The sequence below is a fragment of the Ruegeria sp. HU-ET01832 genome, assembly GCF_040371315.1.
Classification (GTDB): domain Bacteria; phylum Pseudomonadota; class Alphaproteobacteria; order Rhodobacterales; family Rhodobacteraceae; genus Ruegeria; species Ruegeria lacuscaerulensis_A.
In genome coordinates this window covers 281,760-395,928 of sequence record NZ_BAABWL010000005.1, presented here as the reverse complement: position 1 = coordinate 395,928, position 114,169 = coordinate 281,760, and the positions used below count along the sequence as shown (strand labels likewise).

General features: G+C 57.1%; 111 protein-coding genes and 3 tRNA genes (2 of these 114 only partly in view). 76 read left to right on the top strand and 38 right to left on the bottom strand.

The genetic code is table 11. The features are described from left to right. From ABWV79_RS17025 to ABWV79_RS16920, 22 genes are all read left to right on the top strand, one after another. Positions 1-121: the 3' end of a NuoB/complex I 20 kDa subunit family protein gene (locus tag ABWV79_RS17025; RefSeq protein ID WP_037307875.1), read on the top strand. 413 nt of this gene lie to the left of the window's left edge; only the last 121 of its 534 coding nucleotides appear in the window; the start codon falls outside the window, past its left edge; it ends in the stop codon at positions 119-121. A gap of 12 nt (positions 122-133) precedes the next feature. Then, positions 134-733 carry an NADH-quinone oxidoreductase subunit C gene (locus ABWV79_RS17020; RefSeq protein ID WP_353393407.1) on the top strand — a complete coding sequence of 200 codons (600 nt, stop codon included), beginning with the start codon at positions 134-136 and terminating at the stop codon, positions 731-733. A 5-nt stretch (positions 734-738) separates the two neighbouring features. Further along, positions 739-915 (top strand): hypothetical protein, encoded by a 177-nt coding sequence (locus ABWV79_RS17015; RefSeq protein ID WP_170352613.1) that lies wholly within the window; start codon positions 739-741, stop codon positions 913-915. Position 916: 1 nt separating this feature from the next. Beyond that, on the top strand, positions 917-1,039 hold the full coding sequence (locus ABWV79_RS17010) for a hypothetical protein (protein WP_257599041.1): 123 nt from the start codon (positions 917-919) through the stop codon (positions 1,037-1,039). After that, a complete protein-coding gene (locus ABWV79_RS17005) occupies positions 1,039-2,262 on the top strand; it encodes an NADH-quinone oxidoreductase subunit D (protein WP_353393405.1) in 1,224 nt (407 codons plus the stop codon). The genes ABWV79_RS17010 and ABWV79_RS17005 overlap by 1 nt, the downstream gene beginning before the upstream one ends. Further along, positions 2,262-3,374, top strand: a complete 1,113-nt coding sequence (gene nuoE, locus ABWV79_RS17000; RefSeq protein ID WP_353393403.1) for an NADH-quinone oxidoreductase subunit NuoE — start codon at positions 2,262-2,264, stop codon at positions 3,372-3,374. Before ABWV79_RS17005 ends, nuoE begins: the two co-directional genes overlap by 1 nt. A 31-nt stretch (positions 3,375-3,405) precedes the next feature. Further along, a complete protein-coding gene (locus ABWV79_RS16995) occupies positions 3,406-3,627 on the top strand; it encodes a DUF5337 domain-containing protein (protein WP_170752163.1) in 222 nt (73 codons plus the stop codon). Positions 3,628-3,639: 12 nt separating this feature from the next. Next, positions 3,640-4,938 (top strand): NADH-quinone oxidoreductase subunit NuoF, encoded by a 1,299-nt coding sequence (gene nuoF, locus ABWV79_RS16990; protein ID WP_170352617.1) that lies wholly within the window; start codon positions 3,640-3,642, stop codon positions 4,936-4,938. 6 nt (positions 4,939-4,944) lie between these two features. Further along, positions 4,945-5,361, top strand: coding sequence for an MAPEG family protein (locus tag ABWV79_RS16985; RefSeq protein ID WP_209198548.1), 417 nt, complete (start codon positions 4,945-4,947; stop codon positions 5,359-5,361). Between the two features lie 484 nt (positions 5,362-5,845). Continuing rightward, positions 5,846-6,250: a DUF5333 domain-containing protein gene (locus ABWV79_RS16980; protein ID WP_353393400.1), complete on the top strand. Its 405-nt coding sequence runs from the start codon at positions 5,846-5,848 to the stop codon at positions 6,248-6,250. A 5-nt stretch (positions 6,251-6,255) separates the two neighbouring features. Beyond that, complete coding sequence (nuoG, locus tag ABWV79_RS16975) at positions 6,256-8,277, top strand: NADH-quinone oxidoreductase subunit NuoG (protein ID WP_170352619.1); 2,022 nt, start codon at positions 6,256-6,258, stop codon at positions 8,275-8,277. A gap of 204 nt (positions 8,278-8,481) precedes the next feature. Beyond that, positions 8,482-9,519 carry an NADH-quinone oxidoreductase subunit NuoH gene (nuoH, locus tag ABWV79_RS16970; RefSeq protein WP_170352620.1) on the top strand — a complete coding sequence of 346 codons (1,038 nt, stop codon included), beginning with the start codon at positions 8,482-8,484 and terminating at the stop codon, positions 9,517-9,519. A gap of 1 nt (position 9,520) precedes the next feature. Further along, positions 9,521-10,015: an NADH-quinone oxidoreductase subunit NuoI gene (gene nuoI, locus ABWV79_RS16965; protein WP_039524264.1), complete on the top strand. Its 495-nt coding sequence runs from the start codon at positions 9,521-9,523 to the stop codon at positions 10,013-10,015. Then, positions 10,012-10,422 carry a carboxymuconolactone decarboxylase family protein gene (locus tag ABWV79_RS16960; RefSeq protein WP_170352621.1) on the top strand — a complete coding sequence of 137 codons (411 nt, stop codon included), beginning with the start codon at positions 10,012-10,014 and terminating at the stop codon, positions 10,420-10,422. The genes nuoI and ABWV79_RS16960 overlap by 4 nt, the downstream gene beginning before the upstream one ends. Continuing rightward, on the top strand, positions 10,419-11,021 hold the full coding sequence (locus ABWV79_RS16955; RefSeq protein WP_170752153.1) for an NADH-quinone oxidoreductase subunit J: 603 nt from the start codon (positions 10,419-10,421) through the stop codon (positions 11,019-11,021). The genes ABWV79_RS16960 and ABWV79_RS16955 overlap by 4 nt, the downstream gene beginning before the upstream one ends. A gap of 123 nt (positions 11,022-11,144) precedes the next feature. Next, complete coding sequence (nuoK, locus tag ABWV79_RS16950; RefSeq protein WP_005984024.1) at positions 11,145-11,450, top strand: NADH-quinone oxidoreductase subunit NuoK; 306 nt, start codon at positions 11,145-11,147, stop codon at positions 11,448-11,450. A 7-nt stretch (positions 11,451-11,457) separates the two neighbouring features. Continuing rightward, positions 11,458-13,599: an NADH-quinone oxidoreductase subunit L gene (nuoL, locus tag ABWV79_RS16945; protein ID WP_353393396.1), complete on the top strand. Its 2,142-nt coding sequence runs from the start codon at positions 11,458-11,460 to the stop codon at positions 13,597-13,599. Next, positions 13,599-15,143, top strand: coding sequence for an NADH-quinone oxidoreductase subunit M (locus tag ABWV79_RS16940; protein WP_170752149.1), 1,545 nt, complete (start codon positions 13,599-13,601; stop codon positions 15,141-15,143). The genes nuoL and ABWV79_RS16940 overlap by 1 nt, the downstream gene beginning before the upstream one ends. 13 nt (positions 15,144-15,156) lie before the next feature. Beyond that, a complete protein-coding gene (gene nuoN, locus ABWV79_RS16935; RefSeq protein WP_170352625.1) occupies positions 15,157-16,599 on the top strand; it encodes an NADH-quinone oxidoreductase subunit NuoN in 1,443 nt (480 codons plus the stop codon). 54 nt (positions 16,600-16,653) lie between these two features. Further along, entirely contained in the window at positions 16,654-17,403 is a 750-nt protein-coding gene (locus tag ABWV79_RS16930; RefSeq protein WP_353393393.1) for a biotin--[acetyl-CoA-carboxylase] ligase, read from the top strand. 11 nt (positions 17,404-17,414) lie between these two features. Continuing rightward, a complete protein-coding gene (locus ABWV79_RS16925; RefSeq protein WP_170352627.1) occupies positions 17,415-18,194 on the top strand; it encodes a type III pantothenate kinase in 780 nt (259 codons plus the stop codon). Beyond that, entirely contained in the window at positions 18,191-19,858 is a 1,668-nt protein-coding gene (locus ABWV79_RS16920) for a ribonuclease J (RefSeq protein WP_353393391.1), read from the top strand. The genes ABWV79_RS16925 and ABWV79_RS16920 overlap by 4 nt, the downstream gene beginning before the upstream one ends. An 8-nt stretch (positions 19,859-19,866) precedes the next feature. Here the strand turns inward: ABWV79_RS16920 and ABWV79_RS16915 are convergent, their stop codons facing one another. After that, a complete protein-coding gene (locus tag ABWV79_RS16915) occupies positions 19,867-20,568 on the bottom strand; it encodes an NUDIX hydrolase (protein ID WP_353393389.1) in 702 nt (233 codons plus the stop codon). A 28-nt stretch (positions 20,569-20,596) separates the two neighbouring features. Then, a complete protein-coding gene (locus ABWV79_RS16910) occupies positions 20,597-20,992 on the bottom strand; it encodes a DUF983 domain-containing protein (RefSeq protein ID WP_170352630.1) in 396 nt (131 codons plus the stop codon). 188 nt (positions 20,993-21,180) lie between these two features. On the opposite strand from ABWV79_RS16910, the gene ABWV79_RS16905 reads away from it, so the two are divergent. Genes ABWV79_RS16905 through ABWV79_RS16890 form a run of 4 tightly spaced genes read left to right on the top strand, consistent with a single transcriptional unit; the run spans position 21,181 to position 23,079 of the window. Beyond that, the gene (locus ABWV79_RS16905) at positions 21,181-21,648 is read left to right on the top strand and encodes an EF-hand domain-containing protein (RefSeq protein ID WP_353393387.1); all 468 of its coding nucleotides are present in this window, start codon (positions 21,181-21,183) and stop codon (positions 21,646-21,648) included. A gap of 6 nt (positions 21,649-21,654) precedes the next feature. Then, positions 21,655-22,275, top strand: coding sequence for an RNA polymerase sigma factor (locus ABWV79_RS16900; RefSeq protein ID WP_502949868.1), 621 nt, complete (start codon positions 21,655-21,657; stop codon positions 22,273-22,275). Next, positions 22,256-22,609: a hypothetical protein gene (locus ABWV79_RS16895; protein WP_234899558.1), complete on the top strand. Its 354-nt coding sequence runs from the start codon at positions 22,256-22,258 to the stop codon at positions 22,607-22,609. The genes ABWV79_RS16900 and ABWV79_RS16895 overlap by 20 nt, the downstream gene beginning before the upstream one ends. Continuing rightward, positions 22,606-23,079: a periplasmic heavy metal sensor gene (locus tag ABWV79_RS16890; protein ID WP_353393385.1), complete on the top strand. Its 474-nt coding sequence runs from the start codon at positions 22,606-22,608 to the stop codon at positions 23,077-23,079. The genes ABWV79_RS16895 and ABWV79_RS16890 overlap by 4 nt, the downstream gene beginning before the upstream one ends. A 4-nt stretch (positions 23,080-23,083) precedes the next feature. Here the strand turns inward: ABWV79_RS16890 and ABWV79_RS16885 are convergent, their stop codons facing one another. Then, entirely contained in the window at positions 23,084-24,472 is a 1,389-nt protein-coding gene (locus tag ABWV79_RS16885) for a diguanylate cyclase (protein WP_353393383.1), read from the bottom strand. Between the two features lie 87 nt (positions 24,473-24,559). Between ABWV79_RS16885 and ABWV79_RS16880 the strand changes: the two genes are divergently transcribed. The 5 genes from ABWV79_RS16880 to ABWV79_RS16860 all read left to right on the top strand — a co-directional run bounded on the left by ABWV79_RS16880 (position 24,560) and on the right by ABWV79_RS16860 (position 28,969). Further along, positions 24,560-24,844, top strand: coding sequence for a DUF3572 domain-containing protein (locus tag ABWV79_RS16880; RefSeq protein WP_353393381.1), 285 nt, complete (start codon positions 24,560-24,562; stop codon positions 24,842-24,844). Positions 24,845-24,867: 23 nt separating this feature from the next. Continuing rightward, on the top strand, positions 24,868-25,560 hold the full coding sequence (locus ABWV79_RS16875) for an HAD family hydrolase (protein WP_353393454.1): 693 nt from the start codon (positions 24,868-24,870) through the stop codon (positions 25,558-25,560). Positions 25,561-25,681: 121 nt separating this feature from the next. Continuing rightward, the gene (locus tag ABWV79_RS16870; protein ID WP_353393379.1) at positions 25,682-27,241 is read left to right on the top strand and encodes a trimethylamine methyltransferase family protein; all 1,560 of its coding nucleotides are present in this window, start codon (positions 25,682-25,684) and stop codon (positions 27,239-27,241) included. Positions 27,242-27,362: 121 nt separating this feature from the next. Further along, on the top strand, positions 27,363-27,950 hold the full coding sequence (locus ABWV79_RS16865) for a heme NO-binding domain-containing protein (protein ID WP_353393377.1): 588 nt from the start codon (positions 27,363-27,365) through the stop codon (positions 27,948-27,950). Further along, positions 27,947-28,969 (top strand): GGDEF domain-containing protein, encoded by a 1,023-nt coding sequence (locus ABWV79_RS16860; RefSeq protein WP_353393375.1) that lies wholly within the window; start codon positions 27,947-27,949, stop codon positions 28,967-28,969. The genes ABWV79_RS16865 and ABWV79_RS16860 overlap by 4 nt, the downstream gene beginning before the upstream one ends. Before the next feature lie 11 nt (positions 28,970-28,980). Here the strand turns inward: ABWV79_RS16860 and ABWV79_RS16855 are convergent, their stop codons facing one another. The 8 genes from ABWV79_RS16855 to ABWV79_RS16820 form a co-directional block, all read right to left on the bottom strand. Continuing rightward, positions 28,981-29,679, bottom strand: coding sequence for a CbiX/SirB N-terminal domain-containing protein (locus tag ABWV79_RS16855; RefSeq protein ID WP_353393373.1), 699 nt, complete (start codon positions 29,677-29,679; stop codon positions 28,981-28,983). Between the two features lie 71 nt (positions 29,680-29,750). Next, positions 29,751-30,683 (bottom strand): AEC family transporter, encoded by a 933-nt coding sequence (locus tag ABWV79_RS16850; RefSeq protein WP_353393371.1) that lies wholly within the window; start codon positions 30,681-30,683, stop codon positions 29,751-29,753. 42 nt (positions 30,684-30,725) lie between these two features. Continuing rightward, a complete protein-coding gene (locus tag ABWV79_RS16845) occupies positions 30,726-31,523 on the bottom strand; it encodes an MBL fold metallo-hydrolase (protein ID WP_353393369.1) in 798 nt (265 codons plus the stop codon). After that, entirely contained in the window at positions 31,520-32,326 is an 807-nt protein-coding gene (locus tag ABWV79_RS16840; protein WP_353393367.1) for a TatD family hydrolase, read from the bottom strand. The genes ABWV79_RS16845 and ABWV79_RS16840 overlap by 4 nt, the downstream gene beginning before the upstream one ends. Then, the gene (locus ABWV79_RS16835) at positions 32,323-33,444 is read right to left on the bottom strand and encodes a DNA polymerase III subunit delta' (RefSeq protein ID WP_353393365.1); all 1,122 of its coding nucleotides are present in this window, start codon (positions 33,442-33,444) and stop codon (positions 32,323-32,325) included. Before ABWV79_RS16835 ends, ABWV79_RS16840 begins: the two co-directional genes overlap by 4 nt. Before the next feature lie 10 nt (positions 33,445-33,454). Further along, positions 33,455-34,063, bottom strand: a complete 609-nt coding sequence (gene tmk / locus ABWV79_RS16830) for a dTMP kinase (RefSeq protein ID WP_209196690.1) — start codon at positions 34,061-34,063, stop codon at positions 33,455-33,457. A gap of 12 nt (positions 34,064-34,075) precedes the next feature. Further along, on the bottom strand, positions 34,076-35,209 hold the full coding sequence (locus ABWV79_RS16825; protein WP_170353129.1) for a D-alanyl-D-alanine carboxypeptidase family protein: 1,134 nt from the start codon (positions 35,207-35,209) through the stop codon (positions 34,076-34,078). A gap of 49 nt (positions 35,210-35,258) precedes the next feature. Continuing rightward, positions 35,259-36,407, bottom strand: coding sequence for an SPOR domain-containing protein (locus ABWV79_RS16820; RefSeq protein ID WP_353393361.1), 1,149 nt, complete (start codon positions 36,405-36,407; stop codon positions 35,259-35,261). 201 nt (positions 36,408-36,608) lie between these two features. Here ABWV79_RS16820 and ABWV79_RS16815 point away from each other — a divergent pair. The 6 genes from ABWV79_RS16815 (at position 36,609) to ABWV79_RS16790 (ending at position 43,101) form a co-directional block, all read left to right on the top strand. Next, a tRNA-Ser gene (locus tag ABWV79_RS16815) sits at positions 36,609-36,698 on the top strand. Positions 36,699-37,263: 565 nt separating this feature from the next. After that, entirely contained in the window at positions 37,264-38,514 is a 1,251-nt protein-coding gene (locus tag ABWV79_RS16810; protein WP_170750475.1) for an ABC transporter substrate-binding protein, read from the top strand. Between the two features lie 101 nt (positions 38,515-38,615). Continuing rightward, complete coding sequence (locus tag ABWV79_RS16805) at positions 38,616-39,509, top strand: carbohydrate ABC transporter permease (RefSeq protein ID WP_170750476.1); 894 nt, start codon at positions 38,616-38,618, stop codon at positions 39,507-39,509. Beyond that, complete coding sequence (locus tag ABWV79_RS16800; protein ID WP_353393358.1) at positions 39,509-40,390, top strand: carbohydrate ABC transporter permease; 882 nt, start codon at positions 39,509-39,511, stop codon at positions 40,388-40,390. Before ABWV79_RS16805 ends, ABWV79_RS16800 begins: the two co-directional genes overlap by 1 nt. A gap of 6 nt (positions 40,391-40,396) precedes the next feature. Further along, the gene (locus tag ABWV79_RS16795) at positions 40,397-41,509 is read left to right on the top strand and encodes an ABC transporter ATP-binding protein (RefSeq protein WP_353393356.1); all 1,113 of its coding nucleotides are present in this window, start codon (positions 40,397-40,399) and stop codon (positions 41,507-41,509) included. Further along, positions 41,509-43,101, top strand: a complete 1,593-nt coding sequence (locus ABWV79_RS16790; protein WP_353393354.1) for a GMC family oxidoreductase — start codon at positions 41,509-41,511, stop codon at positions 43,099-43,101. Before ABWV79_RS16795 ends, ABWV79_RS16790 begins: the two co-directional genes overlap by 1 nt. A gap of 71 nt (positions 43,102-43,172) precedes the next feature. Here the strand turns inward: ABWV79_RS16790 and ABWV79_RS16785 are convergent, their stop codons facing one another. After that, positions 43,173-44,114 (bottom strand): response regulator, encoded by a 942-nt coding sequence (locus tag ABWV79_RS16785; protein ID WP_353393352.1) that lies wholly within the window; start codon positions 44,112-44,114, stop codon positions 43,173-43,175. A gap of 557 nt (positions 44,115-44,671) precedes the next feature. Here ABWV79_RS16785 and ABWV79_RS16780 point away from each other — a divergent pair. Then, the gene (locus tag ABWV79_RS16780) at positions 44,672-45,418 is read left to right on the top strand and encodes an acyl-homoserine-lactone synthase (protein WP_353393350.1); all 747 of its coding nucleotides are present in this window, start codon (positions 44,672-44,674) and stop codon (positions 45,416-45,418) included. A gap of 303 nt (positions 45,419-45,721) precedes the next feature. Further along, on the top strand, positions 45,722-46,849 hold the full coding sequence (locus ABWV79_RS16775) for a response regulator (protein WP_353393348.1): 1,128 nt from the start codon (positions 45,722-45,724) through the stop codon (positions 46,847-46,849). Positions 46,850-46,865: 16 nt separating this feature from the next. On the opposite strand, the gene ABWV79_RS16770 is transcribed toward ABWV79_RS16775, so the two are convergent. Beyond that, the gene (locus ABWV79_RS16770) at positions 46,866-48,224 is read right to left on the bottom strand and encodes a cytochrome P450 (protein WP_353393346.1); all 1,359 of its coding nucleotides are present in this window, start codon (positions 48,222-48,224) and stop codon (positions 46,866-46,868) included. Positions 48,225-48,471: 247 nt separating this feature from the next. On the opposite strand from ABWV79_RS16770, the gene ABWV79_RS16765 reads away from it, so the two are divergent. After that, entirely contained in the window at positions 48,472-49,902 is a 1,431-nt protein-coding gene (locus ABWV79_RS16765) for a sensor histidine kinase (RefSeq protein ID WP_353393344.1), read from the top strand. A 37-nt stretch (positions 49,903-49,939) separates the two neighbouring features. Here the strand turns inward: ABWV79_RS16765 and ABWV79_RS16760 are convergent, their stop codons facing one another. Further along, positions 49,940-53,758: a PA14 domain-containing protein gene (locus tag ABWV79_RS16760; RefSeq protein WP_353393342.1), complete on the bottom strand. Its 3,819-nt coding sequence runs from the start codon at positions 53,756-53,758 to the stop codon at positions 49,940-49,942. Positions 53,759-54,011: 253 nt separating this feature from the next. On the opposite strand from ABWV79_RS16760, the gene ABWV79_RS16755 reads away from it, so the two are divergent. The 12 genes from ABWV79_RS16755 to ABWV79_RS16700 all read left to right on the top strand — a co-directional run bounded on the left by ABWV79_RS16755 (position 54,012) and on the right by ABWV79_RS16700 (position 68,965). Continuing rightward, the gene (locus ABWV79_RS16755; RefSeq protein WP_353393340.1) at positions 54,012-55,643 is read left to right on the top strand and encodes an ABC transporter transmembrane domain-containing protein; all 1,632 of its coding nucleotides are present in this window, start codon (positions 54,012-54,014) and stop codon (positions 55,641-55,643) included. 413 nt (positions 55,644-56,056) lie between these two features. Further along, positions 56,057-57,736 (top strand): ABC transporter transmembrane domain-containing protein, encoded by a 1,680-nt coding sequence (locus ABWV79_RS16750; RefSeq protein ID WP_353393338.1) that lies wholly within the window; start codon positions 56,057-56,059, stop codon positions 57,734-57,736. Then, positions 57,733-59,061 carry an HlyD family type I secretion periplasmic adaptor subunit gene (locus ABWV79_RS16745; protein ID WP_353393336.1) on the top strand — a complete coding sequence of 443 codons (1,329 nt, stop codon included), beginning with the start codon at positions 57,733-57,735 and terminating at the stop codon, positions 59,059-59,061. Before ABWV79_RS16750 ends, ABWV79_RS16745 begins: the two co-directional genes overlap by 4 nt. Positions 59,062-59,194: 133 nt before the next feature. After that, positions 59,195-60,220: a GlxA family transcriptional regulator gene (locus ABWV79_RS16740; protein ID WP_353393334.1), complete on the top strand. Its 1,026-nt coding sequence runs from the start codon at positions 59,195-59,197 to the stop codon at positions 60,218-60,220. 113 nt (positions 60,221-60,333) lie between these two features. Then, entirely contained in the window at positions 60,334-61,473 is a 1,140-nt protein-coding gene (locus ABWV79_RS16735; protein ID WP_353393332.1) for an aromatic ring-hydroxylating oxygenase subunit alpha, read from the top strand. Further along, a complete protein-coding gene (betC, locus tag ABWV79_RS16730; protein WP_353393330.1) occupies positions 61,470-63,005 on the top strand; it encodes a choline-sulfatase in 1,536 nt (511 codons plus the stop codon). The genes ABWV79_RS16735 and betC overlap by 4 nt, the downstream gene beginning before the upstream one ends. After that, the gene (locus tag ABWV79_RS16725; protein WP_353393328.1) at positions 63,002-63,793 is read left to right on the top strand and encodes an SDR family NAD(P)-dependent oxidoreductase; all 792 of its coding nucleotides are present in this window, start codon (positions 63,002-63,004) and stop codon (positions 63,791-63,793) included. The genes betC and ABWV79_RS16725 overlap by 4 nt, the downstream gene beginning before the upstream one ends. 97 nt (positions 63,794-63,890) lie before the next feature. Continuing rightward, complete coding sequence (locus ABWV79_RS16720; RefSeq protein ID WP_353393326.1) at positions 63,891-64,631, top strand: SDR family NAD(P)-dependent oxidoreductase; 741 nt, start codon at positions 63,891-63,893, stop codon at positions 64,629-64,631. Then, on the top strand, positions 64,631-65,569 hold the full coding sequence (locus ABWV79_RS16715) for a 3-hydroxyacyl-CoA dehydrogenase family protein (protein ID WP_170352706.1): 939 nt from the start codon (positions 64,631-64,633) through the stop codon (positions 65,567-65,569). The genes ABWV79_RS16720 and ABWV79_RS16715 overlap by 1 nt, the downstream gene beginning before the upstream one ends. A 214-nt stretch (positions 65,570-65,783) precedes the next feature. Continuing rightward, the gene (locus ABWV79_RS16710) at positions 65,784-65,975 is read left to right on the top strand and encodes a hypothetical protein (protein ID WP_170352707.1); all 192 of its coding nucleotides are present in this window, start codon (positions 65,784-65,786) and stop codon (positions 65,973-65,975) included. Then, the gene (locus ABWV79_RS16705) at positions 65,972-67,465 is read left to right on the top strand and encodes a GMC oxidoreductase (RefSeq protein WP_353393324.1); all 1,494 of its coding nucleotides are present in this window, start codon (positions 65,972-65,974) and stop codon (positions 67,463-67,465) included. The genes ABWV79_RS16710 and ABWV79_RS16705 overlap by 4 nt, the downstream gene beginning before the upstream one ends. Before the next feature lie 162 nt (positions 67,466-67,627). Then, the gene (locus ABWV79_RS16700; protein ID WP_353393322.1) at positions 67,628-68,965 is read left to right on the top strand and encodes an MATE family efflux transporter; all 1,338 of its coding nucleotides are present in this window, start codon (positions 67,628-67,630) and stop codon (positions 68,963-68,965) included. A gap of 8 nt (positions 68,966-68,973) precedes the next feature. Here the strand turns inward: ABWV79_RS16700 and ABWV79_RS16695 are convergent, their stop codons facing one another. The 8 genes from ABWV79_RS16695 to ABWV79_RS16660 form a co-directional block, all read right to left on the bottom strand. Then, positions 68,974-70,071: a M56 family metallopeptidase gene (locus tag ABWV79_RS16695; RefSeq protein ID WP_353393320.1), complete on the bottom strand. Its 1,098-nt coding sequence runs from the start codon at positions 70,069-70,071 to the stop codon at positions 68,974-68,976. Next, positions 70,058-70,453 carry a BlaI/MecI/CopY family transcriptional regulator gene (locus ABWV79_RS16690; RefSeq protein WP_170352711.1) on the bottom strand — a complete coding sequence of 132 codons (396 nt, stop codon included), beginning with the start codon at positions 70,451-70,453 and terminating at the stop codon, positions 70,058-70,060. Before ABWV79_RS16690 ends, ABWV79_RS16695 begins: the two co-directional genes overlap by 14 nt. 66 nt (positions 70,454-70,519) lie before the next feature. Further along, positions 70,520-70,921, bottom strand: coding sequence for a DUF2160 domain-containing protein (locus tag ABWV79_RS16685; RefSeq protein ID WP_170352712.1), 402 nt, complete (start codon positions 70,919-70,921; stop codon positions 70,520-70,522). An 8-nt stretch (positions 70,922-70,929) separates the two neighbouring features. Then, the gene (locus tag ABWV79_RS16680) at positions 70,930-71,727 is read right to left on the bottom strand and encodes a carbohydrate ABC transporter permease (RefSeq protein WP_170750514.1); all 798 of its coding nucleotides are present in this window, start codon (positions 71,725-71,727) and stop codon (positions 70,930-70,932) included. Further along, positions 71,724-72,587, bottom strand: coding sequence for a carbohydrate ABC transporter permease (locus ABWV79_RS16675; protein WP_170724206.1), 864 nt, complete (start codon positions 72,585-72,587; stop codon positions 71,724-71,726). Before ABWV79_RS16675 ends, ABWV79_RS16680 begins: the two co-directional genes overlap by 4 nt. Next, the gene (locus tag ABWV79_RS16670; protein ID WP_353393317.1) at positions 72,587-73,660 is read right to left on the bottom strand and encodes an ABC transporter ATP-binding protein; all 1,074 of its coding nucleotides are present in this window, start codon (positions 73,658-73,660) and stop codon (positions 72,587-72,589) included. The genes ABWV79_RS16675 and ABWV79_RS16670 overlap by 1 nt, the downstream gene beginning before the upstream one ends. 1 nt (position 73,661) lies before the next feature. Beyond that, positions 73,662-74,711 (bottom strand): ABC transporter ATP-binding protein, encoded by a 1,050-nt coding sequence (locus ABWV79_RS16665; RefSeq protein ID WP_353393315.1) that lies wholly within the window; start codon positions 74,709-74,711, stop codon positions 73,662-73,664. An 81-nt stretch (positions 74,712-74,792) separates the two neighbouring features. Then, positions 74,793-76,532 carry an ABC transporter substrate-binding protein gene (locus ABWV79_RS16660; protein ID WP_353393313.1) on the bottom strand — a complete coding sequence of 580 codons (1,740 nt, stop codon included), beginning with the start codon at positions 76,530-76,532 and terminating at the stop codon, positions 74,793-74,795. Between the two features lie 309 nt (positions 76,533-76,841). Here ABWV79_RS16660 and ABWV79_RS16655 point away from each other — a divergent pair, with 309 nt between their 5' ends. From ABWV79_RS16655 to ABWV79_RS16625, 7 genes are read left to right on the top strand one after another with little or no spacing between them, the layout of a single operon-like run. Next, positions 76,842-78,203 (top strand): V-type ATP synthase subunit B, encoded by a 1,362-nt coding sequence (locus tag ABWV79_RS16655; protein WP_353393311.1) that lies wholly within the window; start codon positions 76,842-76,844, stop codon positions 78,201-78,203. Then, the gene (locus tag ABWV79_RS16650; RefSeq protein ID WP_353393309.1) at positions 78,181-78,786 is read left to right on the top strand and encodes a V-type ATP synthase subunit D; all 606 of its coding nucleotides are present in this window, start codon (positions 78,181-78,183) and stop codon (positions 78,784-78,786) included. The genes ABWV79_RS16655 and ABWV79_RS16650 overlap by 23 nt, the downstream gene beginning before the upstream one ends. After that, complete coding sequence (locus tag ABWV79_RS16645; RefSeq protein ID WP_353393307.1) at positions 78,783-80,579, top strand: V-type ATP synthase subunit I; 1,797 nt, start codon at positions 78,783-78,785, stop codon at positions 80,577-80,579. Before ABWV79_RS16650 ends, ABWV79_RS16645 begins: the two co-directional genes overlap by 4 nt. Further along, positions 80,576-81,019 (top strand): ATP synthase subunit C, encoded by a 444-nt coding sequence (locus ABWV79_RS16640; protein ID WP_170352721.1) that lies wholly within the window; start codon positions 80,576-80,578, stop codon positions 81,017-81,019. Before ABWV79_RS16645 ends, ABWV79_RS16640 begins: the two co-directional genes overlap by 4 nt. Next, positions 81,019-81,696 carry a hypothetical protein gene (locus ABWV79_RS16635; RefSeq protein ID WP_353393305.1) on the top strand — a complete coding sequence of 226 codons (678 nt, stop codon included), beginning with the start codon at positions 81,019-81,021 and terminating at the stop codon, positions 81,694-81,696. Before ABWV79_RS16640 ends, ABWV79_RS16635 begins: the two co-directional genes overlap by 1 nt. Position 81,697: 1 nt before the next feature. Further along, positions 81,698-82,390 carry a hypothetical protein gene (locus ABWV79_RS16630; protein WP_353393303.1) on the top strand — a complete coding sequence of 231 codons (693 nt, stop codon included), beginning with the start codon at positions 81,698-81,700 and terminating at the stop codon, positions 82,388-82,390. Further along, positions 82,387-84,228 (top strand): V-type ATP synthase subunit A, encoded by a 1,842-nt coding sequence (locus ABWV79_RS16625; RefSeq protein WP_353393301.1) that lies wholly within the window; start codon positions 82,387-82,389, stop codon positions 84,226-84,228. The genes ABWV79_RS16630 and ABWV79_RS16625 overlap by 4 nt, the downstream gene beginning before the upstream one ends. Positions 84,229-84,233: 5 nt before the next feature. Here ABWV79_RS16625 and ABWV79_RS16620 read toward each other — a convergent pair. The 6 genes from ABWV79_RS16620 to ABWV79_RS16595 all read right to left on the bottom strand — a co-directional run bounded on the left by ABWV79_RS16620 (position 84,234) and on the right by ABWV79_RS16595 (position 89,048). Next, a tRNA-Glu gene (locus tag ABWV79_RS16620) sits at positions 84,234-84,308 on the bottom strand. Between the two features lie 21 nt (positions 84,309-84,329). Next, positions 84,330-84,404, bottom strand: a tRNA-Glu gene (locus tag ABWV79_RS16615). A gap of 98 nt (positions 84,405-84,502) precedes the next feature. Continuing rightward, positions 84,503-86,245, bottom strand: coding sequence for a single-stranded-DNA-specific exonuclease RecJ (gene recJ / locus ABWV79_RS16610; protein WP_353393299.1), 1,743 nt, complete (start codon positions 86,243-86,245; stop codon positions 84,503-84,505). A gap of 93 nt (positions 86,246-86,338) precedes the next feature. Beyond that, positions 86,339-87,319, bottom strand: a complete 981-nt coding sequence (gene glpX, locus ABWV79_RS16605; protein WP_170352726.1) for a class II fructose-bisphosphatase — start codon at positions 87,317-87,319, stop codon at positions 86,339-86,341. A 69-nt stretch (positions 87,320-87,388) separates the two neighbouring features. Further along, complete coding sequence (locus ABWV79_RS16600; protein ID WP_170352727.1) at positions 87,389-88,675, bottom strand: homoserine dehydrogenase; 1,287 nt, start codon at positions 88,673-88,675, stop codon at positions 87,389-87,391. A 124-nt stretch (positions 88,676-88,799) separates the two neighbouring features. After that, positions 88,800-89,048, bottom strand: coding sequence for a hypothetical protein (locus tag ABWV79_RS16595; protein ID WP_170353139.1), 249 nt, complete (start codon positions 89,046-89,048; stop codon positions 88,800-88,802). A 99-nt stretch (positions 89,049-89,147) separates the two neighbouring features. On the opposite strand from ABWV79_RS16595, the gene ABWV79_RS16590 reads away from it, so the two are divergent. Further along, on the top strand, positions 89,148-89,735 hold the full coding sequence (locus ABWV79_RS16590) for a TetR/AcrR family transcriptional regulator (protein WP_353393296.1): 588 nt from the start codon (positions 89,148-89,150) through the stop codon (positions 89,733-89,735). On the opposite strand, the gene ABWV79_RS16585 is transcribed toward ABWV79_RS16590, so the two are convergent. Then, positions 89,736-90,647, bottom strand: coding sequence for a pirin family protein (locus ABWV79_RS16585; RefSeq protein WP_353393294.1), 912 nt, complete (start codon positions 90,645-90,647; stop codon positions 89,736-89,738). 158 nt (positions 90,648-90,805) lie between these two features. Here ABWV79_RS16585 and ABWV79_RS16580 point away from each other — a divergent pair, with 158 nt between their 5' ends. Then, positions 90,806-91,306: a hypothetical protein gene (locus ABWV79_RS16580; RefSeq protein WP_170750536.1), complete on the top strand. Its 501-nt coding sequence runs from the start codon at positions 90,806-90,808 to the stop codon at positions 91,304-91,306. On the opposite strand, the gene ABWV79_RS16575 is transcribed toward ABWV79_RS16580, so the two are convergent. The 3 genes from ABWV79_RS16575 to ABWV79_RS16565 are packed head-to-tail and all read right to left on the bottom strand — an operon-like array spanning position 91,254 to position 94,082. Further along, the gene (locus tag ABWV79_RS16575; RefSeq protein ID WP_170352731.1) at positions 91,254-91,853 is read right to left on the bottom strand and encodes a TadE/TadG family type IV pilus assembly protein; all 600 of its coding nucleotides are present in this window, start codon (positions 91,851-91,853) and stop codon (positions 91,254-91,256) included. The two genes, ABWV79_RS16580 and ABWV79_RS16575, sit on opposite strands and share 53 nt — an antisense overlap. A 4-nt stretch (positions 91,854-91,857) precedes the next feature. Continuing rightward, complete coding sequence (locus ABWV79_RS16570; protein WP_170352732.1) at positions 91,858-92,391, bottom strand: TadE/TadG family type IV pilus assembly protein; 534 nt, start codon at positions 92,389-92,391, stop codon at positions 91,858-91,860. Continuing rightward, positions 92,388-94,082, bottom strand: a complete 1,695-nt coding sequence (locus ABWV79_RS16565; RefSeq protein WP_353393291.1) for a pilus assembly protein TadG-related protein — start codon at positions 94,080-94,082, stop codon at positions 92,388-92,390. Before ABWV79_RS16565 ends, ABWV79_RS16570 begins: the two co-directional genes overlap by 4 nt. A 302-nt stretch (positions 94,083-94,384) precedes the next feature. On the opposite strand from ABWV79_RS16565, the gene ABWV79_RS16560 reads away from it, so the two are divergent. From ABWV79_RS16560 to rpoD, 4 genes are all read left to right on the top strand, one after another. Beyond that, positions 94,385-95,815, top strand: a complete 1,431-nt coding sequence (locus tag ABWV79_RS16560; protein WP_170352734.1) for a Glu/Leu/Phe/Val family dehydrogenase — start codon at positions 94,385-94,387, stop codon at positions 95,813-95,815. Positions 95,816-95,941: 126 nt separating this feature from the next. Continuing rightward, entirely contained in the window at positions 95,942-96,238 is a 297-nt protein-coding gene (locus ABWV79_RS16555) for a hypothetical protein (RefSeq protein ID WP_353393289.1), read from the top strand. An 81-nt stretch (positions 96,239-96,319) separates the two neighbouring features. Continuing rightward, positions 96,320-98,266 (top strand): DNA primase, encoded by a 1,947-nt coding sequence (gene dnaG / locus ABWV79_RS16550; protein WP_353393287.1) that lies wholly within the window; start codon positions 96,320-96,322, stop codon positions 98,264-98,266. Positions 98,267-98,380: 114 nt separating this feature from the next. Continuing rightward, positions 98,381-100,372: an RNA polymerase sigma factor RpoD gene (gene rpoD, locus ABWV79_RS16545; RefSeq protein WP_353393285.1), complete on the top strand. Its 1,992-nt coding sequence runs from the start codon at positions 98,381-98,383 to the stop codon at positions 100,370-100,372. Between the two features lie 175 nt (positions 100,373-100,547). Here the strand turns inward: rpoD and ABWV79_RS16540 are convergent, their stop codons facing one another. Further along, on the bottom strand, positions 100,548-101,567 hold the full coding sequence (locus tag ABWV79_RS16540; RefSeq protein WP_170352738.1) for an AraC family transcriptional regulator: 1,020 nt from the start codon (positions 101,565-101,567) through the stop codon (positions 100,548-100,550). A 303-nt stretch (positions 101,568-101,870) separates the two neighbouring features. Here ABWV79_RS16540 and ABWV79_RS16535 point away from each other — a divergent pair, with 303 nt between their 5' ends. The 6 genes from ABWV79_RS16535 to ribD all read left to right on the top strand — a co-directional run bounded on the left by ABWV79_RS16535 (position 101,871) and on the right by ribD (position 105,454). Continuing rightward, complete coding sequence (locus ABWV79_RS16535; RefSeq protein ID WP_353393283.1) at positions 101,871-102,308, top strand: thiol-disulfide oxidoreductase DCC family protein; 438 nt, start codon at positions 101,871-101,873, stop codon at positions 102,306-102,308. After that, positions 102,309-102,851, top strand: a complete 543-nt coding sequence (locus tag ABWV79_RS16530; RefSeq protein ID WP_353393281.1) for a DUF4166 domain-containing protein — start codon at positions 102,309-102,311, stop codon at positions 102,849-102,851. Between the two features lie 78 nt (positions 102,852-102,929). Beyond that, entirely contained in the window at positions 102,930-103,334 is a 405-nt protein-coding gene (locus ABWV79_RS16525; protein WP_353393279.1) for a hypothetical protein, read from the top strand. 17 nt (positions 103,335-103,351) lie between these two features. Then, positions 103,352-103,765, top strand: coding sequence for a secondary thiamine-phosphate synthase enzyme YjbQ (locus ABWV79_RS16520; RefSeq protein WP_170750550.1), 414 nt, complete (start codon positions 103,352-103,354; stop codon positions 103,763-103,765). A gap of 121 nt (positions 103,766-103,886) precedes the next feature. After that, a complete protein-coding gene (gene nrdR, locus ABWV79_RS16515; RefSeq protein WP_170352743.1) occupies positions 103,887-104,357 on the top strand; it encodes a transcriptional regulator NrdR in 471 nt (156 codons plus the stop codon). Continuing rightward, on the top strand, positions 104,354-105,454 hold the full coding sequence (gene ribD / locus ABWV79_RS16510; RefSeq protein WP_353393276.1) for a bifunctional diaminohydroxyphosphoribosylaminopyrimidine deaminase/5-amino-6-(5-phosphoribosylamino)uracil reductase RibD: 1,101 nt from the start codon (positions 104,354-104,356) through the stop codon (positions 105,452-105,454). Before nrdR ends, ribD begins: the two co-directional genes overlap by 4 nt. On the opposite strand, the gene ABWV79_RS16505 is transcribed toward ribD, so the two are convergent. Genes ABWV79_RS16505 through ABWV79_RS16495 form a run of 3 tightly spaced genes read right to left on the bottom strand, consistent with a single transcriptional unit; the run spans position 105,451 to position 109,957 of the window. Continuing rightward, positions 105,451-107,448: a capsule polysaccharide biogenesis protein gene (locus ABWV79_RS16505; RefSeq protein ID WP_353393452.1), complete on the bottom strand. Its 1,998-nt coding sequence runs from the start codon at positions 107,446-107,448 to the stop codon at positions 105,451-105,453. The genes ribD and ABWV79_RS16505 overlap by 4 nt on opposite strands. Beyond that, positions 107,448-108,578, bottom strand: a complete 1,131-nt coding sequence (locus ABWV79_RS16500; RefSeq protein WP_170352744.1) for a polysaccharide biosynthesis/export family protein — start codon at positions 108,576-108,578, stop codon at positions 107,448-107,450. Before ABWV79_RS16500 ends, ABWV79_RS16505 begins: the two co-directional genes overlap by 1 nt. Before the next feature lie 32 nt (positions 108,579-108,610). Further along, positions 108,611-109,957 carry a capsule polysaccharide biogenesis protein gene (locus ABWV79_RS16495; protein ID WP_170352745.1) on the bottom strand — a complete coding sequence of 449 codons (1,347 nt, stop codon included), beginning with the start codon at positions 109,955-109,957 and terminating at the stop codon, positions 108,611-108,613. Positions 109,958-110,097: 140 nt separating this feature from the next. Between ABWV79_RS16495 and ABWV79_RS16490 the strand changes: the two genes are divergently transcribed. From ABWV79_RS16490 to ABWV79_RS16470, 5 genes are all read left to right on the top strand, one after another. Beyond that, the gene (locus ABWV79_RS16490; protein WP_353393274.1) at positions 110,098-110,685 is read left to right on the top strand and encodes a riboflavin synthase; all 588 of its coding nucleotides are present in this window, start codon (positions 110,098-110,100) and stop codon (positions 110,683-110,685) included. 103 nt (positions 110,686-110,788) lie between these two features. Next, positions 110,789-111,910, top strand: coding sequence for a 3,4-dihydroxy-2-butanone-4-phosphate synthase (gene ribB, locus ABWV79_RS16485; protein ID WP_353393272.1), 1,122 nt, complete (start codon positions 110,789-110,791; stop codon positions 111,908-111,910). 2 nt (positions 111,911-111,912) lie between these two features. Further along, entirely contained in the window at positions 111,913-112,464 is a 552-nt protein-coding gene (locus tag ABWV79_RS16480) for a 6,7-dimethyl-8-ribityllumazine synthase (RefSeq protein ID WP_170352748.1), read from the top strand. After that, complete coding sequence (gene nusB / locus ABWV79_RS16475; RefSeq protein WP_170784329.1) at positions 112,461-112,943, top strand: transcription antitermination factor NusB; 483 nt, start codon at positions 112,461-112,463, stop codon at positions 112,941-112,943. Before ABWV79_RS16480 ends, nusB begins: the two co-directional genes overlap by 4 nt. A 56-nt stretch (positions 112,944-112,999) precedes the next feature. Further along, the gene (locus ABWV79_RS16470) at positions 113,000-113,305 is read left to right on the top strand and encodes a hypothetical protein (RefSeq protein WP_170352750.1); all 306 of its coding nucleotides are present in this window, start codon (positions 113,000-113,002) and stop codon (positions 113,303-113,305) included. Positions 113,306-113,519: 214 nt separating this feature from the next. Here the strand turns inward: ABWV79_RS16470 and ABWV79_RS16465 are convergent, their stop codons facing one another. Then, positions 113,520-113,945: an SRPBCC family protein gene (locus tag ABWV79_RS16465; RefSeq protein WP_170352751.1), complete on the bottom strand. Its 426-nt coding sequence runs from the start codon at positions 113,943-113,945 to the stop codon at positions 113,520-113,522. Then, positions 113,942-114,169 carry the 3' portion of an ArsR/SmtB family transcription factor gene (locus ABWV79_RS16460; RefSeq protein WP_353393269.1) on the bottom strand. 93 nt of this gene lie beyond the right edge of the window, so the window shows 228 of its 321 coding nt (coding positions 94-321); its start codon lies beyond the right edge, outside the window; its stop codon occupies positions 113,942-113,944. The genes ABWV79_RS16465 and ABWV79_RS16460 overlap by 4 nt, the downstream gene beginning before the upstream one ends.

The window sequence follows — 114,169 nt, the reverse complement described above, 5'->3', positions numbered from 1 at the left end:
CGACCGCATCGTTCCGGTGGATATCTACGTGCCTGGCTGTCCTCCGACCGCTGAGGCGTTGCTTTATGGCCTGATGCAGTTGCAACGCAAAATCCGCCGCACCGGCACGATTGTGCGCTGAAGGAGAGGGTGAATGAGCGAAGCACTCAAAGAACTCGGCGCACAGCTGGAACTCAAGCGCACTGATTGCGTTCTGTCCTGGGACGTGACTCATGGCGAACTGAACGTGGATGTGGCCCCGTCGAACCTGGTTGAATTCGTCGAATTCCTGAAATCCGACCCGAACTGCAAGTTCTCGTCTCTGGTCGATATCACCGGCGTCGATTACCCGGAACGCGCCAAGCGGTTCGATGTGGTTTATCACTTCCTGTCCATGTACCAGAATCAGCGGATCCGCCTGCGGGTGTCGATCCGCGAGGAAGACATGGTGCCTTCGATCGTCGATGTTCACCCCTCGGCCAACTGGTTCGAACGTGAGGTGTTCGACATGTTCGGCATCTTATTCTCGGGTCACCCCGATCTGCGGCGCATCCTGACCGACTACGGTTTCCGCGGCTATCCGCTACGCAAGGATTTCCCGACAACGGGCTATACCGAGGTTCGTTATGACGAGGCCGAAAAGCGCGTCGTTTACGAGCCGGTGAGCTTAGTACAGGAATACCGGCAGTTCGATTTCATGTCCCCCTGGGAAGGTGCGAATTACATTCTGCCGGGGGATGAAAAACAGGAGTAACCGTCATGTTTGAGTTCCTGATCTGGATAATTCTGGTGGTCGCAACGGTCGTACCGATGATCAAGCTGCTGCCGCATTTCGGGATCAACAAGAACTGGGCGTTTGCCTGCATTATCTCTCCGGCTGTGATTGTCCTGTTGTGGATGATGGCCATGAAGCTGCAAGAGATGGAGCGACGCTGACATGATGGGCGAACTGATCATTTTGGGCGCTTTGGGCGTCTTGCTTGCAGGGGCCGCAGCCAAGGCGGCTGAGGCCGAAAAGGTCCGGGTTCGGGCCGAAGCAAAGAAGAAACGAGGGCGTTGATGGACGGCTCAAGATACGATGACGGCAGCACAGACGCGCTGAGCGGAGAACAGAAGATCCGCAACTTTAACATTAATTTCGGCCCGCAACACCCTGCGGCACACGGGGTTTTGCGTCTGGTACTCGAGCTTGACGGCGAGATTGTCGAACGTTGCGACCCGCATATCGGTCTGCTGCACCGTGGTACTGAGAAGCTGATGGAAAGCCGGACGTATCTGCAGAACTTGCCGTATTTCGACCGTCTGGACTACGTGGCACCTATGAACCAGGAACATGCCTGGTGCCTGGCCATTGAAAAACTGACGGGTGTTAAGGTGCCGCGCCGTGGCTCGCTGATCCGGGTTCTGTATTCCGAGATCGGGCGCATCCTGAACCACTTGCTGAACGTGACCACGCAGGCGATGGACGTGGGCGCACTGACGCCGCCGCTCTGGGGCTTTGAGGAACGCGAAAAGTTGATGGTGTTTTATGAGCGTGCCTGTGGCGCCCGCTTGCACGCCGCTTATTTTCGCCCCGGTGGTGTCCACCAGGACCTGCCGCCCGAACTGTTGGATGATATCGAGGCGTGGAGCCACGAATTCCCCGCTGTGCTCGACGACATTGACGGGCTGCTGACCGAAAACCGCATCTTTAAACAGCGCAACGCCGATATTGGCGTCGTGACCGAGGACGACATTCAGAAATATGGCTTCTCGGGCGTGATGGTGCGCGGCTCGGGTCTGGCATGGGATTTGCGCCGCGCGCAGCCCTATGAATGCTATGACGAGTTCGATTTTCAGATCCCCGTCGGCAAGAACGGCGACTGTTATGACCGCTATCTGGTGCGAATGGAAGAGATGCGTCAGTCACTGCTGATCATCCGCCAAGCCATCGCCAAAATCCGCGAATGCCCGGGTGACGTTCTGGCGCGCGGTAAGATCACCCCGCCGAAACGCTCGGACATGAAGACCTCGATGGAGAGCCTGATCCATCACTTCAAACTGTATACCGAAGGCTTCCACGTCCCTGCGGGCGAGGTTTACGCCGCCGTCGAAGCCCCCAAGGGTGAGTTCGGCGTCTATCTGGTCGCCGACGGCACCAACAAACCCTACCGCGCCAAGCTGCGCGCGCCAGGCTTCCTGCACCTGCAAGCCATGGATCACGTCGCCGGAGGGCACCAACTGGCCGACGTCGCCGCCATCATCGGCACCATGGATGTCGTATTTGGAGAGATTGACCGCTAATGCTCCGCCGTCTTCACCCCGAACAACCCGATGCTTTCGCCTTCACGGCTGCCAACCAGCAATGGGCCGAAGCACAGATCACCAAATACCCCGAAGGTCGTCAGGCCAGCGCGGTTATCCCGTTGCTATGGCGCGCGCAAGAGCAGGAGGGGTGGCTGTCCCGTCCGGCGATCGAATCCGTCGCCGACATGCTGGGCATGGCGTATATTCGCGTTCTTGAGGTCGCCTCGTTCTACTTCATGTTCCAGCTGCAACCGGTTGGATCGGTGGCACATATTCAGGTATGCGGCACAACCTCTTGCATGATCTGCGGGGCCGAGGACTTGATCGCGGTCTGCAAGGACAAGATCGCCGCCAAGCCGCACGTTTTGTCCGCAGATGGTAAGCTGAGTTGGGAAGAGGTGGAATGCCTCGGCTCTTGCACCAACGCTCCAATGGCGCAGATCGGCAAGGACTATTACGAAGACCTGACCGCCGAGAACTTTGGCAAGATCATCGACGATCTGGCGGCGGGCAAAGTGCCGACACCGGGCCCGCAGAACGGGCGTTATGCGGCGGAACCCTTGAGCGGTTTAAGCAGCTTGACCGAGCACGAGGCGGGCAAGCCTAAATACAATGCGAGTGTCGAACTGGCTTCTGATCTGGGGGACACTGTCAAACGCATCGACGGAACCGAGGTTCCCATCCTGACCCCTTGGCTGGGTAAGGATGGAAAGGCGGCGGCAACCAAAACGGCCCCGAAACCTCCGAAGGAACGTGCGACGCCGAAACCTGCCGTGAAGCAGGCTGAAGAGGCGAAGGCCAAGGCAGAGACAGTTGGCGAGGAACAACCCGAGACATTGACCGACCCGCGCGGTGGTAATGCAGATGACCTCAAGCTGCTCAAAGGGGTCGGACCGAAGTTGGAAGAAACGCTGAACGGGCTGGGCTTCTATCACTACGACCAGATCGCAGGCTGGACACCCGAACATGTGGCCTGGGTCGATGCGCGCCTGAAGTTCAAAGGCCGGATCGAACGCGACGGCTGGATTGAACAGGCGAAAAGTCTGGCCTCGGGCCAAGAGACAGAATTTGCCAAACGTGCCAAGGAAGATGGCACATACGAAGACTAGATGACGGTGCCCAGTCGGGCATCAGGGTAAGATGGATAAGGACAAGGAACTGGCCATAGCCCGAAAGGGTCGACATATCGGCATCGTCATCGCCGTGACGATGGTGATTTGGCTTGCCATGAACCTGTTCATCGGTCCCGCGCTGGGTTTGACCGCTCGGTATGCGCTGCTGTTTGATTTCGCCGCACTGGCGGGTTTCATCTATGCGGGCGTCAACATATTTCAACTCTGGCGTATGCGTCAGGACAGCTGAAGGTAACACGCGATGCTGAAGGATCAGGACCGGATCTTTACCAACATCTACGGGATGCATGAGCGCACATTGCGGGGCGCACAGGCGCGCGGGCATTGGGACGGCACGGCTGGCCTGATCGAAAAGGGCCGCGACTGGATCATCCAGACGATGAAGGACTCGGGCCTGCGAGGTCGCGGCGGGGCGGGCTTTCCGACCGGTTTGAAATGGTCGTTCATGCCCAAGGAAAGCGACGGTCGCCCGGCTTATCTGGTCGTGAACGCCGACGAATCCGAACCCGGTACCTGCAAAGACCGAGAGATCATGCGCCATGATCCGCACACGCTGATCGAGGGTTGCCTGATCGCGTCTTTCGCAATGAATGCGCATACTTGCTACATCTACCTGCGCGGCGAATACATTCGCGAGCGTGAGGCCCTGCAGGCCGCGATTGACGAAGCATATGATGCGGGCCTGTTGGGCAAGAACGCCGCAGGCTCGGGCTGGGATTTCGACCTGTTCCTGCATCACGGTGCCGGGGCTTATATCTGCGGCGAGGAAACCGCCCTGATCGAGAGCCTTGAGGGCAAGAAGGGCATGCCCCGGATGAAGCCTCCGTTCCCGGCGGGCGCTGGCTTATATGGTTGCCCGACCACGGTGAACAACGTGGAATCGATTGCCGTTGTGCCGACGATCCTGCGCCGGGGCGCAGATTGGTTTGCGGGCTTTGGTCGCCAGAACAATGCAGGCACCAAGCTGTTTGCGATCTCGGGCCATGTGAACAACCCCTGCGTCGTCGAAGAGGCGATGTCGATCTCGTTCGAAGAGCTGATCGAGACCCATTGCGGCGGTATTCGCGGCGGCTGGGACAATTTGCTGGCGGTGATTCCGGGCGGCTCGTCAGTTCCGTGTGTGCGCGGCGAGAATATGCGCGACGCAATCATGGATTTTGATTACCTGCGCAACGATCTGGGCTCGGGGCTTGGGACGGCTGCGGTGATCGTGATGGACAAGTCCACTGATATCATCAAGGCGATTTGGCGGCTGTCGAAGTTCTACAAGCACGAAAGCTGTGGCCAGTGTACGCCTTGCCGCGAAGGCACCGGCTGGATGATGCGCGTCATGGACCGCCTAGTGCGCGGCGAGGCCGAGCTGGAAGAGATCGACATGCTGTTCGATGTGACCAAACAGGTCGAAGGTCACACAATCTGCGCCTTGGGCGACGCGGCCGCTTGGCCTATCCAGGGCCTTATCCGCAACTTCCGCGAAGAGATTGAGGACCGTATCAAGGCGCAGAAATCCGGTCGCACCGGCGCGATGGCGGCGGAGTAACTTTTTATGGAGACCTTTGCAGAATACGGTCATGCTGTTGCATCGGTGGTGATTTTCACCCTGGTCGTGCTGTTTATGGCTCCGTTCACAGCCCTGGCAAAGCAGGGTAAAGGACTTGCGCCCGGTGCAACGCCTGAACAGGACTACTCGGATAAGGCGTATCGTCTGAACCGTGCCTATCTGAATGGGACCGAAACACTGCCAGCCTATGTGGCCGTAACGTTTGCCGCTATTCTGATGGGTGCCAATCCATTCTGGGTAAACCTCCTGGCTTCGCTTGCCCTGGTTGCACGGCTGGTAATGCTGTTTGTCCATATTCGTGGATTTGGTCGCCCAAACAGTGGCTTACGATCTGTTCTCTACGTGATTGGCTGGGCTTGCATGGTCGTAATGGGCATCATTGCACTGGTGGCGGCTTTCTGATGGCGGCAAGTCGGATGCATCGGAACAAGACCCTTGGGGCAGGCTTAGTACGGTCGGTCGCCGTTGGGGCGTTATTAGCGGTCTCGGCCTGTGGACTGATAACCCCATCTTCTGACCAGGTTAGGTTTGATGGCCAGTATTTCCGCACCAAGGTGAAGCCGGTCGACAAGAAAAGGTCACCTACAGAATTCACAGTGGTGGTCAACGGCGTCTCTGCTTCCTTGGACGGGGCCCGTGAGGCAGGACGTTTTGAAGGAACAAAGTTCTGTATCACCAGTTTTGGGTCATCTCGCATCGACTGGGCTGTTGGTCCGGACACCGAGCCTGAAAAGTTGCGCGTGGTAGACGATAAATTGACCTTTGCAGGGCGGTGTCGCCGTCCATGATGCAGATGCAGACATATCATGCTGGGTTGCGGCAGGCGTTATTGCATAACGTCCAGCCCGCAGGTCGTCTTGGTGGAACCAAGACGAAAGGATATGTCATGCAAGTACTAAAAGCTCTGACGGTTCTCGCAGTATTGGGCATGCCTGCCCTGGCTGAGGCGAAACCGCCTTTGCGCGAAGTCAAAGAGATTGACGACGAACTCTATTACATCGCGATCGCAAACGAGATTTCGGAACTCTGCCCGTCGATCAGCGGGCGCCGTCTGAAGGCGATTGGTGTGATGTGGGACCTTAGGTCCAAAGCGAACAAACTGGGGTATTCGGACACGGAAATCCGGGCCTATGTGGACTCGGACGCCGAAAAGGACCGTATGCGCGCCAAAGGCGAAGCGTATCTGGCCGCCAATGGCGTATCTTACGACAACCCCACTTCCTTTTGCTCGTTGGGCAAAAAGGAAATCGATGGAAACAGCGCCATTGGCGTGTATTTGAGGGCGAACTGAAAGCCATGTCTGACCTCCGCAAAGTGAATATCGACGGGCAGGAAATCGAAGTTGATGGCTCGATGACCCTGATCCAAGCTTGTGAAGAGGCCGGGGTCGAGGTCCCGCGTTTCTGCTACCACGAGCGTCTTTCTATTGCCGGAAACTGCCGGATGTGTCTGGTCGAAGTCGTCGGTGGACCGCCGAAACCGGCGGCGTCCTGCGCGATGCAGGTGCGCGACCTGCGTCCGGGGCCGGAAGGTCAGGCACCGGTGGTCAAGACGAACTCGCCCATGGTTAAGAAGGCCCGCGAAGGGGTGATGGAGTTCCTGCTGATCAATCACCCGCTGGATTGCCCCATCTGCGATCAGGGCGGTGAATGTGATCTGCAGGATCAGGCGATGGCCTACGGTGTTTCGGGCTCGCGCTTCAAGGAAGCCAAACGCGCGGTTGATGATCTGGATTTGGGGCCATTGGTCGGCACCGCGATGACGCGCTGCATCAGCTGCACGCGCTGTGTGCGCTTCACTACCGAAGTCGCCGGGATCACCCAGATGGGCCAGACCGGGCGCGGTGAAGATGCCGAGATCACCTCTTATCTGAACGAGACTCTGCAATCGAATCTGCAGGGGAACATCATCGATTTGTGCCCGGTTGGGGCGCTGACCTCGAAGCCTTACGCCTTTACCGCCCGTCCGTGGGAATTGACCAAGACCGAAAGCGTCGATGTCATGGATGCTCTGGGCTCGAACATTCGCGTAGACACCAAGGGACGCGAAGTGATGCGGTTCCTTCCGCGCAACCATGATGGCGTGAATGAGGAATGGATCAGCGACAAGACGCGGTTTGTCTGGGATGGGCTGCGTCGCCAGCGTCTTGACAAGCCTTACGTGCGCGAGAATGGCAAATTGCGCCCGGCGACCTGGCCCGAGGCTTTGACCAAAGCCGCCGAAGCGCTGAAAGGAGCCGAGAAACCCGCCGGTATCGTGGGAGATCTGGCCCCGGTTGAGGCTGCGTTTGCCCTGAAACAGATGATCGAAGGGCAGGGCGGTGTTGTCGAATGCCGTACCGACGGTGCCAAGTTGCCTGCGGGCAATCGCGGGGCTTATGCTGGCACCGCCGCGATCGAAGATATCGACTCGGCGGAACGCATTTTGCTAATCGGCACCAACCCGCGCGACGAAGCGCCGGTTCTGAACGCGCGTATTCGCAAAGCGTGGGCGCATGGGGCCGAAGTGGCCCTGGTCGGGCCCGCCGCCGAACTGACGTATCCCTACCATCATATGGGTGACGACCGCGCCGCCCTGCAGGCTGCCGTGGATATGGGCGGTGATGATGAGATCAAGGGCAAGCCGTCACTGGTGATCGTTGGTCAGGGTGCGCTGCAAGAGGCTGACGGGGCCGCCGTTCTGGCCGCAGCGCAAGCCATTGCCGCCAACACCGAAAGCGGCCTGATCGTTCTGCACACCGCAGCATCGCGTGTCGGCGCAATGGACGTGGACGCGACGAACGACAGCGGCATGGACGCAGTCAGCGCTGCAGACGTGATCTACAATCTGGGCGCGGATGAGGTCGAGATTGGTGAGGGTGCCTTTGTCATCTATCAGGGCAGCCACGGAGATCGGGGTGCACACCGTGCCGACGTGATCCTGCCTGGTGCGGCCTACACCGAGGAAAACGGCCTGTTCGTCAACACCGAAGGTCGCCCGCAACTGGCAATGCGTGCTGGCTTTGCGCCCGGTGAGGCCAAGGAAAACTGGGCGATCCTGCGTGCGCTCTCGGCCGAGCTGGGTGCCACATTACCTTTCGACTCGCTGGCGCAATTGCGCACCACTCTGATCGAGGCGGTTCCACATCTGGCTCGCGTTGATGAGGTGATCGAGAACGAAGCTCAGGTGTTGGATGCAGGTCCACTAGGCAAGGCAACCTTCCGCTATGCCGTCAAGGATTTCTATCTGACCAACCCGATTGCCCGGGCGTCGCAGTTAATGGCCGAGCTCTCGGCGCAGGCGCTGGCTCTTAAATCCGAGAAGATTGCAGCGGAATGAACCAGAACTGTTTCATATCGCAAGGTAAGGCGACTGCCGGGTGGCAGTACGCCGCGCCTGATTTGTGTGTGAAACTTAAGATTAAGGGTGGCGCAATGGCGACAGATGCTGTTTACACCAACGCGCCGACCCAGCCGCTAAATGCGCAGGCATCTGGCCTTCGTATCGCGCGCGTAAAACGGAATACCCACGGTGTGAGGACCAATGGCTGAATTCTTTAACACCCCAGGCGGAATAGCCATCATCATTCTGGCGCAAGTGCTTGCAGTCGTTGCCTTTGTGATGATCTCTCTGTTGTTCCTCGTCTATGGCGACCGCAAGATCTGGGCAGCGGTCCAGATGCGCCGGGGCCCCAACGTGGTGGGTGTCTATGGCTTGCTGCAATCGGTGGCGGATGCGCTGAAATACGTGGTGAAAGAGGTTGTCATTCCGGCAGGTGCCGACCGCACAGTCTTTATGCTGGCGCCGCTGACATCCTTCGTGCTTGCGATGATCGCCTGGGCGGTGATCCCGTTCAACGATGGCTGGGTTCTGTCCGACCTGAACGTGGCGATCCTTTATGTCTTTGCTGTATCGTCGTTGGAAGTTTATGGCGTGATTATGGGCGGTTGGGCGTCGAACTCAAAGTACCCATTCCTTGGGTCACTGCGGTCTGCGGCGCAGATGATCTCGTACGAGGTCTCGTTGGGCCTGATCATCATCGGCGTGATCATCTCGACCGGGTCGATGAATTTTGGAAACATTGTCGAGGCACAGGACGGTCGGTTTGGCTTCTTTAGCTGGTACTGGCTGCCGCATTTCCCGATGGTGTTCCTGTTCTTCATCTCGGCGCTGGCCGAAACCAACCGACCACCCTTTGATCTGCCCGAGGCGGAATCGGAACTGGTCGCGGGCTATCAGGTCGAGTACTCGGCCACGCCCTTCCTGCTGTTTATGGCAGGGGAATACATCGCCATCTTCCTGATGTGCGCGTTGATCTCTCTGCTGTTCTTTGGTGGCTGGCTGTCGCCAATCCCCGGCCTGCCGGATGGCGTTTTGTGGATGGTCGCCAAGATGGCGTTCTTCTTCTTCCTCTTCGCGATGGTCAAGGCGATCACGCCCCGCTACCGCTATGACCAGCTGATGCGTCTGGGGTGGAAAGTGTTCCTGCCATTCTCGCTGGTATGGGTGGTTTTCGTGGCCTTCGCGGCGAAATTCGACTGGTTCTGGGGCGCGTTCGCCCGTTGGAGCGTAGGAGGCTGATATGACCCAAATCGACTATACCCGCGCCGCTAAGTACTTTCTGCTGCAGGACTTCTGGGTCGGGATGAAACTGGGTCTGAAGTACTTCTTTGCCCCCAAGGCCACCGTGAATTACCCGCATGAGAAGGGACCGCTGTCCCCTCGTTTTCGTGGCGAACACGCTCTGCGCCGTTATCCCAATGGTGAAGAACGCTGCATCGCCTGTAAACTGTGCGAGGCGATCTGCCCGGCCCAGGCCATCACCATCGACGCCGAACCGCGCGAAGACGGCAGCCGCCGCACCACGCGGTATGATATCGACATGACCAAGTGTATCTATTGCGGCTTCTGTCAGGAGGCCTGCCCGGTCGATGCCATCGTCGAAGGTCCGAATTTCGAATTCGCCACGGAAACCCGCGAAGAGCTGTTCTACGACAAGGAAAAACTGCTCGACAACGGCGAACGCTGGGAAGCCGAGATCGCCCGCAATCTGGAAATGGATGCGCCGTACCGATGAATGACACGCCGACAAATCCGTTCGAGCTGATGATGCGTCAGGCTCAGGACATGGCCAAGGCGATGAACCCGGCGATGGAGAACTTCTCGCCCAAAGGGTTCGAGGCGCTTTGGCCGACCATGCCCAAAGAGATCATGGAGATGATGTTCGGCAACACCGTCAACAAGGACGGGCTGGACGCCAAAACCCGCCTGTTGCTGACGCTGGCCGGGCTGACCTGTCAGGGCGCGCAGGCCGATACCGCGGTGCGTCAAACCGTGCGTCACGCTCTGGAAGCCGGGGCCAGAAAACAAGAGATCGTGGAAACGATCGGTCAGATGTCGGTGTTTGCTGGCATCCCGGCCATGACCCGTGCGCTGGATCTGGCGCAAGAGGTCATGGGCGACAACAAGGATGAGGATCAATGACCGTCTTTGCCTTTTATCTGTTTGCCATCAGCGCCATCACCGGCGGCCTGTTCACGGTGATCAGCCGCCAGCCGGTGCACTCAGTGCTTTGGCTGATACTGTCCTTCCTGTCCTCGGCGGGGCTGTTCGTGCTGCTGGGGGCCGAGTTCGTGGCGATGCTGCTGATCATCGTCTATGTGGGCGCGGTCGCGGTGTTGTTCCTGTTCGTGGTGATGATGCTGGACGTCGACTTTGCCGAGCTAAAGGCCGAGATGGCGCGTTATATGCCGCTGGCATTGCTGATCGGTCTGGTCATCCTGATGCAGTTCGTCATGGCGTTCGGTGCATGGGACAGCGCGCAAGGCGTTGAGGCCAATCTGGCCCAACCGGTTCCGACCGACCGTCACAACACCGAGGCGCTGGGTGTCATCCTTTACGACCAATACTTCCTTCTGTTCCAACTGGCGGGTCTGATCCTGCTGGTGGCTATGATTGGAGCCATCGTGCTGACCCTGCGCCACCGTCAAGACATCAAACGTCAGGACATCATCGGCCAAATGATGCGCGACCCGGCCAAGGCGATGGAGCTGAAGGACGTGAAACCGGGGCAGGGGTTGTGACATTGCCGCTGGTACTTCCAATGGAGTACCGGCTGCTAAAAATACTAATTGCGGTGCCTGTTGTACTTGGATGGATCGGGTATAGGGCCGCGAAAAACAGGAAACGAATGGGACCGAAAGAAAATGATCGGACTTGAACATTACCTGACTGTGGCGGCGACGCTGTTCGTCATCGGCATCTTCGGTCTCTTCCTGAACCGCAAGAACGTCATCATCCTGCTGATGAGCATCGAACTGATGCTGCTGGCGGTGAATATCAACCTCGTGGCGTTTTCCAGTTTCCTCGGCGATCTGGTGGGACAGGTGTTTACGCTGTTTGTGCTGACCGTGGCGGCGGCCGAGGCGGCGATTGGTCTGGCCATTCTGGTCTGCTTCTTCCGCAACCGTGGCACCATCGCGGTTGAAGACGTCAATATGATGAAGGGCTAAGAGAACTATGGAAACCACCATCCTCTTTGCCCCGCTGGTGGGCGCATTGATCTGCGGCTTTGGCTGGCGGTTCATTGGTGAGAAAGCTGCCATGTGGACGGCCACGGGCCTGCTGTTTCTGGCCTGTCTTCTATCGTGGATCGTGTTCTTTGCCTTCGACGGGGTGACGCAGCAGATCGAGATCATGCGCTGGATCGAGAGCGGATCGTTGTCGACAAGCTGGGCTATCCGTCTGGACCGTCTGACCGCGATCATGCTGATCGTGGTGACGACCGTCTCAGCGCTCGTGCACCTCTATTCCTTTGGCTACATGGATCACGACCCGCAATGGCGCGAGGGCGAAAGCTATAAGCCGCGATTCTTCGCCTATCTGTCCTTCTTCACCTTCGCGATGCTGATGCTGGTGACCGCGGACAATCTGGTGCAGATGTTCTTTGGCTGGGAGGGCGTGGGCGTCGCCTCGTACCTGCTGATCGGGTTCTATTACCGTAAGCCCTCGGCCAATGCCGCGGCGATGAAAGCGTTTATCGTGAACCGCGTCGGCGACTTTGGCTTTGCGCTGGGGATTTTCGCGCTGTTCTTGCTGACCGACAGCATCAACTTCTCGGACATTTTCGCCTCGGCGCCCGCATTGGCCGAAGAGAAACTGCACTTCCTGTGGGGCGAATGGACCGCTGTTGAGGTCATCTGCGTTCTGCTGTTTATCGGTGCGATGGGGAAATCGGCGCAGCTGATCCTGCACACATGGTTGCCCGACGCGATGGAAGGCCCGACGCCTGTGTCGGCCCTGATCCACGCCGCGACCATGGTTACGGCCGGTGTGTTCCTGGTCTGCCGCATGTCGCCGCTGATGGAGTTCGCGCCGGGTGCGACCGGTTTCATCACCGTGCTGGGAGCTTCGACCGCGTTCTTTGCCGCGACCGTGGGTTTGGTTCAGACCGACATCAAGCGCGTCATCGCCTATTCGACCTGTTCGCAGCTGGGTTACATGTTCGTGGCGGCGGGTGTTGGGATGTATTCGGCGGCGATGTTCCACCTGTTCACACACGCCTTCTTCAAAGCGCTGCTGTTCCTTGGTGCAGGCTCGGTGATCCACGCCATGCATCACGAACAAGAGATGACCGAATACGGTGGATTGCGTAAAAAGATCCCCTATACGTTCTGGGCGATGATGATCGGCACGCTGGCCATCACCGGTGTGGGCATTCCGCTGACGACCTTCGGTTTCGCTGGCTTCCTGTCGAAAGATGCGATCATCGAGAGCGCCTATGCCGGTGGGTCTTCCTATGGCTTCTGGCTGCTGGTCGTAGCGGCGGCGTTTACGTCCTTCTACAGCTGGCGTCTGATCTTCCTGACCTTCTACGGCACGCCGCGCGGCGACAAGCATACGCACGACCATGCGCATGAAAGCCCGATGGTCATGCTGGTACCGCTAGGCGTTCTCTCGCTGGGCGCGGTCTTTGCGGGCATGATTTGGTACGGCAATTTCTTCGGCCACGCGGACAAGGTCGGCAAGTTCTATGGCATCCCGGTGGCTGAGGCGTCGGAACATGCCGAGGCCGGTGATCACGGCAAAGCCGACGCGCATAGCGATGATAGCCACGCAGATGAAAGCCACGGCGATGACCACGCGGATGACGGTCATGGTGAAAAAGATGCTCATGGCGATCATCACTATGTTTTCGCAGGTGAGCCGGGCGAGGGCGCGCTATACATGGCGCCGGACAACCATGTGCTGGACGATGCGCATGCGGCGCCTAAGTGGGTCAAGTTTTCACCCTTTGTTGCAATGCTGCTAGGCTTTGCGATGGCCTATTGGTTCTACATCGTGAACCCGTCGCTTCCGGGGCGTCTGGCCGCAAACCAACGGCCACTGTACCTGTTCCTGCTGAACAAGTGGTACTTTGACGAAATCTACAATGTGATCTTCGTCAAACCCACCGTGGCGCTTGGACGGTTCCTGTGGAAACGCGGTGATGGCAACACCATTGACGGCTTCCTGAACGGGATCGCCATGGGCGTTGTTCCCTTCTTCACCCGCCTCGCAGGCAAGGCGCAGACGGGCTACATCTTTACTTATGCCTTCTGGATGGTTTTGGGGATTGCAGCCCTTGTCACCTGGATGTCGATCGGCGGAGGCGCACAATAATGGATAATATCCTCTCGATCGTTACTTTCATCCCCGCTGTGGCAGCGGCCATTCTGGCCCTGTTCCTGCACGGGGATGATGACGCCGCGCAGCGCAACGCGAAATGGGTCGCGCTGGTGGCGACCACGGTGACGTTCCTTGTCTCGATTGGCATCTATACGGGCTTTGACCCCTCGAACACCGGCTTTCAGATGGTGGAAGAGGGTGAGTGGCTGCTGGGCCTGAAATACAAGATGGGCGTGGACGGCATCAGCGTGTTGTTCGTGCTGCTGACCACCTTCATCATGCCGCTGACCATTCTGGCCAGCTGGAACGTGACCGACCGGGTCAAGGAATACATGATCGCCTTCCTGCTGCTGGAAACGCTCATGCTGGGCGTGTTCATGGCACTGGATCTGGTGCTTTTCTACCTGTTCTTCGAGGCTGGTCTGATCCCGATGTTCCTAATCATCGGTATCTGGGGCGGGGCGAACCGCATCTATGCCAGCTTCAAGTTCTTCCTCTACACCTTCCTTGGCTCGGTGCTGATGTTGGTGGCGATGGTCGCGATGTATGCGGATGCAGGCACCACGGATATCGAAGCACTGATGAGCCATCAGTTCTCGTCTGAAAGCTTCAGCGTGTTGGGTGTCTACATTGTCGGCGGAATGCAGACGCTGATGTTCCTGGCGTTCTTTGCATCTTTCGCGGTGAAAATGCCAATGTGGCCGGTGCATACCTGGTTGCCAGACGCGCACGTGCAGGCCCCGACGGCCGGCTCGGTCGTTCTGGCGGCGATCCTGCTGAAGATGGGCGGCTATGGCTTCTTGCGGTTCAGCTTGCCGATGTTCCCAGTGGGGTCCGCAGTGATGACCGATCTGGTGCTGTGGATGTCGGCGATTGCGGTTGTCTACACCTCGCTGGTGGCGCTGGTGCAGGAGGATATGAAAAAGCTGATCGCCTATTCCTCGGTCGCGCATATGGGTTTTGTGACCATGGGGATTTTTGCGGCGAACCAGCAGGGGATTGATGGCGCGATCTTCCAGATGATCAGCCACGGGTTCATCTCGGCGGCGTTGTTCCTGTGTGTCGGCGTGATCTATGACCGGATGCACACCCGCGACATTGACGCATATGGCGGCTTGGTGATCCGGATGCCCGCTTATGCGCTGGTCTTCATGCTGTTCACCATGGCGAATGTCGGTCTGCCTGGCACCTCGGGCTTTATCGGCGAATTCCTGACCTTGATGGGAGCCTTCCAGGTCAACACTTGGGTAACGGCAGTGGCTGCGACCGGGGTGATCTTCTCGGCCGGGTATGCGCTGTGGCTATACCGTCGAGTGGTCTTTGGCGATCTGATCAAGGAAAGCCTCAAGGCGATGACGGACATGAGCTCGCGCGAGCGGCTGATCTTTGCACCGCTGATCGTGATGACCATCCTGCTGGGTGTCTATCCGTCGCTGGTAACCGATGTGATCGGCGACTCGACCGCCGCACTGATTTCGAACTATGACACGGCTCTGGCCGCGGCTGAGGCCGTGATCCAGACAGCCGCTTCGCATTAAGGGAGCTTCGGAGATGATCCAAGCTGATCTGACAATCATCCTGCCAGAGATCGTTCTGGCCGTTTATGCGATGGCGGCGCTGATTGGGGCTGTCTACACCACAAAAGACGGGCTGGCCCCGGTTCTGATCTGGGCGACCTCGGGCCTGATGGCGCTGCTGGCGATTTGGATCGCCACCAATGGCGACGGCACCAACGTGGCCTTTAACGGCATGTTCGTTGACGATGGTTTCTCGCGCTTTGCCAAGGTTGCGATCCTGCTATCTGCGGCAGCCGTTCTGTTGATGAGCCAGGATTACATGTCGCGTCGCGGGCTGTTGCGGTTCGAATACCCCTTGCTGGTGGCACTTGCCGCCGTGGGTATGATGATGATGGTCAGCGCCGGAGATCTGATGTCCCTGTACATGGGGTTGGAGCTGCAATCGCTGGCGCTGTACGTCGTGGCCGCTCTGCGCCGTGACAGTGCAAAATCCACCGAGGCTGGTCTGAAGTATTTCGTTCTGGGCGCGCTCAGCTCCGGCCTGTTGCTTTATGGTGCATCGCTGGTTTACGGCTTCACCGGGACCACGCTGTTCTCGGGCATCATCCAGACGGTCAACCATGGTGACGTCTCGGTTGGCCTGCTGTTTGGCCTGATCTTCCTGATCTCGGGGCTGGCCTTCAAAGTGTCAGCCGTGCCGTTCCACATGTGGACGCCGGACGTATACGAAGGCTCACCCACACCAATCACCGCTTTCTTCGCTACCGCGCCCAAAGTGGCGGCGATGGCGCTGTTTGCGCGGCTGCTGCATGATGCGTTCGGCGGAGTGATCAAGGATTGGCAGCAGGTGATCGTTCTGCTCTCGGTCCTGTCGATGTTGTTGGGTGCAGTGGCTGCGATTGGGCAGCGTGACATCAAGCGACTGATGGCGTTTTCGTCGATTGCCCATATGGGCTATGCGCTGATCGGTCTGGCGGCGGGTACAGAGATGGGCGTCAAGGCGATGCTGATGTACCTGGCGATCTATGTGACCATGAATATCGGCACCTTTGCCTTCATCCTGATGATGGAGCGGGACGGTAAGCCCGTCACGGATATTGACGCGCTGCGGCAGTATTCCAAACGTGACCCGGGCAAGGCGCTTGCGGTTCTGATCCTGATGTTCAGCCTTGCGGGCGTCCCACCGATGCTGGGCTTCTTCGCCAAGTTTGGCGTTTGGCAGGCCGGTGTCAGTGCGGGCCTCACAGGGTTGGTGATCGTGTCGGCCATCGCTTCGGTCATCGGTGCGTTCTATTACCTGCGGATCGTGTTCTACATGTATTTCGGCGAAGAAAACGAAGACCCGATTGAAACGCGCTCGACGCCTGTTCTGTGGGTCGCCCTGATGGGGTCGGCTGCTTTGATGCTGGTGGGAATTTTCTATCAATTTGGTGTTGAAGGCGCGGCAGCTGCTGCGGCGGCGACGCTTGTCAATTAACCCTGAAATCACACAAATCAGAGGGGCTCGGTCGTTGGACCGGGCCTTTTTACCATGACGGATTGGCCGCAAGGTTACGGTTTGCATGTGTTGCAAACGGTTGACAGTACGTTGAACGAAGCTTCGCGCATCGCACCAACGGCGACGGGGCCGGTGTGGATCATGGCCTATAACCAAACTGCGGCGCGTGGACGTCGGGGACGTGCATGGGCCAATCCCGTTGGAAACCTGGCTGCCACTTTATTGATGCGACCAAGTTGTAATCCCGAACAAGCAGCGTTGCGGAGCTTTGTTGCAGCCCTCGCTCTGTTTGATGCCTGTGTTGCTGTCTCGGGGCGGTCCGATGGGCTGTCTTTGAAATGGCCAAATGATGTGCTGCTGAACGGCGGAAAACTTGCGGGGATATTGCTAGAAGGCACGGGCCAAGGGCGCGACCTGTCTCACTTGGCGATTGGGATCGGGGTCAATCTGTCTCAGTCCCCACCAACCGACGCGCTGGAGGAGGGTGCGGTCCGACCCGTTTCGCTTTTGTCCGAGACCGGCGCAGACGTCATGCCCGAGGATTTCCTGACAGAGTTGGCCGCCGCGTTTGCTCGCTATGAGACGCAGTTCGTGACCTATGGGTTCGAGCCGATCCGTACTGCATGGTTGGATCGGGCCGCGCGTTTGGGCGAAGTGATTACAGCCAAGACAGCGACATCCGAAACCGTGGGCACTTTTGAAACGGTGGACGCCGGCGGCAACCTTGTCCTAAACACCGCCAAAGGCCGGGTCGCGATCCCAGCCGCCGACGTGTATTTCTGAGAGGAACGCAAATGCTTTTGGCTATTGATTGCGGCAACACAAACACTGTTTTTTCGATCTGGGATGGCAAGCAGTTTCTGTGCACGTTGCGAACCTCGACCCATCATTCCCGCACGGCAGATGCCTATTTCACATGGTATTCGACATTGGTGAAACACTACGGGATCGAGGCGGACATCACCGATGTAGTGATCGCCTCGACTGTGCCGCGCGTGGTGTTTAACCTTCGTATTTTCGCGGATCGGTTCTTTGGTTGCCGCCCGTTGGTCGTTGGCAAACCTGAATGCCTTTTGCCAGTGGCCCCGCGCATTGATGAGGGCACTATTCCTGGACCGGACAGGCTGGCCAATGCGGTTGGGGCGTTCGATAGGCATGGCGGAGACGTTGTGGTGGTCGACTTTGGGACTGCCACCAATTTCGATGTTGTGGCCTCGGATGGTGCCTATGTTGGGGGCATCATTGCGCCGGGTGTGAACCTCAGCCTCGAGGCGCTTCACCAAGGTGCTGCGGCTCTACCGCATATTGATATCACGCGCCCCGACAAAGTCATTGGTACGAATACAGTTGGCTGCATTCAATCCGGCGTGTACTGGGGGTATTCCGGCTTGATCGAAGGACTGATTGCGCGGATCAAGGCCGAGTACGGCCATCCGATGAAGGTTGTCGGAACCGGGGGGCTTGCCCCGCTGTTTGATCAGGCGGATGTAGGGTTTGACGCGATCGAAGATGATCTGACGATGCACGGACTGACCGTGATCCATCGCTATAACAAGGAAAATGGCTCAACATGAGCAGTGAACGACTGATCTATCTGCCGCTGGGCGGTGCAGGTGAAATCGGCATGAACGCCTATGTCTACGGCTATGGAAAGCCCGGGCAGGAAAGGTTGATCCTAGTCGATCTTGGCGTGACCTTTCCGGATATGGATACGACGCCGGGTGTCGATCTGATCCATGCCGATATCTCTTGGCTGCAAGAGCGGGCCGATCGGCTGGAAGCGGTTTTTGTGACCCACGCGCACGAGGATCACGTCGGTGCTGTGGCCCATTGCTACGAGGCTTTGGGCACCCCGGTTTATGCGCGCGCTTTCACCGCCAATATCGCGCGCCGGAAAATGGAAGAGCATGGCCATCCCGAGGATGCGGTTCAAACGGTTTCGCCCTGGCCCGAGCAGGTTCAGGTTGGGCCGTTCTCGGTAGGATTCCTGCCGGTCTCGCATTCGATCCCGGAAAGTGCGGCGTTGGTAATAGATACGCCAGCGGGACGAATTGTGCATTCGGGTGACTTCAAGCTGGACACCAACCCGGTGGTGGGTGAACCCTTCGACGCCGAGTTGTGGGCCGAGATTGCCAAACCGGGCGTCAAGGCGCTGGTTTGTGACAGCACCAATGTATTCTCGCCCCATGACGGACGATCGGAATCCGAGGTTGGCCCCGAGATCACCAAGCTGGTCGAAAGCGCCGAGGGGATGGTTGTTGCAACCACCTTTGCGTCCAACGTGGCTCGGGTGAAAACCTTGGCCGAGGCTGGGCAGCGAGCCGGACGCTCGGTCGTGTTGCTGGGCCGCGCGATGCGCCGCATGATTGAGGCTGCGACCGAAACGGGTATCCTGTCGGATTTCCCCAAAGTCATCAGTGCAGAAGAGGCGGTGGACGTTCCACGCCAAAACCTGATGTTGATCGTGACTGGTAGCCAAGGCGAACGCCGTGCCGCCAGCGCGCAGCTTGCACGTGGCAAGTATCGCGGTCTGGAACTGAAAGAGGGCGATCTGTTCCTGTTTTCGTCGAAAACCATTCCGGGCAACGAGCGGGGCGTGATCTTCATCATCAACCAGCTTAGCGAAAAAGGTGTGGATGTTGTCGATGACAGCTCGGGTCTGTATCACGTGTCGGGTCATGCCAACCGTCCCGATCTTGAGAGGGTACATGCACTGATCAACCCTCAGATCGTGATCCCGATGCATGGTGAGCATCGTCACCTGCGCGAGCACGTCAAGCTGGCTAATTCTGGCGGCCGAACAGGTGTTTTGGCGGTGAACGGAACCATGTTGGACCTGATTGGCAACGCGCCGCAGGTGGTCGACTATGTGGAAACGGGTCGGACGTATCTGGACGGCACGGTGAAAGTCGGCGCGCTGGACGGTGTTGTTCGTGACCGTATCCGCATGGCGCTGAATGGCCACGTGACGGTAACGGTCATTCTGGACGAAGAAGACGAGCCGCTGGGCGAGCCGTGGTGCGACACGATGGGCTTGCCCGAAATGGGATCATCTCGCGCCGGCTTGGTTGAAGTTCTGGAAGAAGATCTGAACCAATTCCTGATGCGCGCGGATACTAAAACTCTGCGTGACGATGACAAGCTGGAAGAAGCCATGCGTCGCATCGTGCGTCAGACTGCAAAAGCTGAGATTGGTAAAAAACCCGAAGTCACGACTGTTATCAGCCGGATGAAATAAGCCCGTCCTCAGTCGGTCAGAGGCATCGGATAGCCTTTGAGTTTCAAGAACAGACTTTCCTCTTCCTGATTCAACAAGAAGGGGACCGAGCTGGGCGGCGCCGGGTCCAAAACCCGTGCCGCGATTTCGGCCAATACGACTTCGGTGATAAAGGGTAGGTCGAACTCGCGCGCGCGGTCGAGTGGGATCCATTGCAGATGCGACAACTCATCCGAGGCGCGGCTGAAATCGTCCAAGTCCCCGCATATCGCCGACGCATCAACAAGAAAGAACCGAGCATCAAACCTGCGCGGGCGACCGGGTGGGGTCACCGCGCGAAAGACGAACTGCAAGGCCTCAGCCGAAGGTCGAAACCCCAGCTCGGCAAATCCGCGCCAATCCGATGGCGCGGGCTCGGGCCAACTACCTGGCTGGCCCAAGACCAGACCTGTTTCTTCCCAAAGCTCGCGAATTGCCGCCGCCGCAAGGGCACCTTGCAACCCAAGTTCCGAGCGTTCACCTAGCCGATCAAAACACACAGGTGGCAACTCGCTTGCCAGCGGTATGTGGGCATCCTCGGGGTCAACAGCTCCGCCGGGAAAGACAAATTTGTTGGGCATAAAAGCGGCCTTGGCCCCCCGTTGACCCATCAGGATCGACGGGGCGGTCTTGCGGTCGCGCAGAACAATAACCGTGGCCGCGTTGCGGATTGCGGTCTTGTCCTGAATCATATGCGGGCCAATTCGTTGGAAACAAACATTACGCGTTCTCGAACCCGTGCATCCGACGAGCCCACTGATAGGCCACAACGGCCCCTTTCAAGCGAGGTAAAAGGAACAAGGACAACGCGGTGCACCCGATTGCGAAGATCAGAAACATGGTCAGCGGTTCTGGGCGGAATTCGACATACGTTACGTGCAGGGCGGGGGCCAGAAGGTGACCCACAAGTAGGATTGTCAGGTATGCTGGCCCGTCATCGGCGCGATGATGAAACAGTTCTTGCCCGCAATTCGAGCAGCTGTCGTTTACCGTCAGATACCCTTTCAACAGTTTGCCTTCGCCACATTTTGGGCAACGACCGCGAAAACCTTTGAGCAACGCTGGCTTGGTGGCACGTTCCGCTTCGGGCAGAGTGTTTATCGTTTGATCTGTCATTTCGATACTCGCGGGTTAGAATAAACCGGATATTGCGCATCTTTTGTGCAACTTAAAAGGGGGGTGCGTCGCTTTGCATCGCTGTTTTTTCTGGGAATTTTAAAAGTTTCGCGACGGAACCCGGGCGCCGCATCGTTTGAACCCATGTAAGCAGCGGCAAAAGGGCCGCGAAAACAAAGGAAAACGATATGAAAAGCGCCAAATTCATCCCGGTAGTCCTGATCGCGGCTGTGGCCGTCACCGGCACCTCTGTACTGGCCGCAGGGCCGCGTGATCGCGAACCTGTGACTTTCCAGGAACTGGATGCCAACAGCGATGGCCAGGTGACGAAAGAAGAAATGCTGGCCCATCACAGCAAACGCTTTACTGATGCGGATACGAACGGAGATGGGCAGTTGACCATAGAAGAGATGCAGGCCGCTGGCCAGAAAAGGGTCAATGACCGTGTGACCAAGATGTTCGAGAAGCATGACGCCAATCAGGACGGGTCTCTGAGTCAGGACGAGTTGCCGAAACCACGCCGCGCTGACAAGATGTTTGATCGAATAGACGCGGATAGTGACGGGGCGATCTCGGAACAGGAATTTGCCGATGCCAAGGACAAGATGGGCCGCCATCACAAAAAGCGGGCAAAGTCGGACACTGACGACAGCTGATGCAGGATGGAGGCTCTGACGTCCTCATCCACTTCCATCCGCAGCCAGTCACGTGCTGCGGATATGCCCAGCGACGATACGTTGCTGGGCCTTTTCGCACAGGGTGATGCCGCCGCTGCTCGTATTTTGACGGACCGTTTGGGGCCGCGGTGTTTGTCGGTCGCCATGCGCATGCTGGGCAATCGGGCCGAGGCCGAAGATGTTACCCAAGATGCGATGATGCGTCTGTGGAAAGTTGCGCCGGATTGGGTTTCGGGGCAGGCGAAAGTGTCGACGTGGTTGTATCGCGTGACGATGAACCTGTGCGTTGATCACTTGCGCAAGAACAAACCTGACCGGCTTGCTGACGTGCCCGAGCCAGAAGATGGCAGTCCGAGTGTAGCGGAACGTATGCAGGACGAAGCCCGCAAGGATGCGCTTCAACTGGCGCTGGAGCAGCTGCCCGAACGGCAACGTCAGGCAGTTATTTTGCGGCACATAGAAGAGCTGCCAAACCCCGAGATCGCCGGTGTCATGGGGATTTCGGTAGAAGCGGTTGAAAGCCTGACCGCACGTGGCAAGCGGGCCTTGGCCGGGATTCTGGCAGGGCGTCGCGAGGAATTGGGGTATGACGATGACCGAAGATGAAAAAAATCTGGACGAGATGTTTGCGACGGCCCGTGAGAACCGGCCTTTGCTTTCTGATGATCTGACGGTTCGTATCCTGACAGATGCAGAGCAGGTACGCCTAAATCAGATCAAAGCTGCTGACAGGCCCCGACGTTCTTATTGGGCTAGGGTGTTAGATGGTATCGGCGGCTGGCACAGCTTTGGTGGTTTGGTGGCGGCCAGCGCCGCCGGCGTTTGGATCGGCTTTGCTGCGCCCGACTTTTTGCCGGACCCTGCGACCTATATCTACCAGCAAGAAGCCGGGCTTGCTCTGGCCGATTTGGACACTTCATTTCTGGAGGGCGCGGAATGAGCGACAATCCTAAACCAAAACGCAGATGGGTGAAGGTTCTGTTGGCCGTATCTTTGGGGTTCAACCTTCTTGTGGTTGGTGTCGCCGTAGGAACTGTGCTGCGGGTAAAGGGCGGAGATCATGCCAAGGCGCCTCCGGGATTTGGATCGGCGCTGTACCGGGCCTTGCCGAAAGAGGACCGAAAGGCACTGCGTGGGCAACTTTCAGCGCGCCATAAAGCCGGATCGAAGGATCGGGTCCGGAATTTCGAGATCCTCAGTGCTGCTTTGAGGGAAGTCCCTTTTGACCCCAAGACGGTGCAAGATATCTTGTTGCAGCAGTCACAGTCTTTGGCGGAATTGCAGTCAAACTTGCAAGGTCAATGGCTAGAGCAGGTCACCGACATGACTGACGCGGAACGCGCGCTTTACGCCGACCGCCTGGACGAGGTTGTGCGTTATGGTCCTCATGGCAAGAAGAGGAAGAATTAGTGCCTCAGGCCGCGCATTGCCTGACCCTGACTTGGTTGCGCCCTGCCTTTTTGGCAGCATAAAGCGCCGTATCGGCGGACTTGATCAGGTCATCTAGTGGCTCAGTTTGAAATGGAGTGGGCTGGGTTGTGATTAGACCGATACTGATAGTGACTGGAACGGGTTCTGTATTGTCCGGTAGCGAGAACGGTTTTTGTCTGATACAATTACACAGTGATCGCGCAACACTCACCGCCCTCGTTTCAGTGGCATGAGGTAGCCCAATCATGAATTCTTCGCCACCAATCCGCGCGACAAAACCATCGGATCCGATTGCACGTTCCATCCGGGTTCCCGCCTCGGTCAGAACGATATCCCCGCCAGCGTGGCCATACCGGTCATTAATGGATTTGAAATGGTCTAGATCAGCCAGCATAACGGCAAAACCCTGACCTAGCTGTAACGACTTGCGCGCGATCTGATCCATAGCCCGCATGGCGTATCGGCGGTTGTGCAGACCGGTCAGAGGATCAATCCAAGATTCCGCAATTCCCCTGTGAAGCGATGCGCGCATTTGATCCATCTGGGTTTTGCGGGCAAGCCTGTTGGTCAGTCGCTGCCTAACCTCCTCGACACAGAAGCCTCCCATGCAAACCGCGTCAGCCCCCCGGTCGAGTGCTTCGGCGGCGAGCGTCGCGTTATTGCGGTCAAGTACCGCGATCAATACTGTGCGACGTGTGGCCGCTCGGGACTTCAGATCCGCCAGAACATTGAGCCCCGCCAGTGTTGTGCCGACTTCTATTACAATTGCATCCGGGACCGGCCCTGATAAAACGCCCTGCAGGTTCGAAGAAGTGTGCGCGGAGACGTTATGTCTTGTCTGATCCGCAAGCAAATTTCGCCACGCGGCACCCGATCGCGCGGTTCTGGCCAAAACGGCCACGCGCGACGGTTTGGGTGGCGCGATCAGACTTACCGCGGGCTCGGCGAAACCCAATGGTTGAACGTTTGTAGTTAGCTTCAGATCCTGTGCTTCAGCACGAGCGCGCAACAGGCTGCGGACCTGCGCCAGCAGAAGCGAATCTTTAAAGGGATGCACCAGCACGTCGTCCAGCCCCTCCGAAAGGGCTTTCAGCCGGGCGGCTTTGTCGTTTTGCGCCGCTATCGCAACAACAGGGACATCGGCTAAGTCCGGATCAGCCGCGAGAAACTGTTTGACATCAGTAGCTGTTCCATCCGGCAGAGTCTGGGCCGTGAGAACCAGATCAGGTCGTGTTCGCCGTAAAAGCCCAGCCAGCCCTTCCAGTTTTTTACCTTGCACGACGTGGTACCATGCTGCGGTCAACTGAACCTTCAGCATGATGCGATTGGTCGAGGTCCCGTCGAGGACAAGGATAGTTCCCTGCACGGACATATCTGTCACCGTTGATTGCATGCGTTGTCAAAGTGTTTATGAGTCTGGTTAACAAACCCTTTCCAAGATCAATTCCGGGGTCTCTTTATGCCAATCTCTGCTGAATCTGCCGAAACGCTGGCGCTGAATGTTCTGGCTTGGCTTGCGGGAAATGAGGAATTGCTACCTGTTTTTCTTGGGTCAACTGGCGCTTCGGCTCAGGATCTGCGTGATAGAGCTGTAGAGCCGGAGTTCCTTGGCTCGATTCTTGAATTCCTCATGCTTGACGATTCGTGGGTTGTGGAATTCTGTGACGCCAATTCTGTGCCTTATGATCTTCCCGGACAGGCGCGTGCGGTTTTGTCCGGGGCGGCAGACATGCATTGGACTTGATGAAAACACTTCTGGAGCTTGAGATGCCGATAGACGCGCTTCTGTTCGACAAGGACGGAACTCTGTTCGATTTTGCCGATACCTGGGGTGCTTTCGGGCGCAATATGTTGCTGCGCTTGAGCGATGGGGATCATGACAGGGCAAGGGTGCTGGGTCGTGTGATCGGCTTCGATTTGGATCAAGTCACATACTCGGAAGACAGCATCGTGATTGCGGGAACAGTCGAAGAAGTAGCCGAGACGTTGGCACCACACTTGGCGGAGATGCCACGAGACGCCCTGATCGACCTGTTGAACGCAGAGTCCGCCTCGGCCCCACAGGCGCAAGCGGTGCCGTTGACCCCATTTCTTGACGGGTTGCGGGAGGCGGGACTTAAGCTGGGTGTTGCAACAAACGACGGCGAAGCGCCAGCGCTGGAACATTTGGCATCAGCCGGTATTCGGGATCATTTCGATTTTGTTGCTGGTTACGACAGCGGCCATGGGTTCAAGCCGGGTCCGGGCCAGTTGCTGGCCTTTGCCGCGCATGTGAATCTGCCGCCTGAACGCGTCGCTATGGTTGGTGACAGTCTCCATGATCTTCAGGCGGGTCGGGCAGCGGGTATGACGACGATCGGTGTGCTGACGGGCTTGGCTCCCGCTGAAGTTCTGCAGCCAATGGCGGATGTCGTCTTACCAAATATCGGCCACATACCGGAATGGTTGACACGAAACTGATCGCCTAAGCTCCAGAATCGGCGCATCGGACCTCAAAACCGACAAGAGGTGTCGCAGACAGAGCGGCCACATGCCTTGCTTCGAGGCTTGCTTGACAAAAGACAAGCTCGCGGAGGATTCAATGGCAGAGGCGAAAACACGCAAACGTCGCAGTGGCGGGCGGGCAGGAGCAGCCGAACGCAGGGGCAGCGCGGTTATTGACCAGATGCCGTGGAGCCCACCGATCAATATCGACAAGCCGACCGACCCTTTGGACGAGGCGGGAATTCAAGCGATCCACGAGGGCGCAATGCGCATTCTCGAAGAGATCGGTGTCGAATTCTACAATGAAGAAGCTATCGATATCCTGCGTAAGGCCGGTTGCACCATCGAAGGGGATAACGTCCGTATGGGGCGGGATTTTGTTATGGAGATGGTGGGCAAGGCACCATCATCTTTCACGATCACGCCGCGCAATCCGGATCGCCGGATCGAAATCGGTGGTCGCAACCTGTTGTTTGGTAATGTGTCATCGCCTCCGAATTATTGGGATATGGAGATCGGTACCAAGGTTCCGGGAAACCGTGAAATGTGTCGAAATCTGCTGAAACTGACTCAGTATTTCAACTGTATTCATTTCGCGGGCGGATATCCGGTCGAGCCTGTGGATATCCACGCAAGTGTTCGGCATCTGGATGTACTCTATGACAAGTTGACCCTAACTGACAAAGCGATGCACGCGTATTCGCTGGGTAAGGAACGTGTCGAAGACGTCATGGAAATGGTGCGGATCGCTGGTGGGCACAGCCACGAAGAATTCGAGGCAGAACCCCGGATGTACACCAACATCAACTCGACCTCGCCGCTAAAACATGACCACCCGATGATCGACGGCTGTTTGAGGTTGGCGCGACGTGGGCAAGCGATTGTTGTAACTCCCTTCACGCTGGCCGGAGCGATGGCCCCGGTAACAATGGCGGGCGCTGTGGCGCAATCGCTGGCCGAGGCTCTGTGTGCGATTGCTCTGTTCCAGTACGTCCGGCCTGGCATACCCTGCGTGATCGGGACGTTCACATCGAATGTAGACATGAAATCCGGTGCGCCCGCGTTTGGAACGCCCGAGTACATGCGTTCGACGCAGATGACCGGGCAAATGGCGCGGTTTTATGGCCTGCCCATGCGGTCATCTGGGGTCTGCGCGGCCAACGTACCCGATGGTCAGTCGGTTTGGGAAACCTCGAACTCGCTTTGGGCGGCTGTGCAGTCGGGGACGAATATGGTTTATCACGCGGCCGGGTGGCTGGAAGGGGGGCTGATCGCCAGCCCCGAAAAGTTTATCATGGATTGCGAAATTTTACAGCAAATCCAACGCTATATGCAGCCCGAGATCACGGCGACGGGACCGGATGAGATTGCTTTGGACGCGATCCGTGCGGTCGGGAATGACGGTCATTTCTTTGGCATTCAGCACACTCAGGATCGCTATACCACAGCGTTCTACCAACCGTTTCTGAGTGACTGGAAGAACTATGAAGGCTGGGACGTTGCGGGCGGAATCTGGACCGCTGAACGGGCCCATCACATGTTCAAGGAAATCATTACCAGTTTTGAGCCCCCGGAAATAGATGAGGGCATTCGTGAAGAACTTGCGGACTTTGTCGAGCGTCGTAAAGCCGAAGGGGGCGCTCCGACTGATTTTTAGTGAAAAGCCAATGGCTTCCACTTTGAGACTTGTGCGTGTTTTGCATCTCGGAACTTGCATTTTCGCGTTTTGTTAAGGATTTCTGAGTCACAGTGCATCGGAAACCAAACCGAGGCTTCCCATGCATGGTCTGATAAACCGGGCAGTACAGTCCTTTGTGAGCGCGACATACGGGCAATCTTGCTGGATGCGGGTGACCGATGCCGCAGATCTTGGTTTTACCGAGTTCGAGGCAATGCTGGTTTACGATGACGCAATGACCACGCGGGTTCTGGATGCGCTTTGTGCCGAATTAAAGCGCCCACGAGCAGAGATTCTGGAAGATCTGGGAACCTATTTGGTTTCGCACCCCAATATGGAGGATTTGCGTCGTCTACTCCGATTTGGCGGCGATACGTATGTAGAGTTCCTGCATTCTTTGGATGATCTTTCGGATCGGGTTAGATTGGCGGTGTCCGATTTGCGGTTGCCTCTTCTGGAGCTGCGAGAGGTCTCTTCGTCAGAGTATCACTTGCACTGCTATTCGGGTTTGCCAGGGTATGCCAGTGTCATGGTTGGGGTATTGCGCGTCGTGGCCGACGACTACGGGGCGCTTGCCTTCCTAACACATGAAGGACAGCAAGGTGAGGTCGAGGTCATAACGATTGCACTCGTTGAAAGCGCATTTTCCGCCGGGCGGAATTTCGATCTGGGGGCCAGGAAGCCATGATCGAAATCGATGATCTTGCAGGTATGCTTGGGACTTTGTGTCCGATGTTTGTTCTTGTTGATGGTGGGGGTAGAATCGCTCAGGTCGGTCCGACCTTGCAGAAATTGCGTCCAGATCAGCCAATGCCTGGAAAAGACTTTTTGGAAGTATTCGAGCTCGTCAGACCTCGCAAAGTGTCGACGCTCGCAGCGCTCTTGTCCTTGGCCGGAGCGAAGTTGCACCTGAGAATAAAGGGTGAGCCACACACAGCGCTCAAGGGGTTGATCGCTCCTTTGCCAAACGGGCAGGGGGCTGTGATAAACCTGTCCTTCGGAATCTCTATTTTGGATGCGGTTCGTGACTATGCGCTGACCAGTGCGGATTTCTCAGGAACGGATCTCGCGATCGAGCTACTTTATCTGGTCGAGGCTAAGTCTGCCGCGATGGAGGCGTCGCGATCTTTGAACCTGCGCCTGCAGGGCGCGATGCTGGCGGCCGAAGAACAGGCATACACGGATATGCTGACCGGGTTGAAAAACCGCCGGGCCATGGATGTGTTGCTTGGGCATTTGGCTTCTGGTGACGCGCCATTTGCCTTGATGCATCTGGACCTGGATTTTTTTAAGTCAGTGAACGACAGATACGGTCACGCGGCGGGCGACTATGTCCTGCAACAGGCGGCTTGCATTATGGTCGAAGAAACCCGAAACGACGATACTGTCGCAAGGGTTGGTGGCGATGAATTTGTCATCATCTTCAAACACCTGATCGACGAATCTGTTCTGTCCGCAATTGCGTCCCGCCTGATTGACAGGTTGCGACAACCCATGATCTTTGAGGGGTCCGTGTGTCAGATATCAGCTAGTATTGGCACTGCGTTGTCGACGCAGTTTCAGGCGCTGAAAGCAGCCGAGATTTTGAATGCGGCAGATCAGGCCCTCTATGAGGCCAAGCGAATGGGGCGATCAAGGCATTGCCTGTATTCGTCATTTCTGGGTGAGCGCGTACAAACTGCGCAGTCGCAAGCCTCGCCGCACTAAGCGTTCACGACTTAAACTTTTTCGAAAGCCTGTGCCAGAACAGCCGAGATGTGGCATTTTACTCCGGACAGTTCGCCTATTACAGGCATGACCTTCCCTTGAAATCCAGCTTGTTCCAATTCCTGAGGTACGTCTTCCAACACATGACCGCCGCGGCACGCGAAGAAAGGCAGGCAAAGCGCGATTTGCCCAGAGTTTGCCGCCGCCTCAGAAATCGAAGGGGCCTCTTCAACGAATCCTACCCGGAGGGACTTCAGCTTGATCCTCTCACTCACGAGTTCCGCGAACTGATTTGCGACAGCCGAAGGATTGCGGCTGCGACCCGATCCATGTGCAGCGAGGATCAAGTTGCACTGGTCTGTTGACCATGTGTTTGATTGAATGGTCGATCCAATCGCCTCGGCAGCGATGGCTGGAAGGGCTTTATCAACGCCAAGAGGATCGAGGATACGCAATTCTCTTCCCCCCAGCCGTTTTGGCAAAGCGCTCGTCACAAACCAACCTTTGGCCATGAACAATGGGTAAATCACCGTGTCGTCAGGTAAGTCGTCCAGGCAATGTTCTAGCCTGCTTGGCGCAGCGAGCGTTGCAGAAGTGACATTCACCCCACCGCACATTTCATTCACCTCGGCCGCATAAGCCGCCAGGGCCGCTTCGGCTGGCTCGGGGTCAGACGGTTGACCGTGGGCGACAATTACAGCGTTTGGCATAGGTGCGATCCTGCTTGGTTCTGCCAAAGGTGGCGTCTGTTTTGGCGAAGTCAATGCGCCTTGCGAACGTATTAACCCAACAACGTAAGCCACAGCCAGACCGTCAGGATCGAGGCCCCGGTGCCGACTAAAACGGAGGAGGCCGCGACCCGTTTGGCGCGGCCATACATGTTCGCGAATATATAGGCGTTAAAGCCGGGTGCCATGGCAGCGTTCAGCACTCCTGAGCGGAACAAGTCTTGCGGCAATCCCACAGTCGAGCCGAACAACCACACAAGGCTGGGGTGCAGCATAAGCGAAACGCCGCAGACATAGGCAATGGTGCGTAAATCACCCTCGGGTCGATATTTGACCAGTACGCCGCCCAAGGCAAACAACGCGCCGGGCAGGGCCGCACGGGTGATCAAGCCAAGAGCGTCATCGACCACTCCGGGCACACCGATCCCGGATAGGTTTACGATAAACCCCAACGCTATCCCCAGGATCAGTGCATTGCGGAACATAGCTGACAAGACCGAGCGCACCATCCGCGTGCCACCGTGGCCGCGACTACGAATGACCTCCATCACTGTGATGCCGATGCCATAGCAAAATGGCGCATGGAAGGCGATGATCGCGTAGTTCCCGGCCAGGTTTTCCGGACCATAAGCGCGCTCGGTAATTGGCAGCCCCAGCAGGACCGAGTTCGAGAACAGGCAGCAGAAGCCGATGGCGACGCAATCTTCCCACTCGCGCCGGAAAATCAGGCGCGCACCGAACAGACCTGCGCAGAAACATAGACCCGCAGCGGTGTAGAAACTGAACAGTAGGCGTGGGTCGAAACTGGCGCTGAGGTCCAGATTGGCGATGGCCAGAAATAGCAGGCAGGGGATGGCGAAGCCCTGGGTGAACTTCATCAGCCCGTCGATATGGGCCTCTTTGAAGTAGCCCAACGCGGTGGCTGTGTACCCGGCACCGATCACCAGAAATACTGGCAGGATAACGTCGATCAGGCTTTGCAGCATGGTGCCATCCTGTGGAGTATTACGGCAGGCACCATGGGCTATTTAAAGAGCCTGATGGATCACCATGCCATCATAGGCAGGGGTGATGTGGTCGGCGGTTTCAGCCTCGACCGTGGCGTAGTCCAAATCGATGTGCATATTGGTCAACACCGCGCGCTTGGGCTGGAGCTGTTCGATCCAACCGAGCGTCTTTTCCAGATGCGCGTGAGTTGGATGCGGCGTGCGGCGCAGCGCGTCGATGACCAAACAGTCCAGCCCATGCAGTGCAGGCCATGCGTCGTCATAGATCTCGGCCACGTCAGGCAGATAGACCAGTCCGCCAATCCGAAAGCCCAACGCGTCGATCGAGCCGTGATTAACCTTGAACGGCTGCAACGGGATCGGGCCGCCGGGGCCGTCGATCTCGAACGGGCCACTGATGGTTTTCAGATCAAGGATCGGCGGGTAGGGCGAGCTGTCAGGCTGGATGAACGCATATCCGAACCGCCCGAGCAGGTCGTTCTGAGTGTCGCCATCGGCCCAGACGGGCACACGGGTGCGCATGTTGAACACGATCATACGCAGGTCGTCGATGCCGTGGACGTGGTCGGCATGGCTGTGGGTGTAGACCACCCCGTCCAGCCGCCCAGTACCCGTATCCAGTAACTGACTGCGCATATCCGGTGTAGTGTCGATCAGGACCGAAGTTGTGCCCTCGGGCCCGTCCCGTTCTACCAGCATCGAGCAGCGACGGCGGATGTTCTTTGGGTTCTCGGGATCACACTCGCCCCAGTGCCCGCCCAGCCGAGGCACGCCGCCGGAAGATCCGCAGCCCAAAATGGTGCAGCGCAGCTGGGTCATGCAGCCGCCTTGTAGGTCGCGGCTTTGGTAAACAGCCGCTCGAAGTTCAACTGGGTCTGCGCGGCGAAATCGGCATAGTCCATGCCGAAAACCTCGGCCCCCTTTCGGGCGGTGTGGGCGGTATAGGCGGGCTCGTTGCGTTTGCCGCGAAACGGGGGCGGGGCCAAATAGGGCGCATCGGTTTCAACCAGAACGCGGTCGACCGGGGCGGTGGCGAAGATATCGCGCAGCTCCTGGCTTTTGGGGAAGGCCGCGATGCCGGACATGGACAGGTAAAAACCCAGATCCAGCGCGGCTTTGGCCAGTTCCGCCGACGACGAAAAGCAGTGCATCACACAGGAATAAGGCGCGTTGCGATGTTCCTCGGCCAGAATGCGGGCCATGTCCTCGTCCGCTGCACGGGCGTGGATAATCAGGGGTAGGCCGGTGCGCTGGGCCGCCTCGATATGGACACGCAGAGATTGTTTTTGCACTTCGGCGCTGTCGGCGGTGTAGTGGTAATCCAGCCCGGTTTCACCAATACCAACGAATTTTGGATGTTGCGCCAGAGCGACCAGTTCGCCTACGGTGGCCATCGGCTCATCCGCAGCGCTCATGGGGTGTGTGCCCGCGGCGTAGAAGACGGAGGCGTGGGCGTCGGCTATCGCGCGAACGCTTGGTTCGTTGCGCAGTTTGGTGCAGATCGTGACCATTCGGGTCACGCCCGCGTCAATCGCATTGGCAACGATCTGGTCCAACTGGCCTTCGAAATCGGGGAAGTCCAGATGGCAATGGCTGTCGGTGATTTGGGGGGTGTCGCTCATCTGCTCTGACCGGCGGTTTCCTGTATCTTGAACACCGTATCTAGGACCAGAGCCGCAGGGTCAAGGTTCACCGCCTGACCATGTCGTGCGCGGGCGGTGATTGTTGCAGCCACCTCAGCCCATTTGCGGGCCTGATGGGGGGATTGGGACAGGCGCGACAGGATTTCGGTCTCATTCGGAGCAGCCTCGGGCAGGGGCGCTGCGCTGGTCGCGCCGGTCAGTGCAAGACGGGACAAGGCCACGTCGATCAGGGTCAGCAGCAACTCGAACCGCTCAGCCGCGCCGCGCTGGGCGGCGGCCTCGGCCAGTTTAAGGGCGCGCTGACGGTCCATGCGGGGCAGGGTGCCGAGGATGGCGATGAATTCGGCGTAGATCTCGAGCCCGCCGAGGTTGATCAGGCGCACCGCGTCCCCGACAGAGCCAGCGGCGAGGGCGGCCAGATGATCCGGCTGCGCGGGCAATTCGGCCCCGGTCTGCGCCAGTGCGGACTGCATGTCTTCGGCCCTTAACGGGGATAGGCGCAGGGTTCGGCAGCGCGACCGGATTGTTGGTAAAAGGCGTGAGGGCTGGTGTGAGATCAACAGCAGAGTCGTGCGCGCGGGCGGTTCTTCCAACATCTTCAACAGGGCGTTGGCAGCGCTGACATTCATCTCATCGGCTGAATCCACGATGACCACGCGCCGCCCGCCATCGGCCGAAGACAGGCCGAAGAATTTGCCCAGCTTGCGGATGTCATCCACTACGATTTCGGTCCGCAAGCGTCCTTGATCGTTCAATGACCGGGTGATTGCGGCAAGGCCTGGCTCGGCTCCGGCCTGAATGCGGTGGGCGACGGGGTGGTCGGGGTCGATCGCGAGCGTCTCAGGGGGCGGGGGGGCACCGAAAAGCCCGTCATCCTCGGCCGGAGGGGTTGCCAGCAGGAACCGTGCGATCTGCCAAGCCAGAGTCGCTTTACCCACCCCGCGGGGTCCGGTCAGCAGCCAACCATGATGCAAGCGGTCCGAGTTATAAGCGTTCAGAAAAGCCTGTTCGGCCTCGGACTGCCCGAACAAGGTCGCGGTTTCGCGCGGGTGCGGGGTACCGGGGGCCTGATCCGGGGTCGGGGTGTCGTCGCTCATGGGTCGTCCGTCACAAGGATTGCAGGACGATATCTGTCACATCGCGGGCTACACTGTCCATGTCTCGGTTGCCATCAATCACGCGAAAGCGGTCCGGGAACTCATCGGCCAGCGCCAGAAACCCGGAGCGCATTTTCTGTTGCAATTCCAGTCCGAAATCCTCGAACCGTTCCTCGGTGCCTTGTCGCCCCTTGGCGCGGGACAGGCCGATTTCCGGGTCCATGTCGATCAGGACGGTCAGGTCGGGTTCGCGCCCGATCATCAGCTTGTGCAACTGATCGACCAGAGGGCGCAGATTGCCGCGCGACATGCCCTGATACATGCGGGTGCTGTCGGCGAAGCGGTCGCAAATTACGACCTTTCCAGCCGCCAGCGCTGGTTCAATAGTGCGTTCCAGGTGGTCGCGGCGGGCGGCGGTGAACAGCAGCAGCTCGGTCTCGGCTGACCAACGGTCCGGATCACCTTCCAGTACCAGCCGGCGAATTTCCTCGGCCCCGGCTGAACCGCCGGGTTCGCGGGTCAGAACAACGTCGCGACCCAATCCGCGCAAGTGATCGGCCAGCATACGCGCCTGCGAGGACTTGCCCGACCCATCAATGCCTTCAAATGTCAGAAACACGCGATGCCCTTGTCAAAAAGCGTCCAGAGGGTTGCCGATCACATCGGTCAGAACGATCCCTCCAACGGTCATCATCCGAACCAGAAAACCACCCGCGGCCACATCCTGTACCGCGACCAGAGGGCGCCGAATTTCGGGCAGACCTTCAGGCTTGATGACCAGTTCGGCCAGTTTCTGACCCTTGGCAATCGGAGCGTTGATCGGGCCGTCATAGACGACCTCGGCAGCTACGTTTTCGTCACCCAGAACCGGCAGCAGGATGTTCAGATCGTCTTCGGGTACAAGGCCAACCGTCTTTTGCGCCCCCATCCAAACCTCTGCCTCGGCTATCGGCGCGTCTTTGTTGGCAATTGTCCTCTCGACAAAATTTCGAAACGACCAGTTAACCACGGCCTCAGCCTCCTCTGCGCGCTGGCCGGTGCTGTCCAGGCCGGTGAGCACAAAGATCACCCTGCGATCACCCTGCTTGGCCGAGCCAACGAGTCCATAGCCGGCCTCTTGCGTGTGGCCGGTTTTCAAACCATCCGCACCGATCCCCAGCTTCAACAACGGGTTGCGGTTGCGCTTGTTCGAAGGCGCGCGGCCATCGAATTCAAACTCTTCCTCGGCGAACAGGGGATAATATTCTGGGAAATCTGTGATCAACCGATCGGCCAGTATGGCAAGATCGTGAACCGACATCATGTGCCCGGCTGCAGGCCAGCCGTTCGAGTTGGCAAAAGTGGAATTGTCCATACCCAACTGTTCCGCGCGCTGTGTCATGTACCGAGCGAAACCCGCCTCGGTTCCGTCAGGGCTGAGCGCCTCGGCGATGACAACACAGGCGTCATTGCCGGACAGAACGATGATGCCGCGCAGCAAGTCCTCGACCGACACGCGGTCTTGTGTGTTCAGGAACATCGTCGAGCCGCCATAGCTCATGGCGTGTTCAGACACGGGTAGGGTTTCGTTCAGGGTAAGTCGTCCATCCCGCAACGCCTCGAATGCGACATATAAGGTCATGAGCTTCGACATTGAGGCAGGGGGCAAGGGTTGTTCGGCGTCTTTCGACAAAAGCACAGTGCCTGTTGTCTGGTCCATCACATAGGCTGCGCGGGCGGATGTATCAAAGGCGAAGGCGGGCAGAGCGGTCAGCGCCAACCCCATTGCCAGAACGGATGATCGCAAAGTGGACAGCACAGTAACCTCCTGCTTTTCAGTTCTTGACGACGAAAGCGTCGGTAAAGCCCAGATCCTTGACGTCGCGCTGCAAAGCGGTGCGTTCGCCCCGGGTTTTGGCAGGGCCTACAAGAACTCTCCAGACGGATTTCTCGCCGGTTTTTAACTCGCGTACTTCGGTTGTCAGGCCATTGCGGCGAATTTTCCGAGCAGCGCTTTCAGCATTTTCTTCGACGCTGAATGTGCCAACCTGAACATATGGTTTGGATACCGAAGCAGTATCGGATTCTGCCGATGCCGCAGCGGTGGGCGGGGTTGGTTCAGACGCCTCAATCGCCGCCGCAGCCCCTTCAATCGGGTCGAGCGATGTTTGGGTGATTTCGTCAGAAGACTTCTTTTGCCACCATTTCTTCTTGGTGGACGCGTCCGCAGGCGGGGTGACTTCGGGATCAGAAAGAGTGGAAGTCGCCACCTCAGGCGCAGCTTCCACGGCAGTCTCGGCAACTTCGGTCGTGGTCTCGGCGGCGGCATCCGCTGCCACAGCGGCAGTGCCCGCAGCAGCAACAGCGGCGGTTTCCTTTTTCTGCCACCACTTCCGCTTGGGTTTATCTTCGGCCTCAGCGGTTTGATCTTCGGTCGGAGCGTCGCCTGTAACTGGTTCTGCGACCTCGGGTTCCGGAGTGGTTTCGGGTTCTGCTTTTGGCTCAGGCTCGACGGGTTTACGCCGCAGGGCGACGACCTCGACGCGTGTTGGAGAACCGGCGAGAATGCCAAGCTTTACTGCTGCGTCAGACGACAGCTGCAATGCAGGACCCGGCAAGTTGCGTTCTCGCCGGAATAAAGCGCCTGTGACTGTCTTGTTGTTTGCGGTGTTCTTGATGCGAACGCGCTCTGGCTGGGTGACATCAGGATGTGCGATCCAGATTCCACCAAGAGACGGACGGCCATCCCACAACCCTGCCTCGGTCAATGCAAACACCTCGGGTGCCTCGACATCGTCACGGGGGTTTCCGGTCGCTTCGGGGAAAATCTCTCGTTTTGCTGAGTTCTGCGTGCTGTCCGAAGACGCCTCGGTCGCTTCGTTGCCGGTTTCAAGTGCTTCTTCGCATCCGGCCAGAACCAAAGACATCACGGCCAGAACCGCCAACGCCAGCGGCTTTGCGCGTGTTTCGGTCGCTCGATCCATCGTTTTATCCCTTGCCTGTAAGGGGTCGGTTTCCTGAACCCCACCGCGTTTCGCCGGTTCTGCAACGCCGGTCTGGTACGGTTTGTGGCCCGATCATAGCGTGAGCAAGGTATCAAGGAAAGACCGCTGCGACAGCTTCGGCAAGAATTCCCTATTTGGTCTTGCCACCGGTTTGCGTTCGCCTTAGACCCAGCATCACGCGGGGAGGTGGCAGAGTGGTCGAATGCGGCGGTCTTGAAAACCGTTGAACGTGAGAGCGTTCCCAGGGTTCGAATCCCTGTCTCCCCGCCACTTGCGCACATAGGTTGAAGCGTTGGTCAAACGCGCGCCTTATCGCAATCTGCACACCTTGTAATTAAACCACTCGGATTTCCGATTAACCGCAACATCCAATGCGGCCCGATTTCGCGTGATTATAACTCCGTTGGAAGTTGTGTGGCGATGTAAGGTGTCGGACTAACCGGTCATTCTTCGGTCTTTTCCAGACAGCACAGAGCGGTTGCCTGCATCGGTTATGCCCAGCTTGTCTATGAAAACACTGGACGAACCATTCTTGGTGACCAATGATAGCGCTTACAGTCCATCGGCAGAAATCAGGGTGACGATGTCATTTTTGCTTTGAAGCGCCCGCCGTTCAGAAGCGGGGCCTGATGGATCAAAGTCTGGTTGAATTGACCGCATAGGGCCAGTCAGACGCGGGAGGGACAGCGGACATGACTTGTTCGTTTTGTTTTCGAGGTGAGTTGGGCGATCCTTCGTCCCGGCGATGTCTGGGACAGTTGGGTAATGCAACACGCAAGACACAGGGCCTGCAAAGGGTCCATGAAACGATATCGCATTTAGGGAGGAAACAAGAATGCGTAATCTGCTTAAGACGAAGTCTCTGATTGTGGCAGGGCTACTGGCTACGACCAGCCTGGCGCAAGCGGAAGAGGTCGAGGTTCTGCACTGGTGGACCTCAGGCGGTGAAGCTGCCGCACTGAACGTACTTAAGGACGACCTGTCTGGGCAAGGTATCGGATGGACCGATATGCCGGTTGCCGGTGGCGGCGGTGAGCAGGCAATGACCGTTTTGCGCGCCCGTGTCACGGCTGGCAATGCACCGACTGCCGTTCAGGCCCTGGGCTTTGATATTCTGGATTGGGCCAATCAGGGTGCCTTGGCAGACCTGAACGAAGTCGCCGCGAAAGAAGGGTGGGACGATGTGGTCCCGGATGCGCTTAAAGCCTTCGCCAAGAGCGACGGCAAATGGGTTGCGGCTCCGGTGAACGTGCACTCGACCAACTGGGTCTGGGCGAACAAGGCGGTTCTGGATGCAAACGGTATCGCGCAACCCACCAACTGGGATGAGTTCGTTTCGGCGGTTGAAACCTTGAAAGCGGCCGGGGTCACTCCGATCGCGCATGGCGGTCAGGCGTGGCAGGATGCAACCGTGTTTGACGCGATTGCAATGTCCACGCTGGGGCCGGACGGCTATAAGGCCGCCTTTATCGATCTGGACGAGGACACGCTGGGCGGTGACGCCATGAAAGAAGCCTTCGACCGTATGGCCTTTGTCCGCGACAACGTGGATGAGAACTTCTCGGGACGTGACTGGAACCTGGCCACCGCCATGGTCATCAACGGTGAGGCTGGTTTCCAGATGATGGGCGACTGGGCCAAAGGTGAATTCCTAAACGCCGGTAAAGTTCCGGGGCAGGACTTTTTGTGTTTCCGTTTCCCAGGTACGCAAGATCAAGTCACCTTCAATGCCGACCAGTTCATGATGTTCGACCAAGGCGGTTCGGTTTCGGCCGAACAGGCCGCGTTGGCCAGCGCCATTCTGTCGCCGAGCTTCCAGATTGCATTCAACAAGGTGAAGGGTTCCGTCCCGGCCCGGACCGACGTGGATGGCAGCGATCTGGACGCTTGTGGTCAGCAAGGCATGAAAGATCTGGCTGCCGCAGCGTCTTCTGGCAACCTGTTCGGTTCGATGGCGCACGGCCATGCAGCACCTGCATCGGTGAAAAACGCGATCTATGACGTGGTGACCGCGCATTTTAACGGCGAATATGACAGCGAAACCGCTGTGACCGAGCTGGTCGACGCTGTCTCGATCGCTAAGTGATCCACCTGTGATCCTTTCGATAGGGCGGCCTGAAAATCGCCCTGTCGTACCGTGGGTGACAAGCCCCCGGTTCCCCAATACGCCAAGCAGGAGGGCGCGCCATGGCTTCATCGGCCGACGCGGATTTCAAAACTCGTCTGCAGAACTGGATACCCAAGCTGGTCTTGTCGCCGTCGCTGGCGATGATGCTGGTCTTTGTCTACGGGTTCATTCTGTTCTCGGTCTACCTGTCCTTTACCGATAGCCGTATTCTGCCGACATATGGCTGGGTTGGTTGGGAAAACTACGACAAACTGTGGAGGCTAAGTCATTGGGAAATCTCGTTGAAGAACATGGGGATTTTCGCGGGGCTTTATATCGTGATCTGCACCTGTATAGGGCTTGGGCTGGCGATTTTCCTTGATCAGAAAATCCGCGGCGAAGGGTTGCTGCGCCCGATCTACCTGTACCCCATGGCGCTGAGTTTCATTGTCACCGGCACCGCGTGGAAGTGGTTTCTTGACCCCGGTATCGGGCTGGAAAATGTCATGCAAACATGGGGCTGGACCAGTTTCGAGTTTGACTGGATCAAGAACCGCGACTTTGCGATATATACTGTTGTGCTCGCCGCTGTCTGGCAGACCAGTGGATTTGTTATGGCGATGTTTCTGGCCGGTCTTCGAGGCATCGACAATGAAATCCTGCGCGCGGCGCAGATGGACGGGGCATCGAATTGGAACCTCTATCGCCGGATCATCATCCCGCAATTGCGCCCGGCATTCCTGTCGGCCTTCGTGATCCTCAGCCACCTTGCGATCAAGACTTTTGATCTTGTGATTGCCTTAACCGGTGGCGGGCCGGGTCGCGCGACCGAACTGCCCGCGACGTTTATGTATTCCTACACTTTCACGCGGAACCAGATGGGCATCGGCGCGGCTTCGGCCACGATCATGTTGATGACTATTGCGGCGATCATGATCCCGTATCTGTACGCTGAATTGCGGGAGAAACGCTGATGTCTCAAGCCTCGCAAGATACCGCAATTCGCACGGGCCGCGTCACCCGCACGCTGATCTATCTGGTGTTGCTGCTGTTTGGTCTGTTCTACCTGCTGCCGCTTTATGTGATGCTGGTGAACTCGGTCAAACCGCTGGAAGAGATCACTGGCGGCGGCATGATGAACCTGCCGCAGGTCTTCACGCTTGAGCCTTGGCTCAAGGCGTGGTCTTCGGCCCAGATCGGGGTCGATCCGACCGGGCTGAAGCCCTATTTCTGGAATTCGATCAAAATGGTGGTACCGGCGGTGATCGTCTCGACCATTTTGGGAGCGCTGAACGGTTATGTGCTGACCAAATGGCGGTTCAAGTACGACACCATCCTGTTCGGACTGATGCTGTTTGCCTGTTTCATCCCGTTTCAGATCGTACTGATACCCATGGCACGGATGCTGGGTCTGATGGGTCTGGCGGGCACCACATGGGGCCTTGCTCTGGTGCATGTGGTTTATGGTATCGGCTTTACCACGCTTTATTTCCGCAACTACTATGCCGTTTTCCCGACCGAACTGATCCGGGCGGCACAGATCGACGGGGCGGGGTTCTTCCAGATATTCTGGCGCATCCTGTTGCCCAGTTCGGGACCAATCGCCGTGGTGTCTATCATCTGGCAGTTCACGAACATTTGGAATGACTTCCTGTTCGGGGCCTCATTCGCGGATGCCAACAGCCAACCCATGACCGTGGCACTGAACAATCTGGTGCAGTCATCCACGGGGGTAAAGGAATATAACGTTCATTTCGCAGGGGCCATTTTGGCGGCCCTGCCAACTCTGCTCGTCTATATCGTGGCCGGTCGGTATTTCGTCCGCGGCCTGATGGCGGGTTCGGTGAAAGGATAAGGCCTGATGGGTTTTCTAGACATAGACAACGCGACCAAATCCTATGGCGCGGTCGAGGTTTTGCACAAGGTCGATATCTCGGTGCAAGAGGGCGAGTTTCTGGTGCTGGTTGGCCCTTCGGGTTGCGGCAAGTCGACCCTGTTGAACATGATCGCGGGGTTGGAAGAAATCACCAGTGGTGAAATCCGCATTAAGGATCAGGTGATGAACGGCGTCCACCCGTCGAACCGCAACATCGCCATGGTGTTCCAAAGCTATGCTTTGTACCCGAACATGACCGTTGGGCAGAACATCACCTTTGGGCTTGAGATGCACGGCGTGCCCAAACCTGAACGTGAAAAGGCCATGGCCGAGGTTGCCAAGCTGTTGCAGATTGAGCAGTTGCTGGACCGCAAGCCCGGCCAGTTGTCGGGCGGTCAGCGGCAACGTGTTGCCATGGGGCGGGCCTTGGTGCGCAACCCTGATGTGTTTCTGTTTGACGAGCCGCTCTCGAACCTCGATGCCAAGCTACGCGTGGACATGCGGACTGAAATCAAGAAGCTGCACCAGAATCTTGGCACGACCATTGTCTACGTGACCCATGACCAGATCGAGGCGATGACGCTGTCCAGCCGCATCGCGGTGATGAACGGCGGCTACGTTCAACAATTGGGTACGCCGCAAGAGATATACGACACACCCGCCAATATCTTTGTAGCAACCTTTATGGGGTCGCCCGCGATGAACGTGGTGCCGGCCAAAGTGGTGGTGCTGAACGGGCGACCCCATGCCGAGGTGGCCATCCATGACGGGTCCATGACGCAGCTACCGTTCAGTCAGGATAATCTGGCCGCGTGGGACGGGCGCGAAATCCTGCTGGGCATTCGCCCTGAGACGATCACTGATATGGATGGGGCGGATCGCAAGTCCTCGAACATTGCACAGATGGGCAATCGGATTGTTGTGACCGAACCGGCGGGCTCGGATACGTTCGTATCGATGCAGTTGGGTGGGCGGGACGTAATCGCTCGTATGCGGTCGGACGCCGAGGTCGCGCCGGGGCAGGATTTCACTTTTGCAGTGAATATGGAAAAGGCCGTGGCTTTCGATCCCGAAAGTGAGATGCGGATCACGCCGTGATGCCCGAAGGGTATGATTTCATAGTGGTCGGCGGGGGCTCGGCCGGGTCGGTGATAGCGGCGCGTTTGTCCGAAGATACCTCGGCCACGGTCCTATTGCTTGAAGCTGGATCGTCGGATCGGCATCCGCTTTTTCATCTGCCTGCCGGGTTTGCCAAGATGACCAAGGGCATAGGCAGTTGGGGATGGACCACTGTGCCGCAGAGGCATATGCAGAACAAAGTGTTTCCTTACACCCAAGCCAAGGTGATCGGGGGCGGCTCTTCCATTAACGCGCAGATATACACCCGCGGTGCGGCGCAGGACTATGATGATTGGCGACAAATGGGCTGCGTCGGATGGAGTTACAATGATGTTTTGCCCTATTTCCGCAAGTCCGAAGACAACGACAGTTTCGAGGATGAGTTCCACGCTAAAGGCGGGCCGCTGGGAGTCTCCAAGCCTGTCGCGCCCTTGCCGATCTGCGATGCCTTCATCGCGGCCGCAGGGGAAGTCGGTATACCCACAACGCAAGATGTTAATGGCGATCAGCAGGATGGGGCAGGCTATTACCAACTGACCCAGCGAATTGCACGTCGGTCTTCGGCGGCGATGGCGTTTCTTGCTCCGAACCGCAACCGTCAAAACCTAACCATTCGTACTGGCGCGCAGGTTCATCGACTGGTGGTCGAAAATGGACGGGTGGCCGGGATAGAGTTGATGGATGGCTCGGTCCTGACTGCGGCGCGCGAGGTGATCCTTTGCTGCGGGGCCATTGGATCACCGCGTCTTCTGCAACTGTCCGGTATAGGCCCCGCCGATCATTTGGAGTCTTTGGGGCTTAAAGTCACATACGATCAGCCACAGGTTGGTGCGAACCTACAGGATCATCTGGATCTATACGCAATCTGCGAGGTTACCGGTCCGCATACGTATGATCGGTTTGCCAAGCTGCCCTTTTCGGCTCTGGCTGCGTTGAAATACGTGTTCACGCGAAATGGCCCTGTTGCGTCGAGCCTGTTCGAGACTGGCGGTTTTTGGTATGCCGATTCACAGGCTCGTTCGCCTGACATACAGATGCATTTGGGCCTGGGGACGGGGATTGAGGCCGGGGTTCAGGCTATGCCGAACGGCGGCGTCACGCTCAACGCATGTTTCTTGCGTCCACGATCACGCGGGACAGTGCGTTTGCAAAGTTCGGACCCTATGGCGATGCCCTTGATCGACCCGAACTATCTGGCGGATCCTTATGATCGAGAGATGTCGATCCGTGGGTTAAAGCTGGTGCAACGCATTCTCGCCCAAGACGCTTTGAAGCCCTTTATTCTGGCCGAGCGACTGCCAGGGCCGGATATTCGAACAGATCAGAATTATTTCGACTTTATTTGCGTGCACTCAAAAACTTCGCACCATTGTGCCGGGACGTGCCGCATGGGGGTGGATGACGGTGCGGTTTTGGACCCACGTCTGCGCTTCAATGGGATCGATGGATTGCGGGTTGCGGATGCGTCAATCATGCCCACGGTGAACTCATCGAACACCAATGCGCCTTCAATCATGATCGGTGAGAAAGCTGCCGACATGATCAAACTGGATCACGGTATGTCCCTGTAACCGACCGCGCGGCTGCGAACGCGCGAACTTTTAGTGCGTTTTGGAAATGGCTTTCTCTGGCTCGGCTTGGATTAGCCGAACCGGGCGACCGGAGCATTCGGAATGTCTGCCAGTTCAACGGCCTTGTCGATCAGGAACAAAGCTTCCATCTTTGACGAGGCGCGCAATGCGACCACTTCGCCAACATGATACGAGAATTCTCGACCCGAAACACTGCCATGCGAGCCTTTTACGAAGCGATTGGCAAGTTTGTGCTGCAACTCGGCAGCGGAAACACCCGGCTTGCTTTCATGTATCAGCAGGAACACGCCATTGCCCCAATAGGAGGCAAAATTCCGACCTTCCTGCGAGACAGTCAGTAGTTCATTGCCAGCGGTCGCCATGGCTTCGCGGAATTCCACCGAAGTTGCGGTTCGGAATATGTCGTCGACCTCAGCCACTTTGACGGCCATCATCTTGGACGCGCGTGAGTGCATCGTCGACAACTGTACGACATAGTTCTCAAACTCGGCCAAGCCGATACAACCGGGCAGATCACCGAAATAGAGCGGATCGCTAAGGCGGAAATTGGTGTTAATCTCGGAATCGTTGACGGCATACACATCCGCTTCAATCACCTCGATGGCTGCGCGTCGTTCAGCTGCCAGCCTGTAGGCGTCGGAAAGTCGTTGTTTCAGATCGGCAAACTCGAACGGTTTCGTCACGTAGTCTGTGGCGCCGACCTCAAACGCTTCGTCGATGTACTGCTTTTGCACCATCGCGGTGATCATGATGATCGGCGTAAACTGATAGTCAGGAAGATTGCGCGCATGCTCGCAAAGTGTGATGCCGTTCATTTCGGGCATTTGGACGTCAAGCAAGAGACAATCGAAAATCTCGGTCGTTTCCGCAAGGATGTCGAGCGCCTCTTGACCGCTGCGAGCAGTCACTACGTCTTCGTACCCAAAAGCCCCCAGAACGCAAGTCAGAAGCTCCAGGATGCTGGGGTCGTCATCTACGGCAAGTATACGCATAAACAGTCACCAATCTTTGCCACCATACTGACCTTGAGGACTCAAAAAGTGCCGCTCAAAGGCCGGAGGGGCGTTGAATATCGCTTACACGCAGGCTGTCCGAGAAAAACGGCAAAAGGATGACGTATGCTGGGCGCGGAAGTGACCGAATATTTTTTTTCGGGTTCAGTCATACTAGCCGCAGAAACTGACATGTTTGGCTCGTTAGGGCCAGTCGCGGCAATCACAGGTTGGGCGGCGAAGTGATGCAGAATGACAGTTTCACAACCACCAGCCCGCGAGAGGTTAAATTTTACGATGGTGTAAGCTCTAAAACTGGCGAATTAAGGAATACAATGATGATTCAAGACGTTGTCTAATCAGGTTGAAATCACGATGCAGTGCATTTTTAGCAAAACCGCATGCTAAATATGCCAAAAACTCGCCCTGAATGCTCAATGTTTTGTATGGGATGTGAATTCGCCACACAATGACGCGATTACCGGAAAAAACATCATTTAGTTGTAGACGCAGCGATTCATATCTTGTCATAAGTGTGTCTAAAATAAGAGCAAAATATGGACCGACCACTCAGGTATGAACAGGCATACTCAGCGTCCAAGGTATTTCCGGACCTGGAGCCAGCCAATACGGCCCAACCCGTGCCCCAACCGTCGGCACGGCGTAAGCTATTTGCGTTCAAGCGCGACACGCCTGATCGCAAGCGCGAGCTAGGGAATGTCCGTGCGACCGCAATGAGCTTTCGCAACATGCACGAGCACGGCACATTGTTGGCAAAATATCTCGAGACTCGAAAAACGATCTTCATCGATCGCCTGCATTGGAATGTAGGTGAGGCGGATGGGATGGAGTTTGACCAATATGACACACCGGCCTGCCGGTGGGTCGTTCTGCATGAATTCGGCGAGGTTTTGGCGGGCGTTCGCCTTTTGCCGACGAACGCGCGCTGTGGGGCCTACACCTATATGCTGCGGGATGCACAGAAAGGGTTGTTGCGCGATCTTCCGACGGACATCCTGTTTTTCGAGGCACCGGCGAACCCCAAGATCTGGGAAGCCTCCCGGTTTTTTGTTACCGAGAGCGTACCGGCTTCTCGCAGGTTGGCCGTGCAGCAAGAGCTGTTTTTCAGGATGACCACTACGGCAGAAGAAAACGGCGCGACACGCATCCTGGGCATCGTTCCTTCAGTTTGGGCACGTTGGTCGCGCAGATTGGGTGTTGGGGCTGCTCCGGTCGGGGCAAAGTTCTCGATAGACGGTACAGTAAGCCAGGCGGTTTTGTTCAATATCCACAGCACGTCTTGACACTGATCCGAGCCCTCGATCGTAGGACCGGTAAAACAACTTGAGCGATTTGTCCGCGACTGGTAGATTGTGTCAGGGTTTGATTTGACCCCAAGCTGGGTGATATGCTGCTAAATCGTTAAGATTAAACATAAAAACCTTTTAATTCTCGGTGCTCGGCGACATTAGATCTGAGAGTTTTCGCCAAAATAACGCCAAGAAAAAACCCAATTTATCCAAGGTTTTTGCGATTTTTGCCGCTGTTTCGTCCTAGTCGTTTTCTATTCTGAGCCTGTTTAACAGGTTGAAAGCGGTTGACTAGTCATGAAGCATACGACTCCGACAAGTGATGAATTCCAGCGCAAATTGGACATGCGCGCGTTGAAGCGGACGCCTCTGAAAGTGCTGGCTGTTGACGACGAACCCGGAATTCTTGAGCTGTTACAAACAGCTTTGGCCGAGTTTGAAAGCTGTCAGGTCTCTGTTGCCAGTTCCGCCAGCCAAGCGCTGCAGGTTATTAAAGAGGCGGAAACACCGTTCGATTGCCTTCTATTGGACATTCAGATGCCCGGTACCAACGGGATCGAATTGCTGCGGCAGATACGGAACACACCCGGAAACTCGGAAACGCCTGCCATAATGCTGACCGCCATGAGCGACCGAAAACATGTCGAAGACGCTTTTGCCGAAGGTGCGTTTGACTACGTTACCAAACCGTTTGATTTCTTCGAGTTGCGCAGTCGCATGAATGCGGCCCATCTGTTGATGCAGGAAAGGGTCCGCAGCCGGATTTCTTCGGTTTCGGTCAAGAACCTGCAAAACGTTCTCGACTACAACCAGCAGTTCAGCTTTGAGGACCCTCTGTCTGTCGACGGTCTGAAACGGTGTCTGCGTTATGTCGAATTCGACAACTATATCGAACAACTAGGCCGCAGTCGTTTATTTGACTCGTGGGTGACCGCCATCAGGTTGCAAGATGCAGCCTTTCGCTTTGATCTGAACGACTTCGGAGAGTTTCGTCGCATCATCGCGGATCTTGGAAAAAGCATTCAGACTGGGACAGCCGAGGCCGAAGCTATTTTCTCATACCGTGGCAGCGGCATCTATTTGGTCGTGACGCACGGGCGGTATTGCGCAGCGAAACTGCCAAGTGAAGATCAACTTAATCAGAACTTCGCTCAGATTTTAGCGCAGCGGAACGTATCAGGCGATATCCGCACGGTCATGAGTACACCAATCTCAATGAGGGCGTTGTCTAAATCGGGTGCTCTTGCTGCGTTCGACAAAGCTGTCGCGAAGCTGGAACTGCGCGAAAAGGGCGCTCCGGCCGGGCAGCAGGCGACGCAAGAACAGACACCATATTCGTCCAACAAGACCAAGCCACGAGGCAGCTTGTTCGAAACGGTGTTGCGAGAGATGTACGGTAGCCAGACTTACCTGAACCGGGGTTGAGCCAACAATGTCCTGCCTAAACAGGTGAGGCATTCAAAATAAGTGGGCCGCTTGTGCGCATCGTGAAAGTCAAAACCGGTTCTGGCAACGGTTCGTCTGACAGCGAAAACGCGACTCTGCGCAGCACTGAGGCCATGAGAACCATGATTTCCGTCTCGGCGTATTGAGCGCCAATACATATGCGCGGTCCGGCACCAAAAGGTATATATTGCCCTCGGGTTATGGTCCCGCCAAGAAAACGTTCAGGACGGTATTGATCAGGTTCGTCCCACAGTTTCTCATTCCGATGTAACGAGTATACGGGGAAGAACAACGCGTCACCGTCTTCGATCTTAACACCGTTTATGTCCAGTTCAGCGCCTGCGTCCCTGGCGAAAAAGGCGGCTGATGGATACAGCCTGAGCGTTTCTTTGATGTGGGCCCTCAGCAGCGGCATGTTTTCCAAATCTGAATACTCCACAGGGCCATCCGGTCGAACCGACATGATCTCGTGTCGGACGCGGTTTTGCATTTCTGGGTGCAGCGCCAGCAGGTAATACCCCCATGCAAGCGCATTGGCCGAAGTTTCGTGTCCCGCGACCACGAATGTCAGAAGGTTGTCCACTGTCGTCTCAGCATCTTCAAAATCCGACTTTAAAGCCTCAATCATCAGATCCAAAAAGTCTTCAGGCTCATCGCGGCTTTCAGCACGACGCAGGTCGATCACCTGGCGGGCCAGATCGCGCATAGTGGTAACTGGCGCCTTGCTGCTGAGCCATTTCTTGCGCGGCAACCATTTCGGAAGGCCCATTAAGTCAAACAGGGAAAGGTCTGAAATATAATTAAAATATGCAATCAACCCAACGCGGATCTGCTCGGCGCTGACTTCTTCATTGCCCGAAAAAATGACGCGAGAGATATTGGTCAGTGTTGAGGCAGGCGCAACCTGGGCCACATCGACTGGCCCGGGATGCTCGGCCAATGAATCCGCTACTTCGATCCCTGTTGCGGCAAAATGGCGTGCCAGAACCGGCAAGTTGCGTGCCGCAAATAAGGGCGAGTAGCGATGCCGCTGCTTCCGCCATTTCTCTCCCTCGGACAGGATGAGACCGTTCCCGACAGCTGATCCGATGATGTCCTTGGTGAATTTCGCTTTGGGGAAAGCACGCCCCTGACCGACCAGCAACTCGGTGATCATTTCGGGTTCGCAGATATAGTGGATATTCAGCGGACCCCGGACGTAAGTTTCGCGCAGCGTTTCTGCGGGAATGACCTCAAGCATGTTGCGCCCTGCCGAGCGGGCGAATTGAAGCAATGTGACCGGCTCTTCAGCAAGCTGTGCCGAAACGGGTGTCACACCCTCGTGATTGGCTTCTATCTTTCCAATAGCGACCACAACCCCACCTCTTTGTTTGTCTCGCTAGCCTGTTCTTGCATTAAGGGGTAAGGGGGTCAAAAAGGCAATAAAATCGTTAATTTATAACGCACAGTGTTGTGTCTTTACCGGCATAGGCCAGCGAAGGTATTCGACAATAATTCGGCCCGATGAAAACTATTGCCAAACTGTGAACGAAATTCCGACCAACTACGTCCTCATTGTGTCGATAAATCTCCTCTAACTGATCAGCAAAAAAGACTTTACGATGACCGCCATCGAAGCACCCCAACTAGACGGGGCACCCCAAGACAGCGACAGCAGGCTGCTACAGAATATCAAGGACTACACTGCCATGAGCTTTGCGCTGCTTTGGCAGCGGCAGGCCATTTTCCTTGCAACCACGATCCTGACAGCGTTTTTCTTCAATCCGCTGAACGCACTGTTTTTCTACGGGACAATATTGATCTGCGAGGCGCAAGACCTTTACCTGGCTAAGCGGGTAGCACGCCTTACGCCCAAGGAACGCCGGTCTATCGCAATGATGGTGGCGTGGATTTTGTTCAATACGGTCCTGAGTTCTACCGCTATCTGCCTTTACGCAGTGTCTGTTGCGCTGAAACAACCAACAGGCGGTCACTTTACCCCGCTTTTTTTCTTGTTCGCCGCCGCCCTATTTGCGGCCATGAACAACCACCAATTCGTTTGGGCCATGATTGTGCGCCTCGCCATGTATGGCATCTCGTTCATGGTGATCGTGGTCAAAGACATCTGGATCGAACAGCCCGACCTTTCATCGGACTTGTGGCTGCATTTCTTTACCGTCGTTTTCGTGATGTACTTTCTGATCGATTGCTCGCTGGTGTTTCTCAAACTGTACCAGACCAACTTAGAGCAGCTGGAAAAGCTCAGGGAAGAGCATGAGCGGACCAAAGCGGCTTATATTGCGAAGACTCAGTTTATCTCGACGGTCAGCCATGAGCTGCGTACGCCATTGACGTCAATCAAGGGTTCTTTGGACCTAATCAAGTCAGGCGCCATGGGTGAGGTACCAGACAAGATGCAAAACCTTGTAGAGCTGGCGAGTAAGAACAGTGAGCGTTTGGCCTCGTTGATAAACGATGTTTTGGACATCCAGAAAATGGAAGCCGGCGAGATGGTCATCAAAGAGACGCGGATCAACGTGAACTCGCTTGTGGATGAGGCAATCGCTTGCAACCTAGGATTTGCCAGCGCCCACAATGTCGAACTGGTCGAAGAACGTTCGTCCGAACAAGATTTGTTCATCAAAGGTGACGCCTCGCGGTTGATCCAGGTTCTGACCAACATGATCTCGAACGCGGCGAAGTTTTCGTTTGAACGTGGCGTCGTCACTGTAGGGTGCGAGGTCGTCGGATCGCGGGTGCGGGTATACGTGAAAGATCAGGGGATCGGCATCCCCGAGGGTAGTCGCGACAAAGTATTTGATCGTTTTTCGCAGATTGATTCATCAGATGAACGGCACGCCGGAGGAACCGGCTTGGGGATGAGTATTTCGAAGGAGATTGTTGAGCATTTCGGCGGGACAATTGACTACGAAAGCACACTAGGTGTCGGCACCGTATTCTTTGTGGAATTCCCGTTGCTGGAGGTCAGCAAGAAAAAGGCACTGTCTGAACAGCGCCTTTCACTGGGAAAGAATGCGCTGGCCGGAGAGTAGGGACAGTATTCTAACCTCGCCCGGCCATATTTGGATATCACCAGTCTACTCGCTCATAGGCATCGCTTTGAATGCTGGTGATCTCAGCTTCGGGTGAGGTCTGGACGGTCTCTGCCATGACATCGGTTTCGGCGCCATCGTCCGCAGGAGAAGAGTGTGCATCCCACGCCAGTAACTCGTCGGTTTCGCTTTGCAGCAGGTTAGACAGATCTTGCCCCTGCTGCATCGTCGCGCCTTCTGTATCGTCAGGGTGCCCGACAACAAGATCAATCTGAGTTTCAGAGGAAATATTTGCGCCATTGAAACCTACGTCTGAGACAGTGATCTCGGCTTTTATCGTGCCCTCAAACCCTGGCGGAGGCGAAATCTCAAGCATGTCTATGTTCCACCCCTGAAGCTCCACCGAGCCACCATCTGACAGGGCTGCGTCTTCGCCACTAAGTATCATGGTGTTTGGCGGCAAACCTTCCAGCGAAACGGATGCTGTCGGACTCGCGTGGCTAAGGTCTATCCCAAGTTCGAAACTGCCATCTTTCTCTATGGTCGTCCCGGCATCGGCTTGAACGAATTCCCGTCCGTTGGTGTCGGGACCTTCCCATTCCAGTTTCAGACCAGCTCGGCCACGGTTCTCGAAATACCGGACTTCGATGTAATACGTTCCGGTCTCGAGTTCGATCTCACCAGAACGGGTCCGAAACCCATGGCGACCGTCGTTGTCAACTACCTCGACGCCATTGATATATACAGCGACACCGTCGTCCCCTCCGGCAAAAAAGGTGTAGGACCCGCCTTCTTCGATCGTAATTTGTCCTTCGAACTGGGCGCCAAAAGTGTCTTTTGACCCATCTGCCCAGAATGAGCCTTTGGTGGTTTCGAAATTTATTTCCGATATCAGCTCTTGATGGCTGGGGTCTGCGGACCAGTCTACGTCGTCTAAGTTTTTCAGTTTATGGTCGACGTCAAAATAGCGCGCAGTGAAACCGCCAAATATTTGGGCCGATGGAAGGGTTTGTTGTGCTGCATTAACGTCGAAAGCAAGCGTTTCCACGCCATCATAGCTGGTGTCGCCACCCGTTGGGGTGGAGTGGTGCAACGTTGCCTGCACTGGTCCCGTAAACTCTGCAGGAGGCGTGATCGTAAGAGCTTGCACATTCCAGCCGCTCAGTTCGACGGTGCCGTCAGGGCCTGCAATTACTGATCCGGACTCTGTTTCGATCTGTGTGCCCTCTGGCAAATCACTCAGCGCGAAGTGAGACTCTTCCGTAAAGCCGACGGCGCCGGCGCTGATTTCAAAGGTAATAGGCATTCCCGATACAGTCTGTGCATCCACTAGGTCCGGCGCCGTGACTGGCTGTCGCCCAACAAGACCGGGGCCTTCCCATTCCAGGGTTGGCCCTGCGGCACCGGGTGTGCCGGCATTTCGCACTTCAATTACATGCGTGCCGGGCGCAAGGTCGATTTCGCCTGTTTGCGCAGAGCCATTCGGAATGACAGTCACGCCGTCGACCACCAGTGTCGCTGAATTGTGGTCATCCAGATGGAATGTAAAAAGTCCGCCTTCTTCAACGTCAATATTGCCAGAAACTTCGATGCCGAATGCATCGTTTGACCTGCTGTCCTGGTGAGGGACCTGTCCAAAGTCGGTGGTCGAAACAACTTCTGTACGGACAGGAGCAGCGTTCCAGTCGACGTCCCCCAGACCGTCTTGGGAGGTGGTTCCAAAAAATTTGACGCTGAAACCGCTGGATATCGAGATGTCGGGCATATCGGCGACGTTCACTTGATAGTTGACGGTTTGGCTCAGCCCTCCCTCGTCAATCACTGTCACATTGACACTAACAGAGGCGGCTTCCTCGAAATCCAATGAAACACCCGGTTTTAGGCGTAGAAGGTTGTCGACGACTTCAAATCGGTCATCCGATACTTCGAACCGGTGAGTGTCCCCTTGATCGGGGTCGTCAAAACTGATTTTCCCGACAACGGCTCCGGTGACATTTTCGGCAACCGTTTGCATGGCCGCCGTCAAGGTGATGTTGTCGATCAAGGCCCCGTAACTGTCGTTCTGACCCTCGGGTTCGCGGAGCTCCAACGTATCCTGTCCTGTCCCGACGACCTGTAGTTGAAACGTATCCCAATCCGATGACTGGGGATCCAACTCGGCAACGAGGTTTCCGTTCCAATAGACTTCGACCGTGTCGGTGCCGCCGGCAAGCCGCTCGCGAAGGGCCAGCCCCAGATCATAAAGCTGGCCGTCCACTGTTTGGAGCACTTGCGAAATACTGTCTACGCCGTGACCGTGGTCCAATTCCATCAATTGGTCGCCATCCGAGGCTTTGGTGCCGCCGAACTGGTCCCAGATTTCGATGCCGTGTGAATCCGCCCAAGACCCCGACGGGTCATTGTTAAATCCTCGCCACCTTCCTTGATCGAGGTCGAATTCTTCAAAGCTGCCGTTGGAAACCAGATTGTCCGTGTTGATGCTGAGGGTTAGGTTTTCCGGACCTTCATCCACGTTCTCAATGGAGATGACGAAGTCTTTCGTAGTACTCAGGCCACCAGAATCTGTAGTTGTGATTTGCAGCTCGATCTGGTCAGTCTCTTCGTGGTCGAACTGTACGTCTGGTTTTAGCCGAAGCTCACCATCAACCACCTCAAACCGGTCGTCCGAGACGTGATAAGCATGGTCGTCGTTGATGTCGGAATCTAGCGTTGATAGATTTCCAATCACAGCCCCAGCGGCGTTTTCTGCGACCGAGTGGTTGTCCAGGGTCACATCTTGGGGTGCTTCGTTAATGTCTTGAACGTCGATTGTGAAACTCTCGATCAGGCTTAGCCCGCCGGTGTCCGTCGCTGTCACGTTGACTTCGACCTGGGCGGCGTCTTCGTAGTCCAATGAAACGCCGGGCTTCAACTGCAGATATCCGTCGACCACTTCGAATCTGTCATCGGAAACACTGATGTTGTAGTTATCGTCCGCATCGGGGTCGGTAACCGTAAGAGCTCCAATAATTGCGCCTTCCGCGTTTTCCGCGACAGCAACGCCGTCTAACTTGATAGTGTCGGGCGCTTCGTTGACGTCCAATACTTCGACGTTGAATCGTTCTGTGAGTGTCAGGCCGCCTGAATCAGTCACGGTGACGTCGACTTCGATCTGGGCTGCCTCTTCGTGATCCAAGGTCGCATCGGGTTTCAGTTGTAGCTGTCCGCCCACAACCTCGAACCGGTCGTCGGACACATGAATTGAATGCGTGTCTGATGTATCAGGATCTACGACCGTCAGTGTTCCCACCACAGCTCCGGCGGCGTTCTCACTTACTTCTAGGGCATCCAACAGGATTTCTTCGGGGGCGTTATTTTCATCCTCAGTGGAAGTGACGAAGTTATCACTCGGAGTGCCTGGATTTAAGGGGGAGGGCACGAAGGGAGTTGGTCCTAATTCATACTGGATCGTTTGTTGTGTTTCGTGCTTATTGCTTTGAATTTCGAACCGCGCGGTGTGATCCCCGGTACCAGGCCCAAGTTGCGCTTCGGCCTTTGGTTTCGTATCGGCCGTTGGCCCGGTTGCCAAAGTTTGATCCACGGTTTGTTCTGTTTCGGGTGCGGCGTTGCTTTTGTAAAGCGCCTGTTCCTGCACGGAATGAACCCGCCCAGGCTGGCCGCCCGGTGCGCCATCTGGTCTGAGCCGCGTCTCAAGGGAACCTACCCGGTCTTCACCCGTGTGCAGTGCGGTTCGGGTGGGATCATTCGAAACCTGCGGTGTCCCATGGGAAAACTGCGCCGCGAATTCCTCTTTTTCTTCCGTCTCTGACAGCTGGGATTGCGCGAAACTTGAAATTTCGTGGGGGGATTTGTTCATTGCGCTACCTCGATTCATCTGTCGGTCCGACCGATAGATATCATGAAGGGTGCTACAGAAAGGTTTCATAAATATCTGCAATTTAAAGGAAATTATTCAAGACGGCATCTGGGTTCTTTACCATTCCTAAAGCGGCGGTCGCGCAACCTTCTGGGACAGGAAAGGGTGATAGTGCATCATGGAACCGCAACCGCTTGCTGGAAATTTGTCCCGATCTGGATTTGGATTGCCAATCTGGGCTGCATCGTTTTCGTTGAATGTTCTGGCGCTTCTGATGCCCTTGTCCATTCTGATGATCTTCGATCGGATTATTCCGTTTCAATCCACAGATACGTTGCGGGTACTAACCGTCGTATTGATCATCAGCGCCGCGGCAGAACTTGTTTTGCGCCAGTGCAGAACAATTATGCTGACCAGCACCGCCGAAGGCACGGCGATAGGCAACCGTCGGCGTTTTTTGAAACAGGTTCTAAATGCGAACACCCGGTCATTTTCGCAAAATCCTGACAGCACTTATTTTGAACGGTTTGCCGCCATTGATCAGTTGAGGGATTATCAATCAGGGCAAAGCCAGACGCTTTCTATTGATTTACCCTTTACTGTGTTGTTCGCGGTGTTGATCGGGTTGATCGGAGGCTGGCTGTTTCTTGTTCCTCTCGGCGCGTTTTGCGTCGTGCTTGGTTTTGCGTTTGTGATGAAGCGCGCTCAGTGGGTGTTGTTCGAACGGCGTAAATCTCTGGACGCCCGAAGATACGCCTTTTTGTTAGAAACTCTGTCCAACGTGCAGACTGTAAAAGCTAACCGGATGGAACCGCAGATGGCGCGCCGGTTTGAAATGCTCGAAGAGCAAACCGTAAATATTAGTAACAAATTAATCCAATTTGCGGGGATTGCACAGAGTTTCGGAGCGATTTTTTCACAAATGATGGTCGCGGCAATGGGGCTTTTGGGGGCCTGCCTCGTCATCCAGAACCATATAGGCATTGCCGAGCTTGCAGCCTGCATGTTGTTGAACGGTCGTATCATCCAGCCTTTGACCAAGTTGATGACATTGTGGGTTCAATCCGAAAATGTCTCGGTTGCACGAGGGCGGTTGAATGACATGGAGGAGTTGGAAGTCAACGAAATACCTTCTGGCCAAGTGCCTGAAATAATGGGGCAAATTTCGGTGCGCGAGATGACTGTCGAGCGCACGGATAGTGCAGGCGCGCTCATGGCTCCGGTAAGTTTTTTAGTACCGCCCTCTGGTTGCGTTTTGTTGGAAGCCGAACAGAGTTGGATGGTTGACTCCGTTTTTGATGCGATCTCTGGTCAACGGCTTCCCTCGAACGGAGAGGTCTTGATCGATGGCTTTTCCGGGGCCAAACGTGTCAATCAAAAAGGGCAGGGCGCGACGATCGTGCTTGAGGCGGACCCTGCAATGTTTTCAGGCACTTTACTTGAAAACCTGAGCGCATTTGGGGACGCGCAAGTCGTTGAGAGGGCGAAAAAGTTTGCTGCTGCGCTGGGATTGGAAAAACGCATTCACCGGCTCCCCGCGGGATACAACACCGTCATGACTGCGCGAACAAGTTTCGAGAAAGATCCAGTCAACCGTCACTTGGTTTCTTTGACACGGGCATTGGCGTTGCAACCCAAAATTTTGCTCATGAATGAGCCGTCGGCGGCTCTGGACACACCAGAACGCCAGGCTTTGGCGGATTGTTTAAGAACCCTTGCGCCGCGGCCGACTATTGTTTTGTCCAGTCCGGACCCGCGCTTACGACAACTGGCAGATCAGGTCGTTCATCTAAAGGCAAAGCTGTCTGACGAGATCACGTCTTGGAGGGATGATGCAGAGCTGGATCGCCAGGCCGCGCTGCTTAAACAACGGGGGGCGGCATGACAAGTCTAAGTACGCAAAGCGCAAGGGGACTTCTACAACGACTTCTATTGGCGGAGGGTTGGAAAAATGGAAAGGACACTATTGCCGAAGCGTTCCCTCATTTGTCGTCCGAACTGCACCGCGACGACATAATAGAAGCGCTTGGCAACCTGAATATTCCCTTCTCGAGAGTCAGGTGCAGGGAAAGCGAGATAACTGATCAAGAATGTCCCGCGCTTGTCTTTCCCAAGTCCGGCGGGTGTTACATTGCCCTTGGGCGTTCCGCGCGGACTATCAGGGTCAGTGATAGTCAAAACCCCGACCTGCGTCACTATCTTCCAGGTTCAGGCCTTTGCACCGTAATCAAGTTGCAAACCGCGACACCAGGGATATCGGAGAAGAAATTTACATCTGTACGTTCGGCTTTCGCTGGTATGCGCGCGATGCTGCCTTGGTTGTTGGTTACGTCGCTGCTTACAAACGTTTTGGGCCTGCTGACTCCATTGTTGATCATGGCGATCTATGATCGTGTCATTCCGTCAGGATCCATTGATATGTTGGTTTCATTGGCAGTCGGTGTCGCCATAATCGGAATATCGGATTTCGCCTTCCGTCTTGCGCGATCTCGCGCGCTTGCTTACGTCGGATGGCACGGTGAGCGTCAGTTGATGATCGCCCTGTTTCAAAAACTGATGTCCCTTCCGCTGAGCCAGCTGCAAAAGTCAGATGTGACGCAGCAATTGGCTCGATTTCGCCAATTCGAATCTTTGAGAGAAGTTTTCACAGGTCAGGTGATGGCAACCGTTCTGGATTTGCCATTTGTGTTGATTTTTCTGACCCTTCTGTTCTTTCTCGCACCCGAAGCCGGATTGTTGTGTCTCGGCATGGTTGTCGTGTTCATTTTGGTCGGTTGTCTTACCATTCCGCGTCAGCGCAACTTGGACCGCGCCGCTGCAGAGGCCGTAGAAGTCGGCCAGTCGTTGGCTCAGGATGCGATCGTTCATCAAAAAGTAATTGCAAACCTGGGCTTGCAGGAAAGATGGATGCGACGTTCGACGCCAATGATCGAACTCGCCGAAGCCGCAGCCCGTCGCGCGCGCCAATTTCAGGCGTTTACCCAGTCACTTGCGCAAACTTTGACCGCTTTGACGGTCGTCGGCTCAATCATCCTGAGCGCCCACGGGGCGGTAACTGCCGATCTGAGTTTTGGCGCTTTGATTGCGGCCATAGCGCTGGTTTCCAAGGTGCTGACTCCGGTGCAGACTTTGTATGCCAGCTTCCCTCAGATGTTAAATTCAGTTTCCAGCCGAGCGCAGGCGGACCGGGTCCTGGGGTTGCAGGAAGAATTGGAACTGGGTTTGGCCCAATCGCATCGAAAAACACTTCGTGGAGCGATTTCACTGTCCTCGGTTACGTATCGGCCGGACCCGCTGAATGGCCCGATTTTGTCGCAGGCCAGTTTGAATTGCGAACCGGGTGAAATTGTTTTGCTCATGAGTAGTGATGCTACCAGCCGGACTGCGGTTTTGGATCTGATCGACGGGCTGCACACGCCATTGGCCGGTACGATCGAACATGATGGCATCGACATTCGTCAGATAGCGCGGGATGAGCTGCGTAAGTCAGTCACCTACGCCCCTTATGAGAAGTCTCTGTTTTACGGTACGGTCGCGCAAAATTTCCGTCTTGCATGTTCGTCGCTTTCGGATGCCGAAATCGTTGCCGCCCTGGATCATATGGACTTGTTGAATGACACTGGGTTGTTGGCAAAGGGGCTGGAAACGCGCCTGACGGACGTGACACTGGCGCAATTGTCAGATGAAACCGTCAAAGCGCTGACCTTAGCGCGCAGTATCGCGCGCCCGTCTACTGTCTATCTGTTCTCCGAGCCTACAAACGGTCTTTCGGACATGCGCCGTAACGGATTCAAAAGATGGGTTTGGGAGCAAAGAGGGCGAAAAACGATACTCATTTCCAGCGCGGACCGCTCGTTCCTCAACATTGCAGACCGTTTCGTTTTTCTGAACGGCGATAGGGTCGTTGTAAATGCAACAGGGGATGCCGGGTTAAAGAAAATCCAAGCTGCTCTGAAAACTGCTGAGGGTCGATCATGACACGTAAGGAATACACCAATACCAAGCCGGGACCGATGGCCAGGGCGGTGGAAAGACGGCGCAAGAAACCTCCTCGTTTTGCGGCTTTTTTAACTTTGGTCTTTTTTTTGATGATCTGTGGCCTCGTGACGGTAGCCGGGCGAACAATGATGCCACAGATCACGCGCGCGCCGGGTACGATCATGCCAATTGGGGACTACCCGCAGATCGAAACTCTACATGGTGGAATCGTAAAGGAGGTCCACGTCCTAAACGGTCAAAGAGTTGAGGCAGGCGATGTACTGGTAGAGTTGGAGCATCCGGATTTGACGCAGGAAGGGGATCTGGCTGCAGAACAGATCGAGGCAATCCAGCGAGATCTGGAAAATGCGATGACCGTACTTGCGATGCTCAACAGGGCTGTGCCTCCAAGCGTGTCCGAGATCAAAGCGCTCGAAGCTCAGGGGCTTGTGACGGCGTCATCCAGATTGCAGCTGTTCTTTGAACGTCAGAGAATCCAACAAACATCATTGAAGCAGCAGAAGGAAACGCTGGATATTTTGCGGCAGGCGGCGGACCTTGCCAATAGACGTGTGGTCAAGAAAGAGGAGCTTCTGGCGAAGTATGCTCAGCTTCAGGCTCAAGGTCTCAAGTCGCTTAGCGATTATCTCGAAGAGGAGGACGAAGTCGAAGCGGTACGCTCAGCCGCATCTGCAGCTTCGGTGCGTCTTGCCGAGGCGCAAAGCGCGCTCATCTTGGCAAGTTCGACATTGCAAGAAGAGACACTGTCTTTGCGTGATGACGTTCTCACCCGGATTTCCGAATTAGAGCAGGAACGAGATCGTCTGCGTGTGTCCCAACAGATCGTAGCTGGTAAACTCGCCGGGCTGCGCATCGTTGCGCCGGCGCGTGGAGTTATTCAATCGGTCGCATTTCCCAACCCAGGCGAAGTGATCGCGCCCGGAGAAACCATCTTTGAGATCCTACCAACCAGACAGGCGCTGATAGTCGAGGCACGTATTCCGAATGCCGAGGTCGGGCATGTCAACGCCGACGATCCGGTATCGATCAGCGTGGACACATTCGATGTGCGCCGTTTTGGCAAAGTCGAGGGGCAATTGAACTGGATTTACCCCTTGCCATTAACAGATGAAAAAACGGGCGAAACCTATTTCCGCGCCTCTTTGGCGTTGGCGCAGGCGTCGGTCGGAACTGGGTCTTTCGCTCGACCACTGCAGGCCGGGATGACCGTGGTTGCCGAAATGAAAACCGGAGAACAGACGTTGCTGGCCTATCTTCTCAAGCCGGTCCAGACGACATTGGATCGCGCTTTCAAGGAAAGATAGCCGACTGACGTCGAAATGGGGCCGTAAGACTGCCGCGATCCATCTCTGCGGCGGGCGCGGCGCAGCGGTCTTGCACTGCGGTCACAAAACCCATCATGTTCGAATTTAGGGAACATGAGGCGGGAGCTCCTGAATGGCTGATACCATGCTGCAAGAAACGCGGGTTTTGGTCGTCGTCGCGCCCAGTTTCAACATCGCGACAACAATGGGTTTTATCGATCCGCTGAGGGCTGCGAACTACCTCGACGGCGCGGGTCATTTCAAATGGGAATTTGCGTCCGAAGCCGGAGGATCCTGCAGGTCCAGCAACGGGGCCTCAATCTGGACACGCGCCTTGAGCGAGGTCGCTGCATCCGAAGTGGACATCGTTGTCGTATCGGCCAGTTGGGCCCCGGAAAAGCATGCGACCGATCGCACCGAAAAGGCGCTTAGGAATTGGGCGCGTCGAGGCGCGAGTATGATCGCGCTGGATACTGGAGCATTCATTCTTGCCCAGGCAGGGTTGCTACGGGGGCGTAAGGCGACAGTGCATTACGAACATATCGACGCGTTCCAAGAGCTTTTCCCCGACGTGGAAGTTGTCGAGAACTTGTTTGTTTTGGACGGCAACCGGATCACATGCTGTGGTGGCGGGGCTTCGGTCGATCTGGGGTTGCAAGTGTTACAGGGTCTGCATGGAAGCGCGCTTGCCAATGCGGCGGCCCGGTACGTGTTCCACGACACACTACGCGGCCCGGCCAACAGGCAGCAACCCGACGGCGCCGAGCCGCTGGGGGCAACGGTTCCAGCGAAACTGCGTCTAGCAATTCAGGCTATGGAGGCCAATTTGGAAGACCCATTGCCTGTGCCCGAAATATGCAAAGTCGTCGGTATCTCGCATCGGCAACTCGATCGCTTGTTTGCGGTCCATGTCGGAAAGACACCAGCCTTGTATTACCGGGATATCCGTCTTGATCGGGCGCGGGGCCTTGTGACGCAGACGCGCCTTCCCTTGGCCGAGATTGCCATTGCATCAGGCTTTGCCAGCCAGGTGCATTTCAGCAGGTCATACAAAGACAGGTTTGGCTTGCCACCCAGCGTGGATAGGGTCGAAGGCAGGGTGCCATTTGAATTTCGTGCTTGGCCAATGCACAGAAATCCCAAGGACCGAGATGGCTAAAAAAATAAAAAATATGGCAAAAAAAGTTAAGGAAAAAGTGTTTTTTCCACGGATCATGAGCCTGATGACCCAATTGGCGGGCCAATTTACGGTCCGATTTCGCGGAGAGAACGATGAGCGAGCTACCCTCAAAAGCGCAATTTGATACGATTTGTGAAGGCTTTAGTCCCGATCCGTTCAACTCAAGCTCGCTCAAAGCTGACGCCTATGTGGATCCTCGTTGGTATCAGGCAGATGTGGCAGCGATTCTTGCGAAGACATGGCAATGGGTGTGTCATGTCGAAAAGCTGCGCCGACCGGGATCTTATTTGACGACTGAGATCGCAGGCCGACCGATTGCGGTGGTTCGGGATCGTCAGGGGGTATTGCGTGCGTTTTATAACGTCTGCAAACACCGGGCGCATCACTTGTTAACCGGCGAAGGCGAAACGACGCGCATCATGTGCCCATATCATGCATGGGTCTATAAACTGGACGGTCAGCTTGTTCGGGCGCCCGAGACCGAGAGCCTGACAGGTTTCGATACTGCGGATATCTGCCTGGACCAAGTTGGAGTGGAAGAGTTCGCCGGTTTTATCTTTGTGAACCTCGACCCCGGGGCGCGCCCGTTATCCGAGGTCTCTGGCGATCTGCAGACTGAAATCCGCCATTGGGCGCCCGATATCGATAATCTGACTTTTGGTCATCGACTGACCTATGACATCAAGTCGAACTGGAAGAATGTCGTCGACAACTTTCTTGAGTGTTATCATTGTCCGACTGCACACAAAGATTTCTGTGACCTGGTCGACATGGACACCTACAAGGTCACGACCTACGGGATCTATTCCAGCCATATGGCAGAAGCGGGCAAGGGCGCAAACTCGGCCTATGACGTGTCCAACGCGACCGTTCGTACGCATGCGGTCTGGTGGTTGTGGCCCACGACCTGCTTGATGCGCTATCCGGGAAGATCGTCGATGATTGTCTTGAACGTTATCCCGGTAGGCCCTGATCGCACGCTGGAAACCTATGACTTCTTTTTGGAAACTCCTGAGCCTGACGGTATGGAGCTTGAAGCGATCCGCTATCTTGACGAAGTACTGCAGCGCGAAGACATAGATATTGTTGAAAGTGTGCAGCGCGGCATGAATACCCCGGCTTTCACGCAGGGGCGGATCGTTCACGACCCTAGCGGATCGGGCAAGTCCGAGCATGCGGTTCACCATTTTCATGGTCTTGTGCTCGACGCTTATGAAAAGGTTGCGCCGTGAGGCAGCCCAATATCGTCGTCATCATGGCCGATCAGTTAGCACCGCATTTTTGCGGCGCTTACGGCCATCCGACGGTGAAGACACCTAATATTGATGCGTTGGCGGCTCGCGGGATGCGGTTCGATGCGGCATATTGCAATTCTCCGCTGTGTGCGCCGTCGCGGTTCGCATTCATGTCGGGACAACTGATCAGCCGGATTGCAGCTTATGACAATGCCAGCGAGTTCAAAGCTTCGGTTCCTACTTTTGCGCATTACCTCAAGGCGCTGGGATATCGGACTTGTCTGTCCGGTAAAATGCACTTTGTCGGCCCTGACCAGAAACACGGGTTCGAGGATCGGGTGACGACCGATATCTATCCGGCTGATTTCGCCTGGACCCCGGATTGGGAGGCTCCGGATGAACGGATCGACAAATGGTACCACAACATGCAAACTGTCAAAGAAAGCGGCGTGGCTATCGCAACCTTCCAGACAGACTATGATGACGAGGTCGAATTCGCAGCTCGTCGATGGCTGATTGATCGGGGCAGGGATCGGGCCGCGGGGGATGCCGCGCCATTTTGCATGGTCGCAAGTTTCATCCACCCGCACGATCCCTATGTGGCAAAACCCGAATGGTGGAACTTGTACTCGGACCTGGACGTTCCGATGCCGGATTACACGCTTACATCAGAGGAGCAGGATCCGTACTCACGCCGTGTGATGGACGGGATCGAAGCAAGCTACGTGCCGTTGAGTGATGAGGAGGTTCGTCGTGCACGCCGCGCTTATCTGGCAAATGTCAGCTATTTCGACAGCAAAGTCGGTGCCATCGTCCAAGCCCTGGAAGATATCGGAGAACGCGACAACACAATCGTCATCGTGACCGCAGACCACGGCGACATGCTGGGCGAGCGCGGGCTTTGGTACAAGATGAACTTCTTTGAACACTCGGCACGGGTGCCGCTGATCATGGCGGGGCCAGAGATCGCTTGTGGGGCGGCCGCGAGTGCGTGCTCGCTGGTGGATCTGTTGCCGACCTTCATTGATATTGCCGGTGGAACAGATGCCATTCTGGGCGAACCGATTGATGGCCGATCGTTGATGCCTCTGGCGCAGGGGCAGGTCGACACGGTGGATGAGGCCATCGGCGAGTACTGCGCCGAGATGACGCCCTATCCTGTATTCATGATCCGTCGGGGGGCGCTCAAGTACATTCATTGTGACCCCGATCCGCCGCAGTTGTATGATTTGGAACAGGATCCCGGTGAACGGACGAACGTCGCGAATGACCCTGCCTACATCAAACAAGCCAGGGCTTTTGCGGCCGAGGTCGCCCACCGCTGGGACAGCGAGGCGTTGCGTAAGGATGTGATCGCGACCCAGAAATCGCGACGTGCCCTACACGCCGCAATGGAGGCCGGTGCCGGCGAAGCGTGGGACTATACGCCTCGGCGCGACGCGACGCAGGAATACGTCCGTAATCATATGGACTGGACTGCGGCCGCCGCAAGATATCGGTACCCGCCCCGAAAGGAGAACAGTGAATGATGCTGAAAGGCAAAACCGCTTTGGTCACCGGTGGACGCGGGGGAATCGGACGCGCCATCGTTTCGCGTTTCCTGCGCGAAGGGGCCCACGTTTACGCTGCGGATCTTTCACCCGAGGGGTCGCTGGCGGAACACAATGAAGATGGCAGCATCTTCGTAAAACTCGACGTCACGCAAGAGGCTGACGCGGTCGCGGCGATGCACAAGGTCGGGGCAGAATCTGGACAGTTGGACATTCTGGTCAACGCGGCAGGGATTGAGATTGAAAAGACGATCGAGGAAACGACATTGGAAGAATGGAACCTGTCGTTTGCGGTCAATGTCACCGGGACATTTTTGACATCGAAACACGCGCTGCCGCTGATGCGTAAGGCAGCACAGGGAACCACGGCGTCTATCATCAACTTCGGCAGCTATGACGGCTTTATAGCCGACCCCGGTCTGGCTGCTTATTGTGCGACCAAAGGCGCGGTTCATGCGTTGACTAGGGCCATGGCCTGCGATCACGGCCCTGAAGGCATTCGCGTGAACGCGATTTGCCCGGGCTATGTCGACACTCCGATGTTGCAGAGCTTTTTCTCGGGCGACGGTTCAGGCGGAGGTGGCAAGTCGATCGACCAGTTGCAGCAGGCGGTTCGCGACGTCCACCCGATGCGGACCTATGGCACACCTGATGATATCGCAAACCTCGTGAATTGGCTGGCCTCGGACGAGGCGCGTTACGCCAGCGGACAGCTTTGGGTCTTGGACGGGGGCTTGAGCGCTCAGGTTCAGCAGATGAAGTTATGACGGCCCCTGATCTTTGGGACGAATCGGGCATGCCGTCGACAAGCGGGGTTGCGGCAGGGATAGACGCCGCCTTGCAAAACAGTTCAGGAGAATAGTGATGCGTTTGGCTGGTAAAAGAGCGCTGGTGACAGGCGGTCGGCAGGGTATCGGGCGCGGGATCGTTGAGGCGTTTGTTCGCGAAGGCGCAGCTGTCACCACGTGTGGTCGCGGTACCCGTCCGACAGATCTGGGCAAGGACGTGATCTGGTACACGCTGGACGTAACCGATGCTGCTGCGGTTGCGGAACTGGCCTTCACAACCGACGGTACGGATATTCTGGTCAATAACGCCGGTGTGCAGGTGGAAAAGACTGTCGCGGACAGTACGGACGCGGATTGGGAGGCGGTCATAGGGACAAATTGCCGGGGTGTATTCAATCTCTGCCGCGCTTACATCCCCCGCATGCCCGAGGGCGGTTCGATTATCAATATTGGTTCTATTTCTGGCCATGTCGCTGATCCGTCTATGGCGCTGTACAATGCGTCCAAGGCATTTGTGCATGGGCTGACACGGTCCATTGCTGTGGATCACGGCCCGCGCATTCGCTGTAACGCGATTTGCCCGGGGTGGATTGAGACAGGAATGCTCGACGCCGGTTTCGATTTGGCTGGCGATCCGGATGCCGCGCGAAAAGATGCGCTGACCCGGCACGCGATGCGCCGTTTTGGCAAACCCGAAGATATCGCATCCATGGCCATTTGGCTGGCCTCGGACGAGGCCGGGTTCGCAACAGGGCAATTGTTCACAGTGGACGGCGGCATGACCGCTGCCTCCCCACTCAATCCGGGGCTGTTTTGATGGATGTTAAACATACGGGTTGTCTTGGCGGTGGCGTCATCGGTGCCAGTTGGGCGGCGCTTTTTCTGGCCTCTGGCCGCTCGGTCGCGATGTATGATCCCGCCCCGGATGTCGAAAGCAAGGTACGCGCCTATATCGAAGAGGCGTGGCAGACGCTGGCCGCGCTTGGCTTGACTGAAACCGGCGGGCCTGACGCGATCACCTTTTGCACAGACCCGGCAGCAGCCGTTGAAGGCGCAGATTTTATTCAGGAAAACGTCCCCGAAAAGCTAGAGGTCAAACACGCGACCTTTGCCAGTATTGAACCTTCGCTTTCAGCGCATGCAATCGTTGCCAGCTCGGCGTCCGGTTTGACGTTAAGCCAGATGCAATCTGGCTGGAGAGACCCCTCTCGGTTTGTTCTCGGGCATCCGTTCAATCCTCCGCACTTGATCCCCTTGGTCGAGGTGCTGGGAAATGACAGGACGACATCGGGAGTGGTTGAAACCGCCCAGCGGTTTTACGAGAGTTTGGGTAAGACCACCATTCGCCTGAACAAGGAAGTCCCAGGTCACGTCGCCAATCGCCTGCAGGCGGCTTTGTGGCGCGAGGCGATCCATCTTGTGATATCGGGCGTCGCGTCGGTCGAGGATGTGGACAAAGCTGTTTGGGCCGGGCCGGGCCTGCGATGGGCGGCGATGGGGCCGACAATGCTGTTCAACCTTGGCGCAGGCGATGGTGGGTTGGATGCGTTTTGCGATCATTTTTCCCAGACCTTCAACGGGTGGTGGGATGATCTGGGTCAGGTCTATTTGACAGATGATGTAAGGCACCAGCTGACCGCAGGGATAAAAGCGCAAACACAGGGAATGCCGCCTGCGGCCCTGTCGCGAGAACGCGATGCACTGATCGTGGCACTGCAAAAGTCGGTTTCGGATGTGCGCCGAAATCAGGCTTAACGGCAGGCACACCCACCGGCTTTTTGCCTACGTAAGAACAGATTTCCCAGATATGCGCGCCCTCCGGAACATCGCCCAATCCGGCGTAGTATGGAAATATTTGAAATTCTGGTGTGTTCCGCCTAGCATTGATGACATGTGGCCCTCGGGTGTTTGCTTTACCCGTGTCAGGTCTTCGTAGTGTGAATGAGTTTTCTAGTTTGCGGTGACTGAAATGAATCTATTTTCCAGCCGTCGGCGGGTCCTTGCGATGCTTCTTTCTGCGGTTGCGGTGGTGCCAGTCGCGCGGATCGGCTTGATGAAACTTAAAGACAATCCCCTTCCACAGGTGCCAGAGCCGCGACTGACTCTGGTCGACGGATGGCTGCTGGATGAAAGTGACCCTGGCGCAGGAGAAGCGTCGTGATCCTTGATGCGCGTTCCGAAATTCCAAACCTCGACGGGACGTATGATTGCTGTGTCATAGGTTCGGGGCCGGCGGGTTTGTCGCTGGCGTTAAAAATGGCCGAGGCGGGCAAACGGGTGCTTGTACTAGAGGCCGGTGACAGGGACATCGAGTCAGAGTCGCAAGACCTTTACGAAGGTCAGGATCTGGGCGTTGAGTACGGATCTCTTTCTGCCACGCGCATGCGGGCCTTGGGTGGGTCGACGTCTGCATGGTATGGCCGTTGCCCTATGCTTGATCCCTTTGACTTTCTGCCTCGTGAAGATGTGCCACTGAGTGGTTGGCCCATCCGCTTCGAAGACTTGCAACCTTATCAGGCGGGCGCAGAACTTATTTTGGGTACGGGTAAATTCGGCCCTCGACTTCGCAAACCAGCAGACGAAACCGGACAAATCGACATCGTCGAGCAAAGGTTCAGTTCGGATCGCGAGTTTTATGACGTGCGTGATGACGAAGCAGCCCGCTTTGGAACCAAATACTTGTCGGATCTGGAGACTTCAGAGAACATTGATCTGGTCCTGAATGCCAACGTCGTGGGATTTACAGTTGATGGCGACAGCGGCAACGTCACCCAAGCACATGTTCGCAACTATGCTGAAGGTGAAGGAAAAGTTCAGGCAGACACCTTCGTGCTGGCGATGGGTGGCGTTGAAAACAGCCGTATGTTGCTGCATTTGAATGCGCAGGAAAACAACCGGTTTGGCAATCAGAATGACATGGTCGGCCGCTGTTTCATGGAGCACCCGATTGTCGTGTTTGGTGCCTACTTTATCACCAAGCGCCTATACTCTCATTCAGCGTCATGGGAGTTCGAACGCCTTCTGCGTCGCTCGGTTCCGGAACTGATGTTAAGTCCCAGCCAAGAGACAATGATGGCAAATGGCTGGTTGAATTCCAGCGTCAGGCTGGAGCGTCTGAAACAGCGTCCGATTGCCAAAGCGCTGGTAGGGGATTCTGAATTCATCAAGGGGCTGACCTACGATCAGGACTATTTCTTTACGGGTGATTGTTTCGTGACGGGCGAACAACTGCCCAATATGGACAGCCGTATCGTTCTGACCGAACAACGTGATCGCTTTGGGCTGAATGTTGTTGGGCTTGATCTGCAATTCACTGACAAAGACATCGAAACTATGCGCGGTTCGGCAGGTGAGGCGGCTAAGTTTCTGATCCGCAATGGATTGGGGCGGATGCGGATGGTGCCTGAGCTTTGGGACTTAGCGCCAGTTGAAGAGATCGGGCTGGTCTATTCAAACCATCACATGGGCGGGGTGCGGATGTCTGCGACGGCTGAAACCGGGGTCGTGGATTCTGATTGCAAAGTGCATGGAGCCACTAATCTCTACGTCGCGGGTTCTGGTGTATTTCCGACATGTGGACAGGCGAACCCCACTTTCACCATTGTGCAATTATCGCTGCGTCTGGCCGACCATTTGATCGCACGGAGTTAACGGGCACTGTTTTCAGCGGTGCAACGGCCATTTTCTGGTTGCTCAGATCGGTTGTGCGTTGTCTCTGTATGACAACAAATGGGGGCGGGAAATCCAATGGCAAATCAAGCGTCCGGTCGGGCGGTCTTTTTGACAGGCAGCCTCATGCGGCATGTGACACGCATGTCCTTGACCACAAGTTTTGGCTTGATGGCCATTTTCGCGGTCGATTTTGTGGATATGGTTTTCATCGCGATGCTCGGGAATGATGCGTTGGCTGCGGCGGTGGGATATGCGGGAACGCTGTTGTTTTTCACCAATTCCGTAAACGTGGGCCTGTCCATCGCGGCCGGGGCGCTTGTCGCTCGCGAACTTGGTGGCGGGCGGGGCGATCGTGCCCGCCATTACGCCACCAGCGTCGCCATGCTGGGGGTCGTGTTCGGGTTTCTGGTATCCGGGATTGTCCTGTTCAATCTCAGGTTTTTTCTCTCACTGCTGGGGGCAGAGGGCGAGGTCCTACGGCTGGCTGCACGCTATGTTTCGATAATTCTGCCAACGATGTGGGTCATGGCTTTGGCCATGGCGGGTATGGCTGTTCTGCGTGCCCATGGAGATGCGCGTCGTTCCATGATGGCGACGATTTATGGCGGAGTAGCAAATGCCGTGCTGGATCCGATTCTGATCTTTGCTGTCGGGTTGGGACTGGACGGTGCGGCTATTGCATCGGTGATCGCCCGTCTCTGTATGTTGGTTTTTGCGCTTGGGCCGGCGATCAGGGTACACCGCGCTTTTGCGCGGCCTTCGATGCGGCAAGTCGCCCAGGATTTCCAGGCGGTGCGCGGTATCGCCGTTCCTGCGGTGCTGACCAATATCGCAACACCGGTGGGCAACGCCATTGTCATACGCGAAGTCGCTCAATTCGGAACAGATGCCGTGGCGGGCATGGCAATCATCGCGCGGCTGATGCCGGTTGCGTTTTCAGTCGTGTTTGCGTTGTCGGGGGCCATTGGTCCAATCGTCGGTCAGAATTTCGGGGCCGGGCAGTACGATCGCGTCAAGGAAACTTTTCTGGCAGGGGTGAAATTTACCGGCGTCTACGTCCTGTTGATGGCCGCAGTTTTGTTCGTGCTGCGCGCGCCCATCGCCGATCTGTTTCAAGCGCAAGAAGAGACGCGGTCTTTGATCTACTTGTTTTGTGGGCCGTTGGCGCTGGCGTCGTTTTTCAACGGTGTGATCTTTGTCTCCAATGCCAGCTTTAACAATCTGGGGCACCCCATTTATTCCACTTGGGTGAATTGGGGACGGCATACACTGGGGACGTGGCCGTTTGCAGTCGCGGGCGCATATTTTGCCGGAGCACCGGGAGTGTTGTTGGGCCAAGCCTTTGGTGGGGTCATATTCGCTTTGGTCTGTTGGGTGCTTGTGCGCCGCGTTGTGTCCGGCCTGAAAGCGCCACAGCGTGTTGATCCATTTGCAGGGCAGAACCGCCTGCAGGCCCTGTTTGGCCGCTGGGGGTGGTAGCCCCCGGATCAGTTGCCAGCGTTGCGGGCCTCAAGACGCTCCAGATTGACGACCGTGGACAGCATAAGCCGGTCGTGGCTCCAGTCTTCGGTCTGCTGGACAGAAGCAGCGCCCAAGCCCAGAACGGCGGCGAATGTCAGCGTTAGGACAAGGAAAACGACCGGTGCAGTGGATTGCACCGACGGGGCCTCAGTCAGGGCCAATACACGTTGGCGTAGGACTCGCTTGGCTTTTCCACCGGTCACAAGCGCGACGTTCAGAACACGTGGGCTGCCGCGGCTGATCGTTTTGGCGCAGTAGTCCAGCAGGCAGTTCGTATAGTCGCGCGCGTCGATACCCCTGCGGGAGACCACCGACTGGTCACACGCCAGTTCGCGCAAGCGGTCGAATTGATATTTCAGCGCAATATAGGCTGGATTCCAGAACAGCAGGGGGCGAAGCAGTTCAAAACCCAATTCCCATTCCACATCGCCGGCGCGCACGTGCTGCAGCTCATGCGCAAGGGCAAATCGCAGCTCGCGCGGGGTGTCCAGCAGGTGGCTGGGCAAAACGACATGACGGCGGAACAGGCCACGAACCGCAAAGGGCACGGTAATCCGGTCCGACAGACGAATGTCTACTTTGGCCGAGCGACGCCAAAGAAAGCTGTTTTGAATAGTTTGGCGGATCGCTATCCCGTCGCGAACGGCCCGCAATAGATACACAACCGCCATAACCGCCAAAAGGGACAGAGCAGCAGACACCAAGGGATAGGCACCCGAGAGCAATATTTCGACCCAGCGTTCACGCGTGTTCAGAAGCGCTTCGAACTGGGTTGCGGGCATTGCGATTTCTCCGCGCAAGTAGGCCGCTACGGCGATGTCGCCTATTGCGACTGTCCCGTGAGACGACGTTTGCGCCGCAAGCGCGCCTATACCCACAGCCAACACTGGGCTGATCAAAACGCACAGGCACAACGCTTTGAGCGCCCTCAACTGCGCAACAAATCCATATTGCATCGGAGTTTTGGTCAGAGCCACCCGGGCGGCCATCCAAATCAGGGCAGCAAGACCCAGCACGATGTTTAATTCCAGATATACGTCGAGAACCGGTTTAACCGCTGTCATTTTGCAGTCTCCTCTCTACCAGTGCCCGAATATCCTCCAGATCGGCTTCGCTCAGGCCCGCATCGTCAACCAGACGCGCCACCAGCGAGGCAGGCGTGTCATCGAACAATGTACGCGAGAGGTTCTGCAACGACCGTGCCTGATATTTGTCTTTCTCCAGCAGTGGCGTATAGATCAGCGTCTTGCCGTCCTTGCGGCTTTCGACAAAGCCTTTCTCGTCGAGAATCCGCAGGATGGTTGCGCCAGAGGTATAGGCCAGATTGCGTTCAGGTGGCAGACGATCAAGCACGTCGCGGACCGAGCCCTGACCAAGTGCCCAGAGCTCATTCATGAACTCCAGCTCTACCTCGGTCAGAAGGTTTGTTGTCTTTTTCTTTCGCATCGGTCTTTCGTGTCGCATTTTTTAGTATGCCTGACAGACAAGCATCCTTTCGCTGTTTCGCAAAGCTCAAACTTTCCAGAAGACGAAAATACCCCAGCCGATGGACAGGAATAGCGGTGTCCAGACGGGTTGCCCAACGATCCCAAGCCAGGCGAGGAAGATATAGGCCGATCCCAGCAGGGTGATGAACAGCCGGTCGCCTAGGGTGGTCGTCAGGCCCAGCACGCCGCGCCGTTCGATCCCGTCGCGGAATTTGAAACCCTCCAGCACGCCGATCAGCGCGATGGCCGAAAAGATGCCGACGAACAGCGCCAGCGTTGCGGGTGTCCAGGCCATCCAGAAATCGGGCCACAAGGGATCGGTCCAAGAAAACCCTTTTTCCTCTTGCTGGCCGACACTGCCCCAGCCCGCCTGTTGGGCCGCCGCCATCGACGGCAGAAAGGGGAGGGTGAGAAGTAGTTTACGCATATCGAACCTCACACACGGCCCATCGCGAACCCACGCGCGATGTAGTTACGGACAAACCAGATGACGATTGCACCGGGGATGATAGTGAGCGTCCCGGCGGCTGCCAGCAGGCCCAATTCGTACCCCGCGCTGGAGGCGGTACGGGTCATCACAGCGGCGATGGGTTTCGCCTCGACCGCTGTGAGCGTTTTAGCCAGCAGCATTTCCACCCATGAGAACATGAAGCAGAAGAACGCCGCCACGCCGACGCCCGCCTTGATGTTGGGCAGGAAGATCGTCACGAAGAAACGCGGGAAGGAATAGCCGTCCACATAAGCGGTTTCGTCTAGTTCCTTGGGGATGCCGCGCATGAAGCCTTCCAGAATCCACACCGCCAGCGGGACGTTGAACAGCGTATGCGCCAGCGCCACGGCCAGATGGGTGTCAAACAGCCCGATCGAGGAATAGAGCTGAAAGAACGGCAGCGCGAACACGGCGGCCGGGGCCATCCGGTTGGTCAGCAGCCAAAAGAACAGCTGCTTGTCGCCCAGAAACCGATAACGCGAGAACGCATAGGCCGCAGGCAGAGCCACACAGACCGACAGCACCGTGTTCAGCGTCACATAGACGATCGAGTTGATATAGCCCCAATACCACGTCGGATCGGTGAAGATGGTAATGTAATTCTCCAGCGTAAAAGTCTGGGGAAAAAGGGAAAAGCCCGACAGAATCTCGTTCGTGGTCTTGAAGGACATCGCGACCAGCCAATAGATCGGCAGCATCAGGAACGCGACATAGAGAATCGGGATTATGGAGCGCTTTTTCATTCTGCGTCATCCTTTGTCATCAGAGTGTAGAAGACCCACGACACAAGCAGCGTGATGGCGAAATAGATCAGGCTCATTGCCGCCGCAGGGCCAAGGTCGAACTGTCCCAGCGCGATCTTCACAAGGTCGATCGACAGCAAGGTGGTTGAGTTGCCGGGGCCACCGCCGGTCAGAACGAAGGGCTCGGTATAGATGTTGAAACTGTCCATGAACCGCAGCAGAACGGCGATGGTCAGGACGGTTTTCATCTTGGGCAGCTGGATATAGCGGAACACCGACCACGGGCTGGCTCCGTCGATCTTGGCCGCTTGATAATAGGCATCTGGGATCGACACGAGGCCCGCATAACACAGCAGGACGACCAGCGAGGTCCAGTGCCAGACATCCATGACAATGACCGTGATCCAAGCCGACAGCGGCTGCTGCGTCATGTCATAGTTGATGCCCAGAACGTCATTCAGGAAGTACCCCATCAGGCCGATTTTCGGCAGGGTGAAGATGTTCCACATCGAGCCCACCACGTTCCAAGGAATAAGCATCGGCAGGGCCATCAGCACCAGACAGACTGGCACCCAGAACCCTTTGCGGGGCATCGATAGGGCTACAATAATGCCCAGAGGCACCTCAATCAGCAGGATCAGGAAGGTAAAGAGGAACTGCCGACCGAGGGCCGCTTGGAACCGATCTGAGCGCAGGATTTGTTCGAACCAGCCCAGTCCTTCCCAGAAGAACTGGTTGTTGCCAAAGGTTTCCTGCACCGAGTAGTTGACCACCGTCATCATCGGCACCAGCGCGTTGAACGCGACCAGCGCCAGCACCGGCAGGACAAAGAACCACGCTTTTTGGTTTTCCGTTCTCATCAGCTGCGCTCCTCGGTTGCGATCCAGCCGTCACGGTAGACGCGGGATTGTTCAGGTTTGAATTGCAGGAAGACCTGTGATCCGGGCTCGGGCACACTGTGTTCGGTCACGGCTTTCAGGGCGGTATTTCCGACCATGGCGCTGACCACGTAATGGCGACCAATATCCGAGACCTTGGTCACATGCGCCGGAATGCCTGTATCGCCAAAGCCCACATATTCCGGGCGGATACCCAGATCAGTGCGTCCTCCGTCGCCATGGGTTGGGCCTTCCAGCACCACTTCATGGCCCTCAAACACGGCCCGGTCGCCCTTGGCCTCGCAGGGTAGAACATTCATGCCGGGTGAGCCGATGAAGTGACCCACAAACGTATGCTGAGGGCGCTCGAACAGTTCAACCGGCGTGCCGATCTGCACCACTTCGCCTTCTTGCATGACAACGACTTCGTCGGCGAAGGTCAGGGCCTCGGTCTGGTCGTGGGTCACGTAGATCATCGTGGCTTTGACCCGCTGGTGCAGCTCTTTCAGCTTGGACCGCAGCTTCCATTTCAGATGCGGGTCGATCACGGTCAGCGGTTCGTCAAACATCACCGCGTTAACGTCGTCGCGCACCAGCCCGCGCCCCATTGATATTTTCTGCTTGTTGTCCGGGCTGAGCCCGCTGGCGCGGGTGCTCAGCATATCCGTGACATCCAGCATTTCGGCGATCTCATCGACGCGGCGTTTGATCGTTGCCGGGTCAACGCCTCGGTTTTTCAGCGGAAAGGCCAGGTTTTCGCCCACAGTCATCGTGTCGTAGATCACTGGAAACTGGAACACCTGCGCAATGTTGCGCTGATCGGGGGGCAGGGCGGTCACATCCCGATCATCGAATAAGATTTGCCCTTCGGACGGGGTCAGAAGGCCCGAGATGATGTTCAGCAAGGTGGACTTGCCGCAGCCCGACGGCCCCAGCAGCGCATAGGCTCCGCCATCGCGCCATGTGACGTCGATTTCCTTCAGCGCATAATCTTCGGGGCCTTTCGGCGCGGGCATATAGCTGTGTCGCAGGTTCGAAAGTTTTATCTGTGCCATGTCAGGCCACCCTTTTGCCGTCTTGGCTGAAATACCGGCAATGCGCCGGGTTCATGTAGAAACTGTGATCTTCGCCAACTTGGTAGGGATGCACCCCCGCCGCCAGCGAAACCCAATCATCCGATCCATGGCGGAAATGCGCGCTGGAATCTGATCCCGACAGCTCGGTCACAATGACCCGGCCCGTCAGTTCAACATCCGCATCCGATGTGCGGAACGGCGTCACCCGGTGCGGGCGCACGGCGACCATGTAGTCTCCATCGGCCATGTCCGAGACGGCCCAGCCACCGCCACCTGCCAGTTGCGCTTGAGCGCCGGACACGGTGATGTGGGCCACGTTGATCGGCGGGTCCGAGAACACACGCGCGGCGGCGATGTTTTCAGGATTGCGATAGATATCTGCTGTGGGGCCGAACTGCGTCACGCGGCCGTCCTCCATCAGGGCCGTGTAGCCGCCCAGCAGCAGCGCCTCTTCGGGTTCGGACGTGGCATAGACCACCACGGCACCGCGCCCGGCGAACAAGTCGGGCAGTTGTTCGCGCAATTCCTCACGCAGTTTGTAGTCGAGGTTTGCCAGCGGCTCGTCCAGAAATACCGCGCGGCTTTCCTTGGCAATCGCGCGGGCGAGAGCTGTACGCTGTTGCTGACCACCCGACAGCTCATGCGGGCGGCGGTGCAGCATGGGGCGCAACTGCAGCAGGTCGGCTGCCTCTTCCACGCGGCCTTCGATCTCAGATTGCGCCATACCAGCCACGCGCAGGGGCGAAGCGATATTGTCAAAAACAGTCATATGTGGGTAGTTCACAAAGAACTGGTGCACCAGGCTGATCTGTCGCTTTTGCGTGTTCAGCCGGGTCACGTCTTGCCCGTCCATCAGCACTTTGCCCGAGGCCATCGGATCCAGCCCGGCCATCATCTTGATCAGAGAGGTCTTGCCCGATCCCGTAGCGCCCAGCAGCACATTGAAATGGCCGGTCTGCAGCTTCAGGTTGGTAGGCTTGATATGAATAACGTTGCCAACCCGCTTGGTGGCGTCTTGAAGTTCGATCATGTCCGTGGGTTCCGGTCCTTCAGTGCAGCGCACTGGTCGTGGGGTGGGGATGCCGCGCACGGCACCCCCGGTTGCATTGGCTTAGTTGGCCTGCCAGCGCGCAACCAGTTCGTCATAGTTGACGGTCTGGCCCTGCGGCTTTTCGTTTTCCAACTTGGCCTTGGGCGAACCGGCTTTCTCCAGCCAGAAGGCGGGGTCCTGCGGCTCGTTCAGGCGCGGGCCGCAGCCGCCATAGACGTTGGCTGCCTCATCCGCAGCCTGCATCCGGGCCATGGTGATGTCCATTTCCTCGGCCAGACGATCCATCGCCTCTTGCGGGGTGAAGGCACCCGAGTTCACGTCACCGATCTGCTGCCACCAGATCTGGGCCAGCTTCGGATAGTCCGGAACATTGATGCCGGTCGGCGACCATGCCACACGATCGGGCGAGCGGTAGAACTCGACCAGACCACCCAGCTTTGGTGCGCGTTCGGTGAAGGACTCGTGATTGACCGAGCTGTCGCGGATGAAGGTCAGACCCACGTGGGACTTCTTCACATCAACAGTCTTGGACGTCACGAACTGAGCGTACAGCCACGCGGCCTGGGCACGATCCGAGGGGGTCGATTTGAGGAACGTCCAAGAGCCCACGTCCTGATAACCGACCTTCTGACCTTCTTCCCAGTAGGGGCCATGCGGGCTGGGCGCCATCCGCCACAGCGGCGTGCCTTCGTCATCCACGGTGTTGTTGCCTTCGGACTTCGGCTTGACCATGTCCGCAGTAAAGGCGGTGTACCAGAAGATCTGCTGGGCCACGTTGCCTTGGCTGAGCGCCGGCAGCGACTGGTAGAAGTCATAAGACGCCGAACCCGGAGGCGCATAGTTCCGCAGCCATTCGTCCCATTTGCGGATCGCATAGACCGCAGCCGGACCGTTTGCAGCACCACCGCGCGACACAGACGCGCCAACGGGGTTACAGGTGCCCGCTTCCATGCGGATGCCCCATTCGTCGACCGGAACACCGTTCGGCTCGCCCACGTCACCGGCACCGGCCATCGACAGCCAAGCGTCGGTCATACGCCAGCCCAGGTCCGGCGCGCGCTTGCCGTAATCCATGTGGCCATAGATTGCGACACCGTCGATTTCTTTCACGTCATTGGTGAAGAACTCGGCGATGTCCTCATAGGCTGACCAGTTGACAGGAACACCAAGGTCATAGCCATACTTCTCTTTAAATGCGGCCTTGTTGGCCTCATCATCGAACCAGTCCTTGCGGAACCAATAGAGGTTCGCGAACTGCTGGTCGGGCAACTGATACAAGTTTCCGTCCGGGCCAGTGGTGAACTGAATGCCCATGAAGTCATCCAGATCCAGCGTCGGCGATGTGGTCGCCGCCCAGTCACCTGCCATCTGTTCGGTCAGGTTATAGGCCAGTTGCAGGCGCGAGTGCGTACCGATCAGGTCACTGTCGTTGACATAGCCGTCGTACAGGTTCCGGCCCGTCTGCATCTGGGTCTGAACAGCTTGAACCACTTCGCCTTCGCCCAGGATCTGGTGGTTGACCTTGATGCCGGTGATTTCCTCGAATGCCTTGGTCAGAACCTCGGATTCATACGAGTGCGTGGGGATGCCTTCGGACAGAACGTTGATTTCCATCCCGGCATAGGGTTGTGCAGCTTCGATGAACCACTTCATCTCGCCCATCTGTTCGTCTTTCGACAGGGTCGATGGCTGGAATTCGTCGTCGATCCAACGTGTTGCTGCGGCTTCGTCGGCCCAAGCAGAGCCGTGGCCCGCAATGACGGCCGCCGCCGCCACTGCGCAAAGTAGATGTCTCCGCATCTGTCTCCTCCCAAAGATTATGTGATCCGGTGCGGACCGGATAGCGCTCAGCATCAGCGATTTTTTGCATATGTGTCAAACTAAATTTTTAGTAAATGAGATTGGTCACCTTACAACCTTAAAAACATGCGCTTTTTGATGATGAGGGCCTTTGACGGACGGATTCGCGCGTCTTGCCGGGTAACTCATTCGTTGATCGGCATCTATCCTTGCCAAGTTGTTGATTCTTAGTAAGCTGCTTCCACGTACAAGCCCCGAAGCGGTGCGCGCCCGGGCGACAAATTTCATTTTGATGACTGAGGATGTTTCATGTCCCAAAGTCTTTTGAAGTACACACGCGTTCTGGAAATTGTCGGCGACACCATCAAGGTTCGGGTGCCGCTGGACGGGTCGGCTGACGCCGCTGTGCGGTTCAACGATCTGGCGGTGATCGAAACCATCGACGGACATAAAACGCTGGCGCAGGCGATTTTCATCGACCGGGATGTGGTGACGCTGCAGGTGTTCTCGGGCACCAAGGGTATCTCGACCGAGGCGACAGCCACTTTTCTGGGTCATCCGATGCAGACGCCGTACTCGGCGAATATTCTGGGCCGTGTTTTTGACGGAGCAGGGGTGGCAATCGACGGTGGGCCGGACCTTTCGTCCGAGCCGCGGATAGAGATTGGCGGGCCGACGGTGAACCCCTCGGAACGTGCAGTGCCCAACAAGATGATTCGCACAGATGTCCCGATGATCGACGTGTTCAACACGTTGGTGGAAAGCCAGAAAATCCCGATCTTTTCGGTCTCGGGCGAGCCGTTCAATGCCTTTCTCAGCCGGATCGGCATTCAGGCGGACGCGGATATCGTGGTGTTTGGCGGGCTGGGGCTGATCTTTGACGATTACCACACGTTCCGGACGTCGTTCGAGGATGCGGGCGTGTTCTCGCGTACGGTGATGTTCGTCAATCAGGCGATGGACCCGCTGGTGGAACGGCTACTGGTGCCGGATATGGCGCTGGCGGTGGCCGAGAAATTCGCAGTTGAGGAAGGCAAGCGGGTGCTGGTTCTGCTGACCGACATGACCGCCTATGCCGATGCGATGAAAGAGGTGGGCATCAGCCAGGAACGCGTGCCCTCGCAGCGCGGCTATATGGGTGATCTCTATTCCCAGCTGGCGCGGCGGTATGAGAAGGCGTGCGATTACGCCAAGGGCGGTTCGGTCACGGTGCTGACCGTGACGACAATGCCCGGCAATGATGTGACCCACCCGGTGCCGGACAACACGGGCTATATCACCGAGGGGCAGTTTTACCTGCATTCGGGGGTGATTGACCCGTTCGGCAGCCTGTCACGCCTCAAGCAGAACGTGATCGGAAAGACCACGCGTGAAGATCACGGGCAGATCATGAACACGATGATCCGGTTCTATTCCGAAAGCCGCGATGCGGCCCAGAAACAGGCGATGGCCTTTGATCTGTCGGATTACGATCATCAGTTGCTGAAATTCGGCGCGCTGTTCCGGGCGCGGTTCATGGATATCAACGTCTCGATCCCGCTGGAGGACGCGCTGGATCTGGGGTGGAAGACGCTGGCCGAGTGCTTCCAGGCCGAGCAGTTGCTGATGAAGCAGGCCTTGGTCGACAAGTATTTCCCAAAGGATGCCGATGGCGCGGTTGCAGCTGAATAAATCGTCGCTGGCTCGCCAGCAGACCCAGCTGAAAAGCTATGAGCGGTTCCTGCCGTCGCTGGACCTCAAGCGCCAGCAGTTGATGGCGGAACGTGCCAAAGCCCGCGAGGATGTGCAGCGACTGCAGCAAGAGGTGCATAATCTGGCGCAGCAGGTCGGGGAAAAGCTGCCGATGCTAGCGCAGCAGGGGGTCGATCTGGACGGGCTGGTCGACTTGAAGGATTACCGGTTGAAAGAGGTCAACGTGGTCGGCGTCAAGATGCCCGATCTGGACCGGATCGAAGTTGCGGTGCGGCCTTATTCGTTGCTGGCCAAACCACATTGGGTCGATGCCGCCGCCAACCTGTTGCATGACATGATCGAGGCACGGCTGCGTGTGAAGGTCGCCGAGGAACGGGTGCGCATCTTCGATAAGGCCGTGGCCACGATCACCCAGCGGGTGAACCTGTTCGAAAAGGTCCTGATCCCGCGCGCTAAGGCCAATATCAAGAAGATCCGCATCTATCTGAGCGATGAACAGATGCAATCGGTTGTGCGCTCGAAAATCTCCAAGCGCAAACATGCGCAGGAGGCGCTGACATGAGCGTTGCACGGCTGAAGAAACTGTCCCTCGTCGGACCCGCCGCGCATAAGGGCGACACGCTCGAGGCGCTGCAGGAGCTGGGCTGTATGCATGTACTGCCGCTGGCGCCTCCACCCGCCGAGCCGGAAAAGATCAGCGAACGTGGCGCGCATGACGCCTATAAGGCGCTGCGCTTTTTGACCGACGTGACCGACCCGCGCCGCCAGATACAGCGCGATCCGGCCTTCGACATGAACCAGTTCGTGCGCGACGTGCTTGATCTGATGCAGCGCACGCGCGAGGCAACGGACCGGCGGGATTTTCTGGCGCACCGGATCGCGCAGGTACGACCGTGGGGTGATCTGGATTTTCCACCCAATGATGTTCTGGCGGGCAATCGGCTGTGGTTCTACCAACTGCCGGTGAAACACCGCGAGGCGTTGTCCGAGGTCAAACTGCCCTGGGCCATTCTGGAACAGGATCACCGCTATATTTACGCGGTGCTGATCGCGCCCGAGGATCCGGGTGATGATATTCTGCCGGTGCCGCGCACTCATACCGGGTCGCTGCCGATCCATGAGCTTGAGGCGCAGCTGGAAGAGGCCGAGATTGCGATCGAGGCGCTGGAGGCCGAACGTATCGCCCAAACCCGCTACCTGACCCTGATGCGCCGAAACCTGTCGGCGGCGGAAAGCGCTGCCGAACTCGCCCATGCCACGCAGAAAGTGCGCGACGAGAGCGCGATGTTTGCCCTGCAGGGCTGGGTGCCCGAGGATCGTATGGATGCGGTGCTGGAGATGGCGCAGGCGCGAGATGCTGCTGTTCTGATCGAGGAGCCGGGGCCGGATGACGCCCCTCCGACGTTACTGGAGCAGCCTGAAAACCGCAGCGCGGCGGTCGATCTGGCGCTGTTTTACCAGATACCGGGCTACCGGGATTGGGATCCCAGCATCATCGTTGCGGCCTCGTTTGCGATCTTCTTTGCGATGATCGTGGCGGATGCGGGCTATGGCGCGGTGATCCTGCTGGGCCTGCTGACCTTCTGGAAAAAGATGGACAAGTCCCCGGCGCAGCGGTCTTGGCGGCTCTACGGTGTGATCATCGCGGGCGCGACGGTGATTTATGGGGTCATGGTCGGCAGCTATTTCGGCGCGTCCCCGGCAGATGGGTCGATCTGGGCGCGGCTCAAGATACTGGATCTGAACAATTTCAACGCGATGATGATGATCTCGATCGTGGTGGGGGTGTTCCATCTGGTGCTGGCCAACGCATTGGCCGCTCGGGCGGCGTGGGGACGGCGCAGAGCGGTTGCCAATATAGGTTGGATCGGAGTGCTAATCGGCGGGTTTGTTCTGTGGTTGGCCTACATGAACGACGGCGCGACCCTGCCCGGAACCGTCCTGATGGTTGCCGGTTTTCTGACCATTCTGCTGTTCACTAGCGAGCGACAGATCACCAAACCTACCGACTGGCTGTGGCGTCTGATCGAAGGGCTGCAGGGGCTGGCGGGGGCGATGGGGGCGTTTGGCGATGTCCTGAGTTACATGCGCCTGTTTGCGCTGGGGCTGGCCTCGGCCTCGCTGGCGATCACGTTCAACGATCTGGCGGTCCAAGTGATGCAGGCGCTGAAAGGGCCGGGCATCCTGTTCGGGCTGCTGATTCTGATTGCCGGGCATCTGCTCAATTTCGCCCTCGCGATGATGAGTGGCGTCGTCCACGGGTTACGTCTGAATTACATCGAATTCTTTAAATGGGGTCTGCCGGATGAAGGCATCGTCTTTCGCCCGTTCGCCCGCAAGGAGGTTCAGGAATGAATGAGCTTGTATTGACATTGGGTTGGCTGGGAATCTACGCGCCCATGGCTTTGGGTGCGGCGTCTAGCGCTATTGGTTGTGCCATTGCGGGGCAGGCCAGTATCGGCGCGATGACCGAGACCGAGGGCGGCTATGGCCGGTTCATCGGCGTTTCGGCTTTTCCATCGACCATGGTGATTTATGGCATTGTGATCATGTTTACGCTGAACCGCGATGTGACCCCGGAAAACGCGGGCGGGCTGTTCGGTATCGGCATCCTGTCAGGGATTGCGCTGATGTATTGCGGCATCTGGCAGGGCCGGGCCTGCGCAGCGGCGATCAACGCCACGAAAGAAAAACCCGAAATCTTCGGTCTGTCGCTGGCACCGGCGGCGATCATCGAAGGCTTTGGCGTTTTTGCCTTTGTTTTCGCATTGGTCATTAGCGCGGGGATCAGCTGATGACACAGGACGGAATGATCTCGCACGGGGTGGATGCGCTGATCGACAAGCTGCGCAGCGACGGTGTTGCGGCAGGGCAGGCGGATGCGGACAAGCTGCGTTCTGAGGCCAAGGCCGAGGCGGCCAAGATCCTCGCCGATGCCAAGCGCGAAGCGGATGAGTATCAGAAAAAGGCCCGTACCGAATCCGACAATTACCGTGCCGCCGGGGAAGAGGCGCTGAACACCGCCATGCGTGATGCGGTGTTGAACATGAAGGCGGGTCTGACCGATCGGTTCCGCGAAGATGTCGAACGCCTTGTCACCAAGGAAATGGCCGACCCCGAGATGCTGAAACAGATGATCCTCGAGGTCGTTGGGCGCGCGGCGGAAGGGGCCAAGCTGGACGGTAAGGTGCAGGTGATCCTGCCCGCCAAGGTGGCCACGCAAGAGGATATCAAGCAGAACGCTGACGATATCCAGTCGGGCAAGCTGACGAAATATGTGCTGGGCCTGACTGCCGACATGCTGCGCGAACAGGTGGAACTGCACGCCGCAGACGGCACGCAGGACGGTATCCGGGTGCGCGCCGAGGATCAGGGCGTGGTGCTGGACCTGACTGACAAGGCCGTGGCCTCCTTGCTGATGGAGCATCTTCAGCCCCGGTTCCGTGCGGTGCTGGAAGGGGTGATCCGCTGACATGTCGGACCCTGACGCCTATATCGCGCTAATCAGCAGCCTTCCCGGCTCAGAGCGGTTGTTTATCGCCAAACAGCCCCCAATCTCGCGTTTACGGCTAGACCGGCGGCTGCGCGCGTTGACGCCAGAGGATGCGCAGGTGCTGCGGGTGTTGGAGCACGCCCTGAACTGGGGCGATTACAATATGGACGTGACAGACGTGCAGGCCGTCGAACGGTGCAAGGCCGCGCTTGCTGATATTCCGCAGCCGACTTTGCAGAAGCTGTTTCTGGAGCGGATGGATTTGCGTACCGCCGTAGCCGCATTGCGCCTTCGCAAACAGGGTGGCAGCTCGCCCGCCGGAACCTTCGGCATGGGCCGCTGGGCCCGCCACATCCCGGCCAACTGGAGCGATCCGACCTTTAAGCTTGAGAGCTCGATGCCGTGGCTCAAGGAAGCGCATCAACTGCTGGAGGCCGAGGACCCGCTGGGTCTAGAGAGGCTTCTGCTTTCGGTTAGCCAAAAGCAGCTGAAACGCCACGCCGCCCGCCATCTGTTCGATTTCGAGGCCGTAGCGATTTACGTTCTGATCTGGAATATTTTCGACCGCTGGGCGCAGAGCAATGCGCAGGATGCGGCAACGCGATTTGAAAAACTGGCACAACAGGCAATGGCCGACGTCGCCGATATCGACTTTGAGGGAGCCTACGCATGACCGCCCCAACCCCCGTCACCCAAACCGCCACTGCCCGCGTTGTCGCGGTGCAAGAGGGGCTGGTGCAAATTCAGGCCAACGCAGATGCCTCGGGCGCGCCGGGGCAATTGGTCAAGAACGAGGTGGTCTTCATCCTGCCCACGCGCCCCGGCCCCGGTGGCCGTCAGGAGCGTTTGAAAGCCGAAGTGCTGCGCGTGCGCGGCGACACTGCGGATGTGCAGGTCTATGAAAGCACCGATGGTGTGGCTGTCGGTGACCCGGTGGAACAATCGGGCCAGTTGTTGTCGGTTGAACTGGGGCCGGGTCTGCTGGGTCAGGTGTTTGACGGGCTGCAATCGCCCTTGCCCAAGGTCGCCGCTGAGTTTGGCACTTTCCTGCCGCGCGGCGCGGACGTGGCCCCGCTGGATACGCTGGCGAAATGGTCGTTTACACCTTCGGTAAAGGTGGGCGACACGGTGACAGCGGGCGACAGCATCGGCACGGTGCCCGAGGGGCGGTTCGAGCATAAGATCATGCTGCCGTTCAACTGGGTTGGCGATTACAAGGTCGTCTGGGTGCAGAAAGGGGCTGCCACGATCCACGACATCGTGGCCCGGCTTGAGGATGAGCAGGGCGGCGAGCACACGCTGACGCTGTCGCAGAAATGGCCTGTCCGGCGGGCGCTACCGGAAGGCATCCTGAAACGCGCCTTGTCGGAACGTCTGTACCCGACCGAACCGGTTCTGACCTCGCAACGTCTGATCGACACGTTCTTTCCCATCGCGCGCGGAGGGACCGCCTGTATTCCCGGCCCGTTTGGCGCGGGCAAGACGGTGCTTCAGAACCTGATCGCGAGGAATTCGAAGGTCGATATCGTGATCGTCGTGGCCTGCGGTGAGCGGGCGGGCGAGGTGGTGGAGACCATTGCGGAATTCCCCAAGATGACTGACCCGACCTCGGGCGGCAGTCTTATGGATCGGACGATCATCATCTGTAACACCTCGTCCATGCCGGTTGCTGCGCGCGAGGCATCGATCTTCACCGGCATCACGCTGGGCGAATATTATCGCCAGATGGGCTATGACGTGCTGCTGATTGCCGATAGCACCAGCCGCTGGGCGCAGGCTATGCGCGAGACCTCGGGCAAGCTTGAGGAAATTCCGGGTGAGGAGGGCTTCCCCGCCTATCTGGAAAGCTCGATCAAGGGGCTGTACGAACGCGCGGGCGCGATGAAGACCAATGATGGCGCGTTGGGCAGCCTGACGCTGATTGGCACCGTGTCCCCCGCCGGGGGCAATTTTGACGAGCCAGTCACGCAGTCGACCTTGTCCACGGTCAAGTGTTTCCTCGGCCTGTCATCCGAGCGTGCCTACAAGCGATTCTACCCGGCGGTGGACCCTATGCTCAGCTGGTCGCGCTATCTGGATCAGCTATCGGACTGGTATGACAAGAACGCCGAAGCCGGTTGGACCGGCAAGGTCCGCGATCTGCTGGCGCTTATCGAAAAGGGCGAACAGGTCGACCAGATGATGCAGGTGACGGGCGAAGAGGGCGTCACGATCGAAGACTTCGTCACCCAGCAAAAGGGGCTGTTTGTGGATATGGTCTATCTGCAGCAGGACGCATTCGATCAGGTGGACGCGACCGTCCCGCTGGAGCGGCAGAAGATGACATTCAAGCTTGTCTATGGCGTGACCCAATCCACCGCCGATTTCAAAGATAAGGCCGAGGTGCGGCAGGTCTTCACGCAGCTGACAGGTTTGATGAAGAACTTCCACTATGCAGCAGAAAACACGCCAGAATTCAAATCCACGTGGGGGCAGATCGAAGACCTGTGCCGCGAGAAATTCGGAGTGTAAGGAAATGGTAGCCCGTAGGGGAATCGAACCCCTCTTTCCAGGTTGAAAACCTGGCGTCCTAACCGATAGACGAACGGGCCATTTAGGCAAACAAGCACAAGTGGTAGCCCGTAGGGGAATCGAACCCCTCTTTCCAGGTTGAAAACCTGGCGTCCTAACCGATAGACGAACGGGCCACGCTGGCTTGTGGAGGGCCTTTTACGGTTTACCTACCACCCCCGCAAGCCGAAAAATGCAGGGAGGGACAAGTTTTTTGCTGGGGCCGGGGACGGGCTCAATTTGCATCGGCGGCATCTTCCAGCCGAAGCTGCACGGATTGCCGTCCGCCCCATGTATTTACCTCGAGCCGACCGGCGAAATGGAACCGCGCGCCGCCGTGATTGGACAGCTTTTCGCCCATTGGTCCATCGAACGCACCGAAGGCTATGGCGTCCAGACCGCCGCCCACGCCATCGGACAGGGACAGTTTCAAATGAGATTCGCCCACACGCTTGGCAAAACGCACCTGTAGATCGGGCAGGGCATAGCGTGGGGCAGGGGCGCTGGCGCCAAATGGGCCAGCTTTTTCGATCTGTTCGATCAGGTCCACTGTGGCGGCACCCGGCATCAATGTGCCGTCCAGTTTCAGGTCCGCCGGGCCGCCTTCGCCCGCGCCCTGTTTGGCCAATAGTTCCGACAACCGCGCCATCGCCGGTTCCAGCTGATCGCGCATCACTGTCAGCCCGGCGGCCATCTTGTGCCCGCCACCTTTGACCAGCAGCCCCTCAGCCGCCAGCCGTTGAATCGAGGCACCCAGATCAACACCGCTCACAGACCGGCCCGAGCCTTTACCCTCATCTCCATCAAAACCGATGACGATGGCGGGGCGGTTCGCAGCCTCCTTCAGGCGCGAGGCGACGATGCCAACGACACCCGGATGCCAGCCCTCACCGGCGGCCCAGACCAAAGGCGCGTCCAGCCCGCGCTCCTCGGCCTGTTCCATGGCGGCCGCGCGCACGGCGTTTTCGATATCGCGGCGCTCGGTGTTCAACTCATCCAGCCGTTGCGACAGGGCCTCGGCCTCGTGCATGGAATCGGCGCTGAGCAATCGCGCACCCAGATCGGCCTGACCGATCCGCCCGCCCGCATTCACGCGCGGGCCCAGCAGGAACCCCAGATGATAGCTGCTGGGGGCCGAATCCATCCGCGCCACATCCGACAAGGCCACCAGACCGGGCCGCTGCCGCTGGGCCATCACCTTCAACCCCTGACGCACCAGCGCACGGTTCGCCCCGATCAGAGGAGCGACATCTGCCACGGTCGCCAGCGCCACCAAATCCAACAGCGAGATCAAGTCCGGTCCCTTAACCCCGGCCTCACGCAGTTGCCGCCCGGCCTCGACCAGCATCAAGAACACCACGCCAGCCGCACACAGATAGCCTAGATCGCCGCTTTCATCCTGCCGGTTCGGGTTCACCACGGCCACGCATTCGGGCAAGGTCTCACCCCCCAAATGGTGATCCAAAACGATGACATCCGCATCCTTGGCTGCCGCGATCGGTTCATGGCTCAGCGTGCCGCAATCGACACAGATAACCAGATCGTGCTGCGCAGCTAACTCCTGCATTGCGGGTACATTGGGGCCATAGCCCTCATCAATTCGGTCGGGCACATACAGCGTCGCCTGCAACCCCATCTGCCGCAGCCAGACCAGCAACAAAGCGGCTGAGCTGCCGCCATCCACATCATAATCCGCAAAAACAGCAATCCGCTGCTTGTCCCGCACTGCCGTCAGAAACCGGGTGGCTGCGGTTTCCATATCTTTCATGTCTCGCGGATCGGGCAGCAGTTCCTTCAGCTTGGGCTCCAGGAAACCGGGGGCCTCCATCGCGGGAACGCCACGGCGCGCCAGCACTTGGCAAACAGCACGCGGCAGCCCAGCCTGTTGCACCAGCATCTCGGTTGCGCGTTCCACATCCGCCGAGGGGCCGACCCACCGCCGCCCGGACAAAGACTGTTCAACCCCAAGAAAGCTCATGACCCGCCCCTGATATGCCAAGGCCGGATACCTTTCGGACCCGGCCCTTCTTCTCGTTCAAAATACGACCGCCGGAGGCCGCGGCGCAAGCCGCTAGTTGTCGTGCGACCACAGAGGGGTGCGATAGGACATGCGCCGAACCGATCCGGTCTTCGACCGCATCAGCAGGGTGGTGGTTTCCAGCCAACCCGGCTCGCGCTTGATGCGCGGCAACAGCGACCCGCCGGTCACGCCGGTTGCGGCGAAGATCACGTCGGCTGTCACCATCTCATCGCGTTCGTAGATACGGTCCAAATCGGTGATGCCCGCCTTGGCGGCACGGCCACGTTCGTCATCGTTGCGGAACAGCAGGCGGCCAAAGATCTGACCACCCATACATTTCAACGCGGCCGCCGCCAGCACACCTTCGGGTGCGCCGCCTTGGCCCATATACATGTCGATGCCGGTCTCTTCACTTTCGGCGCAATGCATCACACCGGCCACATCCCCATCGGTGATCAGACGGATCGAGGCGCCGGTCTCGCGTACTTCGGCGATCATCGCCTCGTGCCGGGGGCGTTCCAGAATGCAGACGGTAATGTCGGCAGGCGCGCAGCCTTTGGCCTTGGCCAGAGCTTCAACGCGTTCGCGCGGGCTCATGTCCAGATTGACGACGCCTTCGGGATAGCCCGGACCCACGGCCAGCTTGTCCATGTAGACGTCGGGCGCGTGCAGCATCGAGCCGCGGGGGCCCATCGCAATCACGGTCAGGGCGTTGGGCATGTCCTTGGCGGTCAGGGTGGTGCCTTCCAGCGGGTCCAGCGCAATGTCCACGCCGGGGCCATTACCTGTACCGACCTCTTCGCCGATATAAAGCATCGGCGCTTCGTCCCGCTCGCCTTCACCGATGACCACGACGCCTGCGATATCCAACAGGTTCAACTGTTCGCGCATCGCATTGACTGCCGCCTGATCGGCCGCCTTCTCGTCACCGCGTCCAACCAGCGAGGCAGAGGCCAGAGCAGCCTGTTCCGCAACCCGCGCAAGGCCCAGCGACAGCAGTCGGTCGTTGAAATCAATCTTGGCAGCACTCATTTTCACTATCCTCAGGTCAGTATAGGCGTTTTCTTGGGCATAGCCTGCGGCCTAGGCAGGCCGCAAGGGTCAAACCTCTTCTATGCGTAGCGCGACCGGTTCGCCCGAGACCACATCGGTGTCGCGGAACCCGTCCAATGCCACGTCTAAAGTGGCCCGTGTTGTTTTATGCGTGACGATCAGGACCGGAGCTGTGCTGTCCGAGTGGCCATATTGGCGCATCCGGTCGATTGACACACCGGCATCGCCCAGAATGGCAGCCACTTTCGCCAACGCGCCGGGTTTGTCGAACAGCGCAAGACGCAGGTAATAAGGAGCAGGCAGGCCGGTGATCGCCGGTGCCGCATCCTGCAACGAGGTCGCGGGCCGGCCAAAGGTCGGGATTTGCAACCCGCGCGCCAGATCGCAGACATCGCCCATCACGGCACTAGCCGTGGGGCCTTCGCCCGCGCCGGGGCCACGCAGAACGACTTGATCAACTGCGTCGCCCTCGATCACCACCATGTTGGTCCCGCCTTCCAATTGTCCCAAGGCCGAGCCACTGGGCACAAGGCAGGGCTGCATCCGCTGCACCAGCCCACGCGCGGTTTTCTGTGCGACGCCTAGCAGTTTGATGCGATAGCCCATGTCGTCGGCCTGATGGATGTCATCGAGGCTGATCTGCTGAATGCCCTCAATCTCGATCCCGTCGAAATTGGGTTTGGTGCCGAAGGCAATTGACGATAGAAGCGCCAGTTTATGTGCCGCGTCAATGCCGCCGACATCCAGATTAGGATCGGCTTCGAGATACCCCAACTCAGCGCATTCTTCGAATAGGGCGTTATAGCCCAGCTCCTGCGATTGCATCCGGGTCAGGATATAGTTGCAGGTGCCGTTCATCACGCCCATAACGCGGGTGATTTCATTGCCGGCAAGACCTTCGGTCAGGGATTTGATCACCGGGATACCGCCTGCTACGGCGGCCTCGAACCGGATCACGCGGCCTGCGGCCTCGGCCTTTTCAGCCAGCTCTTGCCCGTGGATCGCCAGCAGGGCCTTGTTTGCGGTTACGACATCTTTGCCACTGGCCAGCGCCGCCTCGACCGAGGCTTTGGCGGGGCCGTTTTCACCGCCCATCAGCTCGACATAGACGTCGATATCGTCCCGTTGTGCCAAGGCGACAGGGTCGGTTTCCCAGGCATAGCCCGACAGGTTCACGCCGCGATCCTTGGACGCGTCGCGCGCTGACACGGCGATGATTTCGATTGGGCGACCAGTGCGCGCTTGCAGCAAATCCGCATGTTGCCGGACGATCTTGACGACACCCACGCCGACCGTTCCCAAGCCCGCAATTCCAAGCCGCAGCGCCTGTGTCATCCCGTGGGTTCCTTTCGCTCGAATTTATCGCCTTTTGGGCCTTGCCCATTCCCGGGTGCCTTACCGGGTTCGGCGCATGGGCGCAATGCGTTGCAGGCCGGCCTGAACCGGGAAATGCAGGCGGTCAGTTAATTTCTTCGCTTTGTAGCTTGTCCGCCTTTTTCTGCAGCGCTTCTCGTCGGGCAGACAGGTCTTCTTCGACCTCAGCGGCCTCGCTCACTGGGTCGATCGGGGGGCCAAGATTCTCTTGGAGAGGGATCAGTTTTGGATACCGTGTGGTTTTCAGGCTTTCAGGCTCGCTGCCTTCAAGTTCAGGAAAGTCGACGCAGCTGGCGCAAAGACTCAAAACAATCAGCAATGGCAGGGGTTTCATGCCGAACCCTTTCGATGGCGGTTCTGCCTGTGATGCACCTTTTGAATAGTGCATTCAAGCGGGGTTCTATCTGAACGGACGTTCAGATACATTTGCAATATGGCACGGACACAAGGTTCTCATTCCGATATCACTGGCCCCCGTATTCGCAAGGCGGCCCTGTCGTTGTTTGCGCGCCACGGCTACGCGGCGGTTTCCATGCGCCAGATCGCGGCCGAGGTCGGGGTGCAGGCTGGAGCACTTTACAACTATACGCCGGACAAGCAGAGCTTGCTGTATCGCCTGATGAACGACCACATGCAGGAGCTGCTTTCTACATACGCCAGATTGACACCTGCGGACTCGCCAGTCGAAGCCTTGCGGCAGTTCGTGGGCTTTCACATTCGATTTCACATGGAGCGCCCGGACGAAGTCTTTATCGCCTATATGGAACTGCGCAACCTAAGCCCCGAAAACTTCACGGAAATTGAAGCGGTGCGGCGCAAATATGAAGACTCTTTGGAGGCCATTTTGAAAGCCGGACAACAGCAAGGGCTGTTTACTGTTGCCGATACCAAAATTGCCACACTTGCGGTTATCGCCATGTTGAATGGCGTGATGACTTGGTATCGCGCAGGGGGGCGTTTGTCGCTGGACGCCGTCGAGCAAATCTACTGGGACATGGTTCAGAGATCAGTGACAGCTTGATCAATGCGTTGGGCGGATAAATGTGCCGTTCCGCAATTCTCGAAACGCCTGTTCCAGTTCAGCGCGGGTGTTCATCACAATAGGGCCGTGCCACGCGACGGGTTCATCAATCGGCGCGCCCGATATCAACAGGAACCTGACGCCACCGGGACCGGCCTGAACCGTGACCTCATCGCCCGTTCCGAACCGAACCAGAGTTCGATCCCCCGACATGTCACGAATGTTGACCTCTTGCCCTGCAACCTCTTTCTCTAGCAGTACCCCCGTCGGTTGCGAGGCGTCTGCGAAGGCGGCCTGGCCTTGAAAAACATAGGCAAAGGCACGGCGATACGTGTCAATGCGGAATGTCTTTTTCACGCCGGCCGGGATTGAGATATCCAGATATTGCGGATCCGCAGCGATGCCGTCGACTGGGCCGGTCTTGCCCCAGAACTCGCCGACGATGACTCGGACAGTTGTGCCGTCGTCATCGGTTATTTCCGGAATGTCCCTGCTTTGAACATCCTGATAACGCGGTGCTGTCATCTTTTGACTGGACGGCAGGTTGCCCCAAAGTTGGAACCCGTGCATTTGACCGGTCGCGTTTCCTTTTGGCATTTCTTGATGCAAGATGCCGGACCCGGCCGTCATCCATTGAACGTCTCCGGCACCCAACGTGCCAGTATTGCCAAGCGAATCTGCATGTTCGACCGTGCCGGACAGCACATAAGTTATTGTCTCGATGCCTCGATGAGGGTGCCAAGGGAACCCCGCCATATAGTCTTGCGGGCGTTCGTTTCGGAAATCGTCAAACAGCAGGAACGGGTCCAGCTCGGACGGATCCTGAAATCCGAATGCACGATGCAGCTTGACCCCTGCGCCTTCCATTGTCGGGACAGCGTTCCGGGTTTCCAAAGTGGGTCTAAGGGACATGAGGGCCTCCTGCTTGCTTGGGCCATACTTAGCCGTTGGATGACATGCGTCAATTTGCGGAAAGGCACCGCCTATGTGCAAAAAATTGCAGGTCGCGCCCCTCTGTCTTTCAGCCGGGAAAGGCGCTAAACCCTGACCACATCGAACGGGGAGAGAAGATGCAGGAAGAAGTTCTGGCTCGGGTCAAGGCTTCGACACCACGGCGGTGGCTGGGTGTCGGAATGTTGACGGTTGTAGGAGCGATGGTTCTGTATGTGGCCATGGCAACGCCGCCCGAGCCTGCGTGGCTTGTGTTTTTGCTGGTCGTTGGCGCTGCAGCATTCTGGCTGGCGCATCGAATGTGGTATGCCACGAGCGACAGCATCGAATTGACCGATACAGTGGTTCGAACCGGGGCAGGGCGTGTGATCGCCCGGGTTCAGGATATCGAAGCCGTAGATCGCGGAGTGTTTGCATTCAAACCGTCAAACGGTTTCTTGATCCGCACGCGGACCAAGGATGCAAATGCCTGGGCCCCGGGGCTATGGTGGCGCCTCGGTCATCGGGTGGGCATCGGCGGCATGACAGCCGCCGCTGAGACCAAGTTTATGTCGGAAATGCTGTCGGTTAAGCTTGCGAGCAGGACTGAGGACCAAGGTTCTGAGCAATCTCATTCGTAAATCGTGGGCGAGTAAACACGAAATTACGGAAAGTGTGATCTTCAGAAACCCACGATCCGACCACCCAGTTCGACCCGAAAATGGGCTGATACCTATTGGAGGTCTCGACAATGATCAGCGTGTCCTGATCGGGCATCGGGGGCAGGTTATCCCGCATGTTACCGATGTTGTCGTTAGTCCAGGCCTCACAATAGCCGCGGATGGCTGACCATCTCACGTAGTGCCGATCATCTTCGGCATCGTAGACAATCAGCGAAATACGCAGTTGAATATCGTTTCGGCTGTTGACCATTCGATCCAAAAGCTCATGCATGGAGTCGACGTAGGTGTCGGTCACAGTCCCGGTTTCACGCGAGATGAGGTCGCCGACCGTGTAAGCAGCCTTTAGGTTAGCCGCGCTTTGCCGGAAACCATCGAAAAAGGCAAAGGCGCCCGTGATCGTCCAAACCAGCATTGGGAAAATCAGGATTGCTTCGACAGTTAGTATACCGCTTTCATCCCGTTTGACCGAGCGAAAGAGATTTCTGAGTCTATGGATAATAGTCATAGTCTTACGAAGGCTCCTGAACGAAGGCTGTGGTCGCCGTTAGTGCGATTTGTCCGGTGTCATCTACCAGCGCCCGCCCCATGGCCGAAGTCGGAAACAGAGGATCAACCCTGGCGCACGCGCGCAGAATCATAAGCTCATTCGACAGACCGTTTTGGAAGGTCCGAACAGGGCGTACTTCCTCAGTGTTGTCGGTGCAGTCTACGGTTTCGGGCAGATTGACACCGGCGAACGCGCTCTGCTGGATCATTTCCAGTCGCAAATTTCGCGAGCAGTTACGGACTAGCAGCGTGTTCTCACAGATCGAGTCCTTGATTGTATCGTGGTCCGGGTTTGTTCCGGTTCCCAGTCGAATCTCACGAACTGTTATGTCCACCGCACGTTCCAGCATTGATTGCTGGACCGTAACCACCGCGTATTCCATTGCGCTGAGGATGAAGAACATGAAAACCGGGAAAATGAGGACAAATTCCACAACGACGTTGCCGTCCTCAGATGCCTTAAGTTTTCCTAGATATGTTCGAAGATTTTGGATCATTGGGTCAGCCTCAGCTTCTTGATCGACGATGCGATTGACGCAAATGCGTCTTGCAACGAGATGCCTTCGGGGTCATCGAACTCGTCCACTTCGTAGACGTGGCTGTCCGAACTTGCACAGTTCTTGATGGTCGTTAGGCCCGCATTGGGTGCTTCGAACGCAATTCCATAGATGATCACACCATTATTCTTTGCAGCGCCGCAAATGCTGGTTGTCCGTGAATTCTTGGTTGTTGGTCCGACACTTATTCGAGGGTTCTGGAACCAGTTGAACACGTGATTGCTCTGCCAGAAGTAGTTGTTGGTCGCGTTCCAGTACAACGAGGCCTGATTGAACAGCTGAGGGAAAGTCATGCGCGTCGCTGTTCCCGGCTCATTGTTAAAAGAGTTCTCGTTCGGAGGGTTGCCGTAAGGATAGTCGGCAGTAATGAATCCTCCGCCGAACTGCGCGCCGTTTTCGATGCTTTGTTGCATCCACACGTAGCGGTCCGGGTTGCGCCGGAACCGAACGCTATATTCCCCTGTGGACCCATCGTCGCGGACGTATTCCGGGTTGAACCAAATGTCCGAAAAGCCTGAGCGGTATTGGTCTTTCAGCATGTATTGAGTGGTGTTCTGTCCGTCGGTCATGACGATAGCGACCTTTAGCACCTCTGAGTCATAGGCTTCGGGTCGATCTTTAAACTTATCCGGAACAATGTTCTCTCTGGCCAGTTCTCCGACAACGTTCTGGAATTTGGGATCCAGCATGCCGACACCCCATTTCATGCCCACGTCGATCGAAGTGTTGCCGTTGGCCGTGAGCGCATCGATGCGGTTGTGCAGAACATCGATATCGTCGGTCACGGCGGTAATGTCGCTGCCTGCGCGGACAGGACAAACAGGGAAGCGGGGGAATTGCTCTGCGTTGTTGGTGTATTGGAAGGGGTCGAACGGAGCGGTTCGGTCATAGGAAATCGAGGGATCCAATGCCGAACTACCAAACTGGGCCGAAGTAAAGTTGATACAGTGAGAAAAATCATGCTCGGACGATACATTGCTGAAATGTTTCAGTATGTCGTCACCCGCGCTGACCTGGGTTGCGTAAGGAATGATGGACATCGAAATTTGGCTTTCGCCGGGCTTGTCCAGCATCAGGGTCACGAACTCTTTGGCGGCAGAGCGCAAGACCTCGATTTTCGTTCTTCCCGCTTCCGCAGACGCGCGGTTCATCGATCCGGACATGTCGAGTACGAGCGAGATTTCGACTGATCCAATCGATTCCTCCGCTGTACTTGCCGCTTGTGCAGTCAAGGTCTTGTGACCCGAAAAGCGCATGAAGTTGGTGTTCACGATTGTTTCTGCAGTTGCAGACACGGTCCGGGATCCAAATCCTTCCTGCACGTTGACCGATTTCAGTTTGTCACTGAGGCCGGCTTTGTCCAAGTATGACTCGACCACCTGTCGCGGCGGGAGCGTTTGGTCAAGGTCGGCAGCGGCAAGAACAGCGCGGTCCAAGGTCGACTGCAACGTCGCACGGTCGCGTTCAAAATTCATGACGTCGACCCCAATACCTGTGGTCGCAAAAATCACCAGCACGCCAAGCAGTACGAAAATGGTGAACGACCCGTCTTCTTCGCGCTGGAAGGCCTCGGGCGTTGGTAGTTTTTTAAAGCGTTTAGTAATGCCGCTTCTGAAACCGCGGTTAATCATATTGCCGTCCTCACTGAACAGTCATCCACTACTGCTAAGGAAAAGTTAACGTTGAGAAATTAACGCTCAAACGTGGCGGGAATTGGGCGAAACCGCCTTGGATCAGGCCCATTTCTTGTCAAACCGGGAATAATATGATCCGCGCTCAGGTTCTGTTGTCTTCTGGTCGACAATGCACGCGCGCGTGATCGCATTCAGCGACTCAGTTTTTCGAAATTTATTTTTGCTTAAATATTGATCGTTTATCCAATGGGTGCGACAAAACGACAGAACGCAAGTCGTTCGTTGGCACGGAGGTATAGATGACGGCCACAAAAGAACCCAGCTTTCGCGAAAGTGTTGACCTGATGTTCAACAGGGCGGCGTCCCTGATGGATCTGCCTCCGGGGCTGGAAGAGAAGATCAGGGTTTGCAACGCCACTTACACGGTGCGGTTCGGTGTTCGCCTGCGCGGTGATATTCATACGTTCACCGGCTACCGGTCTGTTCATTCCGAACACATGGAGCCCGTTAAAGGTGGCATCCGCTACGCTTTGGCCGTCAATCAGGATGAAGTTGAGGCGCTGGCAGCGCTGATGACCTACAAATGTGCGCTGGTTGAAACACCTTTTGGCGGCTCGAAAGGCGGGCTGTGTATCGACCCGCGACAGTATGAGGATCATGAGCTGGAGCAAATCACGCGCCGGTTTGCCTACGAACTGGCCAAGCGGGATCTGATCAACCCGTCCCAGAACGTCCCAGCCCCCGACATGGGGACCGGCGAGCGTGAGATGGCGTGGATGGCCGACCAATATGCCCGGATGAACACAACGGACATCAATGCGCGGGCCTGTGTTACCGGCAAGCCGTTGAACGCGGGTGGTATCGCCGGGCGGGTCGAGGCAACCGGTCGTGGTGTTCAATACGCGCTGCGAGAATTCTTTCGCCATCCTGAGGACATTCAGAAAGCTGGGCTTACTGGAAAGTTGGACGGCAAACGCGTGATCGTCCAGGGCTTGGGCAATGTGGGCTATCATGCCGCAAAATTCCTCAGCGAAGAGGATGGCGCGATTGTCACCGGCATCATCGAATGGGATGGCGCGCTGTATAATCCGGAAGGGATCGACGTTGAGTCCGTTCGGCAGTGGATCGTCAAACATGGTGGCGTCAAGGATTACCCGGACGCGACCCATTCCGCCGAGGGGGCGGTGGTGTTGGAAGAGGACTGCGATATCCTCATCCCGGCGGCGCTGGAAGGCGTGATCAATCTGTCAAATGCCGAACGCATAAAGGCCCCGCTGATCATCGAGGCTGCGAACGGTCCTGTGACGGCGGGTGCGGATGAAATATTGCGCAAAAAGGGTACCGTGATCATTCCTGACATGTATGCCAATGCCGGCGGTGTGACGGTGTCGTATTTCGAGTGGGTCAAAAACCTGAGCCATATCCGCTTTGGCCGGATGCAGCGCCGTCAGGAAGAAGCCCGGCATGAGCTGATCGTCAGCGAGTTGGAGCGTCTGGATCGGTATCTGGGCGATGCGTGGTCTATGTCACCGGATTTCAAGGCCAAATACCTGAAAGGTGCGGATGAACTTGAGCTGGTGCGCTCGGGCCTCGATGACACGATGCGGATTGCGTATCAGTCCATGCGTGAGGTTTGGCATAGCCGCGATGATGTCGAAGACCTGCGCACAGCCGCTTATATCGTGGCGATAGACCGGGTCTCGAAAAGCTATCGGGCCAAAGGACTTTGAGGAAAATGCAGGGGCGGAAATTGGTCGCCCCTGCGCAACACGAAGGCGTGAGGTTCAAAACGGCAATGGCCGGTTGGCTTTGCGGCGGATAAGCTGCTGCGACAGAAACGAATCCCGGAGACCCTCATGTTGCGTATCGCCATAGCGGCCATTGTTCTGGCTACTCCTCTGGCCGCTCAAGAAACCAAGGAACAGAGCTGCAAATTCCAGTCAGACGTCGTGGCTGCCATCCAGCAGGCAAGGCTGGACCGGGTAAAGGAACGGGACGTGGCACAGGCAGTGGCAGAGTCAGGGCCGACATGGCCCGAGAACTACAACGCGGCGATTCCCCTGATCACTCCGTGGGTCTATAAACAAAAGATGCGTGATGTGAGGAAAAAAGACCTCGGCGCTGCTTGGCTGGAGCTGTGCCTGCAGCAGTAATCCACATCCATTGCATTTCGCTGTGGATAAGCGCAGGCCATCCCCTTGGCCTGCGTTTTCATTTCTGGCAGGTTTGTCTCCATGTCTTTGCCCCCCGGATTTCTTGACGAATTGCGCACGCGCCTCAGCCTGTCTCAGGTCGTCGGCCGCAAGGTCATGTGGGACCCGCGAAAGTCCAATCAGGGCAAGGGTGACATGTGGGCACCGTGCCCATTTCACCATGAAAAGACCGCCTCGTTCCATGTGGATGACCAAAAGGGGTTCTATTATTGCTTCGGCTGCCACGCCAAAGGCGACGCGATCAGTTTCGTGAAAGAGACCGAGAATGTCTCGTTCATCGAAGCTGTCGAGATTCTGGCGCGCGAAGCAGGGATGCCGATGCCGCAGCGCGATCCCAAGGCGCAGGAAAAGCAGGACCGCCGCGCGCAACTGGCCGAGGTGATGGAGAAGGCAGTGCAGTTCTTCCGCCTGCAGCTCAAAACCGGGGCAGGGAGTGCCGCACGCGATTACCTGACCCGTCGAGGATTGGACGCGCAGGCGCTGGACCGGTGGGAGATCGGATTTGCCCCCGATGGGTGGCAGGCCCTGTGGGATCATTTAACTGGTAAGAATGTGGCGGAAGATCTGATCCTCGGGGCGGGTCTAGCCAAGCCGTCGAACAAGGGTAAAAAGCCCTATGACACGTTCCGCAATCGGATCATGTTCCCTATCCGCGACCCGCGCGGGCGCTGTATTGCGTTTGGCGGCCGGGCGATGGACCCGAATGACAATGCGAAATACCTGAACTCACCCGAGACCGAGTTGTTCGATAAGGGCCGCAGCCTCTATAACCACGGCCCCGCACGGCAAGCGGCAGGGAAGGGGCAACCGCTGATCGTGGCCGAAGGCTATATGGACGTAATCGCACTGGCCGAGGCAGGGTTTGGCGCTTCGGTGGCGCCCTTGGGTACCGCGATTACCGAGCACCAGTTGCAACTGCTTTGGCGGATTTCCAATGAGCCGATCATCGCGTTGGACGGCGACACGGCGGGCTTGCGCGCCGCGATGCGCGCGGTTGACTTGGCCTTGCCACTGCTTGAGGCCGGGAAATCCTTACGGTTTGCGTTGATGCCCGAGGGCAAAGACCCCGATGACCTGTTACGTGCCGAGGGGCCGGGGGCCGTTCAAACGGTGTTGGAAGGCGCGATCCCCATGGTCAAACTGCTGTGGCAGCGCGAGACCGAAGGCAAAGTCTTCGACAGTCCCGAGCGCAAAGCGGCGCTGGACAAGGCGCTGCGCGACAAGATCAAGCTGATCCGTGACCCTTCGATCCGCTTGCATTATGGGCAAGAGATTAAGGATCTGCGCTGGCAACTGTTCCGCCCGCAGCGTCAGCCTCAGAACCGATCGTGGCAGCCGCGCGGTAAATGGCAACCTAAGCCGACGGCGACACCGGGCGCGCGCGCGTCATTCTTGGCGTCGTCCGAAGGTGCGGAAATCCAACTGCGCGAGGCAGCGATTTTGGCAATTGCGGCGTTGAACCCGCAAGTGGTTGTGCAGTTCGAAATTCAGTTGGAAGAGATGGAGTGCCGTGACCCTGACCACGCCGCCCTGCGCCACGCCATTCTGCGTCATGCGATTGACGACCCCGAGAACCTGAAAGACCACATAGCCGAAACTTTGGGGGCTGAGGCCCTTGAAAACCTGCTGGCCCTTCGCCATGTCGCAGTGATCCCTTGCGTGCATAAACCGGGCGATGTCGAAAAGGCCGAAATGACACTGGCCGAGGAACTCGCAAAGATCAAAGCTCTCAAGGGGTTGGACGCAGAGATTGCCGAAGCGGAGGAGGAGCTGTCGGATCTGGCAGATGAGGCGTTGACATATCGGCTGGCTCAGGCGGCCGAAGAGCGCAACCGCACAAGCCGTAGCCAGAATGAAGACAGGGCGATTTTCGACGTGGCCGACAATGGCGCGCGAATCAATCGTGACGAGAAAGACGCGTTTGAGGCAATCATGTCCGGGATCAATTTTGAGCGGAAACGCCGGTAAACTGGTGTTTTCGTAAGGCACTGGAAAAGAAAAACGGGTAAACGGGTAGCCGAATCACTTCTACGCGCTAATGATTCGGTTCAATCGAATCACCCATCCCTGCAGGAGCATTGAATGGCCGCCAAAGACACGACCGAAGATCGCAAATCCGACGAGCAGGAACAGGAAATCTCGCTGGACATGAGCCAGGCCCAGGTCAAGAAGATGATCGCTGAGGCCCGCGAGAAAGGGTACATCACCTACGACCAGCTTAATCAGGTTCTGCCGCCGGATCAGGTCAGCTCGGAACAGATCGAAGACGTGATGTCGATGCTGTCCGAGATGGGCATCAACATCATCGAAGATGAAGAAGCCGAAGAAGAAGAAAACAAAGGCTCGACCGAACTGACCACGACAGAAAGCAACCGCGAGGTTGCGCTGGCCGGGGCGGGGACCGAAAAGCTGGACCGTACCGACGACCCTGTGCGCATGTACCTGCGCGAGATGGGCAGCGTCGAACTGCTGAGCCGCGAGGGCGAAATTGCCATCGCCAAGCGGATCGAGGCTGGTCGGAACACCATGATTGCCGGTCTGTGCGAAAGCCCGCTGACGTTCCAGGCGATCACCATCTGGCATGACGAATTGCTGTCCGAAGACATTCTGCTGCGCGACGTCATTGATCTGGAGGCCACCTTTGGCAACCAGATGGACGAAGACGGCGATGTCGAGGAAACGGTAGTCGATACCTCCAACGTGCAGGCCGCCAAGCCTGAGAAAGAGGATAAAGGCCCCGAGCTGGATGCTGACGGCAACCCGCTGAACAACGATGACGACGATGACGACGACGATCAGGCCAATATGTCGCTGGCCGCGATGGAAGCGGCGCTGAAGGATCAGGTTCTGACCACGCTGGAACGCATCTCGACCGACTTCTCGATGCTGTCGGAAATGCAGGACAGCCGGATTTCGGCCACACTGAACGAAGACGGCACCTTCAGCGAGCAGGACGAGGCAACATACCAAAAGTTGCGCGCCGAGATTGTTGAACTGGTGAATGGGCTGCACCTGCATAACAACCGGATCGAAGCGCTGATCGACCAGCTTTACGGTATCAACCGCCGCGTGATGTCGCTGGACAGCTCAATGGTGAAGCTGGCGGATCAGGCACGCATCAACCGTCGGGAATTCATTGACGCCTATCGCGGGCGGGAGCTGGACCCGAACTGGTTGTCGGATATGGCGGAAAAGCCGGGCCGGGGCTGGCAGATGTTCATCGAACGCTCGACCGCAAAGGTCGAGGAACTGCGCAATGATATGGCTCAGGTCGGTCAGTATGTCGGCTTGGACATCCCCGAATTCCGCCGCATCGTGCAGCAGGTTCAGAAGGGCGAGAAAGAGGCGCGGCAGGCCAAGAAGGAAATGGTCGAAGCCAACCTGCGTCTGGTGATCTCGATCGCCAAAAAATACACGAACCGTGGCCTGCAATTCCTTGATCTTATTCAGGAAGGCAACATCGGCCTTATGAAAGCGGTGGACAAATTTGAATACCGCCGCGGCTACAAATTCTCGACCTATGCGACATGGTGGATTCGTCAGGCGATCACGCGAAGCATCGCGGATCAGGCGCGCACGATCCGTATTCCGGTCCATATGATCGAAACGATCAACAAGCTGGTGCGGACCGGCCGCCAGATGCTGCACGAAATCGGCCGGGAGCCCACGCCCGAGGAACTGGCCGAAAAGCTGCAGATGCCGCTGGAGAAGGTTCGCAAGGTGATGAAAATCGCCAAAGAGCCGATCTCACTGGAAACGCCAATTGGCGACGAGGAAGACAGCCAGTTGGGCGATTTCATCGAGGACAAGAATGCCGTGCTGCCGCTGGACAGCGCCATTCAGGAAAACCTCAAGGAAACGACCACACGGGTTCTGGCCTCGCTCACCCCGCGTGAGGAACGGGTTCTGCGGATGCGGTTTGGCATCGGCATGAACACTGACCACACGCTGGAAGAGGTTGGCCAGCAGTTCAGCGTGACCCGCGAACGTATTCGCCAGATTGAGGCGAAGGCGCTAAGGAAGCTGAAACACCCAAGCCGGTCGCGCAAGTTGCGGTCATTCTTGGATCAATAGACAAATAGGCGCCTCATCTGAGGCGCTTATTTTTTTGCGCGGGTGGTGAAAGTGGCCGGTCCAAAATTCAAATTGGCAGAAAGTCACAAGTGTCATCTGGCTTGGTCGCCTATTTCCGTTTTGTCCACTCATGGGACGGGCCGGGGAGAGGCGACGGTGCCGATGACCCCCGGTCTCAGGCCCCGGAAGTAAAATCCAGTCTGCTGCGGAATGTGCTGGGTGCCTGACCTGTCCAGCGTTTGAATGCTGTCGAGAACGCTGGTTGATCAGCGTAACCAAGTGAAAATGCGATCTCAGACAAGGGCATGCCGTTTGTGATAAATGTTTGCGCCAGATCGCAACGCAGGTCATCGACAATCTCGCGATAACTGGTTCCTTCGTCTTTAAGACGACGTGCAAAGGTGCGCGCGCTGAGGCCAAGGTTGGCGGCAGCGTCATCCGCCTGAATGATCGCTCCGGGCAGAGAGCGGGTGATCAAGCCTTCAACCCGAGCACGTAGTTTTTGCTTGGGCTGTCGGTGTTCTGCGATGACTCGGTCTCCGTATTCCAACAAATGCGCGCGCAGCTTGGGGTCATAAGTTGGGACAGGTAGATCAAGCGATGATAGTGCCAGCACGATTTCAATTCGTTCCGCCCCAAAGATGACTGGAAAACCCGCAAGCTTTTGGTAGGCGGTCCGATTGCCTCCTGTTTCATGTTGAAAACGTATTTCCATTGGGAAGAAATCAATCTGAGTCAGGTTTCGCATTCGTGCCAGACCTGCAAATACTAAAAACTCTGTGCGTCTGTGGTATCGAGCAAAGCTGGCATCTTTCCATTCAGCCTCGATCGACGCGAAATTCCCTGCGACGCGCAAACTGAACATCAGAGCCGGGTCAATGATCCCGTGAAAACGCGAGGTATTTTCTAGAACTTGTTTCAAATCTCGCGAGTATTTGCTGATGTATGCGGTAAGGCTTGAGGAAGATCGGTATTCTAACCCGGCCGCTGCGGCAAAAGTCGGGTCCTCAAGAATATCGCAGGCATATCTGGCAAAGAGGGCTTCTGTGTGGGCGCTACAAGTGCCCGCAGAAACCGTGATGTCATCGCGCTGTATGTTACATTTTTCCAATACTCGATCTGTGACAGCAGGATTCTGTGTCTTGTGATCAAGCATGCGCGTCAAAAGCTGAATACGTGAGATATCGACGTCCATGCAGTATCTTATCGCGATATCTGTTTGTTTGCACCCTTGCTGAGAGGTGTGGGACGCATCCGCCGTGACATAAATCCGTAAAACGTTGGCAAAAAGTCACATGCGCTTTGGGCGGCAAACCCGTATTTCTGTCACGTTGCCGGGTCAGCGCCTTTTTGGGGATGGGGCCAGAGCCCAGACGATAATTCGAGCAGGCATACTGTGGCTCCCCGGCACGCCCATTCCTGCTGTTGCCTGTGTCGCATTGTGGCGTCGTGTTTGCGGTGTCACTTTGGTGGAAATTACGGCAAAGGCGATTTTAAGATGCACGACATTGCATTGGACGAATTGGTTAAGAGCCAAGATTTTATTGTGTTTGATGGCGAATGCGTGCTGTGCACCGGCTTTTTTCGTTTCATGCTGAAACGGGATAGGGCGCAAAGGTTCAAGTTTGTAACTGCGCAGTCCGAGTTGGGGCGAAATCTCTATTCAGATCTTAAATTACCGACACAGGATTTTGAAACGAACCTCGTCGTGTTGAACGGTCAAGTTTATCAACGGTTGGATGCATTTGCTGCAGCCATGCAGGCTCTGCCGGGGATGTGGCCCGTCGTGTCCCTGTGCAAATATCTGCCTGGGGTGGTTAAGGACCCGATGTATCACGTTTTGGCGCGCAACAGATATGCCTTGTTTGGTCGGGCTGATACCTGCTTGGTTCCGGACAAAGATCTAATGTCGCGCTTTCTTCCCAAAGGGTACTAGATGCAACCTGATCCGTTTTGGCAAGCGTTGCCGGCGCAGTCAGTGTTGCCCGACGCCTTGCGGCACCTGCACGGCAGTCAGGGAACCTATTCGGGTTTCTGTGATATTGAGCGTGGCCGCGGCCTGTTGGTTCATATGGCTTTGTGGCTTGGAAGGTTCCCCACTGGTGGCCGCAATGTTCCTGTCTCTTTATCCGTAACAAAACGGGACAGGGCATGGATATGGGTCAGGAATTTCAACGGCCAGACGACCAGGTCGCGGATCGGCTATAGGTCAGGCTACGTACTCGAGCGGATGGGCCCATTGACCTTGTGGCTGAAACCCGTGCTTTTCGATGGGCAGTTGTCTATTCATCTGCACCGGTTACGCTTGTGGGGAATCCCGTGCCCAAAGCTCATAGTACCCAGGTCTAATACGTTTGAGTGGCAGGATGACGAAGGGCGCTTTCGGTTTGATGTGTCCGCCCAGATGCCTGTTTTGGGTTTGCTGATCCGATATCACGGATGGCTAACAGCTGATCACGCAAAACAGGACGTGGGCTGAATTGATCGTGAACCCGCTTTGCCGTTGGGCGGGTTATACTGTTTCCAGTCTTACCTCGTAACAGGAAAGAGTATGATTATGAAACAGGTTATGACTTACGCTGCGCTTGCCGCATTTGTTCTGACTACACCGCTTTCGGCCGCTGGCTTTGCGCGATTTGGGTTTCAGACGGTCTCGGTCAATGCCAACGTCTACGAAGTGATCCCGCGTGGGCGCAATGATGTTGATGGGTATTGGTGTGCCGCTGCCGATTATGCCCGCAGGACTTTGGGCGCAGGTTGGAAACAGCCGATCTATGTAGTGCGCGGTTATGGACCCAGCGAAGCAACTGGACGCCGGACTGCTGTGCAGTTTTCCGTCAGTCCTCCGCCTGGTGTTGATTTGAACGTCAGGTCAATCAACGTCGGCTTTGTTGCTGGTCAAAGCAGATCGGTTCAGAGTGCGAACGCACTGTGCTATCGTCGGCAAATCTTTGACGACTAAGCGAGAATGAGCACCTGTTGCAGACCGAGTTTATTATTTCGACACGCGGACCGGGGTTATATGAATTCACCCCGGACGTAGGTAACTGGCTAAACTCGGTCAAACGCGACGGGCTGCTGACGTTGTTTGTGCGCCATACGTCCTGTTCTCTGGTGATACAAGAGAACGCGGATCCCGAGGTGCAAACTGACCTGAGTGCTTTCTTTGAGAGGCTGGTTCCGCCCTCGGATCATCCATCGATGTCCTATTTACGGCACACTTATGAAGGCCCAGATGACATGCCAGCACACATAAAGGCTGCCTTGCTGCCGGTATCATTGACGATCCCAGTGGCAAGTGGCCGTCCGGCTCTGGGCACATGGCAAGGGATCTATTTGTTTGAACATCGTTCAGCGCCCCACCACCGAAAGGTCGCTGCGCATTTCGCGTGACCCCTTTATCTTGCGGTGAAAAATTCCGACTACCCAAATCCTAGCGGCTGCCCTATAGTTGTGGATAAGTAAGCCACAGCGCTTACAATTGGAGGCGGAATTAGGGACGAGGAGACGGCGGATGCGCTGCCCGTTTTGCGGAAATATTGACACTCAGGTAAAAGATTCACGCCCCGCAGAGGATCATGTCGCGATCCGCAGGCGCCGGTTCTGTCCTGCGTGTGGCGGACGTTTCACGACCTATGAACGGGTGCAGCTACGTGATCTGGTTGTGATCAAAACCAATGGCAAACGGGAAGATTTTGACCGCGACAAACTGGAACGGTCTATCCGTATCTCGATGCAGAAACGACCAATCGACCCCGAACGTATTGATCAGATGATCTCGGGGATTGTGCGCCGCCTTGAAAGCATGGGTGAGACCGATATCCCGTCGAACAAAATTGGCGAGATCGTCATGGAAGCGTTGGCGCGCATTGACACGGTTGCTTATGTGCGCTTTGCAAGCGTGTACAAGAATTTCCAGGCGGCCGATGATTTCGAGGAGTTTGTCCACGAACTGCGCCCGCCGCAGCCTTCGTCTGACGAGTGAACGACACAGATAAACGATACATGGCGTTGGCCCTGTCTTTGGGGCAACGCGGTCAAGGCACGTGTTGGCCAAACCCCTCGGTGGGATGTGTTATCGTGCGCGATGGTCGGATTATTGGGCGAGGTTGGACCCAACCCGGCGGACGACCGCATGCGGAAACCGTTGCGTTGGCACAGGCTGGTGAAACGGCCAAAGGCGCGACGGCCTATGTCTCGCTGGAGCCTTGCGCACATCATGGGAAAACCCCTCCTTGCACGGATGCGCTGATCGCAGCGGGGGTTGCGCGCGTGGTTTCACCGGTCGAGGACAGTGATCCGCGTGTTGCGGGGCAGGGCTTCGCCAAATTGCGCGAAGCCGGCATCGAAGTCACGACAGGTGTTTTGGCCGCGCAGGCCGAACGTGACCACGCAGGTTTTTTCTTGCGGATGGAGCAGGGGCGCCCGTTCATAACCCTTAAATTGGCGAACAGTTTCGATGGCCGGATCGCGACGGCCAGTGGTCATAGCCAGTGGATCACCGGTCCGCAGGCGCGGCGAGAAGTCCACGCGATGCGCGCGCGTCACGACGCGGTTATGGTCGGCGCAGGTACTGCGCGGGCCGATGACCCTTCACTGACCGTCCGTAATCTTGGTGTGGCGCAGCAACCTGTCCGTATCGTTGTCTCGCGCCATCTTGATATCCCATTGATGAGCCAACTCGCCCGATCCGCCAAGCAAGTTCCGGTTTGGCTGTGCCACGGCCATGCCCCCGATGCCGAGCGGGCCCGGGCATGGGAGGGGCTAGGGGCCAAATTGATCCCTTGCGCATTGCAAGATCACCAGATTGATGCTGCGGATATGTTGCAACAACTGGGGCAGGCGGGGCTGACACGTGTTTTCTGCGAAGGCGGCTCGGCGTTGGCGGCATCTTTGTTGGCGCAGGATCTGGTTGACGAACTGGTCGGATTTAGCGCGGGTCTGACCATCGGTGCAGAAGGTTTGCCAGGGATCGGAGCATTGGGACTGGAGACGCTGGACGCAGCCCCCCGGTTTGAATTGATGGAAACGCGCGCTGTTGGCCCCGACGTCATGCATCGCTGGCGGCGGTCACTGCGCTAGCGTCGCCATAGATGAGCATGTGTCGCAAAGGCGCCCTGCAACTTAGATAGCAATCGTAACATCGGCGGCCCTTTGATTCCTTCACGGTCGGTCAGGCGCTGCAGCGCGACCTCGACCGGGCAGGGGTTGCCTGTGATCGGGTCCAGATACCGCGGGTAGTCGATCAACGCGGCATGGGCCAAACCCAACACTGTGGGACGTGCGCCACGCCGGGCCGGGACGGTGCCGAGGTCCTGCGTCAACCCCCAACCCGCATAGAAGGGGGCACCGACAGTGGTCACAGGCAGGTTGCGGATTAGCGCCTCGAACCCAAGCAAAGAAGTCATTGTCCAGACTTCATTGACTTGAGGCAAAAGCTGGGCCGGATCCGTATCGCGTACGATGACATCAGCGAGGCCGTCGGCATCTATCGCACCGTCTCGTAGACTGGCCTCGACATCTGGGTGGGGCTTATAGATCAAAACAGCGTCCGGGTTCTTGTCCCGTACCATCTGTAACAGTTCAAGGTTGGTACGGATCGTTCCGGTCCCTAACACTATCGAGGCGTCGTCCTCTACTTGTCCGGGTACAAGAATGCGATGCCCCTTGGGCAAGTCCGGTACTAGGCCGCCGATATTGTATTTGCTGATCTGCCCCGAGGTGATTTTCTCGACCAACCTGTCTGCGCGCAGCTCCTGATCCGGGCGCAGAGTTTCCCGTTGGGCGATCAGCTGTTCAAGCCGACTAGCTCGCGTCGGGTCGTAATATATACCCAGATCATCGGCGACCAGCGAGACGGGCGGAACCAAGGCAGCGCCCAAACCACGGGACCGCAGGAAACCATCCTCGATCCTAACAACACTCTCTTGCCCTTCGGCTCGACTGGCCCAAACCATATGTGGTTTTTCGGAAGACGGAGGAGCGCTTTTGGTAAAGCGAATTTTGGTCTCGCGCCCAAACATCCTTTGAAGATGACGACGTTTCCACAAACGCATCCCCGAGGCGGTCCAGCCCGCGTGATCCTGACGCCATGCGCGGGTCTGCGCCTCTAACGTATCCAGAACCATTTCCAATTCGCAAAGCTGATCCCTGTAGGGGTCGTACCAAGTAGGATAAAGGATCATGGCGGCCGCAAAAAGCTGGGCTGGCGTCAGGCTGCGCTGACGGCGGGGCAGGTATTCTTCGTCCTGCGTTAGGCCCCAGCCCGCATAGAAGGGTTGACCAAAGACGCGGGGCTTGTGGCCTGCCAAAACTGCCTCGAACCCAAATTGCGAAGACAGGGTGTAGACGCCCACTGCACCTTCAAGCAAGTCCCACGGGCTGATCGGGTCTTCAAACAAAGCGACACGACCTGATTGGTCCAGATCAGTGAAATACCCACTGCGATGGCCACTAATGGTTTCGGGGTGGGTTTTGATCAACACGCGCGCGCCTGGGTGCTCTTCTTGCGCCATGACCAACATTTCGCGGAACCGGGCCGCGTCGCCTTTGCTGGCAGTAACCGATGCATCGTCTTGGGCCTGATCGACAACCAACACATACCCCGGCGCCGGCAGAGACTTAGTGACTTCAAACCCCGAATACTTGCTGAGATGCAGTTCCTTCATCCGCGCAATCGCACCGCGCGCCCGGTTCAGCAGGGCCGTATCATCCAAAGGGTGCGTCGCCAGCAAAGTCTCAAGATCGGATGGGCGCATAGGGTCGAAGTGTAGACCGGACCGGTCCAGCAATAGGCCTAGCGGCGGTTCGCCATCCCGACCAGGATGCAAAGATCGCAGAAAAGCATCTTCGACACGCAAGACAGGGGATTTGTGTTTTTCTGCGATATTCAAGCCGCGGTGGGCGGTTGGACTGTTGCCCCATATGGCAACGGTGTCTCCGTCTTTGGCTGGACCCAGCCGAATGTCGTAGCCCGCAAGCTTAAGAATGCGACGAATACGGCGATTGGTCAGGAAACCGCCATTGTAGACACGCAGGCGGGAACGCTGTTCCTCGGCCATCGCCGCAACCGACATCACCCGCCTGTCAGGGTCGTGACGTTGGCCAGCGGTGTAAGCCCGCCCGCGATCAGCGATATCGACTTGCTCCACTGCGCATAGGGCGCTTCGGTAACGTAGATCGTGTCGTCGTCGCGGATGACGAAATCACGGGCTACGAACAAGCCGTTTGGTGCAGTAAGGTTAAGCAGGTAAATCACCCGCTGTTCGCCCTGCAAGTCCGAGCGTCCCATGACCGAACGGGCAATGTCCTGTCGTTCGTTTCGCAGCACGAAGATGCCGGTAGGGTCCGAGGACAGGGACTGTAGCCCTCCGACTTGGGCCAAAGCTTCGAGTGCAGTCAAATCTTGACTGTCGAACGCAACACGTGACTGTCCGGTAGCCCCTAGGGCGACGTAAGACCGACTGTCGGCCTCGACCAATATGCGGTCACCGGCGCGCAGTGCGATATCCAGCTTTGGATTGGTGAACAGGTCATTGTACCAGACCGTTCCCCGTTGATTGCCCCGAATAACGGTAACAAGTGCGATGTCAGACCCGACTGAAACGCCTCCGGCTTGGGACAACATGCCAGCCAGAGTGCGGGTCGGGCTTTCGATAGGATATATACCTGGCGAGCCAATCTCGCCGTTCAGCGTAACGGTTGAACCGTTTCCGGCTGTCCGCCGGACCTCGACCTGTGGATCTGGTGTTTGGTCTTGCAGTTTGCTTGTGATCAGTTGGCGCAGCTGTTCGGGGGTATTCCCAGAGGCCCTGACACGACCGGCATAAGGAACAAAGATAAACCCTTCACTGTCCACTTGAATTTGATCCAGCGTCGTCGCGCCGCCGATATCTGAAGAAAGCAGCCCGTCATCGACGTTCTCCCAGACCGACAGGCTCAGAGAGTCACCGGGGCGCACTGTATCGGCGGCCAGGTTTGGCGCGCTGAGGAAAGACTGCGAAAACCCGAATTGGGGAACAGCGGACGTGACCTCGGTGATACGATCATCCACTTCGACTATGAACGCATTGCCACCATTCTGAACTGAGCCAGCCAAAATTTCATTCTTGCTTGGGCCAGATTTGGGAAGCTGACACCCGGCCAAAAAGCCAAAAACGGCAACAAGGAAAAATCCCCGTGCCCATTGGAGCGGAAAGCACTGCACTGCCGAATATCCTCAGTCTTCTTTTGTTTGTCTTAAGTTAGCTTGTCATTGCGTTGACTTCCAGCATCAAGCCGTTTGTTTCCTTCAACGATCTTCAACTGTGGCGTCTGCGCCGCGTTACCCGACAGCAGTGTCTCATAGGGGTCGCATTGGGCAAGCAACATATCCGTTACACGCCGCAGCAACTGCCGCCGACCGCGTCTGGAGTAAAACCCTCCGGGCACCTGACAGGTTTTAAGCAGGAACTGGCGATAAGCCTGATACGCGGCCGTGTCAGGAGGGTTGGGGTTGCCAAAAAACTGGGCAAATGTCTGTCCCGAGATGAACTCGGGCTTGTTGTAGACGGACCGCCCGAAACTGCGCAGCGGAATTCCGCGCCACAAAACTTGCTGTCCGGCGGTCGAGTTGATGGTGACAGCGGAATTCGCCTCGTTCAACAGCCGCGCAAGCTTTCCACCCGGCACATAGTGGACACGGTCGCCGACACAATGGGTGTTGGCGATTTGACGGGTTCTGCGGTTCAGGGGTTCTCGGTGGTTTTCAAGCGGATGTTCTTTGATGACAAGCTGGTGGTGACGCGGTGCCCCATCAGCAAAGCCCTTGATGGCCTGTTCCAGAAATTCTGACATGTTGGAATAGTCGGAATGCGATTGAACCGAGCTGTCATGCCCCAATTGCAGCAGCACAAGATGATATGGCATACCGCTGCTGCGAGCGCGAAACGTCGCCCAGCGTCGTTGCAAGCGGTGAAAGGGCATCAGCATAAGCCGTTTGAAATATAGCTTAAATTCCTTGGAAACTGGCAGCTCTCTGTGCCGCTGGAAGTTGCGATACCTCTGATTGAGGAACAACAAAAACCAATGATAAAGCGCACCATAAAAGATGTGCTGTCGCATGTCGCCCCAATGCGAGGGCGGCGGGGGATCCTGAGTGTCCGAGCGTTCGAGGGCCTGTTCCATCTGCGGGATCGTAAGCGACATCAGGCGAGAGTTCCCGTTCGATCCCATGCGTTCATAAGTGACCCACCACGGACGCAGATAACCTTCTTCGAACACATGCACGGTTATGTTTCGTTCGCTGGCAATCTTGATTGCTTGGGCATGTATTGGGCGTGCGTCGCCGTATAAGACGAGGTCGGTCACACCAAGCGTCTCAGTCAGCCCGCGGAAACTTTCAGGCCATTGCTCAGGACGGTCGGTAAAGGGAATATAGCTTGCACGGTCGAACCAGAACGCGCGGTCACCGGCATTGAAGCCCACACGCCGAACCTCGGCACCTGTTTTGCGCAGCACGCGTGCGAGTGCATTGAAAAACGGTCCGTGCGGTCCCTGTAGAAACAGGAAAACACGGCGCTCAGAGCCTTTTGTGAGTGGTGGCATTGGTGCTGCTCTTGCTCGTTGGTGAGAAATTTATGCCTTTTTGTGCTGCGTCCGGCAAGGCGGGCCTTGCCCGGAACCGCCGATGCGCTTACCTCGACAAGTAGACTGGATGGAATATTAGGAACCGAAGGGTAAAGGAAATGTTCACAGGTATCGTCACCGATGTTGGCACCATTGTCGAACTTGACCAACAGGGCGACCTGCGGGCGCGGATCAAGACCGCCTATAAGACATCCGGCATCGATATAGGTGCCTCAATCGCAAGCGATGGGGTGTGCCTGACCGTCATCGCCTTGGGGGACGACTGGTATGATGTTCAGATCAGTGCCGAGACGGTATCCAAGACGAACCTGTCTAACTGGTCGGTCGGCAAAAATGTCAATCTGGAACGCGCTCTTAAAGTCGGGGATGAGTTGGGCGGTCATATCGTGTCTGGGCACGTGGACGGAGTCGCCGAGGTCGTTGCTATCGAGGATGAAGGCGACAGTACCCGTGTGACCTTGCGCGCGCCCAAGGATCTTGCGCGCTTTATCGCACCCAAGGGTTCGGTTGCGCTGAACGGGACGTCTCTGACCGTCAACGATGTGGACGGCAGTGACTTTGGTATCAACTTCATCCCTCACACCAAAGAGGTTACGACATGGGGCGATGTTGCGATTGGAGACAAAGTCAACCTCGAGATCGACACGCTGGCCCGTTACGTTGCCCGCTTGGCAGAAATGTCCTGAGTTAAACGCCGCGTTCTGACCGGTTCGGGACGTTTGCAGACTGGTCTTTGCGCGCGGGGTGGTCTATCCACCCGTGCAAACACGCTCTGCGAAAGGCTGCCCAATGAGCTTTGAAACCCCCGGACCCGTCGAGGCACAACTGCGCGACGCGATCAGCCCGATTGAAGAGATCATCGAAGAGGCGCGCAAAGGCCGGATGTATATTCTGGTCGACCACGAAGACCGTGAGAATGAAGGCGATCTGATTATCGCCGCCGAGTTTGCGGATGCCGAGGCGATCAACTTCATGGCCACCCATGGGCGCGGACTGATCTGCCTGCCGATGACCGCGGAAAGGGTGGATGCGCTGGGCCTGCCGATGATGGCGGTGAACAATTCCTCGCGTCATGAAACCGCGTTCACCGTGTCGATCGAGGCACGCGAAGGTGTGTCGACCGGGATTTCCGCCGCTGACCGCGCCCTGACTGTTGCGACGGCCATCAATGAACAAAACACGATGGCGGCCATTGCCACCCCGGGCCATGTCTTCCCCCTACGCGCCAAGCGGGGCGGGGTGCTGGTGCGTGCGGGCCATACCGAGGCGGCGGTTGATATCTCGCGCTTGGCCGGGCTGAACCCTTCGGGCGTGATCTGCGAGATCATGAAGCCCGACGGCACAATGGCGCGTCTGCCCGATCTGGTGGAATTCGCACAAACCCATGACATGAAAATCGGTACGATCAGCGACCTGATCACCTATCGATCCCGCAATGACAATCTGGTGGTTGAGACGTCTCGTGAAACCGTCAATTCGGAATATGGTGGCGAATGGGAAATGCGGCTGTTCACTGACCAGCTTCATGGCATCGAACATGTGGTCATGATCAAAGGCGACATCACCACGCCCGAGCCCGTTCTGACCCGCACCCATGCTTTGCACGAAGCGCCGGATATCTTGGGCCTCGGGCCTAAATCTTCGCGCGAACTGCCGCGTGCGATGGAGAAGATCGCCGAAGAGGGGCGCGGCGTCGTCTGTCTGTTCCGCCAACCGCGCAACTCGCTTTATGCGGTCGAGGATGAAGGCCCTCGGACCATCAAACAAACAGGACTAGGGTCTCAGATCCTGTCCAAATTGGGAATTCACGAGCTGGTGCTGCTGACCGACTCGCCCGAAACCGTATATCTGGGGCTCGACGCGTTTGGCCTGTCCATCGTCGGCACCCGTTCCATCCTCAAGGAAGACTGATCGTGGCTGAACAAGACAAACACGGCGTCCTGCCGACCCCGACATTCGACAACCCGGTGAAACTGCTGCTGGTGGTGGCCCCGTTCTATCGTGCCATTGCCGACAACATGGTCGCTGGCGCCAAGGCCGAGATCGAGGCGGCGGGCGGCACTTGTGACGTGGTCGAGGTTCCCGGCGCGTTGGAGATTCCGACCGCCATCGCCATGGCTGACCGGCAGTGCAACTATGATGGCTATGTCGCGCTGGGCTGCGTTATTCGCGGCGAGACCACGCATTATGAAACGGTGTGCAACGATTCCAGTCGCGCCATTCAGTTGATGGGCCTACAGGGCCTGCTGATTGGTAACGGCATCCTGACCGTCGAGAACGACGAACAGGCCGAGGTTCGCGCCAATCCAGAAAAGATGAATAAAGGGGGCGGGGCAGCCGCTGCGGCCTTGCATCTGATCGCGCTCAGCCGTAAGTGGGGCTCTTCCAAAAAGGGCGTGGGCTTCAAGCCGCCGTCCGAGTCCATCCTTGTGGCGGGCGACAGCAACGGATCCACGACAGCATGACCCAGACAGACGCGCCGAAACCGGCCAACCAGAAACGCCTGATGAAATCCGCCGCCCGGCTTTACGCCGTGCAGGCGCTGTTCCAGATGGAGCAGTCAGGCCAGACGACCGAAGCAGTCGTGACCGAGTTTCTGGATCACCGGTTTGGTGCCGTTTATGAGGGGGAAGAGATGCTGGACGGCGATATCCGCCTGTTCCGCAAACTGGTCGAGGACGCCGTGAACTATCAGGCCCCCATCGACCAGATGACCGACCGCGCGCTGGTGGCCAAATGGCCCATCGCACGTATCGACCCCACTCTGCGCGCCGCTTTCCGCGCCGCCGGGGCCGAACTGACCCAGAGTGACACACCGCCCAAAGTGGTCATCACCGAATTCGTTGACGTGGCCCGCGCCTTTTTCCCCGAAGGCAAAGAGCCGAAATTCGTAAACGCTGTACTGGACCACATGGCGCGCGAGGCTCAGCCCGAGGCGTTCTGACGCCTTTACTCAGAGCATCCGAAGGCTACGCTTGTGACCAAACAAGGAGTGCCGCTATGCCCAAGCTCATCCGTCTTTATATCACTCAGGTTATCTGGGGATTTGTGATCTCGGCCGTATTTGTCGGCGTGCTGTTGGCTGTGAACGTGGCCAATCTGCGCGGGTTGATTTGGGGTTCGGATGTTGGGTTGGTGGCACTCGTCATGATCTGGTTCATGAACGGCATCGTTTTTGCAGGTGTCCAGTTCGCCTACAAGATCATGAGCATGGCGGAAAGGCCCGGTGGTCCGCGCCGTGGATCACCCGTCGTTAATGTGTTCAAACCTGTGCTGGCCAAGCAAGGCTCACGCGCAGAGCGCTGATAATTTTAGAAAATTGTGGCGGGACCACCAGTCAACCGTGCGGTGTGATTCCCGAGGACCTGTATGTACAGGTGGGCGCCAGGTAATCAGGCCAGGACCTGAACAGAGCCAGCCCCCTCGGAATTGCTTAAGGCCACCAGAATGCTACCAGTCACAAGAAGGGCAGAACCCGCCAAGCGCTTAGTTAGGGCGTCTGGCGGGCTGGCACAAGGGGTTAAGCGTCAACAGTCTCGTGCAGGGCTTTGCGCATCTTGCCGAAATGCTCGTCCCACCCGTTGTCCAGGGCCAGGATTAGGCCGAAAGCCTCTGCGCCTTGTGGCAGGCCTTCGTGCTCCAATGACAATCGCGTGCCGCCGTCTACGGGTTCTAACGTCCATTTGACCACGCTGACAGCGTCCCCCATCGGTTTCACCGTGAAGGTATATTCAAGATACTGCGGTTTGCGCGCCTCACGCACCTCTCCCCAGATCAATAGATCGCCACTTGTGGTCCCGAACATCTCAAGTCTTTGTCCTGCTGCCAGTGGGCGTTCGGGCTTGTGAAACCATTCGGCAAGATGTTCCGGTTCGGTCAGATAGGCCCAGACGGTGTCCGGTTCGGCGCGCAGGAAGATGGTCTTTTGCAAAACTGCTTTGGTCATGTCTCTTTCCTCTCAATGGCTTCTTTCAAGGTGCGAAGGCGCTCGTCCCAGAACTGATCAAAGAAGCTCAACCAATCCAGAACAGGGGCCATTCCCTTGGGTTCAAGACGGTTGATGCGTTCTCTCCCCCGAGCTTCGACCCGGATGAGGCCCCCGTCCGACAACACGGTCAGGTGTTTCTTGACGGCCGCTCGGGTCATGTCGAAGCAATCTGTCAGTTGCGC

Coding starts and splice junctions, on each gene's coding strand:
- ABWV79_RS17020 (WP_353393407.1), top strand. CDS start 134: ATGAGCGAAGCACTCAAAGAACTCGGCGCACAGCTGGAACTCAAGCGC.
- ABWV79_RS17015 (WP_170352613.1), top strand. CDS start 739: ATGTTTGAGTTCCTGATCTGGATAATTCTGGTGGTCGCAACGGTCGTA.
- ABWV79_RS17010 (WP_257599041.1), top strand. CDS start 917: ATGATGGGCGAACTGATCATTTTGGGCGCTTTGGGCGTCTTGCTTGCA.
- ABWV79_RS17005 (WP_353393405.1), top strand. CDS start 1,039: ATGGACGGCTCAAGATACGATGACGGCAGCACAGACGCGCTGAGCGGA.
- nuoE (WP_353393403.1), top strand. CDS start 2,262: ATGCTCCGCCGTCTTCACCCCGAACAACCCGATGCTTTCGCCTTCACG.
- ABWV79_RS16995 (WP_170752163.1), top strand. CDS start 3,406: ATGGATAAGGACAAGGAACTGGCCATAGCCCGAAAGGGTCGACATATC.
- nuoF (WP_170352617.1), top strand. CDS start 3,640: ATGCTGAAGGATCAGGACCGGATCTTTACCAACATCTACGGGATGCAT.
- ABWV79_RS16985 (WP_209198548.1), top strand. CDS start 4,945: ATGGAGACCTTTGCAGAATACGGTCATGCTGTTGCATCGGTGGTGATT.
- ABWV79_RS16980 (WP_353393400.1), top strand. CDS start 5,846: ATGCAAGTACTAAAAGCTCTGACGGTTCTCGCAGTATTGGGCATGCCT.
- nuoG (WP_170352619.1), top strand. CDS start 6,256: ATGTCTGACCTCCGCAAAGTGAATATCGACGGGCAGGAAATCGAAGTT.
- nuoH (WP_170352620.1), top strand. CDS start 8,482: ATGGCTGAATTCTTTAACACCCCAGGCGGAATAGCCATCATCATTCTG.
- nuoI (WP_039524264.1), top strand. CDS start 9,521: ATGACCCAAATCGACTATACCCGCGCCGCTAAGTACTTTCTGCTGCAG.
- ABWV79_RS16960 (WP_170352621.1), top strand. CDS start 10,012: ATGAATGACACGCCGACAAATCCGTTCGAGCTGATGATGCGTCAGGCT.
- ABWV79_RS16955 (WP_170752153.1), top strand. CDS start 10,419: ATGACCGTCTTTGCCTTTTATCTGTTTGCCATCAGCGCCATCACCGGC.
- nuoK (WP_005984024.1), top strand. CDS start 11,145: ATGATCGGACTTGAACATTACCTGACTGTGGCGGCGACGCTGTTCGTC.
- nuoL (WP_353393396.1), top strand. CDS start 11,458: ATGGAAACCACCATCCTCTTTGCCCCGCTGGTGGGCGCATTGATCTGC.
- ABWV79_RS16940 (WP_170752149.1), top strand. CDS start 13,599: ATGGATAATATCCTCTCGATCGTTACTTTCATCCCCGCTGTGGCAGCG.
- nuoN (WP_170352625.1), top strand. CDS start 15,157: ATGATCCAAGCTGATCTGACAATCATCCTGCCAGAGATCGTTCTGGCC.
- ABWV79_RS16930 (WP_353393393.1), top strand. CDS start 16,654: ATGACGGATTGGCCGCAAGGTTACGGTTTGCATGTGTTGCAAACGGTT.
- ABWV79_RS16925 (WP_170352627.1), top strand. CDS start 17,415: ATGCTTTTGGCTATTGATTGCGGCAACACAAACACTGTTTTTTCGATC.
- ABWV79_RS16920 (WP_353393391.1), top strand. CDS start 18,191: ATGAGCAGTGAACGACTGATCTATCTGCCGCTGGGCGGTGCAGGTGAA.
- ABWV79_RS16915 (WP_353393389.1), bottom strand. CDS start 20,568: ATGATTCAGGACAAGACCGCAATCCGCAACGCGGCCACGGTTATTGTT.
- ABWV79_RS16910 (WP_170352630.1), bottom strand. CDS start 20,992: ATGACAGATCAAACGATAAACACTCTGCCCGAAGCGGAACGTGCCACC.
- ABWV79_RS16905 (WP_353393387.1), top strand. CDS start 21,181: ATGAAAAGCGCCAAATTCATCCCGGTAGTCCTGATCGCGGCTGTGGCC.
- ABWV79_RS16900 (WP_502949868.1), top strand. CDS start 21,655: ATGGAGGCTCTGACGTCCTCATCCACTTCCATCCGCAGCCAGTCACGT.
- ABWV79_RS16895 (WP_234899558.1), top strand. CDS start 22,256: ATGACGATGACCGAAGATGAAAAAAATCTGGACGAGATGTTTGCGACG.
- ABWV79_RS16890 (WP_353393385.1), top strand. CDS start 22,606: ATGAGCGACAATCCTAAACCAAAACGCAGATGGGTGAAGGTTCTGTTG.
- ABWV79_RS16885 (WP_353393383.1), bottom strand. CDS start 24,472: ATGTCCGTGCAGGGAACTATCCTTGTCCTCGACGGGACCTCGACCAAT.
- ABWV79_RS16880 (WP_353393381.1), top strand. CDS start 24,560: ATGCCAATCTCTGCTGAATCTGCCGAAACGCTGGCGCTGAATGTTCTG.
- ABWV79_RS16875 (WP_353393454.1), top strand. CDS start 24,868: ATGCCGATAGACGCGCTTCTGTTCGACAAGGACGGAACTCTGTTCGAT.
- ABWV79_RS16870 (WP_353393379.1), top strand. CDS start 25,682: ATGGCAGAGGCGAAAACACGCAAACGTCGCAGTGGCGGGCGGGCAGGA.
- ABWV79_RS16865 (WP_353393377.1), top strand. CDS start 27,363: ATGCATGGTCTGATAAACCGGGCAGTACAGTCCTTTGTGAGCGCGACA.
- ABWV79_RS16860 (WP_353393375.1), top strand. CDS start 27,947: ATGATCGAAATCGATGATCTTGCAGGTATGCTTGGGACTTTGTGTCCG.
- ABWV79_RS16855 (WP_353393373.1), bottom strand. CDS start 29,679: ATGCCAAACGCTGTAATTGTCGCCCACGGTCAACCGTCTGACCCCGAG.
- ABWV79_RS16850 (WP_353393371.1), bottom strand. CDS start 30,683: ATGCTGCAAAGCCTGATCGACGTTATCCTGCCAGTATTTCTGGTGATC.
- ABWV79_RS16845 (WP_353393369.1), bottom strand. CDS start 31,523: ATGACCCAGCTGCGCTGCACCATTTTGGGCTGCGGATCTTCCGGCGGC.
- ABWV79_RS16840 (WP_353393367.1), bottom strand. CDS start 32,326: ATGAGCGACACCCCCCAAATCACCGACAGCCATTGCCATCTGGACTTC.
- ABWV79_RS16835 (WP_353393365.1), bottom strand. CDS start 33,444: ATGAGCGACGACACCCCGACCCCGGATCAGGCCCCCGGTACCCCGCAC.
- ABWV79_RS16825 (WP_170353129.1), bottom strand. CDS start 35,209: ATGGGGTTGGCGCTGACCGCTCTGCCCGCCTTCGCCTTTGATACATCC.
- ABWV79_RS16820 (WP_353393361.1), bottom strand. CDS start 36,407: ATGGATCGAGCGACCGAAACACGCGCAAAGCCGCTGGCGTTGGCGGTT.
- ABWV79_RS16810 (WP_170750475.1), top strand. CDS start 37,264: ATGCGTAATCTGCTTAAGACGAAGTCTCTGATTGTGGCAGGGCTACTG.
- ABWV79_RS16805 (WP_170750476.1), top strand. CDS start 38,616: ATGGCTTCATCGGCCGACGCGGATTTCAAAACTCGTCTGCAGAACTGG.
- ABWV79_RS16800 (WP_353393358.1), top strand. CDS start 39,509: ATGTCTCAAGCCTCGCAAGATACCGCAATTCGCACGGGCCGCGTCACC.
- ABWV79_RS16795 (WP_353393356.1), top strand. CDS start 40,397: ATGGGTTTTCTAGACATAGACAACGCGACCAAATCCTATGGCGCGGTC.
- ABWV79_RS16790 (WP_353393354.1), top strand. CDS start 41,509: ATGCCCGAAGGGTATGATTTCATAGTGGTCGGCGGGGGCTCGGCCGGG.
- ABWV79_RS16785 (WP_353393352.1), bottom strand. CDS start 44,114: ATGCGTATACTTGCCGTAGATGACGACCCCAGCATCCTGGAGCTTCTG.
- ABWV79_RS16780 (WP_353393350.1), top strand. CDS start 44,672: ATGGACCGACCACTCAGGTATGAACAGGCATACTCAGCGTCCAAGGTA.
- ABWV79_RS16775 (WP_353393348.1), top strand. CDS start 45,722: ATGAAGCATACGACTCCGACAAGTGATGAATTCCAGCGCAAATTGGAC.
- ABWV79_RS16765 (WP_353393344.1), top strand. CDS start 48,472: ATGACCGCCATCGAAGCACCCCAACTAGACGGGGCACCCCAAGACAGC.
- ABWV79_RS16760 (WP_353393342.1), bottom strand. CDS start 53,758: ATGAACAAATCCCCCCACGAAATTTCAAGTTTCGCGCAATCCCAGCTG.
- ABWV79_RS16750 (WP_353393338.1), top strand. CDS start 56,057: ATGCGCGCGATGCTGCCTTGGTTGTTGGTTACGTCGCTGCTTACAAAC.
- ABWV79_RS16745 (WP_353393336.1), top strand. CDS start 57,733: ATGACACGTAAGGAATACACCAATACCAAGCCGGGACCGATGGCCAGG.
- ABWV79_RS16740 (WP_353393334.1), top strand. CDS start 59,195: ATGGCTGATACCATGCTGCAAGAAACGCGGGTTTTGGTCGTCGTCGCG.
- ABWV79_RS16735 (WP_353393332.1), top strand. CDS start 60,334: ATGAGCGAGCTACCCTCAAAAGCGCAATTTGATACGATTTGTGAAGGC.
- ABWV79_RS16725 (WP_353393328.1), top strand. CDS start 63,002: ATGATGCTGAAAGGCAAAACCGCTTTGGTCACCGGTGGACGCGGGGGA.
- ABWV79_RS16720 (WP_353393326.1), top strand. CDS start 63,891: ATGCGTTTGGCTGGTAAAAGAGCGCTGGTGACAGGCGGTCGGCAGGGT.
- ABWV79_RS16715 (WP_170352706.1), top strand. CDS start 64,631: ATGGATGTTAAACATACGGGTTGTCTTGGCGGTGGCGTCATCGGTGCC.
- ABWV79_RS16710 (WP_170352707.1), top strand. CDS start 65,784: ATGAATCTATTTTCCAGCCGTCGGCGGGTCCTTGCGATGCTTCTTTCT.
- ABWV79_RS16700 (WP_353393322.1), top strand. CDS start 67,628: ATGTCCTTGACCACAAGTTTTGGCTTGATGGCCATTTTCGCGGTCGAT.
- ABWV79_RS16695 (WP_353393320.1), bottom strand. CDS start 70,071: ATGACAGCGGTTAAACCGGTTCTCGACGTATATCTGGAATTAAACATC.
- ABWV79_RS16690 (WP_170352711.1), bottom strand. CDS start 70,453: ATGCGAAAGAAAAAGACAACAAACCTTCTGACCGAGGTAGAGCTGGAG.
- ABWV79_RS16685 (WP_170352712.1), bottom strand. CDS start 70,921: ATGCGTAAACTACTTCTCACCCTCCCCTTTCTGCCGTCGATGGCGGCG.
- ABWV79_RS16680 (WP_170750514.1), bottom strand. CDS start 71,727: ATGAAAAAGCGCTCCATAATCCCGATTCTCTATGTCGCGTTCCTGATG.
- ABWV79_RS16675 (WP_170724206.1), bottom strand. CDS start 72,587: ATGAGAACGGAAAACCAAAAAGCGTGGTTCTTTGTCCTGCCGGTGCTG.
- ABWV79_RS16670 (WP_353393317.1), bottom strand. CDS start 73,660: ATGGCACAGATAAAACTTTCGAACCTGCGACACAGCTATATGCCCGCG.
- ABWV79_RS16665 (WP_353393315.1), bottom strand. CDS start 74,711: ATGATCGAACTTCAAGACGCCACCAAGCGGGTTGGCAACGTTATTCAT.
- ABWV79_RS16660 (WP_353393313.1), bottom strand. CDS start 76,532: ATGCGGAGACATCTACTTTGCGCAGTGGCGGCGGCGGCCGTCATTGCG.
- ABWV79_RS16655 (WP_353393311.1), top strand. CDS start 76,842: ATGTCCCAAAGTCTTTTGAAGTACACACGCGTTCTGGAAATTGTCGGC.
- ABWV79_RS16650 (WP_353393309.1), top strand. CDS start 78,181: ATGGCGCGGTTGCAGCTGAATAAATCGTCGCTGGCTCGCCAGCAGACC.
- ABWV79_RS16645 (WP_353393307.1), top strand. CDS start 78,783: ATGAGCGTTGCACGGCTGAAGAAACTGTCCCTCGTCGGACCCGCCGCG.
- ABWV79_RS16640 (WP_170352721.1), top strand. CDS start 80,576: ATGAATGAGCTTGTATTGACATTGGGTTGGCTGGGAATCTACGCGCCC.
- ABWV79_RS16635 (WP_353393305.1), top strand. CDS start 81,019: ATGACACAGGACGGAATGATCTCGCACGGGGTGGATGCGCTGATCGAC.
- ABWV79_RS16630 (WP_353393303.1), top strand. CDS start 81,698: ATGTCGGACCCTGACGCCTATATCGCGCTAATCAGCAGCCTTCCCGGC.
- ABWV79_RS16625 (WP_353393301.1), top strand. CDS start 82,387: ATGACCGCCCCAACCCCCGTCACCCAAACCGCCACTGCCCGCGTTGTC.
- recJ (WP_353393299.1), bottom strand. CDS start 86,245: ATGAGCTTTCTTGGGGTTGAACAGTCTTTGTCCGGGCGGCGGTGGGTC.
- glpX (WP_170352726.1), bottom strand. CDS start 87,319: ATGAGTGCTGCCAAGATTGATTTCAACGACCGACTGCTGTCGCTGGGC.
- ABWV79_RS16600 (WP_170352727.1), bottom strand. CDS start 88,675: ATGACACAGGCGCTGCGGCTTGGAATTGCGGGCTTGGGAACGGTCGGC.
- ABWV79_RS16595 (WP_170353139.1), bottom strand. CDS start 89,048: ATGAAACCCCTGCCATTGCTGATTGTTTTGAGTCTTTGCGCCAGCTGC.
- ABWV79_RS16590 (WP_353393296.1), top strand. CDS start 89,148: ATGGCACGGACACAAGGTTCTCATTCCGATATCACTGGCCCCCGTATT.
- ABWV79_RS16585 (WP_353393294.1), bottom strand. CDS start 90,647: ATGTCCCTTAGACCCACTTTGGAAACCCGGAACGCTGTCCCGACAATG.
- ABWV79_RS16580 (WP_170750536.1), top strand. CDS start 90,806: ATGCAGGAAGAAGTTCTGGCTCGGGTCAAGGCTTCGACACCACGGCGG.
- ABWV79_RS16575 (WP_170352731.1), bottom strand. CDS start 91,853: ATGACTATTATCCATAGACTCAGAAATCTCTTTCGCTCGGTCAAACGG.
- ABWV79_RS16570 (WP_170352732.1), bottom strand. CDS start 92,391: ATGATCCAAAATCTTCGAACATATCTAGGAAAACTTAAGGCATCTGAG.
- ABWV79_RS16565 (WP_353393291.1), bottom strand. CDS start 94,082: ATGATTAACCGCGGTTTCAGAAGCGGCATTACTAAACGCTTTAAAAAA.
- ABWV79_RS16560 (WP_170352734.1), top strand. CDS start 94,385: ATGACGGCCACAAAAGAACCCAGCTTTCGCGAAAGTGTTGACCTGATG.
- ABWV79_RS16555 (WP_353393289.1), top strand. CDS start 95,942: ATGTTGCGTATCGCCATAGCGGCCATTGTTCTGGCTACTCCTCTGGCC.
- dnaG (WP_353393287.1), top strand. CDS start 96,320: ATGTCTTTGCCCCCCGGATTTCTTGACGAATTGCGCACGCGCCTCAGC.
- rpoD (WP_353393285.1), top strand. CDS start 98,381: ATGGCCGCCAAAGACACGACCGAAGATCGCAAATCCGACGAGCAGGAA.
- ABWV79_RS16540 (WP_170352738.1), bottom strand. CDS start 101,567: ATGGACGTCGATATCTCACGTATTCAGCTTTTGACGCGCATGCTTGAT.
- ABWV79_RS16535 (WP_353393283.1), top strand. CDS start 101,871: ATGCACGACATTGCATTGGACGAATTGGTTAAGAGCCAAGATTTTATT.
- ABWV79_RS16530 (WP_353393281.1), top strand. CDS start 102,309: ATGCAACCTGATCCGTTTTGGCAAGCGTTGCCGGCGCAGTCAGTGTTG.
- ABWV79_RS16525 (WP_353393279.1), top strand. CDS start 102,930: ATGAAACAGGTTATGACTTACGCTGCGCTTGCCGCATTTGTTCTGACT.
- nrdR (WP_170352743.1), top strand. CDS start 103,887: ATGCGCTGCCCGTTTTGCGGAAATATTGACACTCAGGTAAAAGATTCA.
- ABWV79_RS16505 (WP_353393452.1), bottom strand. CDS start 107,448: ATGTCGGTTGCGGCGATGGCCGAGGAACAGCGTTCCCGCCTGCGTGTC.
- ABWV79_RS16495 (WP_170352745.1), bottom strand. CDS start 109,957: ATGCCACCACTCACAAAAGGCTCTGAGCGCCGTGTTTTCCTGTTTCTA.
- ABWV79_RS16490 (WP_353393274.1), top strand. CDS start 110,098: ATGTTCACAGGTATCGTCACCGATGTTGGCACCATTGTCGAACTTGAC.
- ribB (WP_353393272.1), top strand. CDS start 110,789: ATGAGCTTTGAAACCCCCGGACCCGTCGAGGCACAACTGCGCGACGCG.
- nusB (WP_170784329.1), top strand. CDS start 112,461: ATGACCCAGACAGACGCGCCGAAACCGGCCAACCAGAAACGCCTGATG.
- ABWV79_RS16470 (WP_170352750.1), top strand. CDS start 113,000: ATGCCCAAGCTCATCCGTCTTTATATCACTCAGGTTATCTGGGGATTT.
- ABWV79_RS16465 (WP_170352751.1), bottom strand. CDS start 113,945: ATGACCAAAGCAGTTTTGCAAAAGACCATCTTCCTGCGCGCCGAACCG.